Origin of the sequence: Sorangium sp. So ce394 (genome assembly GCF_051474665.1) — a bacterium.
GTDB lineage: Bacteria > Myxococcota_A > Polyangia > Polyangiales > Polyangiaceae > Sorangium > Sorangium cellulosum_D.
The window spans coordinates 11894697-12009766 of the sequence record NZ_CP150339.1 but is presented as its reverse complement, the minus strand read 5'-3'; the positions used below and the strand labels follow the sequence as shown (position 1 = coordinate 12009766).

General features: G+C 73.5%; 91 protein-coding genes (2 of these 91 cut by a window edge). 44 read left to right on the top strand and 47 right to left on the bottom strand.

From position 1 onward, the window contains the following. A protein-coding gene (locus WMF33_RS44435) for a hypothetical protein (RefSeq protein ID WP_437334246.1) crosses the window boundary here: on the bottom strand, nt 1-590 show its 5' portion. 136 nt of this gene lie to the left of the window's left edge; the window shows 590 of its 726 coding nt (coding positions 1-590); it begins with the start codon at nt 588-590; its stop codon lies off the left edge, out of view. A 1026-nt stretch (nt 591-1616) separates the two neighbouring features. Between WMF33_RS44435 and WMF33_RS44430 the strand changes: the two genes are divergently transcribed. Continuing rightward, nucleotides 1617-2216 (top strand): hypothetical protein, encoded by a 600-nt coding sequence (locus WMF33_RS44430; RefSeq protein ID WP_437334245.1) that lies wholly within the window; start codon nt 1617-1619, stop codon nt 2214-2216. Between the two features lie 5 nt (nt 2217-2221). Here WMF33_RS44430 and WMF33_RS44425 read toward each other — a convergent pair whose 3' ends face one another. Further along, complete coding sequence (locus tag WMF33_RS44425; protein WP_437334244.1) at nt 2222-4282, bottom strand: carotenoid oxygenase family protein; 2061 nt, start codon at nt 4280-4282, stop codon at nt 2222-2224. A 211-nt stretch (nt 4283-4493) separates the two neighbouring features. Between WMF33_RS44425 and WMF33_RS44420 the strand changes: the two genes are divergently transcribed. The 3 genes from WMF33_RS44420 to WMF33_RS44410 all read left to right on the top strand — a co-directional run bounded on the left by WMF33_RS44420 (nt 4494) and on the right by WMF33_RS44410 (nt 6659). Next, complete coding sequence (locus WMF33_RS44420) at nt 4494-5696, top strand: site-2 protease family protein (RefSeq protein ID WP_437334243.1); 1203 nt, start codon at nt 4494-4496, stop codon at nt 5694-5696. Between the two features lie 138 nt (nt 5697-5834). Further along, on the top strand, nt 5835-6191 hold the full coding sequence (locus WMF33_RS44415) for a hypothetical protein (protein ID WP_061627711.1): 357 nt from the start codon (nt 5835-5837) through the stop codon (nt 6189-6191). Between the two features lie 33 nt (nt 6192-6224). Then, entirely contained in the window at nt 6225-6659 is a 435-nt protein-coding gene (locus tag WMF33_RS44410) for a hypothetical protein (RefSeq protein ID WP_061627710.1), read from the top strand. Between the two features lie 199 nt (nt 6660-6858). Here the strand turns inward: WMF33_RS44410 and WMF33_RS44405 are convergent, their stop codons facing one another. Then, the gene (locus tag WMF33_RS44405) at nt 6859-8286 is read right to left on the bottom strand and encodes a sensor histidine kinase (RefSeq protein ID WP_437334242.1); all 1428 of its coding nucleotides are present in this window, start codon (nt 8284-8286) and stop codon (nt 6859-6861) included. A gap of 122 nt (nt 8287-8408) precedes the next feature. Between WMF33_RS44405 and WMF33_RS44400 the strand changes: the two genes are divergently transcribed. The 5 genes from WMF33_RS44400 (at nt 8409) to WMF33_RS44380 (ending at nt 14259) form a co-directional block, all read left to right on the top strand. Next, a complete protein-coding gene (locus WMF33_RS44400) occupies nt 8409-10580 on the top strand; it encodes a putative metal-binding motif-containing protein (protein WP_437334241.1) in 2172 nt (723 codons plus the stop codon). Between the two features lie 48 nt (nt 10581-10628). Beyond that, complete coding sequence (locus WMF33_RS44395; RefSeq protein WP_437334240.1) at nt 10629-11561, top strand: ABC transporter permease; 933 nt, start codon at nt 10629-10631, stop codon at nt 11559-11561. Further along, the gene (locus WMF33_RS44390; RefSeq protein ID WP_437334239.1) at nt 11558-12211 is read left to right on the top strand and encodes a hypothetical protein; all 654 of its coding nucleotides are present in this window, start codon (nt 11558-11560) and stop codon (nt 12209-12211) included. The genes WMF33_RS44395 and WMF33_RS44390 overlap by 4 nt, the downstream gene beginning before the upstream one ends. A 435-nt stretch (nt 12212-12646) precedes the next feature. Continuing rightward, a complete protein-coding gene (locus WMF33_RS44385) occupies nt 12647-13537 on the top strand; it encodes a zinc metalloprotease HtpX (RefSeq protein WP_061627718.1) in 891 nt (296 codons plus the stop codon). Nucleotides 13538-13773: 236 nt separating this feature from the next. After that, complete coding sequence (locus WMF33_RS44380) at nt 13774-14259, top strand: hypothetical protein (RefSeq protein ID WP_437334238.1); 486 nt, start codon at nt 13774-13776, stop codon at nt 14257-14259. A gap of 56 nt (nt 14260-14315) precedes the next feature. On the opposite strand, the gene WMF33_RS44375 is transcribed toward WMF33_RS44380, so the two are convergent. Further along, nucleotides 14316-14933, bottom strand: coding sequence for a TetR/AcrR family transcriptional regulator (locus WMF33_RS44375; RefSeq protein WP_437334237.1), 618 nt, complete (start codon nt 14931-14933; stop codon nt 14316-14318). A gap of 101 nt (nt 14934-15034) precedes the next feature. On the opposite strand from WMF33_RS44375, the gene WMF33_RS44370 reads away from it, so the two are divergent. Then, complete coding sequence (locus WMF33_RS44370) at nt 15035-15775, top strand: 3-oxoacyl-ACP reductase family protein (protein WP_437334236.1); 741 nt, start codon at nt 15035-15037, stop codon at nt 15773-15775. Between the two features lie 111 nt (nt 15776-15886). On the opposite strand, the gene glyS is transcribed toward WMF33_RS44370, so the two are convergent. The 4 genes from glyS to dapA form a co-directional block, all read right to left on the bottom strand. Then, on the bottom strand, nt 15887-17986 hold the full coding sequence (glyS, locus tag WMF33_RS44365) for a glycine--tRNA ligase subunit beta (protein ID WP_437334235.1): 2100 nt from the start codon (nt 17984-17986) through the stop codon (nt 15887-15889). Nucleotides 17987-18284: 298 nt separating this feature from the next. Beyond that, nucleotides 18285-20492, bottom strand: coding sequence for a hypothetical protein (locus WMF33_RS44360; protein WP_437334234.1), 2208 nt, complete (start codon nt 20490-20492; stop codon nt 18285-18287). A gap of 104 nt (nt 20493-20596) precedes the next feature. Then, nucleotides 20597-21406 (bottom strand): 4-hydroxy-tetrahydrodipicolinate reductase, encoded by an 810-nt coding sequence (gene dapB, locus WMF33_RS44355; RefSeq protein ID WP_437334233.1) that lies wholly within the window; start codon nt 21404-21406, stop codon nt 20597-20599. A 71-nt stretch (nt 21407-21477) separates the two neighbouring features. Next, a complete protein-coding gene (gene dapA, locus WMF33_RS44350; protein WP_437334232.1) occupies nt 21478-22383 on the bottom strand; it encodes a 4-hydroxy-tetrahydrodipicolinate synthase in 906 nt (301 codons plus the stop codon). Nucleotides 22384-22666: 283 nt separating this feature from the next. On the opposite strand from dapA, the gene WMF33_RS44345 reads away from it, so the two are divergent. The 3 genes from WMF33_RS44345 (at nt 22667) to nuoK (ending at nt 24245) form a co-directional block, all read left to right on the top strand. Further along, a complete protein-coding gene (locus WMF33_RS44345; RefSeq protein WP_437334231.1) occupies nt 22667-23338 on the top strand; it encodes a NuoI/complex I 23 kDa subunit family protein in 672 nt (223 codons plus the stop codon). 76 nt (nt 23339-23414) lie between these two features. Further along, on the top strand, nt 23415-23930 hold the full coding sequence (locus tag WMF33_RS44340; RefSeq protein ID WP_061622227.1) for an NADH-quinone oxidoreductase subunit J family protein: 516 nt from the start codon (nt 23415-23417) through the stop codon (nt 23928-23930). Between the two features lie 3 nt (nt 23931-23933). Further along, a complete protein-coding gene (nuoK, locus tag WMF33_RS44335; RefSeq protein WP_020741059.1) occupies nt 23934-24245 on the top strand; it encodes an NADH-quinone oxidoreductase subunit NuoK in 312 nt (103 codons plus the stop codon). Here the strand turns inward: nuoK and WMF33_RS44330 are convergent. Further along, nucleotides 24211-24513: a hypothetical protein gene (locus WMF33_RS44330; RefSeq protein ID WP_437334230.1), complete on the bottom strand. Its 303-nt coding sequence runs from the start codon at nt 24511-24513 to the stop codon at nt 24211-24213. The genes nuoK and WMF33_RS44330 overlap by 35 nt on opposite strands. 92 nt (nt 24514-24605) lie before the next feature. Between WMF33_RS44330 and WMF33_RS44325 the strand changes: the two genes are divergently transcribed. Both WMF33_RS44325 and WMF33_RS44320 read left to right on the top strand, forming a co-directional pair. Then, a complete protein-coding gene (locus tag WMF33_RS44325; RefSeq protein WP_061622229.1) occupies nt 24606-24851 on the top strand; it encodes a hypothetical protein in 246 nt (81 codons plus the stop codon). Nucleotides 24852-25108: 257 nt separating this feature from the next. Continuing rightward, nucleotides 25109-27595: a hypothetical protein gene (locus tag WMF33_RS44320; protein ID WP_437334229.1), complete on the top strand. Its 2487-nt coding sequence runs from the start codon at nt 25109-25111 to the stop codon at nt 27593-27595. A 117-nt stretch (nt 27596-27712) separates the two neighbouring features. Here WMF33_RS44320 and WMF33_RS44315 read toward each other — a convergent pair whose 3' ends face one another. The 4 genes from WMF33_RS44315 to WMF33_RS44300 form a co-directional block, all read right to left on the bottom strand. Next, complete coding sequence (locus WMF33_RS44315; protein WP_437334228.1) at nt 27713-28456, bottom strand: class I SAM-dependent methyltransferase; 744 nt, start codon at nt 28454-28456, stop codon at nt 27713-27715. A 7-nt stretch (nt 28457-28463) separates the two neighbouring features. Beyond that, nucleotides 28464-31472, bottom strand: a complete 3009-nt coding sequence (locus WMF33_RS44310) for a protein kinase domain-containing protein (protein ID WP_437334227.1) — start codon at nt 31470-31472, stop codon at nt 28464-28466. 55 nt (nt 31473-31527) lie between these two features. Next, nucleotides 31528-31959, bottom strand: coding sequence for a hemerythrin domain-containing protein (locus WMF33_RS44305; RefSeq protein ID WP_437334226.1), 432 nt, complete (start codon nt 31957-31959; stop codon nt 31528-31530). 71 nt (nt 31960-32030) lie between these two features. After that, complete coding sequence (locus WMF33_RS44300; RefSeq protein ID WP_061622667.1) at nt 32031-32477, bottom strand: hypothetical protein; 447 nt, start codon at nt 32475-32477, stop codon at nt 32031-32033. A gap of 137 nt (nt 32478-32614) precedes the next feature. Here WMF33_RS44300 and WMF33_RS44295 point away from each other — a divergent pair, with 137 nt between their 5' ends. Then, nucleotides 32615-36619 (top strand): transglutaminase domain-containing protein, encoded by a 4005-nt coding sequence (locus WMF33_RS44295; RefSeq protein WP_437334225.1) that lies wholly within the window; start codon nt 32615-32617, stop codon nt 36617-36619. Between the two features lie 202 nt (nt 36620-36821). Beyond that, complete coding sequence (locus WMF33_RS44290; RefSeq protein WP_437334224.1) at nt 36822-37715, top strand: DUF2267 domain-containing protein; 894 nt, start codon at nt 36822-36824, stop codon at nt 37713-37715. A gap of 43 nt (nt 37716-37758) precedes the next feature. On the opposite strand, the gene WMF33_RS44285 is transcribed toward WMF33_RS44290, so the two are convergent. The 5 genes from WMF33_RS44285 to WMF33_RS44265 all read right to left on the bottom strand — a co-directional run bounded on the left by WMF33_RS44285 (nt 37759) and on the right by WMF33_RS44265 (nt 46600). After that, a complete protein-coding gene (locus WMF33_RS44285) occupies nt 37759-38145 on the bottom strand; it encodes a response regulator (RefSeq protein ID WP_437334223.1) in 387 nt (128 codons plus the stop codon). Continuing rightward, nucleotides 38142-39689, bottom strand: a complete 1548-nt coding sequence (locus WMF33_RS44280; protein ID WP_437334222.1) for an RAD55 family ATPase — start codon at nt 39687-39689, stop codon at nt 38142-38144. The genes WMF33_RS44285 and WMF33_RS44280 overlap by 4 nt, the downstream gene beginning before the upstream one ends. Then, nucleotides 39686-40717 (bottom strand): sensor histidine kinase, encoded by a 1032-nt coding sequence (locus tag WMF33_RS44275; RefSeq protein ID WP_437334221.1) that lies wholly within the window; start codon nt 40715-40717, stop codon nt 39686-39688. Before WMF33_RS44275 ends, WMF33_RS44280 begins: the two co-directional genes overlap by 4 nt. Before the next feature lie 310 nt (nt 40718-41027). Further along, entirely contained in the window at nt 41028-42029 is a 1002-nt protein-coding gene (locus WMF33_RS44270; RefSeq protein ID WP_437334220.1) for an NAD-dependent epimerase/dehydratase family protein, read from the bottom strand. Then, entirely contained in the window at nt 42026-46600 is a 4575-nt protein-coding gene (locus WMF33_RS44265) for an AMP-binding protein (RefSeq protein WP_437334219.1), read from the bottom strand. Before WMF33_RS44265 ends, WMF33_RS44270 begins: the two co-directional genes overlap by 4 nt. A gap of 435 nt (nt 46601-47035) precedes the next feature. Between WMF33_RS44265 and WMF33_RS44260 the strand changes: the two genes are divergently transcribed. Beyond that, a complete protein-coding gene (locus WMF33_RS44260; protein ID WP_437334218.1) occupies nt 47036-47821 on the top strand; it encodes a deoxyribonuclease IV in 786 nt (261 codons plus the stop codon). A gap of 5 nt (nt 47822-47826) precedes the next feature. On the opposite strand, the gene hutU is transcribed toward WMF33_RS44260, so the two are convergent. Beyond that, a complete protein-coding gene (gene hutU / locus WMF33_RS44255) occupies nt 47827-49500 on the bottom strand; it encodes a urocanate hydratase (protein ID WP_437334217.1) in 1674 nt (557 codons plus the stop codon). 205 nt (nt 49501-49705) lie between these two features. Between hutU and WMF33_RS44250 the strand changes: the two genes are divergently transcribed. Further along, nucleotides 49706-49993 carry a hypothetical protein gene (locus WMF33_RS44250; RefSeq protein ID WP_061622496.1) on the top strand — a complete coding sequence of 96 codons (288 nt, stop codon included), beginning with the start codon at nt 49706-49708 and terminating at the stop codon, nt 49991-49993. Nucleotides 49994-50014: 21 nt separating this feature from the next. On the opposite strand, the gene WMF33_RS44245 is transcribed toward WMF33_RS44250, so the two are convergent. The 4 genes from WMF33_RS44245 to WMF33_RS44230 all read right to left on the bottom strand — a co-directional run bounded on the left by WMF33_RS44245 (nt 50015) and on the right by WMF33_RS44230 (nt 54339). Continuing rightward, nucleotides 50015-52066: a protein kinase domain-containing protein gene (locus WMF33_RS44245; RefSeq protein ID WP_437334216.1), complete on the bottom strand. Its 2052-nt coding sequence runs from the start codon at nt 52064-52066 to the stop codon at nt 50015-50017. Between the two features lie 25 nt (nt 52067-52091). Further along, nucleotides 52092-53063, bottom strand: coding sequence for a hypothetical protein (locus WMF33_RS44240; RefSeq protein ID WP_437334215.1), 972 nt, complete (start codon nt 53061-53063; stop codon nt 52092-52094). A gap of 97 nt (nt 53064-53160) precedes the next feature. Further along, a complete protein-coding gene (locus WMF33_RS44235; RefSeq protein WP_437334214.1) occupies nt 53161-53940 on the bottom strand; it encodes a hypothetical protein in 780 nt (259 codons plus the stop codon). Nucleotides 53941-54033: 93 nt separating this feature from the next. Continuing rightward, nucleotides 54034-54339, bottom strand: coding sequence for a YfhL family 4Fe-4S dicluster ferredoxin (locus WMF33_RS44230; protein WP_061621589.1), 306 nt, complete (start codon nt 54337-54339; stop codon nt 54034-54036). 160 nt (nt 54340-54499) lie between these two features. Between WMF33_RS44230 and WMF33_RS44225 the strand changes: the two genes are divergently transcribed. The 6 genes from WMF33_RS44225 (at nt 54500) to lpdA (ending at nt 60191) form a co-directional block, all read left to right on the top strand. Then, nucleotides 54500-55228 carry a hypothetical protein gene (locus WMF33_RS44225; protein ID WP_437334213.1) on the top strand — a complete coding sequence of 243 codons (729 nt, stop codon included), beginning with the start codon at nt 54500-54502 and terminating at the stop codon, nt 55226-55228. A gap of 53 nt (nt 55229-55281) precedes the next feature. After that, entirely contained in the window at nt 55282-56328 is a 1047-nt protein-coding gene (locus WMF33_RS44220; RefSeq protein WP_437334212.1) for a HEAT repeat domain-containing protein, read from the top strand. Continuing rightward, on the top strand, nt 56325-56939 hold the full coding sequence (locus tag WMF33_RS44215; RefSeq protein WP_437334211.1) for a DUF4149 domain-containing protein: 615 nt from the start codon (nt 56325-56327) through the stop codon (nt 56937-56939). Before WMF33_RS44220 ends, WMF33_RS44215 begins: the two co-directional genes overlap by 4 nt. A gap of 108 nt (nt 56940-57047) precedes the next feature. Further along, complete coding sequence (locus WMF33_RS44210) at nt 57048-57323, top strand: hypothetical protein (protein WP_437334210.1); 276 nt, start codon at nt 57048-57050, stop codon at nt 57321-57323. Nucleotides 57324-57430: 107 nt separating this feature from the next. Further along, a complete protein-coding gene (locus WMF33_RS44205) occupies nt 57431-58621 on the top strand; it encodes a thiamine pyrophosphate-dependent dehydrogenase E1 component subunit alpha (protein WP_437334209.1) in 1191 nt (396 codons plus the stop codon). A 163-nt stretch (nt 58622-58784) separates the two neighbouring features. Beyond that, complete coding sequence (lpdA, locus tag WMF33_RS44200) at nt 58785-60191, top strand: dihydrolipoyl dehydrogenase (RefSeq protein WP_061624214.1); 1407 nt, start codon at nt 58785-58787, stop codon at nt 60189-60191. Between the two features lie 258 nt (nt 60192-60449). Here the strand turns inward: lpdA and WMF33_RS44195 are convergent, their stop codons facing one another. After that, nucleotides 60450-61604, bottom strand: a complete 1155-nt coding sequence (locus WMF33_RS44195) for a bifunctional methionine sulfoxide reductase B/A protein (RefSeq protein ID WP_437339575.1) — start codon at nt 61602-61604, stop codon at nt 60450-60452. A 136-nt stretch (nt 61605-61740) separates the two neighbouring features. Continuing rightward, complete coding sequence (locus WMF33_RS44190; RefSeq protein ID WP_437334208.1) at nt 61741-62745, bottom strand: hypothetical protein; 1005 nt, start codon at nt 62743-62745, stop codon at nt 61741-61743. Between the two features lie 167 nt (nt 62746-62912). Between WMF33_RS44190 and gloB the strand changes: the two genes are divergently transcribed. The 3 genes from gloB to WMF33_RS44175 all read left to right on the top strand — a co-directional run bounded on the left by gloB (nt 62913) and on the right by WMF33_RS44175 (nt 66441). Next, nucleotides 62913-63668 (top strand): hydroxyacylglutathione hydrolase, encoded by a 756-nt coding sequence (gloB, locus tag WMF33_RS44185; protein WP_437334207.1) that lies wholly within the window; start codon nt 62913-62915, stop codon nt 63666-63668. Between the two features lie 65 nt (nt 63669-63733). Beyond that, nucleotides 63734-65518 carry a 1-acyl-sn-glycerol-3-phosphate acyltransferase gene (locus tag WMF33_RS44180; RefSeq protein ID WP_437334206.1) on the top strand — a complete coding sequence of 595 codons (1785 nt, stop codon included), beginning with the start codon at nt 63734-63736 and terminating at the stop codon, nt 65516-65518. Then, nucleotides 65515-66441: an NAD(P)-binding domain-containing protein gene (locus tag WMF33_RS44175; RefSeq protein WP_437334205.1), complete on the top strand. Its 927-nt coding sequence runs from the start codon at nt 65515-65517 to the stop codon at nt 66439-66441. Before WMF33_RS44180 ends, WMF33_RS44175 begins: the two co-directional genes overlap by 4 nt. A 37-nt stretch (nt 66442-66478) precedes the next feature. Here the strand turns inward: WMF33_RS44175 and WMF33_RS44170 are convergent, their stop codons facing one another. Next, complete coding sequence (locus tag WMF33_RS44170; protein ID WP_437334204.1) at nt 66479-67606, bottom strand: SUMF1/EgtB/PvdO family nonheme iron enzyme; 1128 nt, start codon at nt 67604-67606, stop codon at nt 66479-66481. A 400-nt stretch (nt 67607-68006) separates the two neighbouring features. Between WMF33_RS44170 and WMF33_RS44165 the strand changes: the two genes are divergently transcribed. After that, a complete protein-coding gene (locus tag WMF33_RS44165) occupies nt 68007-69620 on the top strand; it encodes a hypothetical protein (protein ID WP_437334203.1) in 1614 nt (537 codons plus the stop codon). 84 nt (nt 69621-69704) lie between these two features. Here WMF33_RS44165 and WMF33_RS44160 read toward each other — a convergent pair whose 3' ends face one another. Together WMF33_RS44160 and WMF33_RS44155 are read right to left on the bottom strand one after the other, a co-directional pair. After that, nucleotides 69705-69830, bottom strand: coding sequence for a hypothetical protein (locus WMF33_RS44160; protein WP_437334202.1), 126 nt, complete (start codon nt 69828-69830; stop codon nt 69705-69707). Nucleotides 69831-70704: 874 nt separating this feature from the next. Further along, nucleotides 70705-72525 carry a right-handed parallel beta-helix repeat-containing protein gene (locus WMF33_RS44155; protein ID WP_437334201.1) on the bottom strand — a complete coding sequence of 607 codons (1821 nt, stop codon included), beginning with the start codon at nt 72523-72525 and terminating at the stop codon, nt 70705-70707. Between the two features lie 388 nt (nt 72526-72913). Here WMF33_RS44155 and WMF33_RS44150 point away from each other — a divergent pair, with 388 nt between their 5' ends. From WMF33_RS44150 to WMF33_RS44135, 4 genes are all read left to right on the top strand, one after another. Then, nucleotides 72914-73480 carry a hypothetical protein gene (locus WMF33_RS44150; protein WP_437334200.1) on the top strand — a complete coding sequence of 189 codons (567 nt, stop codon included), beginning with the start codon at nt 72914-72916 and terminating at the stop codon, nt 73478-73480. A gap of 178 nt (nt 73481-73658) precedes the next feature. Further along, nucleotides 73659-74765 (top strand): M50 family metallopeptidase, encoded by a 1107-nt coding sequence (locus WMF33_RS44145; RefSeq protein WP_061624635.1) that lies wholly within the window; start codon nt 73659-73661, stop codon nt 74763-74765. 25 nt (nt 74766-74790) lie between these two features. Next, nucleotides 74791-75774, top strand: a complete 984-nt coding sequence (locus WMF33_RS44140) for a hypothetical protein (RefSeq protein ID WP_437334199.1) — start codon at nt 74791-74793, stop codon at nt 75772-75774. A gap of 186 nt (nt 75775-75960) precedes the next feature. Then, nucleotides 75961-76683 carry a hypothetical protein gene (locus WMF33_RS44135; protein ID WP_437334198.1) on the top strand — a complete coding sequence of 241 codons (723 nt, stop codon included), beginning with the start codon at nt 75961-75963 and terminating at the stop codon, nt 76681-76683. Between the two features lie 230 nt (nt 76684-76913). Here WMF33_RS44135 and WMF33_RS44130 read toward each other — a convergent pair whose 3' ends face one another. After that, nucleotides 76914-78635 (bottom strand): cyclic nucleotide-binding domain-containing protein, encoded by a 1722-nt coding sequence (locus WMF33_RS44130; RefSeq protein WP_437334197.1) that lies wholly within the window; start codon nt 78633-78635, stop codon nt 76914-76916. A gap of 296 nt (nt 78636-78931) precedes the next feature. Here WMF33_RS44130 and WMF33_RS44125 point away from each other — a divergent pair, with 296 nt between their 5' ends. Then, nucleotides 78932-79261 (top strand): hypothetical protein, encoded by a 330-nt coding sequence (locus WMF33_RS44125; RefSeq protein WP_437334196.1) that lies wholly within the window; start codon nt 78932-78934, stop codon nt 79259-79261. 173 nt (nt 79262-79434) lie between these two features. Next, nucleotides 79435-80511, top strand: coding sequence for a hypothetical protein (locus tag WMF33_RS44120; protein WP_437334195.1), 1077 nt, complete (start codon nt 79435-79437; stop codon nt 80509-80511). A 1813-nt stretch (nt 80512-82324) separates the two neighbouring features. On the opposite strand, the gene WMF33_RS44115 is transcribed toward WMF33_RS44120, so the two are convergent. Then, nucleotides 82325-85795: a DNA translocase FtsK 4TM domain-containing protein gene (locus tag WMF33_RS44115; protein WP_437334194.1), complete on the bottom strand. Its 3471-nt coding sequence runs from the start codon at nt 85793-85795 to the stop codon at nt 82325-82327. A 479-nt stretch (nt 85796-86274) separates the two neighbouring features. Here WMF33_RS44115 and WMF33_RS44110 point away from each other — a divergent pair, with 479 nt between their 5' ends. The 3 genes from WMF33_RS44110 (at nt 86275) to WMF33_RS44100 (ending at nt 90701) form a co-directional block, all read left to right on the top strand. Continuing rightward, complete coding sequence (locus tag WMF33_RS44110; protein ID WP_437334193.1) at nt 86275-87879, top strand: hypothetical protein; 1605 nt, start codon at nt 86275-86277, stop codon at nt 87877-87879. A gap of 274 nt (nt 87880-88153) precedes the next feature. Beyond that, nucleotides 88154-89299, top strand: a complete 1146-nt coding sequence (locus tag WMF33_RS44105) for an FHA domain-containing protein (protein WP_437334192.1) — start codon at nt 88154-88156, stop codon at nt 89297-89299. A 37-nt stretch (nt 89300-89336) separates the two neighbouring features. Continuing rightward, a complete protein-coding gene (locus WMF33_RS44100; RefSeq protein WP_437334191.1) occupies nt 89337-90701 on the top strand; it encodes a L,D-transpeptidase in 1365 nt (454 codons plus the stop codon). A 268-nt stretch (nt 90702-90969) separates the two neighbouring features. Here WMF33_RS44100 and WMF33_RS44095 read toward each other — a convergent pair whose 3' ends face one another. The 9 genes from WMF33_RS44095 to WMF33_RS44055 form a co-directional block, all read right to left on the bottom strand. Next, nucleotides 90970-91308 carry an ATP synthase F0 subunit C gene (locus WMF33_RS44095; RefSeq protein ID WP_061622327.1) on the bottom strand — a complete coding sequence of 113 codons (339 nt, stop codon included), beginning with the start codon at nt 91306-91308 and terminating at the stop codon, nt 90970-90972. A gap of 290 nt (nt 91309-91598) precedes the next feature. Next, the gene (gene atpB, locus WMF33_RS44090) at nt 91599-92369 is read right to left on the bottom strand and encodes a F0F1 ATP synthase subunit A (protein ID WP_437315976.1); all 771 of its coding nucleotides are present in this window, start codon (nt 92367-92369) and stop codon (nt 91599-91601) included. A 203-nt stretch (nt 92370-92572) separates the two neighbouring features. Then, nucleotides 92573-93037 (bottom strand): ATP synthase subunit I, encoded by a 465-nt coding sequence (locus WMF33_RS44085; protein WP_437334190.1) that lies wholly within the window; start codon nt 93035-93037, stop codon nt 92573-92575. Then, on the bottom strand, nt 93027-93401 hold the full coding sequence (locus WMF33_RS44080) for an AtpZ/AtpI family protein (RefSeq protein ID WP_437334189.1): 375 nt from the start codon (nt 93399-93401) through the stop codon (nt 93027-93029). Before WMF33_RS44080 ends, WMF33_RS44085 begins: the two co-directional genes overlap by 11 nt. Before the next feature lie 113 nt (nt 93402-93514). After that, nucleotides 93515-94138, bottom strand: a complete 624-nt coding sequence (gene rdgB, locus WMF33_RS44075) for an RdgB/HAM1 family non-canonical purine NTP pyrophosphatase (RefSeq protein WP_437334188.1) — start codon at nt 94136-94138, stop codon at nt 93515-93517. Beyond that, entirely contained in the window at nt 94135-94908 is a 774-nt protein-coding gene (rph, locus tag WMF33_RS44070; protein WP_061622322.1) for a ribonuclease PH, read from the bottom strand. Before rph ends, rdgB begins: the two co-directional genes overlap by 4 nt. A gap of 95 nt (nt 94909-95003) precedes the next feature. Continuing rightward, on the bottom strand, nt 95004-96005 hold the full coding sequence (locus WMF33_RS44065) for a murein hydrolase activator EnvC family protein (protein ID WP_437334187.1): 1002 nt from the start codon (nt 96003-96005) through the stop codon (nt 95004-95006). After that, entirely contained in the window at nt 96002-96895 is an 894-nt protein-coding gene (locus tag WMF33_RS44060; RefSeq protein ID WP_437334186.1) for a cell division protein FtsX, read from the bottom strand. The genes WMF33_RS44065 and WMF33_RS44060 overlap by 4 nt, the downstream gene beginning before the upstream one ends. 46 nt (nt 96896-96941) lie before the next feature. Next, on the bottom strand, nt 96942-97769 hold the full coding sequence (locus tag WMF33_RS44055) for a cell division ATP-binding protein FtsE (protein ID WP_437334185.1): 828 nt from the start codon (nt 97767-97769) through the stop codon (nt 96942-96944). Here WMF33_RS44055 and WMF33_RS44050 point away from each other — a divergent pair. The 4 genes from WMF33_RS44050 to WMF33_RS44035 all read left to right on the top strand — a co-directional run bounded on the left by WMF33_RS44050 (nt 97742) and on the right by WMF33_RS44035 (nt 103544). After that, complete coding sequence (locus tag WMF33_RS44050) at nt 97742-98722, top strand: methionyl-tRNA formyltransferase (protein ID WP_437334184.1); 981 nt, start codon at nt 97742-97744, stop codon at nt 98720-98722. The two genes, WMF33_RS44055 and WMF33_RS44050, sit on opposite strands and share 28 nt — an antisense overlap. A 218-nt stretch (nt 98723-98940) precedes the next feature. Further along, a complete protein-coding gene (locus WMF33_RS44045; RefSeq protein ID WP_437334183.1) occupies nt 98941-99909 on the top strand; it encodes a hypothetical protein in 969 nt (322 codons plus the stop codon). Between the two features lie 24 nt (nt 99910-99933). Further along, nucleotides 99934-102984, top strand: coding sequence for a BamA/TamA family outer membrane protein (locus WMF33_RS44040; RefSeq protein ID WP_437334182.1), 3051 nt, complete (start codon nt 99934-99936; stop codon nt 102982-102984). 59 nt (nt 102985-103043) lie between these two features. Next, nucleotides 103044-103544, top strand: a complete 501-nt coding sequence (locus WMF33_RS44035; protein ID WP_437334181.1) for a hypothetical protein — start codon at nt 103044-103046, stop codon at nt 103542-103544. A 199-nt stretch (nt 103545-103743) separates the two neighbouring features. Here the strand turns inward: WMF33_RS44035 and WMF33_RS44030 are convergent, their stop codons facing one another. The 4 genes from WMF33_RS44030 to WMF33_RS44015 form a co-directional block, all read right to left on the bottom strand. Then, nucleotides 103744-103926: a hypothetical protein gene (locus tag WMF33_RS44030; protein WP_020740990.1), complete on the bottom strand. Its 183-nt coding sequence runs from the start codon at nt 103924-103926 to the stop codon at nt 103744-103746. 342 nt (nt 103927-104268) lie between these two features. Then, nucleotides 104269-104574 carry a hypothetical protein gene (locus WMF33_RS44025; RefSeq protein ID WP_129579885.1) on the bottom strand — a complete coding sequence of 102 codons (306 nt, stop codon included), beginning with the start codon at nt 104572-104574 and terminating at the stop codon, nt 104269-104271. A 451-nt stretch (nt 104575-105025) separates the two neighbouring features. Continuing rightward, nucleotides 105026-106306: a penicillin-binding transpeptidase domain-containing protein gene (locus WMF33_RS44020; RefSeq protein WP_061624988.1), complete on the bottom strand. Its 1281-nt coding sequence runs from the start codon at nt 106304-106306 to the stop codon at nt 105026-105028. Between the two features lie 187 nt (nt 106307-106493). Continuing rightward, a complete protein-coding gene (locus WMF33_RS44015; protein ID WP_437334180.1) occupies nt 106494-108128 on the bottom strand; it encodes a porin in 1635 nt (544 codons plus the stop codon). A 428-nt stretch (nt 108129-108556) separates the two neighbouring features. Here WMF33_RS44015 and WMF33_RS44010 point away from each other — a divergent pair, with 428 nt between their 5' ends. After that, complete coding sequence (locus tag WMF33_RS44010; RefSeq protein WP_437334179.1) at nt 108557-109648, top strand: PhoH family protein; 1092 nt, start codon at nt 108557-108559, stop codon at nt 109646-109648. A 49-nt stretch (nt 109649-109697) separates the two neighbouring features. Here the strand turns inward: WMF33_RS44010 and WMF33_RS44005 are convergent, their stop codons facing one another. Next, the gene (locus tag WMF33_RS44005; RefSeq protein ID WP_437334178.1) at nt 109698-110324 is read right to left on the bottom strand and encodes a hypothetical protein; all 627 of its coding nucleotides are present in this window, start codon (nt 110322-110324) and stop codon (nt 109698-109700) included. A 79-nt stretch (nt 110325-110403) separates the two neighbouring features. Beyond that, nucleotides 110404-111069, bottom strand: coding sequence for a class I SAM-dependent methyltransferase (locus WMF33_RS44000; RefSeq protein ID WP_437334177.1), 666 nt, complete (start codon nt 111067-111069; stop codon nt 110404-110406). Between the two features lie 1431 nt (nt 111070-112500). Here WMF33_RS44000 and WMF33_RS43995 point away from each other — a divergent pair. Continuing rightward, on the top strand, nt 112501-113073 hold the full coding sequence (locus WMF33_RS43995) for a hypothetical protein (protein ID WP_061627285.1): 573 nt from the start codon (nt 112501-112503) through the stop codon (nt 113071-113073). Between the two features lie 92 nt (nt 113074-113165). Here WMF33_RS43995 and WMF33_RS43990 read toward each other — a convergent pair whose 3' ends face one another. Together WMF33_RS43990 and WMF33_RS43985 are read right to left on the bottom strand one after the other, a co-directional pair. Further along, entirely contained in the window at nt 113166-114590 is a 1425-nt protein-coding gene (locus WMF33_RS43990; RefSeq protein ID WP_437334176.1) for a hypothetical protein, read from the bottom strand. Between the two features lie 229 nt (nt 114591-114819). Beyond that, on the bottom strand, nt 114820-115070 hold the 3' end of the coding sequence (locus WMF33_RS43985) for an SUMF1/EgtB/PvdO family nonheme iron enzyme (RefSeq protein ID WP_437334175.1). 643 nt of this gene lie beyond the right edge of the window; 251 of the gene's 894 nt are visible here — the last part of the coding sequence; its start codon lies beyond the right edge, outside the window; it ends in the stop codon at nt 114820-114822.

Sequence of the window (115070 nt, the reverse complement as noted above, 5' to 3'; positions counted from 1 at the left end):
CCGCAGCCGCCGAAGCCGCCGAAGCCGCCGAAGCAGCGCTCGCCGTCACGTTGCCCCGTCTCCTGCCCCACCAGGGCGCCCGTCTGCCCGACGCCCGCCTGGCCGATCTGCGCGGGCGCGCCGAGCTGCGCCTGGCCGATCTGCGACGGCGCGCCGAGCTGCGCCTGGCCGATCTGCGACGGCGCGCCGAGCTGCGCCTCTTGCCCGACCTGGCCGAGCTGCGCCGGGCCCTGCCCCGTGTACCCGCCCTTGGTCGGGTAGCCCTTGCTCGGGAGGCTGCCCTTGGTCGGGAACTCGCCCTTGCTGGGCAGCATGCCCTTGCTGGGCAGGAGCTCGCCCTTTCCGGGCATGACGCCCTTCGAGGGCAGACCCTTGCTCGGGGGCAGACCGAGCTTGCTGGGCCCCATCTGGCCGATCTGAGCCTGGGACTGGACCGCGTACCCGCCGCGCTCCGCCTCTTCCAGCCCCTGGGTCGTCGAGTCGACGCTCTCGTCATCCACGTCGAACTCCTCATCCGCGCCGACCGCGCACCCGGCCCCGAGCGCCAGCACCATCGCGAGACCCATCATCTTGCCGTGAATCGAGATCATTGGTCCTCCCCGGTGTCCCTGATAGGCCTTGCGGCCCCCGAACACCTTGGCTCACCCAAGAGCAGGCTGTGTGCCTCGCGCTCCTGTGCAGAGGCTGCCGCTTCGAGACCTCGTGAATTCGCGAATCGCGTCCGCGAATTAGGCGCTCCTCGGATCTGCGCTCCCTTGGTATTTCTCCGCGATTCATTCGCGGTGGATCCGGGCGAGGCGCGGCGCGCGCGCGGCGGCGGCGCCGTTTTCGCGCTGGCGGCAGCGAACTCTGCCGCTCGTCGGGCGCTTTTGCGTGGCGAGAGCGCCGCGCCGAGGACTCGCGCGCCGCGCACCGCGCCGTGACGCGGTCGCTCGCCGCGGCCGCGGCGAGCCGCGGTGTTCTCACAATAGGTGGAACCTCCCTCCGGACCCAGAGAAACCCCGGCCTCCGCGCAGCGCCGACGCAATCGCTCGCGCCGTCCGAGGGAGACACGCGCGCTGCGCCCTGCCTGCTCAGCGCAGAGCGCTCCGACACGTTTGTGCATTCGCGCGCCCGCGAGAGCATAAATCTCGACCCCGGCCGGAACCGTCCGCCGCCGTCATCCTCGTTCCCTCCACGACATGATCGTTCCGGCGCTGCGTCGCGCTCGGTTCGCCTGGTGCCGCGAGCGGCGCGCGCGACTTCCTCATAACCCTGAAGATAGTTAATGACGCATCGCGTCGTGAGCGCGCCGCCCGCGCCGCCGCTCCATCCATGGCGCCGCTCGCCTCGGCGAGGACGGAGCCGAAGCGGCCGTCATTCCCACTTGCGCAGGACGTTCTGTAAATGGTCCAGTGCTGGATGTCGGAGACGGGGAGGGAGCATCCGAACTTGTAGTCTGCCGCACGGCCCTTTTCGTTTCGACGTTGGGGTTGTCTCATGTCGTCCGGGACGCTGGCTTGCCACCGCGCTCGGCGCTGACCGATCGGCGGGGGCGGAGCGCCGGATCGAGCTGTCTTGACCCAGGTTTGCAGGATCGGCGGCCGCCGGCTGCGGGCGCTGAACAGAGCGGAAACATGCCAGAGTGTCGCATCACGGCCGTCGCGACCTATCTTCCGGAGCGCATCGTCACGAACCAGGAGCTCATTGCGAGCTATGGCCTCCCTTACTCCGCAGAGTGGTTGCAGCGGACCACGGGCGTCGTGGACCGGCGCTTTGCCGGCGCGGCGGAGACCACGCTGTCCATGGCCGCGGCGGTGCTGCGGCAGCTCATCGAGGCGGGGCGGCTCCGCGATCCGTTCGTCGATGTCCTCATCATGACGAGCGACGACCGCGGGCGCGGCGACGCCGGCGGGGCGGCGTTCGCCGCGTGCATGGCCGGCCTCTCCCCTGCGCTGGCGCTCGATCTCTGGTCGGCTCAGGGGGGCTTCTCTGCGGCCCTCGACGTGGCGACTCGGCATCTCTACCGCGGCGCGGGTCGCGTGCTCCTCGTGGCGAGCGAGGTGCGGTCGTGGCGCCTGCGCGCGGGGCAGCCGTGGGTCGACGGCCACATCACCGCGACCCTCGGCGACGGCGCCGCGGGCGTGCTGCTCGAGCGGGGCGACGGCCTCGGGGCCGGGGCCCCCGCGCGCGGCGCCGAGCCGTCCCTGCCTCGCGCCGCGGCCCCCTGCCTGTAGGCGGCTCAGGCGAACCGCGGATAGACCGCCTCCTCGAACAGCGCCTTCACCTGGCCTTCGGGGGCGTCGGCCACGAAATCCTCGTAGTCCTCGCGCACCGGGACCTTGTATCCGCCTCTCCACGGCGACGCGGCGTTGAGCCACGCCGTGTGGAGGGTGAGCCCCGGGCGGAAGGCCGGGTGCCCCAGCTTGCAGAGCGGCCCTCGGGCGAGGTTCGTCGCGTCGAAGATCCAGACCTCCGCGCGGTGGGCGGTCGTGACGAGCGCGACCACGTACCCGTCGGTGTCCGCCCCGCTGCCGCCGCGGCGGGGCACGAACTGCAGCGAGCTGAGCCAACACCCCACGGCGCGCTGCGGGAACTCGTAGCGATCCTCGATCCGCATGGCGCGGTGGTTGAACCGGAACAGGCTGTCGGGGTGGCCGCCTTCCGCGCGCATCCGCCGGAGCGCCGAGAGGGGCAGCGAGCGATGCGGGTGCGCCGCGTAGAGCCGATCGATGAACTCGGTCGAGAGCTCGTCCCAGATCCCGGCGCCGCGCCAGTAGACGTTCTCGATGCGATCGGGCGGCATCCACGACGGGCCCGCCTCCCGGTGCGCGTAGAGGCCGACGCCGAGCGCCCGCGCCGGGTCGGCGAACACCGCCTGATCCACGACGCGCTCGGCCGCCGCGTCGATCGTATACCGGCCGATGCGGTTCACGTCCGCTTGCCCGAGCGGGGACAGCCCGCGGAGCCGGGCCGGCGCCGGCGCCCTGTCGGCCGCGTGCCGGTCGTAGGGCCGGAGCCACTCGGCGTGATCCGTGGCGCAGTTGTGCGCCGCGTGCACGGTGATGCGGTCGCCCGCGTCCTCGTAATCGACGAGGAAATGGAGCGTCTCCAGGGGCACGACGACCTTCTTCACGACGACGGACCCGCCGCCCGGCCGGAGCGCGTCCCGCCGGACCAGGTAAAACGTCGTGCTCGGCTCGTGGGCCATCGTGAGCAGCGACCGGAGGAGGCGCTCGACCCCCGGGCTCTCCCCGGAGCCCCGGCAGGCCACGCTCTCCAGGCCGATCCGGAAGGCCGTGTCCGCGAGCACGACCCAGCGCCGCGTCAGGCCGAGCTGGTGCACGCTCTGCTCGATGCGCACCGGCGCGCCGCTCGGCAGGAGGAGCGCGTGCCGCTCCGGCTCGTTGTGGCCGTCCCACCGCAAGAGGTGCACGAAGTCGCCCGCCGCCTCGTCGAGCGGGACGCCGCCGAAGCGCGCCGCCTGCCGCGCGAGCAGGTCGCCCGGCCCGGGCGGCGCGCTCGGGCGGAAGCGCGCGGGCAGGCGCTCGAGCGCGCGCTTCGCGAGGAGCTCGAGCCGATCGGCGCTCGACCGGAGCAGCTGCTGCTCGATCATCGACGCGGCCGCCGACGCGAGCCGGTCCCAGGAGCGCGGGAGGGCGGCGAGCTCGTCGAGCCGCGGCAGCGACGCGGCGAACAGGTGGAGGAGCGAGCGGCCGTAGTTCACCGTGAGCAGCTCGCCCCGCTCCGCGTCGAAGCACGGGTGCGCCGTCGCCAGCGTCATGGGAAAGGGGTGGTCGACGGGCGCCGCCGGGTACCACGTGCTGTTGCGCCCGACCGGCGTGACGAGCTGGAGCGTCGCCGGGTCGATCTCGTAGGGCCTCCCCGCGTCGCCCGTGACGAGGAGCCGCGCGGGCGCGCGCGGCGCGTGCATCGGCACGAACGCGTGATTGAGGTGGTCCCGCAGGCCGAGGTGGGGCGAGAAGCGGAGGAGCCCGGCGTCGCGGAAGCCGAGCGCCTCGAAGCGCGTGCCGGGGCGCGATGCGGCGTCCGCGTGATAGCAGGGCGTGCGCGCGACCCTCGAGGTCAGACGGACCGCGCCGCCGCCGAAATCGAGCCGATAGATCATCCCATTGCCATTGAGGATCGGCGCGCCGTCCGCCCTGGGCAGCCCGCCGTCCACCGAGCCGACCGGGCCGATCGCGAAGACATGGCCCGTGAGGTCCTTGGGCACGCCGCCGGAGAGCGAGGATTCCAGGACGGTGAGCTCGACCTTCGTGAGCTCTTCCGTGCTCGCTGCCATCAATGCATCGGGGACGCGCTGGCGCATGACGACCTCGGTCACACCAAGCTACGCCAATCTGTGGCCGGCGGGGGCGCCGCGCTGCGCTGCGCCTTCGGGACGCGCGCGCTCGCGCCGATTCCCGCCTAGGACGGACGCACGCGCGCTTGGCGCGGGGCTGCGGGCGCCTCCTGCATTGCGCTCGGCATCTGCGCCGCTGCCCTGATTTTCCATGCATTGGCGCCGTCTCGGCGGCTTGCGAAGGTGGTTGTCGGCCCCATCTGTACCAGCGATCAGGAGGCACATGTTCGACCAGGGGCTGACAGTCCTGCGCATCCGAGGAATCCCGATCCGGCTGCACGTCACGCTGCTGATTTTCCTGCCGTACCTCGCGTACTTGGCGGCGTCGCAGTTCACGTTCATCGCGGCCTCGCTCGAGATTCCGCGCGAGGCGCTGCGCTTGCCGCCGCTCGCCTGGGGGGCGATCTTGGCGGTCGGGCTGTTCGTCGCCGTGCTGGCGCACGAGCTGGCCCACGCGCTCGTCGCGCTCAAGAACGGGATCCGGGTGCGCGCGATCACGCTGATGATGCTGGGCGGCGTCTCGCAGATAGAGCGCGACGATCCCGAGCACGAGGCGTGGATGGCGTTCGCCGGGCCGCTGATGAGCTTCGGTATCGCGCTCGGCAGCTACGCCGCCTATCGCCTGCTCCCCGCGCCGGCGGAGGTCGGCGTGGCGCTCCTCGCCTTCGCGATCACGAACGCGATCCTCGGCGTGTTCAACCTGCTCCCGGCGTTCCCGATGGATGGCGGCCGGGTGCTCCGGGGGCTGCTCCATCGCCGCCTCGGGCGGGCGCGCGCGACGCGCGTCGCGACCGCGATCGGCAAGGCGATGGCGGTGGCCTTCGGGCTGTTCGGTCTGCTCTCGTGGAACCTCATCCTGGTGCTGATCGCCGTGTTCGTCCACATGGGCGCGTCGGCCGAGCAGGCGCGCTCGAGCACGCGCGATCTCCTCCGGGGCCTCCCGGTCGCGCGCTTCATGACCGATCGGCTCGGCGACGCGTACGCGGACGAGAGCCCTCGCGCGGTGGCCGAGCGGCTCCTCCGCCACAACCTGGTCGGCGCGCGGGTCATCGACGATCCTCGGGGCGGGGAGGGCCGCCGCGAGATCGGCGTCGTGACGGTCTGGGATCTCGCCCGCCAGCTCGCGCGCGGCGCCGAGGCGGCGACGGTCGGCGCGGTGATGCCGGTGGACGTGCCGAGGGCGCGCGCCGGCGACGACGCGTCCGGCTCGCTCGACGCGCTGGCGAGCGGCGAGGCGAGCGCGATCGCGGTGCTCGACGAGGGGGAGCACGTGATCGGCCTCGTGACATCGGCGGAGATCCAGCGCGCGCTCGCGCTCGCCGGCGCGCTCGGCGCGGCCGGCGCGGGCCGCTGAGCGCCCGGTCGCGGAGATGCCGAGTCGCGCCGCCCCGCGCTGGCACTCGCGTTGCTGAGCTCCGTTCCGAGGAGCAATGACGTGAAGCAGAGCAACAACGTGACTTCGCGCGAGCGAAGATGGCCCAGGTGTCTCTCGGTGACGAGGTCTGCGCTCGCGGCGGCTGCGGTCGCGGCCGGCGCCTCGCTGCTGGTCGGGTGTCTGGGCACGGTCGGAGCCGAGGGGTATGTCGTGTCCGGCTTCCCGGCGGTGCGCGCCGAGGTCGTCCCGGTGGAGATCGCGGCGTCTCCGCGCGTCTATTTCCGCGGCACCTATGCGTACCTGGTCGACGGCCAGTGGTATTACCCGACGAACCGGGGCTGGGTCATCTTCGAGCAGGAGCCCGCGGAGCTCAGGCGTTACCGGCAGACGTACCGCGCGTCGCCGAGGTACGTGCCGGAGCGCGAGCTGAGCTTTCCCCGCGAGCGGGGGCGCGGTTACTACACGCCGCGTTGACAGTGGTGCGGCTGCGAAAGGACGGATTCGAGCATGAATCAGGAGAAGAGCGTCATTCCCATCTGCGGCCTCGCTCTATCGAGCTTTCTGGCCCTGGGCTGCTTCTTCGAGGTGAAGGACGGCGATCGGCATCGGCCTCGGCCGTCGATGGGGAGCCTGGTGATGGAGTGGACAATCGACGACCGGCGCGAGCCGCGGGACTGCTCTCGCTTCAGCGGCGGCAGGGCCGATCTCGAGCTGATCATCTACCGTGGCAGCGTCGAGGTCGCGAGGGAGTATGCGCCTTGCGAGGACTTCATCCTGACGGTGGATCTTCCGCCCGACGAGTACAGGGCTATTGCGACGCTCGTGGGGCGCAGCGACGAGCGACCTGTCACCACGTCGGCGAAGCTCGAGGCGATCGACGTCGTGCGTGGCTTCAACCTCCACCGGGAGGTGGATTTCTCGGCGACCTCGTTCCTCTTCTAGACGGCAGATCGCGTTGATCGAGCGAGTATTCGACCGCCAAGCCGCCAAGGGCGCCGAGAGGGGATCCCCTTCTTGGCGTTCGTAGCGGCTTGGCGGTTCGAAATTCTGCGTTTTTCACGCGGCTTCAACCCATCTGTCGCTCCAGATGGGCCCCCGCGCCGCGCGGAGCGCTGGGCCTCCTCGGCCTGGCAGCCCGGAGCTACCCCGCCCTCGGGATCGTGAGCCGCACCCGCGTCTCGCCGCGCGGCCCGTCTTCGATCGCGATCCCGTAGTTCGTGTGCGCCGCGATCGCGTGCGCCGCGATGAGCGGCAGCGCCGGCGGCCTCCCCTGCGCGACCGCCTCGAAATCGCGGCTCAGCACCACGCTCCGCGCCGCGGCCGGCAGCGGCGGCCCCGCGTCGTCGAACGTGATCTCGACCCCGCTCGGCCCCTCGACGAGCGTCACGACCACCTCGCTGCCCGGCGGGGACGCGCTGATCGCGTGATCGAGCAGCGCGTGCAGCAGCACCGTGAGCGCGCCCTGCGGCACGACCTCCTGCGCGGCCTCCGGCGCCTCGACCACCACGCGCACGTCGTGGCGCGCCGCGCGCGCGAGGTCGTCCTTCACGACGTCGCGCAGCAGATCGGCCACGTCGCAGTGGCGCGGGAACTCGTGGAGCGGGCACGCACCCAGCCTCGCGAGATCGCTCACGATCTCCGACGCCGCGGTCACGTGGCGCCCCACCGAGGCCGCCGTCTCCCCGGCGTCGCCGCCGTGCGACCGGAGCGGCGCGATGTCCCGCCCGATCGCCGACAGGATGCCGCGCAGCTGCGTCCCGAGCACCCGCACTGCGGCCACGAGCACCGCGAGGCTGTCGCCGCTCGGCGGCAGGTGCGACACCGGATCGCTGCCGCTCAGCCGCGACACGATGCCGGCCAGCGACCCGCGCTCGCGCTCGCCCTCGACCCGCGAAAAGACCGCGGCGAGCTCGCGCGCGTAGGCCTCGCCCTGCGCCTGCGCCGCGGCCAGCTCCTTCTTCAGGCTCTCGACCTCGAGGCGCTGGAGATCGACCTCGGCGGGCAAGGTCAGCGTCTGCATCAGCCCGTCGAGCTCCAGCCGGCCGCCGTAGCGCAGCGCCATCCGCGACAGCCACACCCGCTCGGTCTCGAAGTTCACCGGCGTCTCCGGCCCGAGGTTGACGCGCACGCTCACCTCGTCGCCGACGCGGTGGATGCTCACGTCGGGCGCCCCGCCCTGGCTCGTGGGATCGCCGCCCTGGGCGATGAGCACCTGGAGCATCCGCCGGAGCTCGGTCTCGTCGCCGAACACCGTCGTCCCTTCGCCCATCTCGATCTGCACGCGCGCCTCGGGCGCGACCTCCCAGAGCAGCGCCGTCAGGTCGACGCGACCGCGCCGCCCGCGCGGCATGGGCCGGCCGTGGAGCGAGGCGAGCATGCTCACCGCCTCGTCGAGCCGGTTGAGCGTGCTCTCCACGCCGCCCGAGCCGTCGTCCGGCGACGGCACCGGCGGCGGCGTGGTCTCGGTCGCGATCATCCCCACGCCCTGGCGGAGCTTCTGGGCGGCGCTGCGCGCCTCCTGCGCCAGCAGCCACGTCAGCTCGGGTCGGGTCAATCTGTCGCTGGTCACCCTGTTTTTCCCTCTATCCGCCACGCTCCGCGGAATCGCGCGCCATGATGCCAGACGTGGCGGTGCCCTGCTACGCTCATTGCCGCTCACCTCGTTCGATGCGAACTCGCTCTTCTTCCTCCTTGACGCCTCTCGCTCTTCTCTGTGCCGCAGCCGCGACGGCCGCGCTCGGGGCCGCCGCCTGCGGCTCGAGCGCGCCGAGCCCCTTCCCGTCGGCGGGCGGAGCAGGCGGGGCCGGCGGCGAAGGCGGCGCGGGCGGCGCAGGGGGCGAGCAGGCTCCGGCGGACCCGACGCTCGGCGGTCCGTGCGTCGACGACGATCAATGTGAGGACGGATTTCCCTGCACCTTCGATGCCTGCGACACCAACGCAGGCCGGTGCCGCTTCACGCCGGACGACAGCGCGTGTCAGAACGACGTCTACTGCGACGGGGTCGAGCGGTGCAACCCGCGCCTCGGCTGCGTGCCTGGCGAGCCGATCGCGTGCGGCGACGGGAGCACCTGCACGATCGACGCCTGCGACGAGCCGACCAGGACGTGCTCGAGCGCCCCGCGCGACGCCGACCTCGACGGCGATCCCGACGCGCGTTGCGGCGGGGGCGACTGCGACGACGCCGATCCCACGGCGTCGTCGCTGCAGCCCGAGATCTGCGGGAACGACCGGGACGACGACTGCGACGGGCGCACCGATGAGTCCGGCTGCGTCTCGCCGGAGCACGACACGTGCGCCGACGCGCTGGAGATCTCGGCGCCGGGCTCGTACGCGATGAACACCGCGGGCGCGGGCTTCCACTACGCGAGCTCGTGCGGCCTGCCCCGCCCGATGAGCACGCGCGACGTGGTGGCCGCGGTGCTCCTGCCGCCGGGGCCGCCGGTCGACGTGCAGGTGACCGCGCGGACGGAGGGCACCGACGTCGCGGTGACGCTCGCCGGCCAGTGCGGCGACGCCGCGACCGAGCTCGCGTGCGGGCGCCCGCACCCCAGCGCGGACGGCGGCAAGCTCGCGAAGCTCCGGGGCCGCGGCCTCGGCGATCCGGAGCGCGCGACGGCGCTGCCGGTCTACGTGACCACCGCGGAGGGCGCGCCGGTCGTCGTCGACGTCGCGTTCCTGCCGCCCTCGCCGGCGCCCGAGAACGAGACGTGCGGCACCGCGGCGCCCCTCGAGCCGGGCGCGCCGGTCCTGGCGACGATCCTCGACGCCGCGCGGGATCTCGGGACCGCGTGCGAGACCGACCTCGGGGAGCTCGTCTACACGTTCGAGCTCACCGAGCCCAGCGACGTCGACCTCTACGCGATCTCGACCGACGGCGACGGCGAGCCCTCGCTCTCGCTGCGGTCCGAGGGGTGCGCGCTGCCCGAGGACGAGCTCACCTGCCAGACGGCGGCGGCGCCGCACCTCTTCCGGCGCGCGCTGCCCGCGGGGGTCTACGCCGTCGCCGTCTCGGCGACGGCGCCGACCTCGGTGCTCCTCACGCTGGAGCTCGCGCCGCCGACCGATCCGCCGCCGGACGAGGGCTGCGCCGAGGCGGCGCCGCTCGCGCCGAACCGGACGGTCGCCGTCTCGCTGCTCGGCCACCAGGACGACGTCGACCTCGGCTGCGGCCCGGCGGCGGTCGACGCCGTGTACGCGCTCGATCTGGAGGTCGCGTCCGACGTGCTCCTGGTCGAGCGGCTGTCGGCCGGCGACAGCGGCTCGATCGCCCTGTCCGCGCCGGCGTGCGGCGGCGCCGGCGACCGGCTCGCGTGCGGCGAGGGCGACGTCAGCCCGCTCCGGAGCGCGCGGCGCGGCGTCCCGCCGGGGTCGTACCGCGTGGTGGCCGAGGCGCAGCTCGGCCAGCCGGTGAGCGTGACGGCGTTCGTGCGGCCGGCGGCGCCGCCCACGCTGGTGCCCTTCGCCGACGCGTGCGAGGGCGCGCTGGAGATCCCGGAGACCGGCGGGTTCTTCCAGGGCAACACGACCAACGCCGCCGCGGATTTCGACGCGGGGTGCGATCGCGCCGGCACGCAAGACCGCGGCGCCCGGGACCAGCTCCTGAAGCTCACGCTCACCGCGCGCCGCCGGGTGGTGCTCGACATGGCCGGCTCGGCCTACGAGACGCTGCTCTCGGTCCGCCGCGGCCCGGGCTGCCCCGGCACCGAAATGCCGCTTTCCTGCACGATCGGTACGGGCCCCCAGCGCAGCTTCCTCGATCTCGTGCTCGATCCGGGCGTCTACTACCTCCAGATCGACGGCCACGCGATGGCGCACGGCCTGTGGTTCCTCGACGTGCGGGTCGTCGACGCCGTCGATCCCTGACCCGCGGCCCTTTGCAAGCGCCCCCTCTCCCTTGCTAACGTCGCCCCGATGTTCGGCCGCATCTCTGCGATCGCCCTCAACACCTACCGGGAATCGCTTCGGGCGCGCATCCTCATCGGCCTCGCGGGCGTGGCCTTCGCGGTCGCTTTCTACTCGATCATCGTCGGCGCCTACACGCTCCGCAACGGGGCGCGCGTGGTCAGCGATCTCGGCGTCGCGTCGATCTCGCTGTTCAGCATCGCGGTCGCGATCATCATCGGCGCGACGTCGCTGTACCGCGAGCTCGAGCAGAAGACGATCTTCCCGATCCTGGCCCGCCCGGTCCGCCGCGGCGAGTACCTCGTCGGCAAGTACCTCGGCACGCTGCTCACGCTCGCGGTGTTCATCCTGGCCGACACCGGGCTCGTGCTGCTGATCAGCGCCGTCCTGTCCGGCCGCTCGCTCCCGCTCGTCGCGGGCGCCGGCGCCGCGTCGCTCGCGGCGCTCGGCCTCGCCGCGTGGCGCTCTCCGCTGCTGCGCACGTACGGGTTCATCCCGTGGTCGGCGGTCTTCCTCGTCCTCGGCGTGGTCCTCTCGGCCGGCGCTCCCACGGAGCGGCGCGTCGTCCTCGCCGGCAGCGCGCTCGCGTTCCTCGAGGTCGGCATCGTCGCGGCCGTGGCCACGCTGTTCTCCTCGTTCTCGACGCCGTTCCTGTCCGCCTTGCTCACGCTCGGCATCTTCCTCGTCGGGCGCAACGCCGACGCGCTCGCCCAGCTGCCGGTGAAGTACTTCGGCCCCCAGATCAGCGCCGCGGGGCGCGCCCTCTCCCGGGTCGTGCCCAACCTGCAGATCTACGTGCCGCCCCGCCCGCTGCTCGCGGGCGAGGTCGCCGACGCGAACCTCCTGGTCTACCTGGGGTGGGCGTCGATCACGTGCGCCGGCTGGGCGCTCGGGCTCCTTGCGGTGGCAGCGTTCGTCTTCAAGAAGCGCGATTTTCTGTGAAGCTCTCGGTCGTGCTCGGCGTCGTGCGCGGCATCGCGGTCGCCGGCTTCCTCCTTGGCGCGGCGTCGCTGCGCGTGGTGGTCGCCGGCGAGCGGGAGATCGCCGAGAGCACGGCCGCCCTGCTCGCCGGCGATCCGCACGGGGCGGCGCTCCACGCGCGGCGGGCGGCGAGCTGGTACGCTCCCGGCGCCCCCCACGTGCGCGTGGCCTACGAGCGGCTGATCGCGCTCGCGACGGCGGCGGAGGGTCTCGGCCAGCCCGACACGGCGCTCTTCGCCTGGCGGGCGGTGCGCACGGCCGCCCTGGAGACGCGGTGGCTCACGACGCCGCACGCCGAGGATCTGGAGCAGGCCAACGCGGCGATCGCGCGGCTCTCGGCGGCCGCGCCGCGGCCGCCGGGCACCCGGACCGAGCCAGCGGCCGTGGTCGCGCGGGAGCACCTCGCCGCGCTCGCGCGCGACGACGCGCCGCGGGTCGGCTGGGTCGTCGCGCTCGTGGCGGCCTTCGTGGCGTGGGTCGCGGGCGCCATCTGGGTGGTGCGGCGCGCGGTGACTGTGACGGGCCAGTGGGTGTGGCCGCGTGCCGTGCCGGGGCTCGCGGTGTGCGCGGCCGGGATCGCGGTGTGGCTGCTGGCGATCTGGCAGGCCTGACCGCCGCTCCTCGTCTCGATCTTCCGTCTTCCGTCTTCCGTCTTCCGTCTTCCGTCTTCCGTGCTCCTCTTCGTGCGCGTGCGCGTGCGCGCTGACGCCGGGGAATCGCGCACGCGCACGCGCACGAAGGACGAACACGGGAGAGGGGAGACGGGGGACGGGAGAGGGGAGACGGGGGACGGGGGACGGGGGACCGTCTGCATGAAGCCCGAGCGAGACGCGCTCCACGGATCGCGAACGGGGCAAAATGGGCCGACCGCGGCGAAATGGGGCGGCGAAACGGGCCGGCCGGTCCTGACGGCCACCTCGGGAATCGACGGGCCGTGACGCCTGCTGATCGGCTGGCACGCGGCATTGCAAAGCCGCGGTGCACGACACATCGCTGATGAGGGAGCAGCGTTTGCAGCGCTCCGTTCCGTGGAGGTGACGAGTTTCATGAAGAATCAGATCAAGACGATCCTGTTGCTCGGCGTCATGTCGGCAATCCTGGTGTCCATCGGTGGGGCGCTCGGGCCGGGGTACCTCGTCTTGTTCGGCGTCCTCGCGCTCGCGATGAACCTGGGCGCGTATTTCATGTCGGATCGCATCGTGCTCGCGGTGCACCGGGCCGCCGAGGTCGCGCCCGAGGAGGCGCCCGGCCTGCACCGGATGGTGGAGGAGCTCTCGCGGCGGGCGGAGATCCCGAAGCCGCGGGTCTATGTCATCCCGGACGCGCAGCCGAACGCCTTCGCCACCGGGCGCAACCCGGAGCACGGCGTCGTCGCGGTCACCGAAGGGATCATGCAGCTCCTGACCGAGCGCGAGCTGCGCGGCGTGCTGGCGCACGAGATCGCGCACATCAAGAACCGCGACATCCTGGTGTCGACCATCGCGGCGGCGTTCGCCTCGGGCATCACGTGGATCGCGCACGCCGTGAGCTTCGCCGGGCTGTTCGGCGGCTCATCGGACGACGAGGAGGGGGAGAGCCCGCTCGGCGGGCTGGCGCTCGCGATCGTCGCTCCCATCGCGGCCACGCTCGTTCAGCTCGGCATCTCGCGCTCGCGCGAGTACATGGCGGACGAGACCGGGGCGCAGCTGTGCGGCGACCCGGAGGCGCTCGCCAGCGCGCTGTCCAAGCTGGAGCACGGCGTGGCGCTCATCCCCGCCGAGTCCGCCCGTCCGGCCACGGCGAGCCTCTTCATCGTGAGCCCGCTCGCCGGGGCGAGCTCCGTGCTGAAGTGGTTCTCGACGCACCCGACGACCGAGGAGCGCGTCAGCCGGCTGCTGTCGATGGCGGCCAGCGGCGGCCGCGCGGCCTCCCCGAGGAGGGCAAGCGCGCTGGCGTGACGGCGGCGAGGCGCGATGCTCGGGGCGTGCGGCCTCAGCCGTCGCGGAGATGCTCCTGCCGGCATCCCCGTCCGTGCGGCCAGCCTGGCGCTCGGCGCCGAACTGGCGATCTCCGTGAGGCGGGAATAGCGTCGCTCGCTCCACGTCCCACGGGGCGAGCGCGGCGCCCTCGGCGCCGCGGCTCGTGACGCGACCTCAGTCTCGCACCGCACGGTGTCATCTCGAGAGGCAGGATGATGAACAAGCTCCCTCGCATCGCATCAACGCTCGCCGCGCTGGCCGCCCTCACGGCCATCGCCGCCCCGGCCGCCGCCGCTGCCGAGGAGACCACCGCGGCGGCCGCGGAGGCGCCGCGTCAGGGCCGGGGCAAGGGCGCGGCCCCGTTCCCGCAGGACGCCGCCGGCTTCAGCAAGCGGGTCGACGAGAAGAGCGCGAAGCTGCGCGCGAGGGTCGAGGCGAAGATGCAGAAGGGCGGCGTCCCGGAGGCGCGCCGCGCCGAGGTCCGGAAGGCGCTCGACGAGGTTCAGGCCAAGGTGCGGGCGGCGGTCGACGCGGCCGCCAGGGACGGGGTGATCACCCAGGCAGAGGCGAAGCGGGTCCGGAAGGTCGCGCGCGAGGCGCGCAAGGCGATCGGGAAGCAGCTCGGGCTGGAGCAGAAGCCCACGAAGAAGCAGAAGCGAGGGAAGGGCACGAAGCGGATCCTCGTGCCCGAGACCGTGTAGCGCGACGGAGGGCGGGAGCGCTGAAGCCGCCGGCGGCGTCCGGCCGCCGGCCCCGCTCAGACCGCAGCGCGGGGCCGCGCCAGCGCATCCCAGGCGGCCATGGCGCAGTCGACGATCGCCTCCAGCGCCTCGCGCGGGGCGCCGTCGCGGGCCTGGATGGAGAGGCCCTGGAGCACCGTGGTGTAGAACGCGGCGAGCGCCGCCGTGTCGGTGCCCGCCGGCAGGTCGCCCTCGGCGACGCCGCGATCCAGCCTCCGCTGGAGCTCGTCGAGCGCGCCCCGCCGGCACGCGGCGAGGTGGCTGCGCACGCCCTCGCTCTCCGGCGTGCCGAGCGTCGCGGCGAGCACGATCATGCAGCCGCTCGGCTTCCCCGGGCTCGCGTAACCCTCCACGTTGCTGCGCAGCATCGCCTCGACCGCCCTGCGCGCCGTCGGCTCCTCGCGGAGCGCCCGGCCCGTCGCCGCGCCCTCGACCTCGCTGTAGAGCGCCACCGCCTCGCGAAACAGCGCCTCCTTGCAGCCGAACGCGGCGTAGAGGCTCGGTGAGTTGATGCCCATCGCGGCCGTGAGATCGCTGAGCGACGTGCCCTCGTAGCCCCGCTCCCAGAACACCTCCATCGCCCGCCGCAAGGCAGCGGCCCGGTCGAAGCTGCGCGGGCGCCCCCGTCCGGCCATCACGACGACCTTTCTGTGCCGATCGATAAATAAATCGGTTGACCTCCCGGCATCCAGCGAAGTATATGATTTGTACTAGTCGACACAGAAATGAGGTAGGCATGTCGCAGCTTGTTGGCAAGGTGGCGCTGGTGACCGGAGGCAGCCGCGGGATCGGCGCGGCGATCGTCAAGCGGCTGGCGCGGGACGGGGCGGATGTGGCCCTGACGTACGTGAGCGCCCCGGAGAAGGGGCGCGCGGTGGTCGCCGAGGTCGAGGCGGCGGGTCGGCGGGGGCTGGCGATCGCGTCGGACAGCGCGGATCCGGCGCAGGTCGTCCACGCGGTCGAGCGGACCGTGGCCGAGCTCGGTCGGATCGACATCCTCGTCAACAACGCCGGCATCGCCATCATGGGGCCGCTCGAGGCCCTGACGCTCGAGCAGGTGGACCGGACGCTGGCGATCCACGTGCGGGCCTCGTTCCTCGCCGCGCAGGCCGCGGCGCGGCACATGGGCGCGGGCGGGCGCATCATCAGCATCGGCAGCTGCCTGGCCGACCGGGTGCCGGGGCCGGGCATCACCCTGTATTCGATGAGCAAGGCGGCGCTGGTGGGCCTCACCAAGGGGCTCGCCCGCGACCTCGGGCAGCGCGGCATCACCGCCAACCTCGTTCAGCCGGGCCCGATCGACACCGACATGAACCCGGCCGGCGGCCCGGGCGCGGACGAGCAGCGGAGCCAGCTCGCCGTCGGTCACTACGGCACCGGCGACGATATCGCCGCCACGGTCGCTCACCTCGCGGGAGAGAGCGGGCGCTTCATCACCGGCGCGACGATCGCGGTCGACGGCGGCTTCGCGGCCTGAGAGCGCCGTGGCGGTCGCCGCCGCTGCCCTGCGCGAGCGCCGCCGCCGGCGAGGAGGCTCGCCGTCCGGCCGGCGCGCCGCCCGGGCTGTCGGCGCTCGGCCCGGGCGGAGCTAGGACGCCGCGCGCGGCGCCTCGCCGAGCAGCTCGAGCTTCGCCAGGCTCGCGCAGGTCTCCGACAGGGCGCGCATCAGCCGCAGGCGGTTGTCGCGCACGGCCGCGTCGTCGGTCATCACGAACACGTCGATGAAGTACTGGTGCAGGAGCGGCGCGAAGTCCGCCACCGCCTTGAAGGCGGAGTCGTACGCGCCGCTCCGGACGTCCGACGCGATCTGCTCGCGCAGCTTGAGGTAGCCCGCGAAGAGCGCCGTCTCGCTCGCGTGCACGTCCTGGCCGAACGGCGCGACCGGCTCGCCGGGCGGCGCCTTGTCGGCGATGTTGGTCGCCCGCTTGAAGACCTCGCCGACCCGGGCGCGGACCTCGGGGCTGAGCGCGTCGATCGCGCGCACGCGCGCCCGAAGATCGAGCGGGCGACCCGCGGCGACGGGGAGGCACGCGAGGACCGCGTCCTGCGGGAGCCGATCGGAGAGCAGACCGCGCAGCCGCTCGGCGAAGAACTCGCCGAGGCGCGCCGCGAGATGCTCGCGCGAGGCGTCGAGCTTCACGCCGGCGTAGCCGTCGTACGCGGCGCTGAACGCGGCGCCGAGGCGCAGATCGAGGTCGCGATCCAGGAGCGTGCGCAGCACGCCGAGGCAGGCGCGGCGGAGCCCGTACGGATCGGCCGTGCTCGTGGGGATGAGCCCGATCGCGAAGCAGCCGACGAGCGTGTCGAGCCGATCGGCGATCGCGACGAGCGCGCCGGCGTGCGTCGGCGCGGTCGCGTCCGCGGCGCCCTTCGGCAGGTAGTGATCGCGGATCACGTCGGCGACCTCGGGGCTGACCCCCTGGGCGAGCGCGTAGGCGCGGCCCATCTCGCCCTGGAGCTCGGGGAACTCGCCGACCATCAGCGCGACGAGGTCGCACTTCGCGAGGTGCGCCCCCGAGGCGGCCGCCACGAGCGTCGGCTCCGGCAGCATCAGCAGCAGGCCGAGCTCGCGGGCGAGCCGCTCGACGCGCTCGGCCTTCGCGAGCACGCTGCCGAGCCGCTTCTGGAACACGATGCCGCCGAGCTTCTCGCGCCGGCTGGCGAGCGGGAGCTTGACGTCCTCCCGGTAGAAGAACTGCGCGTCCGAGAGGCGCGCGCGCATCGTCTTGTCGTTGCCGCTCTTGATCTTCTCGGGCGCCTCCGCGGTGTTGACGACCGCGAGGTACTTCGGGAGCAGCGCGCCCGTCTTCGCGTCGCGGACGCCGAAGTAGCGCTGGTGCCCGCGCGCGACCTCGAGGATCACCCGCTCGGGCAGGTCGAGGAACCGCTCCTCGAAGCTGCCGACGATGACGTGCGGCTCCTCCACGAGGGACAGGTTCTCGCCGATCAGGAAGTCGTCCTCGATGAGCGCCCCGCCGGCGTCCCGCGCGGCGGCGAGCAGGCGCTCGCGCATCAGGCGCGCGCGCTCGCCGGGGTCGACGATCACGTGCGCCGCGCGCATCGCCTCGACGTAGTCCTTGGCCGCGCCGAGGGCGATCTCGCCCGGCGCGAGGAAGCGGTGGCCGCGGCTCGTGCGGCCGCTGCGGACGCCGGCGATCTCGACGGGGATGACGTCGGCGCCGGAGAGCGCGACGAGCCACTGGATGGGGCGGCCGAACGCGAATTCGCCGTTCCCCCAGCGCATCGATTTGCGGAAGGGAATGGCCGCGACGAGCGAGGCCAGGACCTCCGGGAGGAGCTCGGCCGCGGGCCTGCCGGCCTCGCGCCGCGTGCCCGCGAGGTACTCGCCCTTCGGCCCCTCGACGCGGCGCAGATCGGCGACCGCGCACCCGAGCTTCTGCGCGAACGCCTCGGCCGCCTTGGTGGGCGCGCCGTCCTTGAAGGCCGCCTTGACGGGCGGGCCGGTGACCTCCTCCTCGAGGTCGGGCTGGCGCGCCGCGACCCCGGAGACGAGCAGCGCGAGGCGCCGCGGGGTGCCGAGCGCGCGCATCGCGCCGTGGCGGAGCCTGAGCTCCGCGAGGCGCTTCGTTGCGAGATCCGGGAGCGCGCGGAGCGCGGCCTCGACAAACGACGAGGGGAGCTCCTCGACGCCGATTTCGAGCAGGAGATCGCTCGCTTCGTTGGACATGGGACCGCGGACGCTACCCCAGAACCGCCCGTCCGGCGAGGCGGTCGAGCGACCGGGCAGCGCTGCGCGCCGGGCCAGCCGCCGGCCGCCAGCCGCCGGCCAGCCAGCCAGCCAGCCAGCTAGCCTAGCCGCGCGACCGCCCCCGCTGCGAGCGGCCCGCCCGTGCTGCGCGCGGCCCGCCCTGCTGCGCGCGTGGCGCCCCGCTGCGCGGGGCGTCCGAGCCTGGCCGCGCGGCGCGCCCGCCCGGACCGCGACGCGGCTCGACCCCGATTGCGCTCCTCGACCCCGATTGCGCGGCTCAGCGGGCCTGCGTCGTCTGCTGGAGCGCGCGCGCGAGCACCTTCTTGAAGGCGCTCGCCTCGCCTCCGTTCGGCTTGCTCTTGCGTCCGTACCAGGTCGCCGCGCCGACGCGCACGACGCACTGGGCTGCCCGCGTGTACCGGCGGGACGCCCTCGCGACGGCCCGATCGTCCGGCGCAGACGCGGACGCGACGGCCGCGCCGAGGTCGTTCAGCGCCTCGTCGAGCGGGAGGCAGCCCTCCGGCGCGCGGGGCAGCGCGAGGGGCGGCGGGGCATGGCAGCAGCGGGCGCGCAGGGCGGCGAGCGCCGCCATGTCGTACCAGCCGAGCACGCCCCATTCCTTCGTCGCGTCCGAGATCCCCTCGGGCCCGGCGGCCCTGGCGAGGTGGCCCTTGAGCGCCGCGACGCCCTTCATCGGGTCGACCTCGGTGCAGAGGAACGCCAGCTGGCCCGCGGTCGCGGCGTCGACGCCCTTGCCCGGAAAGATTGGCATCGCGCAGGCGGCGAAGTCCGCCGCGGCGTCCGGCGCTGCGCTCGCCGCGGCGTCTGCGCTCGCGGCGCCGGCGTCCACCGTCGCCGCCGCGGCCGCGTCGCCCGAGACGGCGGCGTCCTCGGCCGCCGGGGCGCTCGGCGCTGCGGGGGCGGCGCAGGCGGCGGGAGCGGCGTCGGAGCCGGCAGGCAAGGCGGGGAGGGACGGCGGCGGCGCGGGATCGCGGCGGCGCATCCAGAACCAGGCCGCCGCTGCGGCGCCCGCGAAGACGACGGCGTACAGGGCCAGCACGGCCACGCGGCGCGCCGCGGAGGGCGCGCTGCCGCGTGCGCCCCGATCCGGCCCCGGGGGGCGCGGCGCATCGGGCGCGCCGACGTGCGCGGCGGCGCCCTCGGTCGCCAGCGCGGACGGAGCCGGGGGCAGCTCGCCGTCGATGCGCGCGGGCCGAGCGCGGCCAGGCCGCCGGCTCGCCGGTTCGTTTGCGGTGACGAGCGGCGCCGGCGCGAGGGGCGGCCGCTCTACGGGCGCGGGCGAAAGGGGCGGCTGCTGCGCCGGTGCGAGGGCAAGGGACGGCTGCTCCGCCGCGCTGGGCGGGAGGGGCGGCTGCTCCGGCGGCGCGGCTGCAACAGCCGCCCCGGGCGGGCCGATGGAGGCGTCCGCCCTCGGGGCGTCGGCGTGCCCCGGCGGTGCGGCAGGCGAGACCGCCGGCGCCGTCGAGCGGCGCTCTGGCGCCTCGGGGACCGGGGTGGTCGGCGCGCCCGTCGACCGGAGACCGAGGGCCGCGAGCCCGTGGAGCGGCAACGGCGTCCGGCGCGCCGTGGAGCCTGCAGTGCCGGGCGGCAGCGAGCTCGTGTGGCCGCGGGGCGGCGAGCTCCCGCGCGGCGGCTGCGAGCTGGAGCTCCAGCGCGGCGGCGAGCTCTCGCGCGGCGGCGAGCTCTCGCGCGGCGGCGAGCTCTCGCGCGGCGGCGAGCTCTCGCGCGGCGGCGAGCTCTCACGGGGCGGCGAGCTCCAGCGCGGCGGCGAGCTCTCGCGCGGCGGCGAGCTCTCGCGCGGCGGCGAGCTCTCACGGGGCGGCGAGCTCCTGCGCGGCGGCGGCTGCGAGCTCGACGCGCCCCGCAGGCCGCTGTTCGACGGTCGCGGCGCGGGCACGGTCCTCGTCGGCTCCGCGACCGCGTGCTCGTCGAGCGGCGGCAGCTCCCCCAAGTCGTCGCTCGGCCGCGCCGCCTCCAGCGCGCGACGCAGCGCCGCCACCTCGACGATCCGTCGCTTCGCGTCGCGCGCGAGCGCCTGCTCGAGGACGCGCCACAGCGCGTCGCCCGCCGCCCCCGGCGGCGTCACCCGCGGCGCATCGCCGGCGCTCTGCTTGCGGCGGAGCTCCCCGTCGCTCTCGGCCGGGAAGGGGAGCGTCCCCGAGAGCGCCACGTACAGGGTGACCGCGAGCGCCCACGTGTCGTCCCGGCGCGACGGTCCCTCGCCCGCCGCGCGCTCCGGCGAGCGATAGCCGACGAAGGCCGGCGTCGCGAGCGGATCGGAGAGCCACCCCCGCGACGTGCACGGCTCGTCCTCGATGATCACGCACGCGGCCGACAGGCGGCCGTGCACGGTCCCGCGCCCGTGCAGGCTCTCGATCCGCTTCGCCAGACGGACGACCCAGCCCACCGCGTCCCTGTCCGGCAGAGGACCGGCACGTGCGACCCGCGCAGCGAGCGTCTCCATACGAGAGACGCAGCCTAGTGCGGCGGCCCGCCGCTGACCACATTGTGCTGTCCGCGCAGCGCGCCGGATCGCCGATCGCCGGTCCTTCGCCCGGCGGCGCCGCCTCAGCCCCCGATCACGTCGGCCATCGTGTATCGGCCGGGCGGCTTGCCGTGCAGGTGCCACGCCGCGCGCAGCGCGCCGCGCGCGAAGAGATCGCGGCTCGTGGCGCGGTGCGTGAGCTCGAGGCGCTCGCCGGGGCCGAGCAGGTGCACCGTGTGGTCGCCGATGACGTCGCCGCCGCGCACGGCGAAGATCCCGAGCTCGTTCGCCTTGCGGGGGCCGACGTTGCCCTCGCGGCCGTGCACGTCGGCGAGCGCCGCGGCCCCTTCGCCGGCGCCGCCGCGGGCCTCGCGCAGCGCCTCGGCCAGCCGCACGGCCGTACCGCTCGGGGCGTCCACCTTGGCGCGGTGGTGCACCTCGACGATCTCGACGTCGTAGCCGGGCCCGAGCCGGCGCGCCGCGCTCGCCGCGATCTCCGCGAGCACGTGGATGCCGATGCTCGTGTTCGGCGACCAGAGGACCGGGACGTGCTGCGCCGCCTCCTCGAGCAGCCGCTCGCACGTGCCGTCGAGGCGCGTCGTGCCGCTGACCACCGCGACCTTGGCCCGCATCGCGAGGTGCAGGAGCCGGGGGAGCGCCTCGGGCCGCGAGAAATCGATGACCACGTCCGCGCCGAGCAGCCCGGCGCTGGTGTCGTCGCTCATCGCGACGCCGATGGTGCCCGTCCCCGCGAGCTCGCCGACGTCGCGGCCGATGCGGGAGGAGCCGCGCGACACGATCGCGCCCACGATCTGCGCGCGCTCGTTCGCGGCGAGCCGGACGATCGCCTGCCCCATCTTCCCGCTCGCGCCGTGGATCGCGACCTTCAGCAAGCGAGCCTCTTCTCCCTGGCCGGTTCCCAAGAGCGCGCCCATCGGTACGCCTCGATGATCGCCGTTCGACTTCACGTCGCCTCGCGCCTCGCCTCGAGCCGCTTCATCGCCTCGCCGAGCTGCTGCCGGGTCGCCTCGCCGGCCGGCGCGAGGGGCAGCCGGACGGCGGCGCTCATGCGGCCCAGGGCGGCCAGCGCCGCCTTCGCCGGGGAGGGGTTCGGCTCGACGAACATGAGCCCGTGGATCTCCAGCAGCGCGAGGTGCGCCGCCCGCGCGCCCGCGAGGTCGCCGGCCAAGAACCGCCGGGTCACCGCGCTCGTCTCGCGCGGCAGCACGTTCGACGTGACGCTGATGACGCCCTGCGCGCCGAGCGCCATCATCGCGAGCGTCAGCGCGTCGTCGCCGCACAGGACCGTGAGCCGATCGCCGAGGCGCCGCACCAGCTCCTGGCAGCGGAGCACGTTGCCCGTGGCGTCCTTGATGGCGACGACGTTGGGCGCGGCGGCGCAGATGCGCTCGGTCGTCTCGGCGGAGAGGTCGACCACCGTTCGCCCCGGGATGTTGTAGAGCACGACCGGCCCCGCGACGGCCTTGGCCACGGCCAGCGTGTGCTCGCGGAGCCCGTCCTGCGAGGGCTTGCTGTAGTACGGCATCACGATCATCACACCCTCCGCGCCGGCGGCGAGCGCGGCGCGCGAGGCCTCGATCGTCTTCTTCGTCGAGAACGAGCCCGTCCCCGCGACCACCGGCACGCGGCCGCGCGCCGCCTCGACGACGCGCCGGATGACCGCGGTCGTCTCCGCTTCGCTCAGGGTCGGCGACTCGCCCGTGGTCCCGCACGGCACGAGCCCGCTGACGCCGCCCGCGATCTGGGCCTCGACGAGCGCGGTGAGCGCTTCGAAATCGACGGCTTCGCCATCAGGGGTGAACGGCGTGACCAGGGCGGTGAACGTTCCCGACAAGGGGAGCTGCGTCATTCGAGGACCATGATCGCCACCCGGGGGGCGCGTCAACAGGAGAGGACGGGTCCGCCGCGGACGCCGCGCTCTCCGCGGCTTCCCGAACCGCGCGGCGCCGATCGGCCGCGGCCGTCCGCGCGACGCCGCGCCGGCCCGGCGTAAGCCCGGCGCGGACGGCGGCGGGCGGACTGGCTCTACGCCCGGACGCGATCGAGGAGGGGGCGTCTGCTATCCTGGTCGGTGTGGCGCCTCGCTCCTTCGGGGGTATGCCCGAGCGCGTCAGGTCCCAGAGGCACCGGCCATGGATCTCGCCCAGTACATCAAGAGCATCTCCACCGCGGCCAGCACCATCCTGGAAGGGATGGCCGTCACGTTCTCCCATCTGTTCCGGGAGCCCATCACCGTCCAGTATCCGGACAAGACGGACCGACCCGTGAGCGAGATGCTCCCGCCGCGGTACCGCGGCTTCCTCGAGGTGCAGATGGACATCTGCACCGGCTGCAAGCGCTGCGAGCGCGCGTGCCCCATCGAGTGCATCGCCATCGACCTGGAGAAGGATCCGGCGACGAAGAAGCAGGCGATGAGCCGCTTCGACATCGACATGGGCAAGTGCATGTACTGCGGCCTCTGCGTCGAGGCGTGCAAGACCGAGTCGACCGGCGCGATCCGCCACACGCGCGAGTTCGAGGGGGCGGCGCCGACGCTCGACCACCTCACCTTCCGCTTCATCCCGGAGGGGCTGGTCCCGCTGTACAAGGCGCCGAAGGACCTCGGCGAGGTGCCTGTCGGCGAGTACGGGCCGCACGCCCGCGAGGCCCGCGAGCGCGCGATGCGCGACAACCCCGCCGCGCTCGAGGAGCTGCGCGCGATCTGGCGCAGGGAGCGCGCCCGGAAGCAGGGCGCCGAGGCCGCTGGAGCGGTGGCTGGAGCGGTCGCCGGGGCCGCGGGCGGAGAGGCCGGAGCGGGCGCCTGAGCGAGGGCGTCGCCCGTCGCGGGGCGTCGCCCTTGATGGGCGATGGGCAGCGGTCTAACGTCGCGCCCCTCACCACATGCCCTCTCCGAGTGCACTCGCCTTCCTCGGGCTCGCCGCGCTGACGCTCGGCTCCGCCGGGCTCGTCGCGTTCTCCAGGAACATCATCCACTCCGCGCTCGCCCTGCTCGGCACGTTCCTCGGCATCGCGGGGCTCTACGTCACGCTGTCGGCCGATTTTCTCGCGGCCACCCAGGTGCTCGTCTACGTGGGCGGCACGCTCGTCCTGATCCTCTTCGCCGTGATGCTCACGAGCCGCATCGCGGAGATGAAGATCTCGAACCCGCGCGGCGGGGCCGCCGTGGCGTTCGTCCTGGTCACGGCGGTGCTCCTCGTGCTCGGCCGGGTGGCGACCCGGACGCCCTGGCCCGCCGAGGCCAAGCCCGCGATGCCGTCCACGGCCAAGCTAGGCCACGCGTTCCTCGGCGAGTACCTGCTCCCGTTCGAGCTCGGCTCGGTCGTCCTGCTCGGCGCCATGATCGGCGCGGTCGTGCTCGCGCGTCGCGCCGTCAGGCGCGCCTGGGAGAGGGAGTAGGCGATGGAGGAGATCGGGCTCATCCATTACCTCAGCGTCGCCGCGGCGCTGTTCGGCCTCGGGCTGTTCACCGTCATGACGCGGAAAAACGCGGTGGGCATCCTCCTCGGCGTCGAGCTCATCCTCAACGCCGCCGCGCTCAACTTCGTCGCGTTCGAGCACTTCGTCGCGGGCGGCGTGTCTGGCCAGGTGTTCACGGTCTTCATCATCGTCCTCGCCGCGAGCGAGGCGGCGATCGCGCTGGCCATCGTGCTCCAGGTTTACCGTCACCACCGCAGCATCATGGCCGACGAGCTGACCTCCCTGAAGAACTGACGCGAGAGCGGTCATCCGTGCGGAAGAGCGTGACGAGCGTGACGAGCGTGACGAGCGCGACGAGCGCGACGAGCGCGACGAGCGCGACGAATGCGACGGGCGAGACGAGCGCGACGGGGCGCGGGGACCACGACGGGCGTGACGGCGCGACGATCGCGTCAGGCACGGCGTTCGTACCGGCGCGCACCGCGTCGCGCGTCGCGCGTCGTGCGTCGCGCGTCCGCGGCCCGCATCGCCGCCAGCGCCGCCGGCGGCGCTTGACGCGCACGCGTTCTGCCGCTTCAGGTGGAGCTCAATCCCACCGACAAGCAGGAAAAACCTGACCTTGCTAAGCCCCTGTGGACGACCCACGTTCGAAGCATGCAGAACCTATCCAAGTCGGAGCTGGTGGGGTTCGTGGAGCTCGAGGTCGGCTCGCTTGCTGTGCAGGTGCCGATCCGCGCAGCAGAGGCGGCGAAGGAGCTCCCCCTCGCGTCGTTCGAGGCCGAAGGGGACAATTGTGCCATCCTCGTGCGCGGCGATACGTCCTCCAAGGCGGTTGAGGTCGCGCTGCGACACGCGGCGCAGGAGGCGGTCAAGCACCTCTCGAGGAAGCTGCTCAATTAGGGCGGCGCGCACGGAACGACGCCCTGCGGCCCGGGCGGGCTGCGGGACACGGCTCCCGGGCAGCGCGGCCCTCCGGGTGTGGATTCCTGCTCAGGGACGGCGCGGGCACGTTCCTGCTGGTCATCCAGCGCGCAGCAAGCTAGGAGCGGGCTCATGGTCGAGCCCACCTGGTTTGCGAAGCGCTGATGGATACCCCGCCCACGCCGAGAATCTCGGGAAGCGCGCGTGAGCGCTGGGAGCGCGTCCGGCAGATCGCCGTGCCGGTCCTCCTGCTTGGTGCCATCGCCTTCTTCGCCAGCTTCGTCCATCGCTTCTATCCCATTCAGCATTGGCTCTTCTGGCGCTATGCCGGCTACTGGCTCCTCTGCGGGCTGTGGACGGCCGCCTGCGTCTCTGCGGGCCACCTGACGCTCAAGCTCGTTGTCGGCCGCTCCCTGCCGATCGTGGAGCAGCTCGCCACGAGCTTCGCCATCGGCGTCTTCGAGTTCGCGTTCCTCATGAGCGTGGCCGGGCTCCTCAAGCTCTACGGCCCTGTGCTCTTCGTGGTCCTGCCGCTCGCGATGCTCGGCGCCGGGCTCGCGCCGCTCCGCGGCTATCTGACGCGGGTCACCCGCCACGTCCGCGGCGCGCAGCGGAGGGCGCCGCCCGCGCCGCTCTGGACCTACGGGATCCTCGCGCTCGGGCTGCTCGGCGTGGGCATGGTGTACTTCGTCATCCTCACGCCCGACAACGTCCAGTTCGACTCGCGCTGGAAGCACCTGGCGCTGGCCGAGGAATACGCTGTCACGGGGGGTATTCGCCGCTTCCCGGAGGGCTGGACGGTCGAGACCTATCCGCACTTCGCGACGTTCGTCTATTCGTGGGCTTTCCTCCTGCCGCGCGGGCTCCTGTTCGACAAAGTCGAGCTCGCCGCGCACATGGAGTTCGTGGGGTTCCTCTGGACCCTCGTCGCCATCCCGGCCGCTGTGCGGCTGATGATCCCCCGCGGGCTCGGGCCATACGCCCTCCGGCTCTCGTGGACGGCGCGCTTCCTCTTCCCCGGCATCTTCCTCTACGACTCGAGCCTGAGCGTCGGCGGCGATCACATCGCCTCCATCTTCGCGCTCCCGGCGTTCACCCTGATGATCCGCGCCTACCGGGAGCTCTCGCCGCGCTTCATCGCGCTGATGATGATGATGATCTCCGGCGCCGGGCTCACCAAGTACACCGGCGCGGTCATCCTGGTCCCCTTCCCGGCGCTCGTCCTCGGCGCGCGAACGCTCGTCCTCGCCTACCGCTCGCTCCGCGGCCAGGCCGCCCCCGCGATCCGCAAGAACTGGTACCTCGGCCCGCTCGCCGCGGCCGCCGCGGGCCTGCTCTTCACCTCCACGCACTGGGCGAAGAACTGGGTCTATTACGCGGATCCGCTCTATCCCACGCTGTACAAGATCCTCCCCCTGAACCCCTGGACGCCGGACGCGGCCAACATCTTCGAGTGGGGTTACAAGGACTACCAGTTCTGGCGGCCGGAGCGGAACCTGGACGGGGTGCTGAGGACGCTCAAGGCGCTCGTCGACTTCTCCTTCCTCCCGAACGATTACCCGAAGTTCCACGGCAAGGTCCCCACCTTCGGGTCGGTCTACACGCTGCTGCTCCTCTGCCTGCCGTTCCTCAAGGGGACGAGGCGCGTCTGGGCGCTCGTCGGCTACGTGCAGGTCGGGCTCCTCTGCTGGTACTGGACGCACCACCAGGACAGGTATCTCCAGGCCATCGTCCCGCAGATGGCGGCCGCGACCGCGGCGATGATCGCGCTCGTCTGGCGCGCGGCAGGCGACAGCAGGCTCGCCGTCCTCGCGACGAGGGCGGGCCTCGGCACGCTGGTCGGGCTGCAGGTCGTCTGGGCGGGCGACGTGTACTTCATCCCGGGCCACGCGATGGTGAAGTCGCCGATCAAGGCCGTGATCGAGCTCCTCTCCCAGGGCTACGCGAAGCGCTACGCGCAGCGATTCGACATCTACCCGACGTTCCAGTCCATCTCCCGGGCGCTCCCCGAGGGCGCGCGCGTGCTGCTGCACGACAACCACAACCACCTCGGGATCGGCGCCGAGACGCTGTCGGACTGGAACGGCTGGCAGTACGGCATCAGCTATGGCCGGCTGCGCACGCCCCGCGAGGTCTGGGACCTCCTGAAGGGCATGGGGGTGACCCACGTCGCCTGGGACACCCAGGTCAGCAAGGGGTGGGACACGGTCGCCGGAGATCTCATGTTCTTCGATTTCGCGCTCAAGCGCACCGTGAAGCACGCGAAGCACGGCGGGATGACGCTCGCCGAGATGGGCCCGCCCCCCGACCCGCAAGCCCCGTTCCCCACCACCGTCGCCTACCTGGGCTGCGGCAATGCCTACAAGTCGGGGCTCTACGAGCTCAGCGACCTGACGGTGCCGGTCTTCGGGCCGAACAACCGCGCGTACCCCGCGCCCCGGGTGAGCGGTCCCCCCGCCGGCGAGAGCGCCGCGGCGCTGCTGGATCGGGCGGGGTTCGCCGTGGTCGATCCGAAGTGTCAGTCGCTGCCCACCTCGGCCCGGAGCGACTTCAGGCTCGCCGCCAAGCGGCGCGTGCTCCTCGGCGGGAAGGGCAAGCTCGACCTCTACCTCCGCAAGGACGGCGAGGTGAGCGCGCCGGCCGCGGCGCCGGAGCCGACCCCCGGGGAGCCGGACATGGCCCCGGAGCCCGACGACGACGAGGATCTCCCCGGCAGGCGCTGAAGCGCGCCTGCGGCCCGTCGCGGGGGGGCCCTGCCGCGAGGCGGCCCTTGACCGCGGCGCGGCCGCCGAGGCGGCGATGCCCGGGGCCGCGAGAGGCCCGGGCGACCGGGGCCCACCTCAGGCCGCCGTGCGCCTCGCCACGCAGAAGACCGACAGCCCGAAGCTCGGCCGGCGGCCGCGCGCGATGAGATCGACCTCCGCGCGAAGGACGGCTTCGAGCGCGGACGAAGCGAGGCCGGACTTCGGCGAAGGCTGCTTCATGCTGGTCTTGCCCGGACGCAGCTTGCGCGCGGCGCTCCAGACGGCGCGCGAGCCGACCGCGGCGGGGAAGAGGAGCTGGTTGAAGTAAGCGCACGCCTCCACGTGAAAGTCGGCCGGCAGCGCGGCGCGGAAGCTGCCGGCGGTGTACCGGCGGAAATGCTGCAGCGCGCGGTCGTGATCGCTGAACAACCACGGATACGCCGGCACCGTGGCGACGAAGATCCCGCCGGGGCTCAGGTGGTCGTGGATCCAGCGGAGCGCGGCGCGGTCGTCCTCGATGTGCTCGATGACGTCGAGCGCGCAGATCACGTCGTAGCGCCGGTCGAGCTCGAACGGGAGCGACGCGCTGTAGAGCGTCCTTGCCGTGCCCGCCTTCGTGATCGCGTCCTGGCCGAGCGGGCTCACCTCGTTCGCGTCGACGGCCCCGAACTCCGCGAGGACACCCAGGTTCTGGCCGACCCCGGCGCCGACCTCCAGCAGCTCGAGGGGCCGCCGTCCCGGGCCGAACTCGCGCACCAGGTGGGCCAGCAGCCGAGCCCTCCCCTTCCTCAACCAGTCGCCGGATTCCTCGGAGTACTGCTGGTATGCTGTCGTTTCCATCCGCTCTTCACTCTGCGTGCGGGGCCGGTTCTTCCTGGGGAGGCGACGCGGTCGGGGGCGGCGACTCTCTGGAGGGCGAGGCCGGCTCTTCCCCGGCCGGCTCCGAGGGCGGGGTCGGGATCTCGATCGTCAGGTCGTCCACCTTGGCCGGCTCTTTGCGCGGCCTCTTCGGCGGCGCCGGGCGCCGCTTCCGCGGCGGCGCCGTCGCGGCGGCGCTGGCCGACGGCTGCGCTGCGGGCGCGGCCGTCGGCGGGGCCGACGCCGCGGCGCTGGGCTGGGGCGCGGGCTCCTGCGGCGGCGCGGGCGCGGGCGCAGGCGCAGGCGCAGGCGCGGCGGCGGGCGGCGGGGTCTCGCTCTCGGCCGCCGGCGCGCTCTGCGGCAGCCGCTGCGAGCGGAGGACTTGCCAGGCGACGACGCCGGCGAGGGCCACCAGCGCGAGCGCTGCCCACCGGACGCGCCGGCGCCGGCGCGAGCCGGGGTCGAACTCCGGGAACTCGCCTTCCTGCGCCAGCCCGCTCACGCTGGACGCCTTCATCCAGTGCTCCGGCGTCTCGCCGGAAGGCACGGCGCTAGCCGGCGGGGCGACGGCTGGCGCGACCGGGGGCTCGAGGGGCCGCGACGCGCGCAGCGAGGCGGGGGGCGACGCGGCGACGGCCGCAGCGACGGCCGCTCGTCTGACGCTGTCGCTGGGTTCTTCCGGCCGCTCGTGGCTCGGCGGCTCGCCGTACTCGCGCGCGGTCGCGCGCGGACCGGCGTCGTGCGGCGAGAGCGCGCGCGGCGTCTGCGCTGCGGGCGGCGGCTCGTCCGGCGCGCTCGGCGCGACGGGAGCGCCGCTCTGGGCCGACGGAATCGCGGGCTCGGCCGGCGCGGGACCTGCGGTCTCGGCCGGCGCGGGACCTGCGGTCTCGGCCGGCGCGGGACCTGCGGGCATGGCCGGCGCATGGGCGGCGGGCTTGCCGGAGGCGGGCGCCGCGTCGGCCGGCGCGGCGGGCGCCGCGGGCGCGGACGGCGCCGCCCAGGGCTCGTCCACGTCGGTGTCGATCACGTCGTCGTCGAACTCTTCGATGTCGACGTCGACGAGCGAGGGCGCGCTGTCGGCTTCCCTCCGGGGCATCTTGCTGCGCGCCAGCGCCAGCGGCTCCGAGCCAGGCGGGGCCTCGACGCCGTCCGCCGCGGGCGACGTGCTGCTCGGCGGCCCGGAGAGCGGCGCCCCGGTGGCGAGCGGCGCGCCCGCGGAGGCCGCGGAGGGCGGCGTGCCCGCGGAGGCCGCGGAGGGCGGCGCGCCCGCGGAGACCGCGGGGAGCGGCGTGCCCGCGGAGGGCGGCGCGCTCGGCGGGAGCGGCGTGCCCGCGGAGGGCGACGCGCTCGGCGGGAGCGGCGTGCCCGCGGAGGGCGACGCGCTCGGCGGGAGCGGCGTGCCCGCGGAGGGCGGCGCGCTCGGCGGGAGCGGCGTGCCCGCGGAGAGCGGCGCCCGCTGCGACGCGCTGTCGTTGCGCCGCGGCGGCGGCGGCGGCGGCGGTCGATCCCCGAGCCGCGACGACAGCGGCGCGCGCTCGCTGAGCGGCGGCCGCTCGATCCGCTGGGACGACGCCGGCGGCTGCTCGCCGACCTGAGCCAGCGACGCCGCCGGAGGCCGCTCGGCGGCGCGCGGCGGCGCCGGGGGGAGCCGCTCGGCGGCGCGCGGCGGCGTCGGCGGAGGCCGCTCGGTGGCGCGCGGAGGGGTCAGAGGCCGCTCGGTAGGACGCGGCGGCGCCGGAGGCCGCTCGGTGGCCCTCGGCAGCGCCGGAGGCCGCTCGGTGGCCCTCGGCGGCATCGGGGGCCGCTCGCCGGACCTGGCCGACAGCGGCGCGCGCTCGCTGAGCGGCGGCCGCTCGGTGAGCCGCGGCGGCGCCGGCGGCCGCTCGCTCGGCCGCGCCGGAACCCGCGCGCTCGGCCTGGCCGACAGCGGAGCTGCCGCCGCGTCCGCGGCCTGCTCGCTGGGCCGCCGCTCGGGCGAGCGCGTCGAGATGGCGCCGGCGGGGTCGCCCACCTGGGGCAGCGGCGGCGCCTTGGGGATCGTCGAGCCCATCGCCGGCCGCGGCGGGGCCGCCGGCGGGCGCGTCGGCGAGGCGCGGGGCGGCATCGGCGGCGGCCGCGGCGAGCTCACGCTGCTCGCCGCCGTCTCGGTCGACAGCTCGGCGATGCGGGCGAGCGACTCCGCGAGGTCGCGCGCGCTGCTGAAGCGCTGCTCCGGCTCGCGATCGCACGCGCGCGCGAACCACGCGTCGAAGCTCGGCGGCAGCTCCGGGTTCACCCGCGAGGGCACCGGGATCTCGCCGAGCGAGATCTTGATCAGCAGGTCGCCGACCCCCTCGCTGTCGAACGGGAGCTCGCCCGTCACGCACTGGTAGACGATCACGCCGAGCGCCCACAGGTCGGCGCGGAAGTCGACCTCCCGGAGCCCCTTCACCTGCTCCGGGCTCATGTAGTGCGGCGTGCCCATGAGCGTCCCGACCGTGGTGCGCTGGGCGGCCCGCTTCCCGTGGCCCACCTTGGCGATGCCGAAGTCGAGGATCTTGACGACCTCGTCGTCCTCGTTCGCGCAGAGGAAAAAATTCTCCGGCTTGAGGTCGCGGTGCACGATGCCGGCCCCGTGCGCGCGGGTGAGCGCGCGCGCGACCTGCGTCACGATCTTCGACGTCTCCTGGAGCGTGAGGCGGCGCCTCCGCGCGAGCCGCTCGAAGAGGTCCTCGCCCTCGAGCAGCTCCATCACGATGAACGGCTGCTCGCCCTCGATGCCGTGATCGAGGATCTGCACGACGTGCGTGCTGCGCAGCTGCGCAGCAGCGGTCGCCTCACGGCGGAACCGCTCGCGGGCGTCCTCCTGCTTCGCGAGCTCGGGATCGATGAGCTTGACGGCGACCTGGGTGCCGAGCGCCAGGTGCTCGGCGACCCACACCGAGGCTTGCGCGCCCTGCCCCACGGGTCGGATGAGGCGGTAGCGCTCGCTCAGCACCTGACCAGCTGCGGTAGACACGGCGGCAAAAGCCTACGTCGAGGGGAACATCTGTGTCGAGTTCCTGCGTACCACCTCAGATCCCCTGACGAACGGTTTCCTTCATCAGCGCGCGCCACTCGTCGCGGGTGAGCTCCGGATAAATGTAGTCGCCCTCGAAATTTGTATGGTGCAGGAGCAGACGGGCGACAGTGACGATGCTCCCCGCGACGTCGCCGCCCTGCGCGACGTTCGCCAGCGCCTCGGTCGCCTCGCGCACGTCAGCGTGCTGCTTCAGCGCGACCTGGACCTCCTCGGCGAGCCCGCGGGCCTGGAAATGGGGAAAGATCGCGGTCTCCTCCCAGCGCATGTGCCGCTCCATCGGACCGCGGAGGAACGCGAGCAGGCTCCCGCGCTCGGCGCTGGCCTCGTCCGCGGAGCGCTGCGCCATCGCCATCAGCTTCCGCGCCATCTCGCGGGCGCGCTCCTCCTCCTCGAAGAGCTCGCTCACCATCCGGTCCAGTTCCATGACGCGCGGGCCGTCGTAATCCAGATCCCGGAGGAGGTCGAGGCCGGCGCGGCGCGATCTCGAGCGCGGGGTCAATCGGCGGCGGCGCGCGCGCGGACGATCGCGGCGAGCCGGCCGACGACGCCGCTCGCGACCATCGAGAGCACCTGCTTCTCCAGCGCCTGTCGCTCGGACGGCCTGCCGCCGAACGAGATGCGCGAGCGGGCGGTGGGGCCGCCGACGACGCGGCCGACGATGGTGCAGCTCACGCGGTGCACGTCGCCCCGCGTGACCGAGGTGAACTCGGCGACGCGCGCGCTCAGCACGACCGATTTCGCCTCGCCGAAATCCGCCTTCTTCGCGGCGCTCTTGAGCAGGCCGCGCAGGGCCCGCGCCCGCTGGGCCTGGCCTTCGCCCGCGGGCACGTCGACGCTCTTCCACTCGACCTTGGTGTCGCGGGCGAAGGTCGACGCTGGCGAGGCCGTGAGGGTGGTCAGGGCCATCACCGCCGAGAGCAGCCATCGGGACGCGCGGCGCATGGGAGCAGGCTAGTGGGCCGCGAGCCCGGCGGCCAAATTCGCGCACGGCTTCACGCCGCGGGGCGGCCGCGCGCGCGATCGCCGCGCTCGCGCCGCGATCGGGCACGCGCTATGCCGTGCCCTGGAAGCGAGGATCGATGGAGCGGAGCTCGCCGGGGGAAGATCGAGGCGATCGACGAGGACGAGATCGGCGCGCGGGGCGCGCGGCGCGCCGGGGCGGATGCCTGGCGGCGCTGCTCGCGATCGCCGTCGCGCCCGCGGCGGGCAACGCGCAGGCGCCGCGCCCGGGCGGCGCCAAGGCGGACGCGGCCGCGCCGGCGGCGGGCGGCGCGCCGGGGGCGGGCGGCGCGCCGGCGCGGCGTCCGAGCGGCGCGAAGGTGGATCCGCGCGCGCCGGCGGCGGGCGGCGCGCCGGCGGCCGAGAAGCGCACGCCCATCACGCCCGCGCCGCGGTGGACCGCCGCGACGCCCGACGAGATGCTCGGCGCCGCGCTGGCCCGGGCGCGGCGGGGCGGCGACGACGCGCTCGCGGGGCTCGTGATCGCGGCGGCGCTCTCCGATCGCGCGGCGCAGGGCCGCGCGCGCGATGGCCTCGCGCAGATCGCGGCGTCCGCCTCGCCGCTCGCCGACGAGGCGCGCTGGCTCGCGGCCTCGCTCGCCCCCGAGCCGCCGGCGGCGACGTGGCCCGGCGCGCGCGCCGTCTCGTACGACGCGCCCCCGGACCCGTCGGGGCTCGTGAAGGCGTTCGCCATCCTCGGGCCGTTCCAGGACAACTCGGGCGGCGGGCTCGCGCGCCGCGAGGGGCCCGAGGCCGAAGGCCAGCGCTTCTCGGACATGAGCGCCCGCTACGCCTGGGGGGTCTACGACGTCGCGTGGCGCCGGGTGCTGCCCGCCGCGGCGACCGCGCGCGGCGTGCCGCTCGACCTCTACATCCATCCCCGCGCCGAGAGCTGCACCTACCTCGCCTCGCGCGTGACCGTCCCCGCCGCGCTCGATCGCAAGCCGATCCTCGCCCACGTCGCCGCGACCGGCGCCGTGCGGCTCGCGTGGGACGGCGCGGACGTCGCCTCGAGCGACGCGGCCCACCAGCGGCTCGTGCTCGACCGCATCGCCGCGCGGATCGAGGCGCCCGCGGGCGATCACCTGCTCGCCCTCAAGGTCTGCACCGGCGCCATCGCCGACGAGGGGCGCGTCCGCGTGCGCTTCACCGACGAGCAGCGCCGGCCGGTGGCGCTCGCGACCTCGTCGGACCTCACGAGGCTCGCGCTGCCCCCGGCCGCGCCGTCGCCGTCGGCCGCCGTCGCGACGGCGCTCGACAGGGCGCTCGGCGCGGGCGCGGCGCAGACGCTGGAGCAGACGCTCACGGCCGTCGTGGCGCGCACGCTCGGGGGCGCGGACGATCAGCGATCGCCCCGCGCGCCCGGCCTGCTCGACCGCGTGACGCGGTCGCCGGGGATCTCCGCGGACGCGCTCGCCCTCGCCGGGTGGGTGTCGCCGTTCGGCGCGAACCGCAGCGGCTGGCTCGAGGCCGCGCGCGCCCGCGGCCTCGCCGAGAAGGACCGGGCCACCGCCTCGTTCGCGCAGCGCAGGCTCGTCGCGGCCCACCTGGCCTCGGGCCGCGCCGACTGGGCGGCCGCCGTCCTGCGCGAGGAGCCGCTGCGCTCGGCGCGCGACCCCGAGGCGCGCGTCCTCCGCGGGCTCGTCGAGAAGAAGCTCGGGACGTCGGGGCTCGCGCGCGCCGGGCTCGAGGAGCTGCTCGCGGTCGAGCGCGAGCAGAAGGACCGGACCCCGGTCGTCGTCTGGCAGGAGATCGCGGCCGCGGCCCGGCTCGACCCGGCGCTCGCGCTGCGGGCCGCGCGGAGGCTCGCCGAGATCGCGCCCGAGTCGCGGGGCGCGGACTACGTGCTCGCGTTCGAGCCCGAGGGCGGCGCCGCGCTGGAGGTGGCCGCCGCCGGCGCGCTCGCGCAGCAGACGTCGGCCGAGGACGTCATCCGCGTCGGCCGCGCGCTCCACGACGCGGGCCGCGTCGCGTGGGCGCGCGAGGTCCTGTCGTACGCGACGCAGGTCGCGCCGAACCAGCCCGCCGCGTTCCAGGCGCTCGCCGCGGTCCGGCAGGGCCAGGCGAGCGGCGCGGCGGCCGCGCTCGCCAACGGCGCGCTCGCGCGGGCGCGCGATCTCGCGCCGGGCGACCCGTTCCTCAAGGCCGAGCTCGCGCTCCGCCTCGGCGAGGGCGCGGCCGGCGCGCCGGGCCGGCGGCGCATGCGCGACGAGCAGTACCTCGTCGCGCCCGGCGCCTTCCTCGAGCGCGGGCGAAAGGAGCCGGCGAAGAAGGGCGAGGTGGCCGACCGGCAGCTCCACTGGGTGCGCGTCGTGACGTACCACCCGGACAAGCGCGTCTCGCAGCTCATGCACTACGCGCGCGAGATCGTCATCGAGCCGCGCACCGATCAGGACCTCTACGAGCGCGACATCCCCGCCGAGGCCGAGGACACCGAGCTCCTGTTCGCGCGCGTGCACCGCAAGGACGGCACGGTGGCGCCGCCGGACGAGCAGGGCGCGGGCGGGCAGCGGCCGTTCGTGCGCTGGCCCAAGCTGAAGGCCGGCGACGTGGTCGAGGTCGCGGTGCGCGCGTGGACCCCGGGCCCCGTCGGGCGCCGGGGCGACGCGCCGTTCTACTTCATCGACTACGTCGGCTCGACCGACACGCGGCCGATCCTCTACAACGAGGTCGTCGTCGACTCGCCGACGAGCGATCCGCTGGCGATCGACGTGCTGAACGGCAAGGCCGAGCGGGTGCTCCGGTCCGAGAAGGACGGCCGCCAGGTGACGCGGTTCATCTGGGACGACCCGCCCGAGGTGCCCGAGGAGCCGCTCGCCCCGCACCTCGCCGAGGTGCTGCCGGTCGTCGTCGGCTCCACGTTCCACGGCTGGCACGACTTCCGGGAGTGGTACCGGGGCGCGGTCGCCGGCTTCACGGAGCCGGACGATCAGGTCCGCCGGCTCGCCGCCGAGCTCACGAAGGGCAAGACCACGCGCGAGGACAAGCTGCGGGCGCTCTTCGACTTCGTCGCCGACGACATCCGGTACGTGAACTTCGTCTCGGGCGAGTGGTGGCTGCCGAACCGCCCGCAGGAGCTCCTCGCGCGGCGCCAGGGCGACTGCGACGACAAGGCGATGCTGCTGATCACGCTGCTCAAGTCGATCGGCATCGAGGCGACGGAGGTGCTGGTGCAGACGCGCTACACGGGCCAGCCCTCGCTGCTCCGGAGCGAGGTGGCGGCGATCCCGGTGTTCGATCACGGCATCGCGTACCTCCCGGGCGCGGGCGGCGCGCCGGGCCTGTGGCTCGACGCGACCAGCCCGCAGAGCCGGCTCGGGCCGCTGCCGGCGATGGACGCGCGCACGCTGGCGCTGTTCGTCGACGAGGGGCCGCCGAAGATCGTGGAGACGCCGGCGAGCTCGCCGGCCGACCACGGCGTCGACGCCGAGTGGACCATCGCGCTGCAGCCGTCGGGCGCGGGCGAGCTCGCGGCCAGGGAGCGGCACATCGGCGACGCGGCGTTCGAGCTCCGGTCGAACCTGGCGGAGGCCGACGCGCGGGCGCAGTGGGTCGAGCAGTACCTCGCGTACGGCTGGTTCCCGACCGTCGACGTGAAGCCCAAGGTGGCGTTCCAGGCCGATCTGCCGCACGGGGCGGCGACGCTCGAGTTCGAGGCGCGCTCCGAGGGGCTCGCGCGCCGCGAGGGCGCGGAGCTCGCGGTGCCGCTCTCGGGCACGTCCACGCTGACGTCGCAGCTCGCGCCCCTCGTGAAGCGCACGCTGCCCGTGGTCCTGCCGCCGAGCCTCGCGCCGCGGCACCACACCCGGACGATCACGATCGTCGCCCCCGCGGGGTACGCGTTCGCGGAGCTCCCGCCGGGCGGCGACGAGGACGGCGGCGACTTCGGCCGCGCGTCGATCTCGTTCGCGAAGGCGCCGGGCAAGAACGCGGTCGTGGTGAAGGAGCGCGTGGTCATCGACCGGTCGACGATCCCGGTGGCGCAGTACGCCGCCTGGCGCGGCTGGCTGCAGCGGGTCGACGGGCTCCTGCACCGGATGGTGCGGCTCGTGCCCGTCGCGCCGGCGAGCCCGAAGGCGCCGTGACGGCGGGCGGCGGCGGTTCGAGGAGGGCCGCCGCCACGGCCGTGCCCGGCCTCGCGCGGCCGCGTCGGCCTCCCCGCCGCGGCCGCCCCAGTCGGCGGCCCTTGGTACCGTTCTGGCTAGCCGCCGTTCAACGCGCCCACGCGCCAGCGCTACCCAGGGGAGGGATCTCGCCATGCCGCTAGAACAATACCGACGCCCGCGAATGATCGTTCTGAGCCCGCGCTCGACCGCTTACGACGCGGTGAGGGCGATGGTCGACAACCACGTCGGCGCGGTCCTGGTCCACGATGGCCAGGGCCTCGCGGGCATCGTCACCGACCGCGACATCGCGCTCGAGATCGTGGCAGGCGATCTCGACGCGCGCAGCACCGCGCTGCGCGACGTCATGTCGGACGAGATCGCGACGCTCGAGATCGACGCGTCGATCGACGACGCCGTGCGCATCATGCGCGATCATGCGTGTCGGCGCGTGCCGCTGACCGAGCAAGGTCGGCCCGTCGGCGTCGTGACCCTGGACGACCTGCTCGCCGACGGCGCCATCGACGCCGAGGCCGCCGGCTCCGTCGTGCGCGCGCAGCTCGAGGTGGCCGCCCGGTTCAAGCCGGGGGGCGCGCTGCACCCGGAGGGGATCGCGCGCCCCGAGCAGCGCTCGCGCGGCCCCGTGCGCGCCCTCACCCGGCGCAAGGCGCGCGCGGACAGCGCCTATGGCCGGCTGCTGCACGCGGTCGAGCGCCACAGCGGCCTCCAGCAGCGCGACCGCGCCGAGCTCGCGCTGCAGATCGTCCTCGGCAACCTCTGCCGCAGGGTGACGCCCCAGGAGGCGCGGCACCTCATCGCGCAGCTCCCCTCCAAGCTCCACCCGTCGCTCGATCCGTTCCTCGACGGGCCCGACAAGCGCATCACGACGGCGACCATCGAGGACGACGTCGCCCGCGAGCTGCGCATGGACCGCGAGGCGGCCGGCTTCGTGCTGCAGGCGATCTGCGAGGCGGTCGCGGACAGCGTCTCCGCCGGCGAGATCGAGGGGTTCCGCGGCCAGCTCCCGCTCGACATGAAGGACCTGTTCCCGCCGACCCCCCTGCGCCGGGCGGTCTGAGCCGCCGGGGCGGCGCCTCAGTCTGAGCCGCCGGGGCGGCGCCTCAGGGGGCCGGCGCGGGCGCGGGCGCCGCGAGCAGCTTGCGGACCATGCCGAGGAGCTTGTCGGCCGTGAACGGCTTCTTGAGGACGGCCTGCGCCCGGTCGCCGAGCTTCTGGAGCAGCTCGTGGCGCTGCTCCACCGCGCTCATGATGACGATCGGCATGCCGTCGAGCCGCTGCTCCGCGGAGACGGCCTGCACCAGGTCGAAGCCGCTCATGATCGGCATCATCAGGTCGACGAGGGCGAGATCCGGACGCGACCCTCGCAGGTAATCGAGCGCCTGCTTGCCGTCGGGGCACGTCACGACCGAGTACCCCTCGTCCTCGAGCAGCCCCTCGATGCACGCGAGGAGGTCGACCTCGTCGTCCACCACCAGCACCGTCGTCATGGCGCCTCCTCTCTCTGGTGCGCTCCGGCGAGGAGCCGCGCCTGCCCCGAGAGGATCTGCTCCGCCGACGCGAACGAGCTCGCCACCTCGATGCCGCGCTCGGAGATGACGAACTCGCGGATCGACCTGTCGTAGAGGCTCTCTCGCATCTTCATGACCGAGATGAGCCGGTGGATCTGCGACCGGAGCTCGACGTAGCGGAGCAGGACGACGGTCTCGACCACGTTCCCGAGCTCGGGGTTCGGCATCCTGATGAGGGGCGTGAACAGGTCGAGCTCCTCGGTCACCACGGTCGTCACGTCGAGCATCCTGAGCTGGTTGGTGAACGCCGACAGGAACCGCGGCATCCGGTCCGGGTAGACCGACGCGGCCCGGAAGCCCTCGATGCCGTCGATGAACAGCCGCCTCCGCGGCGTCGGGTCCTGGCGCAGGAGCTCGAGCAGCTGCTCCGCCAGCGAGTCCATCATGTGCTCCAGCGGCGGCTGCCAGATGAGCTGGATCGCCCCCTTCTCGACGTGGGTGTCGAGATCGATCCCCACCTTCCGGGCCTTGTCGCGGAGCCGCGGCGGAGGCTCGTAGAAGCCGAAGTAGATCCCGTGCTCGCCCCGCCTCGCCCCCTCGGCCAGGAACGAGAGACCGAGGAGCGTCTTGCCGGTGCCGGGCGCCCCGAGGAGGGCGGTCGTCGAGCCCGAGGGCAAGCCGCCCTCGAGCATCGCGTCGAAGCTCTCGATCCCGAAGCCCATCCGGCAGCGCTCCTCGGACGCGCTCGCCCGCGGGCTGTCGAACTGGATCTCGGTGCGCGGGTGGATGACCATCCCGGACGTGTCGATCTCGACCTCGTGCTTGCCGCGCAGGTAGTCGCTCCCGCGGAACTTGTGCACCGTGAGCTCCCGGACGGCCCGCGGCCCGATCAGCTTATCGGTGAGCTCGATGACGCCGTCCACGAGCGCGTTCTCGGCGTGCGACGGATCGCGCGTGCTCGAGAGGAGGAAGGTCGTGCAGTCGTTCAGGGCCGAGAGCCCCTGGATCTCGTGCACGAACTCGCGGAACGAAAGCGCGGTCGGCGCGCGCTGCTCGACGCTCTCGAGCCCGTCGATCACGAGCACGTCTGTGCCGCGGCGCTCGCGCAGGGTGCGGCGCAAGAGCTCCAGCAGCGCCGGCAGGCCCTGATCGCGGAGCGCCGGGTAGCCGCTGATGTAGTAGATGCGATCGGGGATCATCCCCGTATCGAAGAACCTCATGCCGCGCAGGTGGCGGATCATCTTGCTGTGCGACTCGACGAGGAGCGTCACGTAGACGCACCGCGCGCTCGGGCTCCTCCGGATGTGCTCGAAGCAGAGCTGGTTGCCGAAGATCGTCTTTCCGCTCCCGGGCGGCCCCATCAGGGCGTAGGTGCCGTTGCGGAGGAAGCCGCCCTTCAGGATGTAATCGAGCCGCGGAATGCCGGTCTCCAGCCGTGGGATGTCCGCGCTCGGGCTGTCGCTCTCCCTGTCCTCGGTCGAGGGTGCCTGTGCGTCTCTCGGGTGTTCACGTTCTCGCGTCATGACGGTTCCGCTGAGGTCTCCGACGTCGGTTGCGCGACCGGCAGGCGAACGACGAACGCGGCGCCCCCGCCGTCAGGGGGTTCGATGACGATGCTGCCGCCGTGCGCCTGCACGATCTCGCGCACGATGTAGAGACCGAGCCCGAGGCTCTGCGATTTGTAGGTGGAGGCGATCCGCTGAAAGGGCTCGAAGACCCGGTCGTGGTCCTCTGCGGCGACGCCCGGCCCGTGGTCGCGCACCGTGAGCTTGGCTGTCGTGCCCTCGCGCGCGAGGGAGACCTCGATCGGGCCGCCGCCGCCGTACTTCAGCGCGTTCGTGAGCAGGTTCTGCACGACCTGCTCGATGCGCGCGCCGTCCCAGAGCCCGAAGATGGGCTCGCTGGCCACGATCTGGACCGGCGTCCCGGCCGCCCGAGCGTGCTCGGTGATCGCCTCCGCGGCGTCACGCACGATCTGGAGCAGATCCTTCGGCTCGAAATCGAGCTCGAGCCGGCGGGCGCGGATCCGGGTCACGTCGAGGAGGTTCTGGACCAGGCTGGTCAGGCGATCGATCTGGCGCTCCGACATGTCGACGAGCCTGTCGAGCTCCGGGAACGACCCGTCCGGCGGGACGCGCAGCTTGATGCGATGAAGGGTGAGGAGCAGGGCGTTGAGGGGCGACCGGAGCTCGTGCGCCGCGATGGACAGGAACTCGTCACGGGCGGCGAGCGCGGCGCGCGTGTCCTCCGTCCAGCGCTGGAACGCGGTCACGTCGATGAAGGTGAGCGCGGCGAGCTTGTCCCCGTGGTCGACGGCGTCGCACCGGACGAGGAGCGCGAAGTCGCCCTCGGCGGTCTTCCAGTGCGTCAGCACGGGGCCGAACGACTCGCCCCGGAGGGCGCGGGACCGCGGCCGCTCGTCGGGCCCGAGCGGCCTCCCCTCGGCGTCGGTGATCTGCGGGGTGTGCCCGTCCAGGTCCTCGTAGGCAAACGAGATCTCGCGCGCCGACGGGTTGGCGAAGATGACCCGGCCACCCCGTCCGACCGTCATCAATACGAGGCCTGCCTGAATCGCGTCTGCGGCGTTGGGTTCGGTGGATAGATGCGGTCTCACCAAGCTCGCGCTCCTCGCTGTCTGCGGGGTCTCGAGCAGGCTCATCGTGCAAACGGCGGACCGAGCCGGTCATCCGGCGGGAGCTCCGGCGAAGAGCGGCGCTCGCGCCGGCGCCGGAGGGCGGCTGTGGCGTAACGCCATTGCGCGGGGCAACTTGGCGCGTGCGGGGGTGGTGACGGACCACCATCGACGCTTCAATGGAAGTGCTGCTCTTGCTGGTCCAGCGCACCTCGGCGCGCGGCGTGGCCTACGGCTGCGGCCAGACGACGCCGCGCGCGCGCAGATCGGCGACGGTGTCCGCCAGCGTCTCGAGCGGGTCGCGGGGCGTCCAGCCGAGCTCTCGCCGGGCCTTCGTCGCGTCGAGGTACCAGAAGTGCTGGCCCATCTCGGCCGACACCGGGTCGACCGGCAGGTCGAACGGCAGCCGCTTCCGCGCCCGCTCGATGAGGTGCGCGCCCGCCTTGGCGAGCGCGATGCTCCGCGGCAGCCGCAGGGCCGGGGCCGGGACGCCCGAGACCCGCGAGAGGCGGTGGAAGAAGACGTCGAGGCTCATGTTGGCGGCGCCGAGCAGGTAGCGCTCGCCCGGGCGGCCCTTCTCCATCGCCAGCACCATCCCCTGCGCCGCGTCGCGGGCGTCGACGAAGGAGAGGCCGCCCGCGGGGATGAAGGGGAGCCGGCGCTCGAGGAAGCTCACGACGTCCCCCGTCGACGCGCCGTGGACGTCGCCCGGGCCGAGCAGGATGCTCGGGTTGACGGCGACGACCTCGAAGCCTGGCCCGTTGCGATCGAAGGCCGCGCGCTCGGCGTACAGCTTCGAGCGGTAGTAGGGCCAGCCGGCGATGATGTCCATCGGCGGCTCCGCCGTCTCGTCGCGGATGTCGTCCGGATCCCGGCTCACCGCCACGACGCCGCTCGTGCTCGCGATCACCGCGCGCTTCACCCCCGCGCCGCGGCAGGCGTCGAGGGTGATCTTGGTCCCCTCGACGTGCGTCCGGTAGAGCGCCTCGGCGTCCTCGCGGCGCCGCGACACGCGCCCGGCGCAGTGGAAGAGGCCCTCGCAGCCCTCGGCGGCGGCGCGGACCGACGCCGCGTCGAGGACGTCCCCGCGGCGGAGCGCGACGCCTTGCTCGGCGAGCGCGGGCGCCTCCGCCCGGCAGAGCGCCACGACGTCGTGGCCCGCCCCGCGCAGCGCCGAGACGAGGTGCGAGCCCAGAAAACCGGTCGCGCCGGTGACGAGGTAGCGGCTCATGCGAGATCGAAAACCTTCTGGAAGGTCTGGAGGAGGGAGATGTCGTTCGATTTCACGAGGCCCGTCATGAACTCCATCGGGCTCGGCGTGTAGGCCTCCCGGACGATCTTGGTGAAGATCTCCGGCGTCGTCTTGAGGACGCAGTCCGCCTGCTGGCTCGGCTTGCCGATCCGCGCCTCGCAGCTGGCCGGATCGATCCGCAGCGTCCACTTCGCCTCCTCCTCCGCCCCGAGCGTGACGTAGTAGGTGATCGGCTGGGTGACCCGCCCGGCCACGTACTTCGACTCGAGCTCGCGGAACAGGACCGTGAGCGGGTGCTCCTTCGTGGTGGCGGCCTGATCGATGCTCTCGACCCGGCGCAGGTCGAGGGCGCCGCCCTCCTTGAGCTTGATCACGGCGAGCTGCGTGAGCTCCGCGACCTTGCGGCAGGCCAGCGCGTACTTCATCCCGGCGGTGAGCCGGCGGAGGTCGGCGATCTCGAGCGGCGGCCCGATGCGCGCGACCAGATCGCGGCGGATCGGGACGCTGCGCCCCTTGGGGAGCGCCTCGAAGGTCCCGCCCAGGTAGAGGGGCAGGATGTCGACGTTGTGCGTGAGCGCGAGGTGCCCGATCGCCGGCTTGAACTCCAGGATGCTGCCGTCGGGGCTGCGCGTGCCCTCGGGGAAGAGCAGCACGGTCCGCCCGCGGTCGAGGATCTCGCCGGTCTGGCGCAGCGCCGTGCGCAGGCCGCCCTTGCGGTCGAAGGGCGCCAGGTTCGTGAGGTTCTCGAAGTAGGCGCGCCGCCAGCGGTTGCCCTCGAAGAAGTAGTCCTGGGCGGCGAGCGAGACGATGCCGTCGCCGTAGCTGCCCAGCGCGAACTTCACGAGCCCCATGTCGAGGTGGCTCGCGTGGTTCGAGACGACGATGGTGTTGCGGTTGTGCGGGATGAACGCGCGCCCGTAGACCTTCGGGCGCATGACGTTCCCGTAGAAGCCGGACTGGACCTTGTTCATCCAGTGCTTCGCGAAGTCGGCCACCGGGCGGGGGATGTGGATCGGCTCCTCGCCCGGCTTGTGCGACGCCGGCTCGGCGGCCGCGGCGCTGGCGTCCTGTGCGAGCGCCCCCGCGCCCGCCTCGGCGGCCGAGGCGGCGAGCCGCTCGACGATCGCCTTCACCTCGGCGCGCTTCACCTGGCCGGACGCGGTGCGCGGCAGGTCGGCGTCGTGGAGGTGCACGGCCATGGGGTGGCACGGCTTGGGCAGCGCCTGGATCGCCGTGCGGAGCGCGTCGAGCGCGCGCTCGTGCTGCGCCGCCCGCGCGAGCGCCTCGTCGCCGCCCTCGCCCTTCGCGCTCGGCGCCGCGGGGACGGCGAGGCAGGCGACCTGCTCGCCGCCGCGGCCGTTGTCGATCCCGACGATCGCGAGCTCCTTCACGTGCGCGACCTTGCCGAGCTGGCGCTCGACGTCGGCCGGGTACACGTTCTCGCCCTTCGCCGCGGTGATCACCTCGCTCTGCCGGCCGACGAGGACGAGCCGCCCCTGCTTGTCGAGCCTGCCGAGATCGCCCGTGTGGAGCCACCCGTCCGCGTCGAGCGCGGCCTCGGTCGCGCCGGCGCCGTCGGCGTAGCCCTTCATGACGTTGGGGCCGCGCGCGAGCACCTCGCCGACGCCGCTCGCGTCCGGGTTCGCGATCTTGATCTGCACGCCGGGGATCGGCTTGCCCACGTTCCCGGGGCTCACCGTCGGCGACGGCTTGGCGACGGTCAGGAGCGGCGCCGCCTCGGTCAGGCCGTAGCCCTCGGCGAGCGGCAGGCCGAGCCCCTTGAACACGGCGGCGGTGTCCTTGGGGAGCGCGGCGCCGCCGGAGATGAGGAAGCGGACGTTGCCGCCGAGCGCCTCGTGGACGCTCCCGAAGAAGAGCCGCCCCACGTTCAGCCCGAAGCGCTTGCCGAGCATGCGGTTCAGCTCCATCGCCCAGCTGAAGGCGGCGGCCGCGGCGGGCCCTTGCTCCTTCACGCGGGCGACGATCTGGCGTTCCAGCATCTGCCAGAGCGCCGGCACGCCGACCATCGCCGTGACGCGGGCCCGCTTCAGCCCGTCGGTCACCCGGTCGGCCGAGACCTCGTCGAGGTAGATGATCCGCGCGCCCTGCGACAGCGGCAGGAGCAGGCCGCAGGTGACCTCGAAGGTCTGGTGGAGCGGCAGCACGCTGAGCACGCGATCGCTCGCCTTGAGCGGGAACAGCGGGGCGAGGGCGGCGAGCAGCGCGGTGAAGTTGCCGTGCGTGAGCAGCACGGCCTTCGGCTCCCCGGTCGTGCCGCTCGTGTAGACGACGCTCGCGACGTCCTCGCTGCCCACGCGCACGTCCGGGGGCGCGAGCCCCTCGCCGGACGCCGGGCCCAGGCCGGCCACGCGGCCCTCGGCGAAGCCGCAGAGGTCGAAGGCGTACAGGTTCGGCAGCGCCGCGCGCACCGCGGCGCCGATCTTCTCCTCGACGCCGCCGTCCCAGAGCACGACCTTCGCCGTCGACGAGCGGACGATGCCCGCGAACGCCTCCGCGTCGAGCGCGGGGTCGATCGGCACAGCGACGGCGCCCGCGCGGAGGATGCCGAAGTAGGCGATGGGCCACGACGGCTGGTTCTCGCCGGAGAGCGCCACGCGATCGCCGCGGCGGACGCCGAGGGCGGCGAGGCGCGCGGCCGTCTGGCAGGCGGCGTCGCGGAGCTCGCGGTAGCTCGTGCGCGAGAGCCCGTCCTGCTCGATCCGCTGGAGGGAGAGCGCGTGATCGAAGCGCTCGGCGACCTCGTCGAGCAGGTCGACGAGGCTGTCGTAGGGCCGGAGCGGCTTGATCTCCCGGCGGAGCATGTCCTCCATGAGCGGGAAGGCCCACTTCTCCAGGCCGGGGAGGTGGACGTTCCAGATGTAGTCGCGCCAGTCGATCGCCTCGGGCGCCCAGGTGAAGCGCGCCCGCTCCTCGGGCGGCATGCGGGCCATCGCGGCGCGCGTGTTGGCGCACGAGTAGACCCAGTCGGCCTCCGCGACGAACGGCATGAAGACCTCGAGGAGGGTGGCCGTCCTCTGCTCGGCCTTGGCGGCGCTCTCCAGCGCGGCGGCCGCCGGCTTGAGCAGGGCCGCGGCGGGGCCGACGCTCGCCGACTTGAGCAGCCCGCCGAGGCCGCGGAGCGCGCCCTCGATGGCGCGCGCGCCGTGCGCGCCGTACTGCTGCCGCGTGAGGCCGCGCGGCTCGAACCGGGACGACACGATGTCGAAGAGCGCGGTCTTCTTCCCCTCGAAGACCTGACGTCGCTTGTAGAGCCCGGCGAGCTCCAGGTAGCGCGTCACGCGGCAGCCGTTCGTGTCGGTCGACCCGTACTGGTACACGGCGGGCGCGCGGCCCTCGATGAGCTCGCAGAGCGAGGCGATCATGCCGCTCGCGGTCATGTCGACCGGGATGAGGTCGAGCCGCACGTCGTGGTCGCCCGGGAACTGCACTTGCCCCTTCGACGCGAGGTAGAGGTAGGGCGCCGAGGTGTTGATCCCCTCGTTCCAGCCGCAGAACGGGAACTCGACGGCGGTCTCGACGACGGCGGGGCGCACGATGGTGAAGGGCAGCCCGGAGCTCGCGAGGACCTGCTCGCCGATGCTCTTCGTGTAGGTGTAGATGTTGGTCCACCCCCAGAAGAGCGCGCGCTCCTTGCCGGCCTCGACGAGCCGGTCCTTGATGAACTTGCGCTTCACCCTGGCGAGCTCGTTCTCGAGCGCGCTGCCGCGGCTCGGCTCGCCGCGTGCGGCCAGGTTGGCCTTGGCCTCGTCGAGGAAGGCGCTCTGCCGGAAGGCGTCCTCGCACCGCTGGCGCGCCTGCTTCACGAGGTCGAGGCACTCGCTGATCTCGCGCTGCGGGTCCCAGTGCGATCGATCGAGGGTGCGCTTCGGGCAGGCGGCGCCGAACCACGTCTCGCCCGCGGCGCGGGGGAAGGGGATCTCGGCCGGGTGGTTCTCCTCGATGAGCCCGGAGCGGTACCCCGCGACGAAGCAGGTGCTTGTGTGCATCACCTTGGCCCCGAGGGCCCGTGCGAGCTCGACCAGGTTGCTGATGCCGAACGCGTTGACCTCGAGCGCCTCGTCGAGCGGGGGGTTGAAGTCGACGACCCCGGCGACGTTCACGACGGCGGCGACCTTGCCGGTGAGCTCCCCCACGCGGTCGCTGAGCCCGAGCATCGGCTGGCCGACGTTGCCGTTCATGGGGGTGATCTTCCGCCGCAGGTACTCCTCGAAGGCGGGCCCCGGGTGCTGCTCGCGGATCGGGTCGAACACGGGCGAGGTCGCGATCTGCGACCAGAAGCGCTCCTCGGGCGACTGGCTGTCCTTGGCGCGGACGAGCAGGTAGATGTGGTCGATCTCCGGGAACCTGGCGAGCAGCATGGCCAGCCAGACCTTGCCGAGGAACCCGGTGCCTCCGACCACCACGAGCCGCTTGCCCGAGAGCACCTGAGACGGCACCAGCGGCGGGGCCGCCGCGGTTTCCTCGCCCTTGGCCGCACCCGGCGACCCCGGCTCCACCCCGCGGGCGCCGGCCCCGTTCGTAACACCCATATGGCTCATCGAGACTCCAGGAAGGCCGCTCAATTCGCGCCTGGGCCGGAACGCGTCAAGGGTGAGGTGCCGCGAACGGAGGTTCGCGCCCTCCCGGCATGGGGTTTGCTCGCGGGTTTGCGCGCGGAATCGGGGTCCTCGCGGAGGATCGGACGGCGTGTTCCTGGGGTCGCGGTCGCGCGCGCGTCGCGGCGGCGTGGCAGATCCGTCGCGCTCGGAGGAATGGCTTGCCGGCGCGCGGGGCGCGACCCAAGCAGTGCGGCCGATGATCTTCGGGGCGCACGAGTCCGTGGCCGGCGGCCTCCACCGCGCGATCGCGCTGGCGGGTGAGGATCGCTGCGAGGTGCTGCAGATCTTCACCAAGGTCTCGGGCCAGTGGCGGGAGCCTGCGCTCGGCGCGGAGCAGATCGCCGCGTTCCGGGCCGCGCGCGCGGCGTGGCCGCGCGCGCGGCGTGGGCGGGCGCGGGCGCGGGCGCGACGCTCGCCCACGCGAGCTACCTCATCAACCTGTGCGCCGACGACGCCTCGATCCTCGAGCGCTCGCGGGAGGCGCTGTTCCAGGAGCTCGCGCGCTGCGACGCGCTCGGGATCGACTTCGTCGTGTTCCACCCGGGCGCGCACCGCGGGCTCGGCGAGGAGGCCGGCCTCGATCGCATCGGCGAGAGCCTCGCGATCGTGCTCTCGCGGGGGCAGGGGCTCCGCGCGCAGCTGTGCATCGAGAACATGGCCGGGCAGGGGTCGACGCTCGGCGATCGCCTCGATCACATCGCCGCGATGATCGAGCGCGCCGGGCCCGAGGGGGCGCGGCTCGGGGTCTGCATCGACACGCAGCACGCGTTCGCGGCGGGGCACGATCTCCGGAGCGAGGCCGGCTACGCGCGGTTCTTCGGCGATTTCGACCGGCTGCTCGGCATGGATCGGCTGCGGTGCATGCACGTGAACGACTCGAAGGCGGCGCTCGGCCAGCGGGTCGATCGGCACGAGCGCATCGGCGACGGGGAGATGGGGCTCGCGCCGTTCTGGCGCCTCGCGAACGACGCGCGGCTCGCGCGCGTGCCGGCGGTGGTCGAGCTGCCGCCGCTCTCCAAGGAGCGGCGCGGCTACGCGGAGGAGATCGCGCGGCTGCGCGCCCTCCGGGGCGCGCCCGAGCCGGCAGCGGCGCCGCCCCCCGCCGATGCCCGACCGCCGACGAAGCGCAAGCCGCGCGCCCCTCGAGGCTGACGCCGTCACCTCGCCCGGTGCGGCACCCGGACGCCCTTCTCGTCCGCCACGCGGATCGCCGTCTCGTACCCCGCGTCCGCGTGCCGGATGATCCCCATCCCCGGGTCGATGGTGAGCACCCGCTCGAGCCGCCGCCGCGCGGCCTCGGTGCCGTCGGCGACGATCACCATCCCGGCGTGCAGCGAGTTGCCGATCCCGACGCCGCCGCCGTGGTGGAAGCTGACCCACGACGCGCCGCCGGCCGTGTTCGCGAGCGCGTTAAGGATCGCCCAGTCGGCGATCGCGTCCGAGCCGTCCTTCATCGCCTCCGTCTCGCGGAACGGGGACGCGACCGACCCGCAGTCGAGGTGGTCGCGCCCGATCACGAGCGGCGCCTTCACCCGGCCGGTGCGCACGAGCTCGTTGAAGGCGAGCCCCACCTTCGCGCGGTCGCCGTAGCCGAGCCAGCAGATGCGCGACGGGAGCCCCTGGAACGCGATCCTCTGCTCCGCGAGCTCGATCCACCTCCGGAGATCCGGGTCGCCCGGGACCGCCTCGAGCACCGCGCGGTCGGTGGCGAGGATGTCCTCGGGATCGCCCGAGAGCGCCACCCAGCGGAACGGGCCCTTGCCCTGGCAGAACAGCTCGCGCACGTACGCGGGCACGAAGCCGGGGATCGCGAACGCGCCCTGGCAGCCCGCCTCCATCGCGCAGGTGCGGATGTTGTTGCCGTAGTCGAAGACCTCGGCCCCGCGCCGCTGCATCTCGAGCATCGCCTCGACCTCGAGCCGCATCCCCGCCTTCGCGCGCGCGACGTACGCCGCGGGGTCGCGGGCGCGCAGCTCCGCCGCCTGCTCCAGCGTGAGCCCCGGCGGGACGTAGCCGACGAGCGGATCGTGCGCCGCGGTCTGCTCGGTGACGAGGTCCGGCGTGACGCCGCGGCGGACGAGCTCCGGGTAGACGTCGGCGGCGTTGCCGCAGAGGGCGATCGAGCGCGGCGCCCCGCGCCGGACGCCGTCGAGGACGGCGTCGAGGGCGCGGTCGAGGTCGTCGATGCGCTCGTCGACGTAGCGGGTGCGGAGCCGCTTCTCGATGCGCGCCGGGTCGATCTCGACGCCGAGGCAGGCCATGCCGGCCATGGTCGCGGCGAGCGGCTGCGCGCCGCCCATGCCGCCGAGCCCCGCGGTGAGCACCCAGCGGCCGCCGCCCGGCGCGCGCGCCGCGTGCGCCTTGCGCGCGGCGACGAACGTCTCGTACGTGCCCTGCACGATGCCCTGCGAGCCGATGTAGATCCAGGAGCCCGCGGTCATCTGTCCGTACATGGTCAGGCCCAGCGCCTCGAGGCGCCGGAACTCGTCCCACGTCGCCCACCGGCCCACGAGGTTCGAGTTCGCGAGGAGCACGCGGGGCGCGTCCGGGTGCGTGCGGAAGCGGCCCACCGCCTTGCCCGACTGCACGAGGAGCGTCTCGTCGTCCTCGAGCTCCCGGAGCTCGCGGACGATCACGTCGAACGCCTCCCACGATCGCGCGGCCTTCCCGGTGCCGCCGTAGACCACGAGGTCGTCGGGGCGCTCCGCGACCTCCGGATCCAGGTTGTTGTGGATCATCCGGAGCGCCGCCTCCTGGATCCACCCCTTGCAGCTCCGCTCGCTCCCGCGCGGCGCGCGCACCACCCGGGCCCCCTGCTCTCCGGTCGCCATGCTGTCGTGTACCCCAGCGGGCGGAGGCCGACCAGGCGGCGCGGCGCGCTCCGTGGCGCGCATCGCCGCGCGCCACGGAGCGCGCCGCGCCGGCGCGTGACGTAAGGCTGCTCGGCGCGCCCGGCGCAGCTCCAGGACAGCCGGCTTCGTCCGAACCAGAGTATGCTCGCCCGCGGCGCAGCAGCGCCCGACCCCGGGAGAATCCATGATCTCGACGATCCGTTCGGCCCTCGCGCGTTGCCCGGTTCGGGCCCTACCGCTCGCAGCCCTGGCGGTCTCCCTCGCGACCACGGGGTGCGACAAGGTCGGGTGCTTCGAGTGGACCAAGTACGAGGGGGCGTGCCCCTCCCAGGAAGAGGCGCTCGAGTACTTCGGCGGCTCCTCCTGCGGCGGCGAGGTCAAGTCGGTCGACAGCGAGCCCGAGTACGACGGCGACTACTGCTGCTACGACATCACCAAGCGCACCGACGACGCCCCCTGCGACCCCTTCTAGCGCCCGCTAGAGCTCGTCCAGCTAGAGCTCGTCCAGCGCGTTCCTGTCGAGCTCCTGGAGCGCCGCGAGATCCCGCGCCGCGAGCTCCTCCACGCTGCCTTCGGCCTCGCGCGGGTAGGCCAGCACGACCTCGCCGTCGTGCACGTAGAGGTGCTGGTCGTCGATGCGCCCGTGCGCGCCCCCCGCCGCGTGGAGCGCCGCGATCGCCTCGCCGAGGCGCGCCCGCTGGCCCCTGGTCAGGGCGCGCCCCTCGTCGGCGAGCGCGCGGCCCTGGGGCGGCGCCACCCACACCTCGCCGGCGGCGAGGTCGACCCGCAGGACGCACGGCAGCGCCGCGTGGCCGGCGCGCGCGAACGCCCGGGCCCGGGCGAGGGTCGCGTCGTCGAGCTGCAGCACGAGCACGTCGCGATCGAGCCAGACGTCGCGCCATCGCCCCTCCGTGTCGCGGCCGTCGCCGACCTCCAGCGTCGCCCCGAGCCGCGCCGCCGTCGACGGCGGCGCCTCGCTCGACCTGGGCCGGGCGCTCGCGCGCGCGCGCCGCGGCCGCGGGCTCTCCGGCCAGGGGAGCGCCGTGATCGCGCGCCGCGCCTCGAACGCGTCGCCCGGCCGCGCGGCCGGGTCCTCGGCGAGCAGCGCTGCCACGACCGCGTCGTGGGCCGCCGTGAGCTCCGGGTGCATCGTGCTCGGCGCAGGATCGAGCTGCCCGCCCACGGCGGGGGCGGGCGGCTCTCCGGTGAGCAGCTCGGCGAGCACCGCGCCGACGCCGTACAGGTCGCTCGCCAGCGTCGCCGGCCGGCCCATGCGCTGCTCCGGCGACATGTACGCGAACGTCCCGATCGCGCCGGCCGTGGCGGTGGTCGAGAGATCGCCGAGGTGCGCCGCGCCGAAGTCCGCGAGGTGCGCCGTCCCGATCTCGTCGAAGAGCACGTTGCTCGGCTTCACGTCGCGGTGGAGGATGCCGAGCCGGTGCGCCTCGCCGAGCGCGGACAGGAGCGCGCACGCGACCTCGACGGCGCGCGCGGGCGCGACCGGCTCCCCGCGGAGCCGCTCGATCAGGGAGCCGCCGGCCATCCAGGCGAGCACCATCGCGGGCCCCTCCGGGTGATAGGCGCGGAGCGCGACGACGTTCGGGTGCCGGAGCTGGGCGAGCGCGCGCGCCTCGCGCTCGAACCGGAGGAGCGCGTCGCGGCCCGCGCCGAACGCCGCGCCCGCGAAGATCTTCACGGCGACGCGCTCCGCCGTGATCCGGTCGCGCGCCTCCACCACGCGCGCGTGGGGGGTGGCCGTGACCTCGCGCAGGGTCTCGTAGCGCCCGAAGAGGAGCGGCCCGCCTGGCGCCGGGTCCGGCGCGGCGGGCTCCGCCGCGGGGACGGGCGACGAGAGCGCCTCCTCGCCGCGCGGGTCGAGCTGCGCGAGCTCGTCGCGCACGGTCCGCGCGGCGTCCTCGAGCCCGAGCGCGCTCAGGCAGCGGCAGAGCAGCGGCAGCGCGCGGGCGCGCTCCGCGGAGGAGGGCGGCAGGTGCTGCAGCGCCCGCACCGCCGCCTCGGTGCGGCCGTGGCGCGCGAGGAGCTCGCCGAGGGCGAGCCACGCCGCCGCGTCGCCCGGGCGGCGGCGGAGCGAGGCCTCGAGCACGCGCGCGCCGTCGGCGGGGCGGCCGGCGAGCTCGAAGCTCTCGGCGGCGCGGCGCGCGTCCTGGGCCGCGGTGAACGCCTCCGCGGCCGCGGCGTGGGCGCCGAGCGCAGCGAACAGCGCGCCGGCGTGGCGGGCGAACCCGCGCGCCGCGAGGTCGGCGGCGACGCGCAGCGCGGCGTCCCGGGGCGCGGCGGCGACGAGCGCGTCGAGCGCCTGGCGCGCCAGCGCGTCGTCGCCGCCGAGCGCGGCCATCAGCGCCGCGCGGGCCGGGTCCTCGGCGGCGAGCGCTTCCCTGGCCGCGCCGGCGAAGTCGCAGACCCGCTCGAGCAGCTCCGACGCGCCCGCGTGATCGCCGGCCGCCACGAGGAGCGCCGCGCCGCGCTCGCGCTGCCCGATCGCGGCGAGCTCGGCCGCGCGCCGTCGCAGGTCCTCGTACGTCACCCCGGCGCTGGTCGCGAGCCCGTCGTCAGTGCGCGGCGAGGCGCGCGCGGCCGTACACGGAGAGGTCGAAGCGCACCTCGCCGGCGTCGATCCCCGCGGCGCTGAACGGCACCTGCCGCGTGCGGTGCACGGCGAGCGTCGCGCTCGCGGGCAGGGGGCCGAGCGTCGAGGGATCCAGCAAGGAGCCCGGGATCACGCCCCTGCCCGTGTCCTTGAAGGCGCACCGCACGGTCGCGCCGTGCGCCGAGGTCACATCGACGTAGATGACGTCGCGCGCCCGGCCGGCGTCGCCGCCCTCGTCCGCGCGCCACTGCACCACCGCGCCGACCCCGGCGCCGAGCTCGACCCCGTCGGCCAGGTCGGCGTCGCCCACCCGCACCTCCTCGGGGCCGGCGGGGGCGTCGGCCTCGAAGGCGAACCGATCGAGCTGCCCCGAGCCGGAGCTCTCGAAGACGTAGCGCGCCGGCGCCGGCAGATCGCTCGTGGCGTCGCGCGACGTGTAGAAGACGCCGAAGACCAGGGCGCCCACGTCCGGGAATGCGCGGGCGGCGAGCGGCATTTCGGTGCTGTCGGTCCGCATCGTGACGTCGCCCGCGTCGAGCAGCTCGATCGGGCTGAGCGAGCTGAAGCTGCTCGCCGCATCGTCCTCGGCGGCGGGCGAGAGGACCATGCAGCTGCCGGCGGACGGGAGGACGAACGGCTGGCCGACCGCGCCCTCGGCGAGCTCGGGATCCATCGCGGAGGAGAGGCGCATGAACTTCGCGAGGACGTTGGTGACCGAGCCGGCGCCCTCGTCGGCCGCGCCCTCGGGCGCCGCGTCGTCGAGCTCGATGGGGGCGGCGTCCCGGCTCAGGTTGATCGCGCGCTCGACGCGAACGACCCCCTGGGTGACCACCCCGCTGACGTCGGTCGCGTCGCCCGCGACAGGCGCCGAACAGCCGATGAGAGCCGCACCGGCGAGGAGGCATGAGGTGGAGAGGGCGCCGTAGGGACGCATAGATCCGAGTCTAAGGCGGGTCCTCCGGCCGGGCAAGCGCCTGCGCTGGCCACGGAAACCGCGCAAGAATCCGCATTATTACAGCTTTACGGTCCGGTCAGAACGTGACCGTGAGGCCGCCGCCCGGGGCGATCGTGCCCTGGTCGATGGCGACCGGGGCGCCGCCGATCTCGCCCGTGGCGTGGTGGTACGTCGCTGTCGCCTCCAGGGCGACATGTACGTGGCGGAACCCGGCGCGCACGCCCAGCACGAACCCGAGCCGGAGGTGCTGGCCCGACGCGTCGACGAGGGGCCCGCGGGAGGCCGACCCGGCGGGCGGCAACCGCACCTCGCCGCCGAGGAGCTCGAGCCCGAGCCGCGGACCGAACCAGAGCGCGTAGAGATCGGCGTCCGACCGGAAGCCGAGCAGGATCGGGACGTCGACCCCGGCGCCGTAGACGTCGACGACGTCGCCCCCCGCCGCGGTCGGGCCCGGAGCGCCGGCGAAGAGCGCCGAGGCGCCGAGGCCGATCGACAGGGCCGCGTCGCCGAGCGGGAACGCGTGGCGCCCGTCGAGCCGGAGGGCGCGCCCCGAGTACGTCAGCCCTGCCTCGTTCCCGCCCTCGATCCCGACGCGGGCGCTGGCCCACGGCGCGACGCCCGGCGACACGGCGATCTCGGAGAGCTTCCGCTGCGCGGCGCCCTCGGCCGCTGCCGCGTCGCCGGCGGCGCCCGGCGGGGCGGCCGTCGCGCCGGCGACGACCATGTCGCCCGACAGGCCGGCGCCGACGCTCACCTTGCCCGGGTGAAGGACGTGGGCCGGATGGAGCAGCGGCCCGCTGCCATGGCAGCCCGCGCAGGCCCCCGCGAGGATCGCTGCGGCCCAGCGCCGGATCACGGTGTGACCCGGGCGCTGTGTTGAACCGACGGTGCCGGCGGAGACATGGGGAGCGCGGCCGAGAGGCGACGCGACGGTGCCCGGGATGACGCTCTACTTGCGGAAGCGCGAGGGGTAGTCGTTCGCGGCGGCACGCTTCTGCAGATCGGCATCGTCGGGGTGCAGCTTGATGGCGCGCGCGATGAGCGTCTCCTCGGTCTCGACGATCTGCGGGTTCGGCAGGCAGCACTCGACCGGGCACACCGCCTGGCACGCCTCGTGGTCGTAGAAGCCGACGCACTCCGTGCAGAGCTCCGGATCGATCACGTAGATCTCATCGCCCTCGCTGATGGCTTCGTTCGGGCATTCCGGCTCGCAGGCGCCGCAGTTGATGCAGTCTTCGGTGATGTAAGTCGCCATGGCCTTCGCTTCATTCTCCGGGGTCAACCCCGGTCCGGTCGTTTCTAGAGGCCTGAGGGCAAGGTGTCAATTCGGGCGGAAGGGAGCGCAGGTTCCGCGCGGCGGCGCTGGCGTATGCTTGCGCGCCGGCGCCCCTGCCGGTACTAAGCGGCCCTCCTCGATGCTCCGCCTCACCGGGCCCGCCCTCCTGCTCGCCGCACTCGGCGCCTCCTCGCTGCTCGCCGCATGCGGCCCGCAGATCGGCGACGCGTGCATCACGTCGCTCGATTGCGCCCAGCAAGAGCAGGAGCTCTTCTGCGACGGCACGCAGCCCGGCGGCTACTGCACGGTCTTCAACTGCGGGCCGGACAGCTGCCAGGGCAGCAGCGTCTGCGTCGCGTTCAACCCGGTGCTGGATCAGGCGTGCAGCGAGCTCGAGAACGTCCGCTGGCCGCGCTTCGAGCGGACGTTCTGCATGGCCACCTGCGACGACGACGACGACTGCCGCAGCGGCTACTCGTGCGTCGCGCTGCGCGACATCCGGAGCGCCGCGGCGATCCCGCCGGGCGAGCGCAGCGCCGCGATCATCGACGCCGAGCCGGAGGGCTCGAAGGCGTGCCTGCCGGATCCGTCCTCTCCCCCGAGCGCGCCCGGCGAGACCTCGGGCGACGTCGACAGCGGGCCCGGGGTCTGCGGGGCCGCGCCCGAGCAGCCCGCGTGGACGCCGTACACGCCGGGCGCGGGAGGCGAGGGCGGCGCCGGCGGCTCGGAGGGCGAGGGCGGCGCCGGCGGCTCGGACGGCGAGGGCGGCGCCGGCGGCTCGGACGGCGAGGGCGGCGCCGGCGGCTCGAACGGCGAGGGCGGCGGCGCTGGCGGCTCGGGCGGCGCCGGCGGCGCGGGCGGCGGCTGAGCGCCGCGCGGTGCGATCCGGCGTCGCGCGGCGACCGTGCTAGCGTTGGCCGCGTGTTCGGACCGGCACCCGCGAAGAGGACGCTCGAGGCTGCGCTGCGCGACGTCGCCTCGCAGAAGCCCGCCGTGCGCGTGGAGGCGGTGACCGATCTCGTCCCGTATGCCGCGACGGCGCGGGAGCGGGTCCTGCGCGCGATCGAGGGCGCGTTGCGCTCCGACGCGCACGCGGCCGTGCGCGCGGCGGCGGCGATCGCCCTCGCCGACACGAAGGCCGTCGAGGCGCTGCCCGCGCTGCTCCTCGCCGTCGAGGACGAGGACCCCAACGTCCGGCAGATGGCGATCACGGCGCTCGGCGAGATCGGCGACGTGCGCGCCACGGGCCGGCTCCGACGCGCGCTCTCGGACGAGCGGCCCGAGGTCCGCTTCCAGGCGGTCATCGCCTTCCCCCGCGTCTGCGCCCAGCCGGCCGACGCGCTCGAGGCCGTCATGCAGGCCACCCACGACGGCGACCCGCTCGTCTGCCACATCGCCCTGCGGATGTTCGAGGAGCTGGGCGAGCTGAACGGCGAGCTCCCCCCGCCGTGCATGGCGCGGGCGCGCGCGCTGCTCGGCCACGCGTCGCCGCTCGTCCGGGCCACGGCGGCGGTCGTCACCGCGCGCTTCGGCGATCCGGCGGGCCACGCGGTGCTCGTCGAGGTCGTGGAAGGCAAGCTCCGCGACGTCGACCACGAGGACGAGGCCGCGGCGATCGAGCTCTGCGGCGAGCTCGGCCTCGCCGCCTCGCGGAGCGCGCTCGAGCGGCGCGCCTTCGGGCGCCGGCTCGGCCTCGGCCGCGATCCGCTGCGCTGGCACGCGCGCGTCGCGCTCGCGCGGATGCGCCACGAGCGCGCGGTCCGCGAGATCCTGAGCGAGCTCGGCGCGTGGGACCGCCACCGGCGCACGCTCGCCGTCGCTGCCGCCGGCCGCGCGCGCCTCGCGGCCGCCCGGCCGGCGATCGAGGCGATGCGCGGCGACGACCGGAAGGCCGATCAGGGGGCCGTCGAGGAGGCGCTCGCCGCCATCGGTTCCGACGGTTCCGACGGTTCCGAGGTGGATGCATGAACGATGACGCCCAGTTCAGCGAGGCCGACCTCGCCCCGAGCCCCGAAGAGCGCGCCGCGTCGCGCCGCTTCCTGATCGATCGCGTGGCCGCGAGCGTGGCCGCGCTCGCGGCGGGCGCCTGGGCCGGCGGCGTCGTGACGCTGGGCGCCTGCGCCGCGCCGTTCGTCTTTCGGCTCACCCCGGCCCCCTTCTCCGGCGACGCGATGAGCGCGGCCTTCGCCCGCTTCGATCAGCTCGCGCTCGGCGCCGCCGTGATCCTCCTCGGCGCGGAGGTGGCGCGCACCTGGGCGGCGGGGCGCCGGGGCGCGAGCCGCGCGGCCCGCGTGCGCCGGGTCGTCGCCATGGCGATGGCCGGGTGCGCCGCGTACGTCGGCCTCGCGCTCACGCCCCGCATCGCGGCGCTCCACCGCGAGGGCGCGCGGCGCGGCGAGGGGGAGCGCGGCATGGAGCTCGAGCGCGCCCATCGCCGCGCCGAGCTCGTGAGCCGGTCGGAGGTGTTCCTCGGCGCGAGCCTCGTCGCGCTGCACGTCTTCACGCTCGGCGCGCGCCGCCCCGAGGAGGACGAGGACGACGAGGACGCCGCCGCGCCGCTGCCGCCCGGCCCGCGGTGAGGGCGCGGGGCGCACGTCACCCGCGCGGGCGCCGGCGCGGGGGCGCCGATCCGATCACCGGCGCGCGAGGCGCCGCCGCGCGGCGCGGCCAGGACAGGGAGAGACCAGATGCCGCGGGACAACAAGCTGTATAGCGGCTTCGTCAACCACGACTACATCCTCACGTTCTCGATCGCCGACGAGGAGAACCGCGCGCGCCTCGTCGCGCTCTGCGCCGGACCGTGGCAGGGCGACGAGGTCACGCCGGGCACCTGGGAGGTGTCCAACACGCTGAGCCCGGACCAGATGGAGCGCGCCATCCTCGATCTCATGGGCGACGCGGACCGCGCCGCCTATTACTACCTCTCCGACAGCAAGCGGATGTTCCGCGTCCTCCTCGGCTGAGCGCGGCGCGTGGGCCGGTTCGCGCCGGCGGGCGACCGGGCCGGGCGGTCCCGCGCCAGCGCGCCGAAGGGGCCGCGATCGCCGCCATTTCGCGGTATGGTCCGGCCATGAGCGAGCTGGAAGCCACGCCGCCCGGCGCCTCGATCAGGGCCGAAGGCGCCCCTCTACCTCACGCGCCGCCGCCCCGCGCGGGGGAGGCGGACGACGAGGGCTTGCTCAGCGTCCTCCGCGACGACGGAACGCTCGATCCCGCGACCGACCCCGGCCTGGCCGACGCGCTGCTCCTGCGCGCGTACCGCGAGATCAAGCGCCTCCGGCTGCTGGACGCGCGCATGCTCCTGCTCCAGCGGCAGGGGCGGGTCGGCTTCTACGGCGCGTGCACCGGCCAGGAGGCGACGCCGATCGCCGCCGCGCTCGCGCTCGAGCCCACGGACTGGATCTTCCCCGCGCTGCGCGAGAGCGTGATGATGCTGGTGCGCGGCTTCCCGCTCCGCACTTACGTGGCCCAGGTGTTCGGCAACTCGGGCGACCTCCTCAAGGGGCGCCAGATGCCGTCGCACATGAGCGGCCGGCAGGTGAACCAGGTGTCCTGGTCGAGCTGCATCGGCCCGCAGATCCCCCAGGCGGTCGGCGCCGCGTGGGCCGCGAGGTTGCGGCGCGACCGCACGGTGGTGGTGGGCTTCCTGGGTGACGGCGCGACGAGCGAGCCCGACTTCCACAGCGCGATGAACTTCGCCGGGGTCTTCAAGGCGCCCTGCGTGATGATCTGCCAGAACAACCACTGGGCGATCAGCGTGCCGACCGACCGGCAGACGGCCTCCAGGACGATCGCCATCAAGGGCCGCGCTTACGGCGTCCCGTCGGTGCGGGTCGACGGCAACGACGTCATCGCGGTCTACCGCGCCGTCTCCGAGGCGGTCGCGCGGGCCCGGGCCGGCGGCGGCCCCAGCTTCATCGAGGCGCTCACCTACCGGGTCGGCGCGCACTCCTCGAGCGACGACCCGAGCCGCTACCGGTCGCAGGAGGAGGTCGATCGCTGGACGGCGCGCGACCCCCTGCTGCGCCTCGGGCGCCACCTCGCCGCCCGCGGCCTGCTCGACGACGCCGCGGAGGCCGCCCTCGAGGCGGAGCTCAACGCCGAGATCGCCGCCGCCGTCGCGGAGGTCGAGGCGATGGACCCGCCCGCCCGCGAGACCCTGTTCGACGACGTCTACGCCGAGCTGCCCTGGCACCTGCGCGACCAGCGCGCGGAGCTCCTGCGCTCCCCGAAAGCGCCCGCGCACGGCGGCGGACGCTGACCACGGGAGGGATTTCCCCTCGGTGCGAGGTCGTGTAAGCCCCGGACACCCCGGGCACGGCTCGCGGTTGCGGGCGCGGCCTCAGGGCTGGTCGGCGAGGGGCTTGTCTAACGGACCCCGGCGCCCCTAATCCCAGTCTCCGAAGCGCACAACAAGGACAAGGATGAAGACCTACGACGCAATCGTGATCGGTGCCGGCCCGGGCGGTTACCCCTGCGCCATCCGGCTGGCTCAGCTCAAGCAGACGACGCTCTGCATCGAGAAGGAGCAGCCCGGCGGCGTCTGCCTCAACTGGGGGTGTATCCCCTCCAAGGCCCTGATCTCCGCCGCCCACCTCTACGAGAAGTCGCAGGCCGGCGCCTCGATGGGGATCAAGGTCAGCGGCGTCGAGCTCGACGCCAACGCGATGCAGGACTGGAAGGAAGGCATCGTCAAGAAGCTCACCGGCGGCGTCCGGTCGCTGCTCAAGGGCAACGGCGCCGACCTGATGACCGGCACCGCGACGATCGTCGGGCCGAAGCGCGTGGACGTGACCCTGCCGGACGGCTCGGTGGAGCAGATCGAGGCGAAGAAGGCGATCGTCATCGCCACCGGCTCGACCACCATCGAGATCCCGTCGTTCAAGTTCGACGGCCAGTCGATCATCGGCGCGAAGGAGGCGGTGAGCCTGCGCCAGATCCCGAAGCGGCTGATGGTGATCGGCGGCGGCGTCATCGGCCTCGAGCTCGGCATGGTCTACCAGGCCTTCGGCTCGCAGCTCACCGTGGTCGAGGCGCTGCCCGACCTGCTCACGGGCGTCGACCCCGACTGCACCAAGATCGTCGAGCGCAAGATCCTGAAGCGCGGCGGCACGATCCACAAGAACGCCAAGGCGATCGGCTACGAGAAGCAGAAGGACGGCTCGGTCGGGGTGAAGATCCAGATCGAGGGCAAGGAGCAGACGATCGTCGTCGACACGGTGCTGGTCGCGGTCGGCATGCGGCCGACCTCGAAGGGGCTCGGCCTCGAGAAGGTCGGCGTGACGGTCGATCAGCGCGGGTTCATCCCGACCGACAAGGCGTGCCGCACCAACGTCCCGTCGATCTACGCGATCGGCGACGTCAGCGGCCCGCCCCTGCTCGCGCATAAGGCGACGAAGGAGGGCGAGATCGTCGCGGAGGTCATCGCGGGGCACAAGGCCGCGAAGGACTGGGTCGCGATCCCGGGCGCGATCTTCACCGATCCGGAGATCGCGACGGTGGGGCTCACCGAGGCGGAGGCGAAGGCGAAGGGCCTCGAGGTCAGCGTCGGCAAGTTCCCGTTCTCGGCGCTCGGCAAGGCCATGGCCCTGAACGAGACCGAGGGGTTCGTGAAGATCGTCGCCGACAAGAAGACGAAGCAGGTGCTCGGCGTCCACATCGTCGGCCCGGAGGCGAGCACGATGATCAGCGAGGCGTCCCTCTCGCTCGAGATGGCGGCCTTCCTCGAGGACCTCTCGCTCACGATCCACCCCCACCCGACCCTCGGCGAGTCGCTGATGGAAGCCGCCGCCCACGCCATGGGCGCGGCGATCCACATCGCGAACCGCTGAGCGCCTCGCCGCGCGGGAGCAGCGGCGGCCTGCGCCCCCGCGGGGGCGCGGCCGTCGCGTCGATCGCTTTGGAGCGACGCTCGGCCCGAGCGTAAGAAACGAACCATAGAGGGCACAGAGGAAGAGAGAGATAAAAACTCTTTCTCTCCCTCTGTGCCCTCTGTGCCTCTGTGGTTCAAATTCTCTCCGCCTTCGACCTGAAGCCGTCGATTCGCTGGAGAGGAGAGCGAGCCGCCGGGGCGGCTCGTCGTCGACGCGTCAGTCGCGCATGTAATGGCACGTGTACCCGTCCGGGTACTTCACCAGGTACTTCTGGTGGTACTCCTCGGCGCGCGTGAACGGCCCGGCCTCCACGATCTCGGTCACGACCGGCGCGCGCCACTTGCCGCTCCGGTCCACGCGCGCCTTCACCTCCTCGGCGACGCGGCGCTGCTCGGGCGTCGTCACGAAGATGGCCGAGCGGTACTGCGTGCCGACATCGTTGCCCTGGCGGTTCCGCGTCGTCGGATCGTGCATGCGGAAGAACCATTTCTCGAGCAGCTCGGCATACGACACCTTCGCCGGATCGAAGACGATGCGCACCGACTCGGCGTGCCCCGTGTCCCCGGTCTTCACGTCGCGATAGGTCGGGTCCTTCGTCCGGCCGCCGGTGTAACCGACCTCCGTCTCAAGCACGCCCGGGATCTTGCGGAGGAGCTCCTCCATCCCCCAGAAGCAGCCGCCCGCCAGGATGGCCGTCTCCAGCGTGGTCTGGCAGCCCGGGGCCTCCCCCGACGCCGGAACGGCGCAGGCGTTCGCGCCGTCCTGCGCCGCCGGCGCGCGGCTCCGGCCCTCGACCTGGGCCCGGTAGGCGCCGTAGCCCTCGGCCTCGAGGCGATCGAGCGGGATGAACCGGAGAGACGCAGAGTTGATGCAGTACCGCAGCCCGCGCGGCGCAGGGCCGTCCTCGAAGACGTGCCCGAGGTGCGAGTCGCCGGCCTTGGAGCGGACCTCCGTCCGGACCATCCCGTGGGTCCGGTCCGAGCGCTCCACGACCCGGTTCGGCTCGACCGGGCGCGTGAAGCTCGGCCAGCCGGTGCCCGAGTCGAACTTGTCGCGCGACGAAAAGAGCGGCTCGCCGGTCACGGCATCCACGTAGAGGCCCGCCTCGTGGTTGTTCCAGAAGGCGTTGCGGAACGGCGGCTCGGTCGCGTCGCGCTGGGTCACCTCGTACGCGAGCGGCGTGAGCTGCTTCCGCAGCGCCTCCTCCGACGGTTTGCGATAGGTTCTATCCGACATCGTCACAGCCTCCTTGGACCCCGGGGCAGCCTTGCTCGCCTCCCCCGCAGCGCCCGCGCGCCAGCACGCGACCAGGGCGGCGGACGCGACGAGCAAGAGCGCGAAGAAGAGACGAGCAGCGCGGAGCCAATTCATCGTCCACCTGGCCGGTCGAGGGTAGCGCATCCACCCCTCCTACGCCGCGCGAGGCCGGCGGTTTCACCCGGCGGCCGCGGCCCCGCGCGGCGCCGGGCTCGGCGTTCGCCGGGCTCGGCGTTCGCCGGGCTCGGCGCTATGGGTTGCCGCCCTCGAGCGGGGCCTCGCCCTCGGCGGCGCGCCGCTCGAAGCAGTCGTCGGGGATCTCGCGCGCGCGGCGGACGAGCCGGGTCGCCCCGATGAACGCCGTGGTCACCGGATCGTGGTAGCCGCTCGCCCCGTGCAGCCCCGGCACCGCGCGCTGGTAATGGCGCGCGACCCGCTCCATCAGCGCCTCGCGCACGTACTTGCCCACCATCGACGCCATCGCCACGCAGAGATCCGAGGCGTCGCTGTCGCGGACGAAGGCGATCTCGCCGAGCCCGGGGAAGCGGTAGACGCTGCGGGCGCGGCCCTCCTCGAGCGCGAGGTGCAGCCGCCCGGCGAGCGGGCCGAACGCCGACCCGTACTTGCCGAAGCCGCCGACCTTGCCGCACACCGCGAAGATCTCCGCGCCGGCGAGGCCGCCGAGCTCGAGGATGAGCCGCTCCATCGCGTGGAGATCGAGCACGAACCGGTTCTTCCCGGCGCGCACCCCGTCGTTCATCCGCTTCGCGCAGAGCAGCACCGAGCGCACGGCCACGATCTCGACCCCCTTGTCGGCGAGCTTGTCGAGGTCGCGGCCGATGGCGCGCAGCAGCTTGTCGGGCGCGGTGAACCCCTCGCCCTCCGTCGACCAGCACTGCGCCTCGACGTGGCCCGGGCAGAGCGCGCGCAGCGCGGCGCGATCCTCGAGCGCGACCGCGTGGATCAGCTCGTCGACCGACGACGGCTCGGCGGCCGCCGCCCCGCGGCCGCAGCCGCGCGCGACCAGCGCGCGGGCCCACGCCTCGCCGAGCGAGACGTCCCCGTGCGCGACGAGCTGCTTCGAGTCGCCGAGCCGCTGCGCCAGGGCGCCGCGCGGCGCGCGGCCGGCGGTCTCCCAGCCGGCCTCGGTGACGCGCGAGAGGACGGCCGTCACCACCATCGGACCGAGCCGCGGGCCGAGGCCGTTCTCATCGACGCCGATGCGGTAGCGGACAGAGGGCTCGGCGGACGCCATGCACGGCCCCTCTGCCACACGACCGCGCCCGCGTCACGGCGCGCGGCGGCCCGCCGGCGCCATCCCCAGCGCGATGTCGATCGAAATCGACAAGCGCACCGCATTACGTCTTCTGTCCCGAGTTTTTCACAGGCTCCCCCGGCGCGCCGCACTATATTTCTCGCCCCATGCGCATCCTCCCCGTGCCCTGCCTCAGCGATAACTACGCGTACCTCGCGGCCGCGGACGGGCGGCGCGAGGCGATCGTCATCGACCCGTCGGAGGCCGAGCCGGTCGTCGCGGCGCTCGAGCGCGAGCAGCTCCGCCTGGTCGCCATCATCAACACGCACCACCACCACGATCACGTCGGCGGCAACGAGGCGCTCCGCCAGCGCTACGGCGACCTCCCCGTCTACGCGCACGCGAGCGATGTCGGCCGCGTGCCCGCCCAGACCGAGCGGGTCGAGGAGGGCAAGCCGGTCGAGGTCGCCGGCCTCACCTTCCGGCCGCTGCACGTCCCCGGCCACACGATGGGCGCCGTGTCCTATTGCGTCGAGGACGCCGTCTTCACCGGGGACACGCTCTTCATCGGCGGCTGCGGCCGCATGTTCGAGGGCACACCGGAGGTGATGCACGCGTCGCTCTCCAAGCTCGCCGCCCTCCCGGTGCACATGCGCGTCTTCTGCGGCCACGAGTACACCGTGAACAACCTCCGCTTCGCCGAGACGGTCGAGCCCGAGAACGAGGCCGTGCGCAAGAAGCTCGCGGCCGCCCGCGCGGCGCGCGAGCGCGGCGAGCCCACGGTCGGGAGCACCATCGCCGAGGAGCTCGCGACGAACCCGTTCCTGCGCTGCGGCGAGGCGTCCGTGCGGGCTCGCTTCCCGGGGCCCACGCTGCCCGACGTGTTCGCCGCCGTGCGGCGCGCGAAGGACGATTACCGCTGAGCAACGGCGTCGCGCGCGGCCGTATTCCGCTCGCGCCCGTCGCCTGTTTTCTATACGACTAGGCCATGGACTCCCGCGCTCCCATCTTCGGGTTCAACGACGCGCGCGACGAGATCGTGCGCACCGTGGTCGACCGGGTCATCGGCGCCACGAGGGATCCGCTGCTCGCCATGAACGAGGCGGCGTACCAGGAGGCGAAGCGCCTCGAGGGGTCCCGGAAGCCGCAGGACGTCCGCGAGCTCGGCGAGTGGCAGCGGCTCGCCCGCTCGCTCGGCCGCATGCACGACGCGGAGCGCCGCCGCCGCCTCCGCGAGCTCGCCGAGGAGTACGCCTGGGACATCGCGGGGAACTTCGACCGGCGCGTCTACCAGCTGTCGTCGCGGCTGCTGCCGCCGGTCGTGAGCGCCCTGCTCGCGCCGCGCAAGCTCGTGACCGTGGTCCGCGACCCGCGCAAGCTCGTCAGCCTCGAGCTGCTCGCCGACCGGGTGCTCGTGCAGGGCCCGCTCGCGAAGCTCCGGTCGCTCGTGCAGCGCGGCACCGCGGTCTACGTCCCGACGCACCTCTCGAACATGGACTCGATCGTGTTCGGCTACGCCCTCGAGCGCGCCGGCCTGCCGCCCGCCACCTACGGCGCCGGCAAGAACCTGTTCACGAACCCGGTCCTCTCGTTCTTCATGCACAACCTCGGCGCCTACCGGGTGGACCGGCGCATCCGGCACAACCTCTACAAGGACGTGCTGAAGACGTACTCGAGCGTGCTCCTCGAGCGCGGCTACCACTCGCTGTTCTTCCCCGGGGGCACGCGCTCGCGCTCGGGCGGCATCGAGCGGAGGCTCAAGCTCGGCCTCGTCGGCAGCGCCTTCGAGGCCTACACGCGGACGCTGCTGGGCGGCCGCGAGCGCCGCATCTTCTTCGTCCCGGCCACGATCAACTACCTCATCACGCTCGAGGCCGAGACGCTGATCGCCGATTTCCTCTCCGAGGCCGGCAAGGGCCGCTTCATCATCGAGGACGACGAGTCGAGCCGGATCGGCCGCATCGCCTCGTTCCTCCGCAAGCTGCTCGCGATGAACGCCGCCGTGGTCATCCGCTTCTCGGAGCCGCTCGATCCGTTCGGCAACCGGGTCGACGAGCTCGGGCGCTCGTTCGACGCGCGCGGGCGCGAGGTCGACCCGGCGAGCTACGTGAAGGACCAGGACGGCGTCCCGAACATCGACGCGGCGCGCGACGCCCAGTACGCCCGCGAGCTGGGCGAGGAGATCTGCCGGGCGTACGCGCGCGACACGGTCGTGATGGCGACGCACGTCGTCGCGGCGGCGAGCTTCGCCCGGCTCCGCGCCCACGCGCCGGCCGCGGACCTCTTCACGGTGCTCCGCCAGCGCGACGTGCTCACGGTGCCGCGCGACGACCTCGCGGCCGACGTCATGGCGCTGTGCGACCGGCTGCGCGCGCTCGAGCAGCAGGGGTGCATCGTGCTGGGCGAGGACGTCCGGCTCGGCTCGGGCGGGGACATCGTCGAGCGCGCGCTGCGCGCCTTCGCCGGGTACCACGCGACGCCGGTGCTCGACTCGCGGCCGGACGGCATCGCCATCTGCGACACCAACCTGCTTTTCTACTACCAGAACCGCCTCGCCGCGCACGGCGTCGCGTGGGACGTGATCGCGCCGCCCGGCGTCCCTTCCGGCCTGCAGGTCCAGCCGCCGCTGCCGCCGCTCGCGCCGTCCTCGCCGCCGGCGTCGTCGTTCGACGAGCAGCAGCAGCCGCGGGGCGCGTCCTCGGCGCGCGGCGGTGCCGCGGCGGCGCGCGCGGGCTCCGCGGGCTCGATGAACGGCGCCGGAGGTGGCCGGTGAGCGCGCGTCCGGCGGTCGGGGTCATCGGCGGCGGCTTCTGGGGCGTGGCGCTCGCGCTCGCGGCGAGCCGCACCGGGGCCGAGGTGCTGCTGTACTCGCGCCGCGAGCACCCGCAGATCAACGACGGCCCGCGGATCGTGCGGGACCACGCGGAGGTCGCGCGGGCGCGGCTGCTCGTGATCGCGGTGCCGTCGAACGCGGCCCGGACGGCGCTGCGCGCGCTCGGCGATCACATGGACGGCGCGCACCTCGTGATCCACGGCGTGCGCGGCCTCGAGGGCGAGGCGCTGAAGACCGTCTCGGATCTCGTGCGCGAGGAGACCCCGGCGCGCCGGGTGGGCGCGCTGGGCGGCCCGGTGCAGGAGGACGAGCTGCGGGAGGGCCGCCCCTCGGCGATGGTGTGCGGCTCGCGGTTCCCCGAGGTGCACGCGGCGGTGACCGCGGCGTTCCAGTCGCCCGCGCTCCACGTCTACACGACGCCGGATCTCCAGGGCCTGGAGTGGGCGTCGGCCCTGGTGGGGTGCCTGGCGGTCGGCGTCGGCTTCGCCGAGCAGGCGGGGGCCGGGCCGGGGCTGCTCGCCGCGCTCATCTCGCGGGCGGTCGACAGCGCGGCGCGCATCGCCGCCGCGGCGGGCGCGGAGGAGCGGACGATGCTGGGGCTCGGCGGTTATGGCGATCTGCTCGCGTCGATCCGGCTCGCGGGCCGCCCCGAGGTGATCCTCGGCAAGGCGCTCGCGCGCGGGCGGACGCTCGACGAGGCGGTCGCGGAGGCCCGGCTGCGCGTGGAGGCGATCCCGCTGATCCCGCGCATCGTGGCGTTCGCGAAGGCGCGGAGGGTGGACGGCGGGGTGTTCGAGGCGCTGGAGGCGATCCTGCAGGGCGGCGAGCCGAAGGCGGTGCTCGACCGGATGTTCGCGGCGTGATGTCGATTCCTGTCGTGGCGTGAGGACCGCAGCGCCGTCAGCCGCCGTCTCGCTTGATCGCCCCGGCTGACTCCGGCCCCGCCGGCAGCTCGGCGTCATCGCAGCACCGGAATCCCGTCGAGTAGTCGTGATAGGCCGGCTCGTGGGCGATCGTGGTGAAATAGCAGCCCGGGCCGAGCTCGCTTGTCGTGCTGAAGAAGCCGCCCATGAACACGCCGTTGCCCTCGTGCCAGGGCTGAGCGCGGCGCTCCACGCCCTCGGTCTGCATGCGCATCACGAGCTCGTGATCGACCATGTCGCTGACCCACTCGTGGAGGTTGCCGATCATGTCGTGGACGCCGAGCTCGCTGGCGCAGTCGGCGTGATCGCCGCTCCTCGCCAGGAATCCTGGCTTCTGGTTGAGCTCTGGGCTGTTGAAGTGGCGCTCGTAGCTCCACCCGCCCGGCGGGTGCTCGCCGAAGACCTCTCTCAGGAGGTGGGCTTTGCCCGTGTTGCATCGCCCGCGCTCGCCGCGGGGGCCGTACGGGTAGCGGTGGACGCCGTTGCCGCGGCAGGCGCGCTGCCACTCGCGCCGCGTGCACAGGCGCTTGCCGGCGGCGGCGCACGCGGCCTTGGCCTCGACGCGGCTGATGTACGCCTGCGGGAAGACGCCGGCCTCGCTGCGCGCGACGTAGCGGACGCCCGGCTCGGGCCGCTTGAAGTGCGGGTGCACGGCGAGCTCCCCGCCGGCGTCGGTGACCAGGTGCGCCTCGTAGCGGTCGATGCAGAAGCCGCCGACGAGGACCATGTCGGCGGGGCAGGAGCCGAGCGAGAGCGAAATCCCGAGCGGCTGCGGGGGGAAGACGGAGCGCGCGGCGCTGGCCGAGCCGGGCGGGGGCGGCTCGACCGGGGCGGCGCTCGCGCCGGCGGCGATCGGCGCGGGCTCGGCGGCTGCGCCGCCCGGGATGGCGGCGCCGGCGTGCGCGCTGCCGGCGGGCGGCGGCGCGGCGGGCGCCGGAGCGGCCGCGAGCGCGGAAGCGGCGGCGGACGCGAACGCGGAAGCCGCGGCGGGCGCCGTTCCCTCGGCCGCGTGCGCCACGTGGCCCTGGCCAAGGGCGTCCGCCTTCGCTGCCGGGCTGCCGCCGCCGTCGCTCGGACCCGTGCACGCCGTCATCCACGCCAGCACGGCGAGCAAGCCCGTCGTCGCGCATCGTGACAGGCGGCGCCGGGGGAGCGAGGACCTCGAAGGCTGGCGGGCACAGAGGAGAGACAGGCGAGCCCGGAGGCAATCGCGGCGCGGCGCGGACGACACGAGGTGGAGTGTACACGCGCCCGGCGCGCGGCTGCGTGGGATCGCGGCGCGCTCCGCTGGTCGCCGCGACGGCGCCGCCGCGCCGCTCTTCTGAGCTCACGTCGAGGTAAGTCGGGTCACGTCGAGCCGAAGGGGAACGCCTCGGCGGCGGCGCGGGACGGCGCGCCGGGCGAGGCGCCTGCGGCGAGCGCGACATAAGGCGGTATCCCGCCTCGACTGTCCGGGAGATGCGCTCCGGCTGACGCCCTGCGTCTGTCGTTCTACGATGCCGCGCATGAGAATGCGCACATCGCTTCGATGCCTCGCTGGCCTCGGCATCCTGGCGGCATCCGGTTGCGGTCTGGTGCTCGGCCTTGACGACTTCAAGGACGGCGCGCCTGCCGGCGGCGCCACGTCGACGGGATCGGGCGGAGGCGCCACGTGCGAGCCGGAGAGAGAGGTCGAGTGCTACTCCGGCCCTCCCGGGACGGAGGACGTCGGGATCTGCCAAGCCGGGACGCAGGCGTGCAAGGAGGATGGCTCCGGCTACGAGGCGTGCGCGGGTGAGGTGACGCCGGCGGCAGAGACGTGCGCGAGCGCGGAGGACGAGGACTGCGACGGGAAGGACTGCGTCGCGTGGGCGAGGCTCATCGGTGGCGCCGAGGAGGAGGTTGTGAGCGACGTCGCGATGGACGCAGCGGGCAACACCTATGTCGCTGGCAACTTCAAGGGAGCGATCTCGTTCGGTGACGATGTCCTCATCGCATCTGGCGACCGCGATGCGTTCTTGATCAAGCTTTCTGCTTCGGGCGAGTACGTCTGGAGCCAGCAGCTGGGCGATGTACGAGGCGAGACGTTGAGCTCGCTTGCGGTCAGCCCTCAGGGCGACGTCGTTGTCGCGAGCCTCGAGCTCGCGGATGACATGAGCTCGATGAGCCTGATGCTGCACAGATACGACCCGGATGGAGGGATACAGTGGAGCAAGTCGATGGGTGCAAAGATGTGCGGGATCGTGCCGAGCTTCGTGGCGGGAATGAGTTTCCTCCCGGATGGAGACGTGGTGCTCGCGGGGAGCTATTGCGGGACAATCCAGTTCGATGACGTTCACGCCATTTCCAACGAGACCGACCGAGAAGACGTGTTTGTCGCGAAGTTGAGATCTTCCGACGGTTCCATCGATGACGAGAGCGGCTGGGCCCGAACATGGGGCGGTGAGGGGGCGCAGCATGCCAGTGATGTGGCAGTCGATGCTGCTGGTAACATCATCGTCGGCGGCGATTTTCGTAGTAATCTAGTGCTGGGCGACCTCTCCTACGCGGCAGCTGGTGGCTCGGATGCATTCATGGCAAAGGTGACGAACCGTGGCCTGGTGAGCTGGGCGAGGGTCCTCGGGGGGACCGAAAACGAAGTGCTCCGGTCCATCGCCGTGGACAGGCTGGGTGGCCCGGCAGCCGTGATAGGGTTCCAGGGGGTGGTGGATTTTGGCGGCGGCGAGGTCGCGGCGGATGAATACGTCGACATCTTATTGAAGTACACGACGTCGAACATCTACGAGTGGGGCCGAGTCTTCCACGGTGACCTGATCCATGACGATCTCTTGATCGAGCCCACGGGCGACGTGTTGATCGTGGCTGGATTGAAAGAACGCGCAGAGGTGGACGGCGAGCTGCTCCGCGCGAAATCGGCGCGCGATCTGGTGCTCCTGAGGCTCGGATTGGAAGGTGACCCTCTCTGGGTCAGAACGTTTGGCGTGGCGGGGGAGGAAGGCATCCATGCCAGAGCGATCGCGCTCGGCGGCTCTGGAGAGCTCTTGGTCGCCGGAGCGGCGCCCGGGAAAATCGATCTCGGCGCCGGCGTGATGGTGCCGCAGGGCGATGGAGATATCTTCGTTGCGAGCCTCAGACCGTGAGCCGCGCGAGAGCGCTCCGATCGTGCATGGCGGTCGCAGGCGAGGGACGACGACCCGCTCGTGACGGGTCGGGGGTTCATCCTCTCACGGGTTGCATGGGTCGGCGACAGCTTCGCACGTGTCCGCGCAGCTCGTGCAGGTGCACTCGTAAGCAGCGCGGTAGAGCCTCTCCACTTCCTCGCCGCTGTCCGGATCAGTTGCGGCTGCCATATCACAGCTCCTGAAGCACTCGGGGCTCGGGTCGTCCGCGAAGCAGCTCTGCGCACACTGAAGCCACGTCTGGCAGCCTGTATTGCCGAGGCAGCTGGTCAAGCAGCCTTCCTGGAGCGCGCACGCGCGGCAGTCTGCGCCGGAGTTGCCGCCGCCGGCGCCCTCCTCGCCTGAGCAGGCGACGACGCACGCGATAAAACCGGGGTCGGTGGAGCTTATATTATCGCACTCCTCCGCATCGAGGACGCACTGCGCAACGCACTCGTACTGCGGGTCCGAGCAGTCGACGGGATACTGCTCACAGACAGATGAGCCGCATTCGTCCGCGCGCGCACACGCTTGATCGCACACATCGCCGTCCCCGCCCGCTCCGGTCGACGTCGCCGTCGTGGACGCGGCCGTCGTCGAGCTGCTGCTGCTCGCCCCCGTCGTGCTCGACGTCGTGCTGCTCGTCGTTCCTCCGCTGCCGCTCCCGCCGCTCCCCCCGCCGCCGCCGGGGTTCTCCGTCGTCTCGCCCGAGCAGGCCGCGATGGTTCCGCCCGCAACGAAACAGAAGACGAACACAAGAGAAGAAGTTCTGCCGCGCATCGCCGTCCTCCTTGGGCGCGCCGCGGGCCTTCTACGTGATTACCCCCAGCGCGGCGCGATCGTTCGCCTGCTGCATTCCCCCGGCAAGACTTTTTTGCCGGCTCGATGCCCCCGCGTGAGCGTTTCCGCGCCCGCGTCCGCTGGCACGCCGCCCCGCCGCGCCGGTGCTCTTGGCCGCCGCCGGCGCCCTGGAACGGCAGTGAGCCCGGCGCGGGCCCTCAGCCTGGCGCCGACCCCCTCAGCCCGGCGCCGGCGCTCCCCCTCATCCCGGCTCCAGCGCTCCCCCTCATCCCGGCCCCGGCGACAGCGCCCCGAGCTCCGCGCCGCCGCGCTTCTCGCCGAGAAGATCCAGCGCCGGCACCTCGCGCGCGTCGCCCTGCCCGAGCAGCATCTTGGACGACCGCTTCGGCCTGAAATCCGGCCGGTTCGGGTTGAGCTTCCACCAGCTCCCCTCCACGACCACCCACGGCTCCTCGCCCGCGCGCACCACCTCCGCCGCGAGCCGCGCGCGCGTGATGCCCGTGATCGCCCGCGTCTCCGGCAGCGCCGCCGCCAGCCGCTTCAGCCCGTCGGGCATCCCGCCGTAGCTCACCTGGGTCACCACGTTGTGGCCCGCGTCAAACCGGTAGATGCTCGTGCTCAGCACCTCGATCGAGGGCGAGTCGTCGCTGACGAGGATGTTGTTCCGCAGCCGGCAACCCCAGCTCCCGTTGCCGCACTGGAGCGCGGGCCGGCCCCGGCTGCTCATGACCACGGTGTTGTTGCGGATCAGGTTGTTGCGGCAGCCCCAGAGCGGCAGCGCGTCGGGGCCGCTCACCTGCTCCGGAGAGCGCGGGCCCGGCTCCACATACGCCTGGTCGAACGGGTTCCCGTTGTCCCACTGCGCGATCCCGCTGCCGAGGTTGCCGTAAATGAGGTTGTTCTGGATGACCGAGTCCGACACCCCCGCGAGGTTGATCGCCCCGCCGCCGATGCGCCCGTTGCCGTTGATGACGTTCCGCTCGATGATGAAGTTCACGCCGCGGCCGTCCGGAAACCCGTGCTCGCCGAACCGGTCCGTCGCGAGCTTCATCAGCCCCGCGGCCCAGGCGCGGGTCGGCTCCCTGCGCGGATAGCCCCGGAACGACGGGTGCTCCAGCACCGCGTCGAGCGAGGCCTCCGGATCGAGGTTCGCCTGGAACCCGCTCGCGCTGTTGCCGAAGAACACGTTGCGACGAACCACGTAGTTGTCCGAGCCGTCGGACACGTAGGCGCCGTGCTCGGCGGCAGAGAAGGCGAACAGGTTGTCCTGCAGCAGGACGGTGTGGCTGTCGGTGGAGTGAAACCCCCACGTCCGATGGTGATGAGAGAAGTTGCCGACGATCGCGATGTGGTGCGCCAGCCTGCCGGTCTCGCCGAACGCGCCGTCGACCATGATCCCCGCCTTCGGCGTGCCCGCGCTCTGCCTGCCGGGCCCGCTGCTGCCGGCGAGGCGGAACCCCTCGATCACCACGTGGTGCGCCCCCTTCAGGTAGATCATCCAGTTCGGGTCGGCGGCGGCCCCCCGCTGGATCACGACCTCGCCCGGGCGCCCCATGGCCTTGAAATGGATGTACCGCTCCTGGGTGGCGCTCGGCTTCTCGCCCAGCGAGAACCCCGCGTACGCGCCCGGCAGCACCGCGACGAGATCGCCGCCGCGGGCCGCGTCCGCGGCGTCCTGGAGCGTCGCGAACGCGCGCGTGACCGGCAGGTCCTGCGGCTCGGCCGCGGCGCCCGGCGCGTTCAGGTCGAGCGCGGCGACTCGGATCGTGGCGGGCGCCGGCGCGCCCACGACGAGCACGCGCTCGTACCGCCGCTGCAGCTTCAAGGTCTGGCTCACCCACGCGTCGGAGTCGCGCGTCGTCACGAACGGCTCGACGGCCGCGGGCGACGGCGGCTCCGCGGGCGCGGAGGGCTCGGCCGGCGCGGGGGGCTTCTTCTGCGGCGCCGTCGGCTGCGCCGGCCCCTCGGGCGGCGGCCCGGCGACGTGGATCGTGGCGCTGCAGGCGAGCGCGGCCGCCGCGACGAGCGCGCCGCCGATGCGCGCGCAGCCACGGGCCAGCTGGATGACGCTTGTCGATCCTCTCATCTCGACGCTCCCGGGAAGGCCGCCCCCGCCGCGGCACGCGGGCTCATGCGGCGCTGGCTCTGTTTACCCCGAAGCGCGCGCCTCAGCCAGACGAGCTCGCGTCGCGGGCTCACGTCGCGGCCTGGTCTCACGTCGCGGGCCTGGCCCCGCGGCGCGACGCGGGCTCGCGGCGCGGCGCGGCCTCGCGGCGACGGCTCGCGCCCGCGGCGCCGCGGCGCGCCCCGCTCCGGGCGCAGCGCGCCGCGCGTGGTGCGACATCGCCATCCAGGGGAGACCGCCATCCAGGGGAGGCCGCCATCCAGGGGCGGCCGCCATCCAGGGGGCCGCCATGACCCGGCCCCGTGGTCGTTCGCTTCCTTCGCTGCCGTTCCTTTGGTACGAAGAGCCCATGAAAGCGCTCCCCTCGCTCGTGAGTGTCGCTCTCGCTTCCGGCACCCTCCTCACGCTCGCGCCCGAAGCGCAGGCGAACATCAAGAATCCGAACGATCACCCCGACTACGTGGCCGAGCTCGAGCCGCACGGGAACTTCGTCTTCCTGCACCGCGACTACGGTCTGCGGCGGCACGGGTACAGGTACTACGACGACTTCGGCGACCCGGAGTTCGGCGTCGGCTTCCGCGCCACGATCGAGCTCGCCGATCCGGCGTTCATCCCCAAGCTCAACAACACTGTCGGCATCTCGTTCGGCCTGGATTTCACCAACTGCACGTACTGCCGCCGCGACTTCACCATCTGGAGTCCGGTCACCATGCAGTGGAACTTCTTCTTCAACGACAAGTGGAGCGCCTTCGCCGATCTCGGCGCCGTCCTCCGCACCGACGGGTTCTACGACAGGGTGTGGTTCGACTTCGTCACCATGGTCGGCGGCCGGTACCACTTCAACGACGACATCTCGCTGACCATGCGGATCGGCTATCCGTTCTTCAGCATCGGCGCATCGTTCTTCACCGGCTGAGCCGCGCCGCGCCGCCTCTCCGGCGGGCTGGACCGCCCGGAGCGCCGCCCTGCCGCCGCGGGGGTCGGGGGAGAGCGCCCGGACTCCGCCGTGGGCGGCGGGATCTTGCCGGGGCAGGCGTGCGGGGCGGACATCGGGCGCGTGCGGATGCGCCCCACCCTGGTTAGACTAGCCGGAGATGGTCGGCTGGTATTTCGTAGGCATCCTCGGGCTCGCCCTGCTGATGGTCGTCCACGAGGGAGGGCACTACCTCGCCGCGCGCGCCTACGGCATGCGCGTCCTGAAGTTCTCGATCGGCTTCGGCCCCACCTTCTTCAAGGTGGTCCCGAAGGACGGGTACTTCTGGTTCACGACCGCCGCGGACAAGGTCCGCGTGCGGCTCTGGCGTCACGACCCGGTGAAGCACGGCCCCACCGTGTTCCAGGTCGCGATGATCCCCTTCCTCGCGTACGTGCAGATCGCGGGGATGAACCCGCTCGAGGAGGTCGACCCCGAGGACAAGGGCAGCTACGCGAACGCGAGCCTGATGGGCCGGATCGCCGCGATCTTCGCCGGTCCGCTCGCCAACTACCTGTTCGCGTCGGTCCTCTTCTTCGCGAGCCTGATGACGGGGGGCAAGCCCTACCGCCTGACGGACATCGGCGTGGTCGCCGGGATGCCGGCCGCGGCGGCCAACCTCAAGGACGGCGACCGCATCGTCGAGATCGACGGAGCCCCGGTCAAGGACTGGGAGAAGATGGCGGAGATCATCTCCCGCAGCCCCGGCCGCCCGCTCGACATCGTCGTGGAGCGCGCCGGCGAGCGCGTCCAGGCCCAGGTCACCCCGGTGAACGAGAACGGCGCGGGCAAGATCGGCGTGATGGCCATCGGGCCGATCCAGTCGGCGCCCGTGACCGCGAAGGAGGCCGCGGTGCTCGCCGTGACGAAGCCGCCGAAGGTCGTGCAGAGCCTGGTCGTCGGGCTCGGCCAGTACCTGACGGGCAAGGTCGAGGGCGAGCTCGGGGGCCCGAAGCGGATGATCGAGGAGACGGCGCACGCGGCCAAGCGCGGGTGGGCCGAGGGGCTCGAGTTCCTCGGCCTGCTCTCGGCCTACCTCGGCGCGTTCAACCTGATCCCGTTCCCGGCCCTGGACGGCGGCCGGCTGATGTTCCTGTTCTACGAGGCCGCCACGCGGCGCCGGCCGAACGCCCGCATCGAGGCGCACATCCATCTGGTCGGCGTGTTCATGCTGATCGGGCTGATGCTCTACGTCACCGCGAACGATTTCGGCCTCGGGTCGAAGTAGCGCCGAGCCCGCGCCTCCCCGTGGCATGAGGTATCCCGCGCGGGCTCCGGCGCCGGCCGGGCGGCTCGCCCGCGCGGCGGCGTGCCTCTCGCTCCTCGCGCTCGCCGGCGAGACGGGGGCCGCGCTGGCCGCGCCGCCGGGTCCGGGCGCGTGGTCCGACGAGGAAGAGCAGGCCGTCTTCGACGTCCCCGCGCCCCCGACGCTCCCAGGGCTCACGCTGCGCGATCCGACCTTCACGTTCGAGTACACGGCGGCCGCGATCGAGCCCGAGGCGACCAGCCAGGCGGGCGGCAGGACCGCCTATGCCTGGTACTCGCACGGCGAGATGGAGGTGCCGCTCGTCCCCCGCAAGTGGTTCGTCGGCGCGGTGCACGACAGCGCCGCCGCGAGCGTGCCGGGGGTCGGTCGGTCGATCTTGCTCGGGAGCCCCGAGCTCTACGGGCGGGGCGTCTGGTCGAGCGTGCGCGGGCTCGCGTCCGGGGGAGGCTTCGGCATCGTCCTCCCGGTCCCGCGGGACGTCTCGCCGGCCGAGGCCGAGGTGCTGCGGACCGCGCGCGTGGTGCGGCCGTGGGACGAGACGCGCTTCCGGGAGCTCACGCTCACGTTCCGCCCCTGGTTCGACATGCGGCACATCACCGGGCCGTTCATCTTCCAGCTCCGGCAAGGCATCGACTGGTCGCTGGTCGTGCGCCGCCTCCGGTCCGACGAGCGGCGCACCGACATCTCGGCATACACCGCGTTCTACTTCGGCTACCGGCTCGCCCCGCCGGTCGGCGTGGGCCTGGAGGTGTGGGAGGTCTACCAGCTCACGCAGGACCTGAAGGATGACAAGCGCGCGACGTTCGCTATCTCGCCGAGCATCCGCTTCATCCTGGCGAACGTGCAGCCGGCGCTGAGCGTGCTCTTGCCGATCGCGACCCCGCTGCGCGGCGACGTCGCCTGGTACTACGCCGCGCGGCTCAGCGTCGGGTTCACCTTCCCGACGGATCGTCCGCGGGCGCGCCGGTGAGCCGGTGAGCGGGCCGCGCGCTCGCCGGGCCCGCGCTCGCCGCGCGTGCGGGGAGGCTACTAGGAGGATCGGCCCCCCGCCGCCGCGGGCCCGGGCGCACCCCGGCGAGCGCGCTCCCGCGGGCGAAGGTGAGGGGATCTCGTTCGAGCGCGTGCATCCAGCGCGGCCGCTGGGTACCCTGGCGGCGTGGTCATTGCGGCATGGCTCCGGCGCGGTCTGGTTCTCGCGGCGCTCCTCGCGTCGACCGGCTGCGCGACCCAGCTCGTCAGCCTGAACGAGGGGCCGCGCGAGTACGTCGCGACGGACTACGAGAACGTGCTGCGCGCGTGGACGCGCACGGAGCACCTGTTCGCGCTCTCGGAGCTCGACAACTTCCTCACCGCCACCGCGACGTTCGAGTCGTGGGACTTCCGCTGGGCCTACGTGGCCCGCTACGCGCAGGACTACCGGCTCACGATCGAGCAGCGGCAGAAGCTGCTCGAGAGGACGCTCGAGGAGACGCGCCAGCGCCACCAGTTCTTCGTCGCGATCTTCGGCGGCGAGCGCAAGTACAACGACCTCTCGACGCCGAACAGCGCGTGGATCGTCCGGCTGATCGACGACACGGGGAACGAGACGGCGCCCGAGGAGATCGTCGCGATCCCGAAGCCGAACGCGCTCGAGCGGACCTACTTCCCGTACAACACCGTGTGGCGGCAGGCGTTCCGCATCCGCTTCCCGCGCGCGACCGCGGAGGGCAGGCCGACGATCTCGCCGAGCGCGAAGTGGTTCGGGCTCCGCTTCGCCGGGGCGCAGGGCAACAGCGAGCTCGTCTGGCAGCTCAACGACGACGAGGAGCCCACCGAGGAGGCCGCCCCGCTGGAGCAGGAAGCGGCGAGACCGCTGCGCCCCGTGAGAGGCCGGCTCTAGAGCGGCGCCACCCGCTTCGGAGACGGGCCCATCTCGACGTTTTCGGTGCTCAGCGCACAGGAGTGCGCTTCCGCGCCGAAAACGCCGAGCTGGACCCGTCTCCTGTGCGGGTGACCGCCGCTCTGAAATCCAGGAGCGACCCGGCGAACCGCTCGGGGCCTCGGGCGCGCGGCGCTCGTGACGGGCGGGCGATGCGGCGGGCCGCCCTGCGCGGCGCGGCCCGCCTTCGGTCAGCTGCGCTGGGCGTCCAGCGAGACGGACTGCGCGAGGATGGAGAGCAGCTCCGGCGTGCTCTCGAACAGCTCGCGCAGCGCCGGGTGGTCGACGATGAGCACGAGCGCGCCGGTCCCGGCCGCGCGCGCGATCGCCGGCGCCGGCTGGCCGCCGAGCAGCTCGGAGGCGAACAGCAGCTCGCCGGGCCTGGCGGCGCCGGCGAGCTCCTGCGTCCGCTCCGCGACCAGCTCCAGCGTGCCGGCGCCGACGATCACGAGGCCGGGCATCGGATTGCCGGCGTGGATCAGCGGCTCGCCGGGCTCCAGGCTGCGCAGGCGGAGCCGGCCGAGGACCCGGCGCAGCAGCGTCTCCTCGAGCTCGCCGAGCGGCCCCATGGTGACGCCGGCGAGCGACTGGAGCCGGTCCGCGACGGCGCGCAGCTCGTCGAGCACCCAGGGGCAGGTGCGGAGCGCGTTGTCGATGGTCGCCTGGTCCCAGATCGCCACCCGCGCGCCGCGCGCGCCGGCGACGACGCGCAGCGGGATGCCCTCCTCGAGCGTCCCGCGGGACGGCACGAGCGCCCTGATGGCGGCGTGCTCGGCGGGCGCATCGACGATGGTCGCGCACACGGCGGCGCTGCCGCTGAGCACCAGCGCTGCCCCGTAGACGGCGAGCTCCTCGTCGGGCGCGAGGTCTTCCACGTGCGCCGCGAGCGCGAGCTCGTCGTGCATCTCCTCGGGCAGGTCGGCGAACGCCTCGACGTGCTCGAGGTCGCGGCCGGTGAGGGGCGCGGCGCCGGCGGCGGGCGGCGAGGCGCTGGCCGCTTCCGGCTGCGGCAGATCCGGCGCCTGCTCCGGGTCGAGGTCGGCGGTCGCGACCGTTCCCTCTCCCAGCGGCGAGCCGGGCGGCGGGTCGAGCACGATGGCGGCGAGGTCGATGGTCTCGCCCGCGTCCGGTGCGGGCCCCTCGACCGCGAGCGCTCCGGGCTGCGCCGCGTCGGTCACGAAGGGCTGCGACGCATCGGTCGACAGGGACGCGTCGCCCGCCGGCAGCGGCTCGACGGCGGTCGCCTGGGTCGCGGGCTCCTCCACGAGCGCGATGTCCGCGTCGTCGAGCAGCTCTTCTTCCGCCGTGGGCTCGGCGGTCGCTGCATCGAGCTCGAGCGGGCGCTGCGCCGGGTCCGCGGCGCCGCCGGAGGCGGGCTCGTCGAGCGGCGGACCGGCCTTCGCCTGCAGGTCGTCGCCTTGCGCCGCCGCCTGCGGCGCGGGGAAGGGGCTGTCGAGCCGCGACGACGTCGGAGCGTCGAGATCGCTGTCGGAGAGCTCGATGACGACGGTCCCATCGGGCGTCGAGATCGGGGAGGGCTCTTCCGTGCTCGCGGCAGGCTCGATCGTCGTTGCAGGGATGGCGGCCGCGCCGGCGCCCTTCGAGATGACGTCGTCGGCGGAGGCCCCGAGGTGCCCGGGCGGCTCGCTTCCGGAGGGCGTGGCTGCGCGGGCGCGCGGCGCCGCGGGTACCTGCGGCGCGGGTGCCTGCGGCGCGGGTGCCTGCGGTGCGGGTGCCTGCGGCGCGGGTGCCTGCGGCGCGGGCGCCGGCGGCGCGGGCGCCGGCGGCGCGGGCGGCCGCGCGGAGATCGGCTTCCGCTTGAGCGCGAGGTCGAGCGGTGCTGCCGAGGTGACGACCTCCTCCTCATCGCCCGCCTGCGGCGTCGAGGGGGGCCGGCGAGCCACGAGGTACATGTCGCCGCTCGGCGTTATCGTCTCCTGAAGAGGCCGAGGCGGCGCGGCGATCTCCGCGTCGTCGGACCAGGGGTCGAGGATCGGCTCGCGAGGTTTCCTTCTCGAGCCGGCCGTTGCGACGGTGGGAGCGGCCGTCTCTGTGCGGGCTGGGGCGGGCGTCGGGATCGGAGCCTCGACGAGGATCTCGCCGATGTCATCGTCCGGCGCGTGCACCTCGGTGAGCGCTGCGGGGCTCGGGGCGTAGGGCGGCGTCGAGGGCGGCGGCGGCGCGGCGGAGGCGAGGGGCGCGAGCGGCGGTGCGGCTGGCGGCGGCGCAGAAGGAGCCGGCGCTGCGGGCGGCGGCGGTGGTGGCGGCGCAGCGAGCGGCGACGGCGCTGCGGACGGCGGTGGCGCGGCCGGCGGCGGCGCGGAAGGAGCCGGCGCTGCGGGCGGCGGCGGTGGTGGCGGCGCAGCGAGCGGCGACGGCGCTGCGGGCGGCGGCGGTAGTGGCGGCGCCGACAGCGGCGACGGCGCTGCGGGCGGCGGCGGTAGTGGCGGCGCCGACAGCGGCGGCGCGGCCAGTGGCGGCGCGGAAGGCGACGACGCCGCGGGCAGCGGAGGCGGAGGCGCAGCAGGCGGCGCCATAGGCGGCGGTGCGGCCAACGGCGGCGCCGACGGCGACGGCGAAGCAGGCGGCGGCGCCATAGGCGGCGGTGCGGCCGACGGCGACGGCGCAGCAGGCAGCGGAGGTGCAGCGAGCGGCGGCAGCGGCGCGACGGGCGGCGGCAGCGGCGCAGCGTGCGACGGAGGCGCGGCGGAGGTGAGCGTGGGTGCTGGCGGCGGCGCCGGCGGAGGCAGCGTCGGCGGGTGCGGCGGCGCGACGGGCGGCGGCGGCAGCGGCGCAGCGGAAGGGATCGCGGAAAGCGGCGGAGGCAGCGTCGGCGGGTGCGTCGGCGCGGCGGGCGGCGGCAGCGGCGCAGCGGAAGGGGCCGTCGAAAGTGGCGGCGGCGCCGGCGGAGGCAGCGTCGGTGGGCGCGGCGGCGCGGCGGGCGGCGGCAGCGGCGCAGCGGAAGGGGTCGCCGAAAGCGGCGGCGGCGCCGGCGGAGGCATCGTCGGCGGGCGCGGCGGCGCGGCGGGCGGCGGCAGCGGCGCGATCGACGGCGCCGACGTCGGCGTGGCCAGTCCCTGCGTGGGTGGGGGCGTCGCAGGTGACGGCGGCGCTGGGGCTTGCGCGGCAGGTGGAGGCTGCGGGCGCGGGGGCGCGAACGACGGCGGCTGCGGGCGCGGGGGCGCGAGCGGCGGCGCCGCCGCCGGCCCGAAGGACGGCGGCTGCGGCGGTGCCGGCGGCGGCCCGAAGGACGGCGGCTGCGGCGGCGCCGACGGCGGCCCGAAGGACGGCGGCTGCGGCGGCGCCGACGGCGGCCCGAAGGACGGCGGCTGCAGCGGCGCCGACGGCGGCCCGAAGGACGGCGGCTGCGGCGGCGCCGACGGCGGCCCGAAGGACGGCGGCTGCAGCGGCGCCGGCGGCGGCCCGAAGGACGGCGGCTGCGGCGGCGTCGACGCGGGCGCGGCGATTCCTGGTGCGGGCGGTGAATGCGCATCCGCGATGAGGCGCGGCGGCGGTGGAGCACCGAGGCTTGCTGCCGGAAGCGGGGAGGACGTCGACGAAGGCAGCGGCACCGCTGGCGGCGGCTCGCTCGTGGGGTGCGCCGCGGCGGGGCGCGGGGGCGGCGGGGGCCCCATCGTGGCGTCGGCCCGGCCACGATCCGGCAACGACGCCAGGGTGGGCGGCGGCTCCGGAAGTCCCGGCGCAGGGGGAATGCGGGGCGGGGCCGATGACGGCCTGGGCGAAGCTGCCCGCGGCACGACCGGCGGCGGGAGCGGGGCGGGCGGCTGAGCGCTCTGCGTCCTGGTCTGCGCCGCGAGCGAGTGCGGGTCCGGGGCGCTCTGCGGCCTGAACGACGGAAGCCCTGGCGGTGGAGGCGGCGGTGGGATCGCGCTCGCTGCCGGCGGGGCAGCCAGCAGAGGCGCCGGTGGTGGTTGGCTCCGATAAAGCGCGCCGGCCTGGGCGTTGGGCGCCGCCGGCGGGGGGGCCGAGGGGGCCACCCGCGCAGGCGGTTGTGCGGACGGTGGGTCGAGCCGTTGATGCGGGTATGCGGCGGCCGGCGGCTGCGGATACGGCGCAGCGGGCGGCTGCGGATACGGCGCAGCGGGCGGCTGCGGATACGGCGCAGCGGGCGGCTGCGAGCGCGGCGTCTCCGGCCCGAAGGAGGGCGGCGGCTGCGCGGGCGGCGCGGGCGGCGGGAGCGCGCCGCCGGGAGCCTGCTGCGCCGCCCGCTGCGCCATCGGCGGCGGGGGAGGCGGCGGTTGCGGCGCGCTGCCCTGCGAAGCCCCGGCAGGCGCAGGAGAAAACGGCGCGATCGGCCGGTCCGCCGCGGCCGGCCCCTCCGCTGTGCCCGGGAGGAGCCGCGGCGACGGCCGCGACGGCACCTCCAGGCGCTCCGCCTCGGCGGCCAGCTCCGGCTGCGAGAGCGGCTCGAACAGGTCGATCTCGATCGAGGGCATCGAGGCGCGCAGCTCTGCAGCGAGCGAGATGCGGCGGCGCCAGGTCTGCTCGTCGGACGGCGGCGCTTCGTCCTCGTCGTCGGCGGGCGGGGACGGCGCGTCGTCCTCGCTGGCGATCGTCTCCAGGAGATCGGGATCGCTCGGCTGCCCGACCTCCGAGGCCATCACCTCCTCGAGCGCCGTCGCGCACAGCCCGAGCTCCGAGGCGCGGAACGGCTGCCCGGCCGCCCCCGCCGCATCGGCCGCGCGCCGCAGCCACACGATGGCGTCGCGCCGCTCGCCGCGCGCCCACAGCGCGCTGGCCGTGGAGATCCCCCACACGACATCTTCATCGTCATTCGGGTGCGGTTCGGGGAGGGCGACCACGCGGTTCGCCATGAGCAACACCACCTATCACAGGCCCCACTGCGGCCGTTTACCCATGATACCGAGCGAGCCGACGTCCCGGATCGAGCGTCGCGCGAGCCCCGCGGCGCGGAAAGCCGCGCCACCAAGAGCTTAGCCGCGCTGGATACGGCACGTACAAATTACGATACTGATGTCGCTTTCGGCCGCCTCGTCGCCGCGGGGGGCCGGCGCGACGCCCCCATGGAAGGAGGCGACCGCCGCGCGCTCCCGCCGGGGGCGGTCGGCCAGCTCGCCGGCCGCCGGCTCGGGAGGCGCTTCGCCGCGCACGGCAGCGGCGCGCGTCACCCGCCGCCCCGCTCAGCGCCGCGCGCTCAGGTGGATCGCCGCCCGCCCACGCGCCGCGGCGGGCACCCCAGGACCGCCGCGCGACGGCACATCTCGTCGACGCCGTCCCGCGAAGCCGCCTCTCCGGGCATGCGTCTCGCAAGCCAACCGATGAGCGTCAGCCCCGCTGCGCGGGCGTCTGCGGGCATCGTCCCTTCTTTCAGGAGGCTCGCGATCTGAGCGATCAGACGCGTGCGCGTTTCCTCAGGCGCCATCCTGCGTGCTCCATGAAGCATTCGAACGGGAAAGTCAAAAGAACCGCGATGCTAGCGCGCGGCCTCGGCGGCGGAAAGGTCGGCGCTGTGCTCTCCTCCACATTCGATCGGGACCGCGCGTCCTAGTCGACGGCTCGACGGCTCGGCGGCGTGCCAACACGCGCTGCGAAGCGGCGTCAAGATAAATTTGCGCGCGGGTCAGATCGGCGCGATGAGCACCTCGCGATCCTTGGCGCCGTTCGCGGGCCCGACGAGCCCGCGCTTCTCCATCGCCTCGACCAGCTTGGCGGCGCGGTTGTAGCCGACGCCGAGCTTGCGCTGCAGCCACGAGGTCGAGCAGCGCCGGGTGTCGGCCACGATCCTCACGGCGGCGTCGTACATGGGATCGGCCTCGGCGTCGGAGGTGTCGGGCTCCTCGCCCTCCTCGTCCCGGGGCCGGAGGATCGCCTCGTCGTAGACCGGCTCGCCCTGGAGCCGGAGGAAGTCGGTGATCTTCTGGACCTCCTCCTCGGAGCAGAACGGGCACTGGACGCGCCGCGTCTCGTTCGAGCCGTTCATCTTGATCAGCATGTCGCCGCGGCCGAGCAGGTGCTCTGCGCCCTGCTCGTCGAGGATCGTGCGGCTGTCCACCTTCTGCGCGACGCGGAAGGCGATGCGCGTGGGGAAGTTCGCCTTGATCATGCCGGTGATCACGTCGACGCTCGGCCGCTGCGTCGCGAGGATGACGTGCATGCCGGCGGCGCGCGCCTTCTGCGCCAGCCGGGCCACGCTCGCCTCCACGTCCTTGCCCTGCTGCATCATCAGGTCGGCGAACTCGTCGACCACGATCACGATGAACGGGATCTTCTCCGGCAGCGCCGCGTCGGAGCCGTCCTTCGCCGCGTCGACCTCCACCTCGAGCCCGTCCGCGCCGATCGCGGTCACCTTGGCCGGGGGCTTCGGCGGGCGCGCCTCGCCGCGGTGCACGCGCTCGACCCACGCGTTGTACGTCGTGATGTTCTTCGTCCCCGCGTTCGCGAAGAGCTGGTAGCGCCGCTCCATCTCGTCGACCGCCCACTTGAGCGCGTTCGCCGCCTGCTTCATGTCCGTCACGACCGGCAGGAGCAGGTGCGGGATGCGGTCGAAGGGCGCGAGCTCGACGACCTTGGGATCGATCATCAGGAGCCGGAGCTCGTCCGGCGTCTTGCGGAAGAGCAGGCTCACGAGCATCACGTTGAGCCCGACGCTCTTGCCGGCGCCGGTCGCGCCCGCGACGATGACGTGCGGCATCGACGCGAGGTCGGCGAAGTACGGCGTCCCGATGATGTCGCGGCCGAGCACGCACGGCAGCGGCGCCTTCATCTCGACGAAGCGGCGATCCTCGACGAGCTCGCGCAGGTTGACGGGCAGGCGGTGCTCGTTCGGGATCTCGAAGCCGATCCGGTTCTTCCCGGGGATGGGGGCGACGATGCGGACCTTGCGCGACAGGCCGAGCGCGAGGTCGTCCGCGAGGCCCGCCACCTTCGAGACCTTGGTGCCGGCGGCGGGCGAGACCTCGAACGTCGTGACCGTGGGCCCGGGGTGGATCTCCTCGACCTTGCCGCTGACGCCGTAGTCGGCGAGCGTCTTCTCGAGGAGCTGCGCCGTGGCCTTCAGCTGATCCGCGTCGAGCTGGAGGCGCCCGCCCGCGGGCACGTCGAGCATGTCGGTCGACGGCAGGCGGAAGCCCTCGCCGGTGGCCGGGACGACCTTGACCACCGCGGGCTTCTCGCTGACGAGCGCGCGGCTCGTGTCGACGATCGTCGGCGCGCGCGGCGCGGCGCCCTGAGGCCGCTCCGGGCCGCCGGCGGGAGGAGGCTCGCGGTGGGCCGCCCGGGCATCCGGCTCGCGCGGCTCGCGGGCGGGCACGTCGCGCGGCTCGCGAGCGGGCAGGTCGCGAGGCTCGCGGGCCTCGCGAGCGGCCGCGTCGCCCGGCTCGCGGGCGGGCACGTCGCGGTGGGCGTCCGGCTCCCGCGCCGGCAGCCCGCGCACCGGCAGGATGGGCGACGGCGTGGGCACGTCGACCGCCTCCGGCTCCGCGAACGCGCTGTCGTCGTCGTCCGACTCGAAGGCCGCGGGCTCGACCGCGTCGTCCTCGTCGAGCTCCACCTCCCGCTCGACGATCCTCTCGACGAGGTGCGCCTCGCCCGCGAACGGCGACTCGTCGCTGTCCTCCAGGGCGTCGGCGTCGCGCGGCCCTGCGAGCGCCGCGGCGCGCCGTCGCGCAGGCCGCCGCGGCTCGACGGCGCGCTGCGCCCGTTCGCGCGGCTCGGCGGCGCGCTGCGCCCGTTCGCGCGGCTCGGCGGCGCGCTGCGCCCGTTCGCGCGGCTCGGCGGCGCGCTGCGCTCCTTCGCGCTCCGCTTCCTCGGTCAGCTCGACGAACCGCTGCGCGCCCCCGCGCGGCCCGGCGCCGTGCAGCGCCGCCTCGCGCGGCGCATCGCTCTCGGGCGCCTCCTCCTCCTCCTCCTCCGGCTCGGCGCCGTGGACGACCACCTCGTGCGCCTCGCCGCCGCGGGTCACCACCTCGTGCGCCTCGCCGCCGCGGGTCACCACCTCGTGCGCCTCGCCGCCGTGGATCACCAGCTCGCGCGGCTCGGCGCCGTGGATGACCACGTCGTGCGCGTCGCCGCCGCGGACCGCCGGCTCGCGCGCCTCGCTCCCCTGCGGCGCCGCCTCGCGCGGCTCCTTGGCCTGCGCCTTCCTCCCGCGCCGCGGCTTCGGCGGGGCCGCGGGCTCCTCGGCGGCGGCGCTCAGCGGCGCGCTCTTCCAGAGATCGAGCGCCGGCGCCTCGGCGTGGGCCGGCTCGACGGGCGTGGTCCTCGCGGCGGGGTCGGAGAGCGGCTCGTCCGCGTCGTCGGCCAGCGCGGCGATGATCGCGTCGGGGCTCGAGTTGCGCGCGATGATCGGCGGCGCCTCCTGCGTCGAGGCGCCCTCCCGCCGCTCCAGATCGCGCGCCGCGGCCCACGCCCCGAAGAGCGCGCGCGCCCAGCCGGCGACGCGCGCGGCGATGGCCACGGCGAGCTGCTCGGCCCGGTGCGCCAGCTCGATGAACGAGAACGTCGCCCGGCCCATCAGGATGAGCGCGACGATGGTGAGCCCGATGATGTACGACCCGATGTTCGAGAAGAGCGCGCGCAGCACCTCCCCGAACAGCTCGCCCACGGCCCCGCCGAGCGGCATCGCGCCGAACGCGACCGCCCGCGGGAACGCCACGTGCGCGAGCGCCGCGAGCACGATGACCACGACGATGTCGCCGCTCAGCCGGAACAGGCTCGCGATCGAGCGCTTCGCCCCGAGCAGCGGCATCGCGAGCAGCGCGAGCTCCAGCGGGACGAACCACGCGATGACCCCGACCGCCTGGACCGACGCTCCCGCGAGCGCCGCGCCCACCGGCCCCACCCAGTCGTCGCCCGAGACCTCCGGGCGCAGCGGATCCGCGCGAAACGACGCGAGTGCGAGGGCGCTGTACAGGGCGGACACCAGGAGGACCAGCGCCGCCGCATCCCGGGCGTAGCTGTGTCCCGGCGGCGCGGCAGGGCCCGAGACCCCCGTCGGGCTGGTCCGTGCGGCGCTGCGCACCCCGGACCGCAAGGGCTCGCCAAGGCCGGCGGCGGGCTGAGCACGGCGAGGAGCGAACAAGGGGACGTTCATGCCTACCTAAACCTACCTTGCTCACATATGCGCACTCCACCCCGGGGGCAAGAAGTCTGGGAGGTCTGAGTAAGGAGGGAAAGCGCCGTACGGAAACGGAAAAACAGCCGGGCAGCGGAAGCGGACGGGAAGCAACAGGAAGCAACAGGAGGAAACTGGCGCTTTCACGCGCTTCCGTGCACCGTCACGCACGCCTGAGCTCGCCAGGAGCACGGGGACTCGAGCGGCCTCCAGGCCTCGGCGGGCGAGGCGGGAGGCTGGGAGGGGGAGGGAAGATGGAGGAGAGGGGGGACAGAGGGGAGGGGAGGGGGGACGGAGGGGAGGGAGGCACGGAGAGGGGGCGCCTCCGAGGGCGCCGCCGCGCTGGAGTTCCAGCCGGATTTCGCGCAAACTTTGTCCTCGCTCCCTTCTTCCCGCCCTTGAAATTCTTTCAAACAGAGCGCTGCGGGCGGTACCATCCCGACCCTCCTGGGACGTGCATGGAAACTGTCGAACGAGCAGGGCGGCGCGTCGGCGCTGCGGGCCTTCTTGTGCTGTGCCTCGCGACCGCTGGCGTGGGGCTCGCGACGAGCGGGTGCCGCGTCAATGAGAACGACATCCACCGGTGGGAGACCACGGCGCACGGGCCCGACAAGCTCAGGGCGGTGTTGTTTCACGACAAGTACGACAACTCGCTCCGCATCGAGGCGGCCACGTCGCTCATCCGCATGAAGCCGCGGCAGGGCCGGCGCGTGGGCATCGGCATCATGGTCGAGACCCTCGCGACCATGGCCCCGGAGGCGAGGCAGTCGATCGTGGCCGCGCTCGTGCCGTCCATCATCGCCGAGCTGAGGAAGCCGCCGCCCGTCGCGCCGCCCGGGCAGCCCCGCCCGGTGGACACCTCGTTCCCGTACAAGGACGCCGCGTACGCGATGCTCACGTCCGATCGGACCGTGATCATCGCGGACGAGGCGCTGAAGGAGGGGCTCAAGGCCGCCCTCATCGACTGGGCGATGGCGGACTTCGAGCACCGGCTCGAGGACCGCTCGCAGGCCTACGGGATGGAGCAGCTCCTGCGCTTCATCGGCCCGCCCGCGGTGGCCGGCCTGCCGAAGCTCATGACGCGCGAGGCGAAGCGGCTCGACCAGATGGCGTCGCTCGTGGCCGAGTACGGCGACCCACAGGCGAAGGAAGCCGCCTCGGCGAACCTCGTCGCCATCGCGAGGTTCGTCACCTCCAGCGAGTGGGTCGACGCGAAGAAGCCCGAGCTCCAGGCGGCGAACGCCGCGTCGAAGATCACGCCCACCGAGAAGCAGTTCGAGGCGCAGCTCGCGCAGTACCAGGAGGAGGAGCTCTTCCGGGTCTTCGGCTCGATGAAGAAGCTCGGCGGCAGGCCGTCGGTCGACTTCCTCCTCGGGTTCGCGGCGGACAAGAACCAGCCCGAGAAGCGCCGCCAGGCCGCCCTCGCCGCGCTCGAGGGCCGGCTCGACCGCAACAACCCGAGCGACATCCAGCGCATCCTCGAGATCGCCACCGCGGACGCGCCCGACGCGGTGCTCGATCAGGCATTCCGCCGCGTCGGCGAGATGCCGCGCGAGCTCGTCGTCGAGAAGCTCTACGGCCTGTTCAAGACCGACAAGTGGAAGATCCGCCGCGCCGCCGCCGCGACCATCCTGAAGATGTCGACGGTGAAGCACATCGACGAGTTCATGAGCAGGCTCCCCGACAGCAAGGGGTTCGCCATGCCCGAGGCGCTCACGTACGGCGCGTCGTTCGGCGACCTGAAGGAGGGCTCGCCCCTCGAGGCGCTGAAGAAGCACTTCACCGAGGGCCCGGCGCCGGTGCGCACGAGCGCGATCGCCTATTACTTCACCTTCGGCACGGCCGCCGATCTCGCGGCGGTGAAGCCGCTCGAGGGCGACACCACCCGCGCGCCGGTCTGCGGCGCCGATCCGGACTGCAAGTGGGCGTGCGAGGTGCAGAAAGAGGGGTCGAACGAGCGCGAGCTCAGGGACGTGAAGACCGTCGGCGAGTTCGTCCAGTACTGCATCGAGCCGGCCATGCAGGAGAGGAAGCCGGAGCTCGAGAAGGGCGAGAAGAAGTGACGCGAGCGCCGGCGCAGCACGCGGGATCGTCGGGCGATCCCGCCGCCACGAGGGCGCGCGGCGCGCCCCTCGCGCCGCGCTCCTGCCACGGCGCGGGGCGCGGCGGGGGCGCGCGCTTCGCGGCGAGCCGCGCGCGCGCTCCTCGGATCTCGCGCGGCCATGGTCGCGATCGCAGCGCGCCTTCGGCGCGGCCCAGAGGCATCAGGTGCTTGCAGGGAAGAGGCCGGGAGGACGCTTCCCAGCGCAATTCATCCTCCGTTATCGTTGGGTAGAGATGAGCGCGGATCCGAACAAGAAAAGCGCACGGACGTTCCAGTGTCGCGATGTCCTTTGGGAGACGTTCGAGCAGATGGCGCGCGAGCTCGAGTGCTCCATCGACTACCTCATCAACGAGTCGATGAAGCAGTACGCGCGGCAGCGAAGCTACAGCCCGCGCACGCCCTTCCCGCCGCCCGCGAGGGTCGACGCGGCGCCCGGCTCCGGGCACCAGCCGGTCCCGCACGCTCATCAGCCCAGCGCGGTGCCTCCGGCCGCGACGCCCCCGCCGCCCGGGCTGATGACGCCCGGCTCGCCGCCGCCCTTCGGACCGCCGGGTGGGCCGCCGATGGTCGCCCTGCAGCAGCAGCCGCCCGCGGGGGCCTACGGTGCGCCGGCCGGCGCGCCTGCCTATGGCGCGCCCTCGCCGCCGTACGGCGTGTCCCCCGTGGGGCCCGTGCCGACGCCGGTGCCGGCGTTGACGCCGCCGCCGCCGCCGGGGCAGGTCCGGCCGGGCGCGCCGCCGCCGCCGCCGCCGCCGCCGGGCAGCAGCAGCGCCGGCGGGAAGCGGCCCAGCCTGCCCGTTCCGCCGCCGATCCCGGGCCGCGTCGGCGGCCCGCCGCCGCCGCCGACCAGCGTGACCCGCCTCGGCGCGCCGCCGCCGCTCCCGTCGCAGGCCACGAACCCCGGCGGGCGCCAGAGCATGCCTGGCGCCGCCGCGAGCCGCTCGGGGCCGCCGCCGCCGCTGAGCAGCGGCGCCGGGTACGCCACGCCCATCGCGCCGCCGATGGCGCCGCCGCCGTACGGCGTGCCGCCGCAGGCGGCGGCGAGCGTGCCGGGCCCGCCGCCGATGAACATGGCGATGCCGAACCAGGTCCCCGCGGGCCCGGCGCTCGCCGCGTTCTACGCGGGGCAGCGGTTCGTGGTGAACAAGGACCGGTTCATCATCGGGCGCGGCAAGCAGTCGAGCGATCTGACGATCAAGGACCCGAACGTGTCGCGCCAGCACGCCATGGTCGAGTTCCTGAACGGCCAGTACTACATGGTCGACATGGGCTCGACGAACGGCGTCGAGTACAACGGCCAGCGCATCGCCCGGAAGGCCATCGTCGAAGGCGATCTCTTCCGGATCTGCGATCACGAAGTGCGCTTCTCCTACCGCTGATCGCGGCGGTCCCGCGTCTTCCGCCGGAGCTCGCACGATGACGAAGCGTGGAGGCGCCGCCGCGGGCCTCGTGGAGCTGCCCCGCGGGGCGCTGCTGCGGCGCGTGCGCCGCGTCGCGCTGAGGGCCGTCGCCGCGGCGGTCGGCCTCGGCGCGATGATCTGGGGCGGCGCGGTCCTCGCGTCGCAGCTGCCGCCGTGGGTCGCGGAGGGCGACGCTCCGCTGCCGGCGTGGGTCAAGAGCGCGCGCGTGCTCAAGCGCGATCAGCCGCTGTTCGAGGCGCCGGGCGAGAACCCGCGCCGGCGCGGCTCCGTCGATCGCAACGTGCAGCTGCCCATCTTCGCGGCCCGGCGCGACGGCGGCTGCCTCGGTCGCTGGCTCGAGGTGGGGGCCGCGGCCTGGGTCTGCGACGACGCCGTCGAGCTCTCCGCCGCGGGTCCGATCAGCCCGCTCGTGCGCACGTGGCGCGAGATGCCGGACGGGCTCCCGTACCGCTACTACTTCGTCGGCCCCGACGGGTCGTTCGGCTACCGCCGGGTCGAGGCGGCCGACATCGACGCGCCGGACGCGCAGCTCGAGCCCGGCTTCGCGGTGGCGATCGTCGAGGAGCGGGCGCTCGGCGGGTCGCGCTACGGCCGCACGAACAGCGGCCTCTGGGTGCCGATGCGCGATCTCGGCCCGGTGCGCGCGTTCGCCTTCCACGGCGTGGATGTCCCTCCGGGCGCCGCGGAGATCGGGATCGCGTGGGTCGTGTCCGAGCGGGCTCCGCTCTTCACGCGCACGGCGGCGGGCTTCGCGCGGACCGAGGAGAGCAAGGCGCGGTTCGAGGTCGTCTCCACGCTCGAGGAGGCGCAGGGCGCCTCGGGCAAGCTCGCGCGCATCGCGGACGGCGACGCGGCGACGTGGATCTCGCTCCGCGATCTCCGGCGCCCGTCGGTGGCGCCGCCGCCGCCCGAGGTCGACGCCGAGGCGGGCGAGCGGTGGATCGACGTCGAGCGTTCGACGCAGACGCTCGTGGCCTACGAGGGGCGTCGCCCGGTGTTCGCGACGCTGGTCTCGACCGGCAAGGGCGCGCCCGGGTCGTCGCGCGCGACGCCCGCCGGCACGTTCCGCATCTGGGCCAAGCTGCTCACCTCGGACATGGACAACCTCGAGGACGAAGGCGCCGACCGCTATTACCGGATGGAGGACGTCCCCTACGTGCAGTACTTCTCCAAGGGGGTCGGGCTGCACGGCGCGTTCTGGCATCGCTCGTTCGGCCAGGTGCGGAGCCACGGCTGCGTGAACCTGGCCCCGCTCGACGCGCAGCGGCTGTTCTGGTGGACCTCGCCGCGGCTGCCCGCCGGCTGGACGGCGGTCCTCCCCACGGCGCACGAGGCGGGCACCGTGGTGCGCGTGCGCTAGCGCCGGGGCGCGACCTGCGGCGCGCGCGACGGATCGCGCAGGCCGCGGCGCGCGCGACGGATCACGCAGGCCGCGGCGTGCGCGACGGATCACGCAGGCCGCGGCGTGCGCGAGCCGATCCGCGAACGCCGCGGCATCGATGGGTCTATGCGCAGGAGATGGAGGGCGCGCACAGGCGAGGTCCCATCGAGGGGGCGCTCGGCCGGCGCAGCGGGAGGGGAGAAAGGAGCAGCGGAGCCGGGCCCGGTGGGGCGCGGCCGGCGCTGGCTCAGAGGGCGATCTTGCCCTGGAGGAAGAAGGCGATGACCCAGGAGAGGAGCACGAGCGACTCGATGAGCGCCAGGCCGAGGATCATCGGGGTCTGGATCCGGGCCGCGGCGCCCGGGTTCCGGGAGATACCCTCGAGGGCGGCCGCAGCGGCGCGACCCTGGCCCATGGTGCCGCCGAGGGCAGCGATGCCGATCGCGAATCCGGCAGCGACGGCGAGCCACGAGTTCGCGTCGTACTTGTTCGACGCCGCGCCATCCTGCGCCAGCGCCATAGCGGGAACCAGTACCAGCGCAGTGCCGACAACGGCGGACAGCGACAGCTTGCTCTTCAGCGACATCCGAATCTGCTCCTTTCAAGCCACACAGCCCGCGGGGCTGCATGCGTACATCTGCGTGGGTCGGGGGCCGCGCGGGCGGCACCCCCTCGAGAACCGGGGATCGCTCCCGGGACCTCTTCGACTGCTCGGTAGGGGACGCGCTCGTGCAGTCCACCCACCGCTCTGGGGCAACCCATCGACAGCGGGGCCCCTCTAATCCGATTTTCGAGGGCTGGCTAGCCTTCTCTTCACCTCCAGCGCCGTTCTCCTCGGCGCCGGGTGATGCCTGATCGAGCGGTCAGGCGAAGCGATCAGTGATGGTGGTCCGCCTTCTCCGTCGCGAGCCCGATGTAGATGCAGCTCAGCAGGCAGAACACCAGCGTCTGCACGACGATGACGATGATCGCCAGGAACATCAGCGGCACCGGGACGAACAGCGCGACCAGCCCGAGGAAGATGCTCGCCACGAGGTGGTCGACCCCGATGTTGAGCATGAGCCGGATCGAGAGCGTGACCGGGCGGACGCAGGTGGAGATGACCTCGATGGGGAAGATGAGCGGCGCCAGGTACCACTTCGGCCCGGCGAGGTGGGCGATGTAGCCCCAGCCGTTCTCCTTCAGCCCGTAGTAGTTGAAAAGGACGAACACCACGACGGCGCACCCGATCGTGACGTTCAGGTTCGAGGTCGGCGGGTTCACGCCCGGGATGAGCGCCGACGCGTTCGAGAAGAAGATGAACGCCGCCGAGCCCCCGATGAGCGGGAAGTACCGCTTCGCGTTCTCGGGCCCCATCACGTCCCGAGCCATGCCGTAGAAGTAGCCGAAGAACGCCTCGAAGAACGTGCGCAGCGTGAGCTTGTCCTCCGGGACCACGGACTCGTTCAGGCGCCGGTACTGCCCGCGCACCTCGCTCGCGAGCAGCACGAACAGCACCATGATGAGGAGGCTCATGAAGATCGGCTCGGTCCCGCGGTAGTCGACCGTGTGGTGACCGATGAACGTCTTGCCGATGTTGCGAGCGTTCTCCCGGAGTCCGGGGAGCTGCGCCAGGAGGTACGTGAGGAACCCTGTATGCTCAGGCATGGCTTTCGTCGTCGATGCGCGGCGCCGACGGCCGCGCGGCTGTGCCGGGACGGCCGCGCGCGCCGGCGCGCCTTGGGGGAGTTCGCCCTCGGTCGAGGGGCCTCGCCTCTACCACAACTCCTTTACGGTGGGCACCCTGGAGCGCGCCGACGCGCCGCCGCGTCGCGCGGGTCGCTGGCGGCGGCGCCGGCCGACGCGGGAGCTCAGCCGCGAGCGCCAGGGGGGGCTCCGTCGGCCGGGGGCTTCGGCCCGAACAGCGTCCCCAGGGTGATGCCGACCACGAGCGAGGCGTAGCCGACCATCAGCGCGACCCCCGAGACGAACTCGGTCTTCAGGACGAGCCAGACGCCGCCCATCAGGCCGAGCAGCTTGATGATCGCGATCAGCGTCCACGACACGGTGCGGCCCCTGCGCGAGAGGAACGCGTCGACGATGCGCGCGAAGACGTACAGGTTCGCGGTGGCGATGGCGCCCCCGATGCCGACGCCGAGCGCCGCGCGCACGCCGTACGCGAGCAGCGCGGCCACGGCCAGGACCGCCGCGGTGCCGGCCACCCAGCGGAGCACGGCCCGCATGGTCGCGTCGCCGACGCCGGGCTGTCCGTCCGCGTCGGGCTCCTCGTGCGGCGGGCCGCCGTCGCGCGTCCCGGGGCTTCGCTCAGCGCTCATCGTGCTCCTTCGCGGGCTGCCGCTCGTCGGGGTAGGGGACCACGTCGATCGAGTCCGCCCGGCCGTTCCCGTGACCGCTCGCCGCGCGCTCGTCCGCGAGCGCCTTGCGGTCGTCGAACATCGGCGCGGGGTTCCCCTGCTCGCGCTCCTCGCGCGCGGCCGCCGCCTGCATCTCCCTCCACGCCCGGTGGACCGCCTTGCCGGCGGCGCCGAGGCCGAAGAAGAACCAGAGCACCGCGAGGTACGGCTCGGTCCCGAGCTTCGCGTCGAGCCAGCGGCCGATGAACAGGCCGACCAGGATGCAGAGCACCACCTCGAGACCGACGGTCCCGTAGCTTCCGACGGCCTTCCAGTCCTGCTTCATCAGGGGATCCGATCACCAGGCAGTACCTGGGTGCCTCGGGTCGCGATTACAAGCGGTCCCGGACGGGGTCAACCGCCGTCGGAGCGCTCCGACGGCGTCGCGCGTCGCGCCTGCTACCGCCGCGCGATCAGCGCCTCCAGCGCGGAGCGCATCGCCTGCGCCGCCTCGCCGCGGTGGCTCACGCGGTTCTTCTCGGCCTCGCCGAGCTCGGCCATGGTCCGTCCGTACGCTTCCACGACGAACAGCGGGTCGTAGCCGAAGCCGCCCGAGCCCTTGGGCTGCCTGGCGATCCACCCCTCGCAGCGCCCTTCGGTGACGATGGGCTGCTCCGCAGACCGCGGATCGAGCAGGACCATCACGCAGCGGAAGCGCGCTCGACGCTGGTCGTCGGGCACGTCCGCGAGCGCCGCGAGCAGCGCCGCGTTGTTCTCCGTGTCGGTCGCGTGCTCGCCGGCGAAGCGGGCGGACCGCACGCCCGGCCGGCCGCCGAGCGCGTCCACCTCGAGCCCCGAGTCCTCGGCGAGCGTCACCAGGCCCGACCGGAGCGCCCCGGCGCGCACCTTGAGGAGCGCGTTCTCCAGGAACGTCGCGCCGTCCTCGACCACCGGCGGCGCGTCCGGCAACACCTCGGCCAGCGAGCGCACCTCGATCGGGAGATCGGCGAGCAGCGACCGCAGCTCCGCGAGCTTGCCCCGGTTCGAGGTCGCGGCGAGCAGGCAGAGCGGCTCTCGGCTCACGCGACCCTCCAGTGATCGGTCTGGAACAGCGCCGCGAGGTCGACGCCGGCGTCGCTCAGCGCGCGGTGCTGCGCGCTCGCGAGCGACGCCACGCCCGCGAGCGCGAGGTCGATCATGCGGTCGAGCTCCGTCCGGGGGATGGCCTCGTCCTCGGCGGTCGCCTGGACCTCGACGATCGCGCCGACCGCGGTCGCCACGACGTTCATGTCGACGCGCGCCGCGCTGTCCTCCGTGTACACGAGGTCGAGGGCGAGCCCGCCCGGGAGGTGGCCCACGCTGATCGCCGCCACCTGATCGCGGAGCGCCGGCCCCTTCAGCGACCCGGCCGCCCGCATCCGGTCGAGCGCCAGCGCGAGCGCCACGAACCCGGCGGTGATCGACGCGGTCCGCGTGCCCCCGTCCGCCTCGAGGATGTCGCAGTCGATCGCGATCGTCTGCTCGCCGAGCTGCTTCATGTCGATCGCCGCGCGGAGCGCGCGCCCGATGAGCCGCTGGATCTCCTGCGTGCGCCCGCTCGGCGCCTTGCCCCGCCCGTCGCGCGGCTCCCTCCGGGTCGGGCTCGATCGCGGGTGCATCTGGTACTCGGCCGTGAGCCAGCCCGCCCCCTTGCCGATCATCCACGCGGGCACGGTGGGCTCGACCGACGCCGTGCAGAGCACGACCGTCCTCCCGGCGCGGTAGAGGACGGACCCCTCCGCGTTGCGGTGGAACCCGAGGATCATCTCCACCGGGCGGTGGACGTCGAGGGCGCGGCCGTCAGGGCGATTCACGAGGGCCGCCTTAGCACAACTCGGGCGACGCACGGGCTCGCGTCGCGGCGGCGCGCGAGGCGCCCTGCGGTTTGCGTCGCTGCGGTCCTGCGTCGCTACATCCCGAACCAGGGGCCCGGGTCGATCACGTCGGCGCCGCGCCGGAGCTCGAAGTAGAGCTTCGCGCCGTCCGGCCCGCTCCCGACCGTGCCCACCCGCGCCCCGCCTGCGACCTGATCGCCGGCGCGCACGTCGGCGGCGCCGAGGTTCGCGTACACCGAGTAGTGCCGCTCGCCGTGATCGACGATCACCGTGAGCCCGTAATCCGCGTAGGTGTCGGCGAAGGCGACCCGCCCCGCGGCCACGCTGCGGACCGGCGCGCCGGAGAGCGCGGTGAGCTCGACGCCGGGCCCGCCGGCGCCGCGGCGCGACACCTTGCGCACCTCGGCGCGGCCGGCGATGGGGAAGGGGAGCCGGCCGAGGAGCGAGCGGAAGCCGGCGCGCCGATCGAGCTCGGCGGGGCCGGTGTCGGCGCCGTAGATCGCGAGGTAGTCGGGGCGCACGCTCGTCTCGAACGCGCGCGAGAACGCGGCGCGGCGCTCCTCCTCCTGGGCCAGCGCGACCCGCGCGCGGTTCATCGCCTCGCGGTGCACCTCGAGCGGCGCGCGCTCCGCGCCGAGGTGCGTGAGTCGATCCGCGAGCTCGGCGCTGCGCCGGGTCAGCTCGGCCTCGCGGGCGAGATCGCGCTCGAGCGCGAGCCGGGTGCGCTCCACGCGGGCGGCGTGGTCGACCAGCGCGTCGAACCCGCCGCCCACCGGGAGGAAGCCGGCGCGGACGTGGCGGTAGTACGCGCGGCCGCGCGCGACCATGCGGCGGCGGGTGAGCTCGAGCGCGGGGCCGATCGCGTCGAGCTCCGCGCGCAGCGCCTTCTCCTCGGCGTCGAGCTTCGCGAGCAGCCGATCGAGATCGTTCTCCGCCAGCGCGGAGCTCGGGCGCGCCGCCGGCGCCGCCAGGGAGGCCGACGACGGGGCGTCGGCCGCCGGGACCGCGGCGCCGCTGGTCGCCGCGCCGGTCAAGAGCGCCAGCGCGATCGGCGCGAGCCGGGCGCGGCGCCTCACACGGCCACCATCTTGCGCAGCGTGAGCAGCGCGGTGGCGGCGCCGAGGGCGGCGCCGAGGCCGACCATGCCGAGCGCGACCTCCCAGGGCAGGAACGACGGCGAGACGCCGAGCAGGTTGGCGAGCTCGTGATCGAAGCGGCCCCGCACCATCAGGAACAGCGCGCCGAGCATGAGGAGCGCGCCGGCCGCGCCGGCGGCGCCCTGCGTCGCGCCCTCGACGATGAACGGCCGGCGCACGAAGCCGTCGGTCGCGCCGACCAGCTTCAGCACCTCGACCTCGATCTTCCGGCGGTGCAAGAGGAGGCGCATCGTCGAGCCGATGACGCTGACGACGGCGCAGAGGACGATCGCCGCGAGGCAGGTGCTCGCGGCCACGCCGCCGCCGAGGAGCGACGAGAGCCGCTCCGTCCAGCGCTGGTAGGTCTCCACCGTGTCCACGGCCGGCAGGGCGCGCAGCTTCACGGTCATCGACGCGAGCGCCTCGTCGGAGATCTCCTCGGTGAAGCCGACCTCGAGGGACGCGGGGAACGCGCTCGGCGGCAGCGCGGCGAGGGCCTTGTCGCCGTCGTCGTGCACCACCTCGCGGCGCGCCTCGGCGCTCGTCACCAGGCGGACCTTCTTGACCCCGTCCGTGCCCTCGAGCGCGCGGGTGAGATCCGCGATCTCCGCGTCGGTCGCGCTGTCGCGCAGGTAGACCGTGGCGCGGCCCGCGCGCGACCAGCGATCGCGCACGGCCATGAGGTTCGTGACCACGAGGAGGGCCGACGCGAGGCAGACGAACGCGACCGCGAGCGAGAAGATCGACAGCGCCTGCAGGCGCCAGTCGCTCCTCCCGGCCCGCCAGGTGCGAAGCCATCTCCGCCGATCGTCACGCTCGCTCGTCTGCATCCCGTTCCCTCTTCTATCCCCGGAGCCTGAGCCGGAGCCCTCGGCGCTACGCCGCGCCGCGCACGCCGCTGTCCATCTCGTCCTCGACGGCGTCGCCGTCGCCGGCGAGCTCGCCGCCGGACCCGAGGCCGTGCGGCACGTCCGTCGCCTTGCCGTCGTCGAGCACGACCACCCGCCGCGGGCGCACGTCGAGCAGCGTCCGATCGTGCGTCGCGAACAGGACCGTCGTGCCGGTCTCGTGGATGTCCTCGAACAGCCCGAGCAGATCGATCGCGAGCTGCGGGTCGAGGTTGCCCGTCGGCTCGTCCGCCAGGATCAGCGCCGGCTCCCCGACGATCGCGCGCGCGATCGAGACGCGCTGCTGCTCGCCGCCGCTCAGCACCTGCGCCCGGTCGCCGCCGCGCCCCGACAGGCCGACGCGCTCGAGCGCCTCGCCGACCCGGGTCCGGAGCAGGCGCGACGGCAGGCCGAGGACCTCGAGCGTGATCGCCACGTTGTCGAACACCGTCCAGCTCGGGACCAGCTTGAAATCCTGGAACACGAAGCCGACGTTGCGCCGGAGCGCGGGGATCGACGCGTCGGTCAGGCGCGCGATGTCCCGGCCGAGGAACAGGATCCGGCCGTCGTCGACGCGCTCGGTGCGGTGCACGAGCCGGAGGAGCGTGCTCTTGCCCGAGCCGCTCGGGCCGGTGATGAACACGAACTCGCCCCGCTCGATCGAGAGCGACATCCCCCGGAGCACCGGCTGATCCGCGCGGTACGACTTATATACGTCCTCGAACACGAGGATCGGCCGGCGCGCGGCGGATGCGTCGTAGCGGTGGCCGGGCCGGAGCGCCGGACGAAATGAGCCTTGCGGAGGGGGCGCCGCCATCGGACCCTTCACCTATCAGCCTGCTCGGACACGGAAAACTTTTCGGCCGACGCCCGGGCGAGCGCCCCCTCCGGGTCGCCTTTTTCGGCCTCCCGCTGGCCGCGCTGCTGCTCCACGGCGACGGCCACGAGATCGCGCTCGCCGCGATCAGCCGCGCCGACGCGGTGGGGCTCCGCCGCGCCCGCCGCCTCTTCGGCGAGCGCCTCCTCCTGCGCCCCGACGTCGAGCGGCCCGAGCTCAGGTCGCGCGTCGAGGCGCTCGCGCCCGATCTCCTGGTGAGCTGGTTCTGGACCACGCGCCTGCCGATGTCGCTCGTGCGGGCGGCGCGGCTCGGCGGGATCGGCGTGCACCCCTCGCTGCTCCCGCGCCACCGCGGGCCCGATCCCACCTACTGGGCGATCGCCTCGGGCGACGCCGAGAGCGGCGTCACGGCGCACCGGATCGAGGCGGAGTACGACACCGGCGACATCCTCGACCAGGAGCGGCTCCCGATCGATCCGGCGTGGACCGCGTGGCAGCTCGCCCGCGCGCTGGACCGGCCGAGCCTGCGCGTCCTGCGACGCACGGTCGCCCGGTTCGCGCGCGGCGATGAGGTAGAGGGCGTCGCCCAGGATCCGGCGCTCGCGACGCAGGCGCCCGCGCCGGACGACGAGGCGTGCGCGATCTGCTGGTCCTGGCCGACGGAGCGCGTGCTCCGGCACATCCGCGCCCTCGCGCCGGCGCCGGGGGCGTGGACCGAGATCGAGGGCGCCTGCGTCATCGTCCTGCGGGCCGCGCCGGCGCCGACCTTCCCGGGAGCGCTCGCGCCGGGCGAGGCGGTGGCGCAGGGCGGGGTGGTCCTCGTGAGGACCGGCGACACGGCCGTCGCGCTGCTGGAGGGGGAGATCGATGGCGAGCCGGCGTCGGCGGGCGAGCTCGCGGCGCTCGTGGCGTCGGGCGCGCCGAGCGGGTGACGGCCGGCCCGGGCGCGCTCGGCTACCGGCCGCGGCGCCGGTCGCCGCGCCGGCGGGGTCGCCTGGCCGGCGCGCGGGCCATCGAAACCTGAACCTGCGCGCGCGCGACCGCGTAGGATGCGCCCTTCGGAGGATTCATGTCGGAACCCGCGCAGCTTGCGAAAAGCGCCCGCGAACTGCTCGCATCGGCGCTCAATGCGCTCCAGTCGAACGGGGGAGTGTCGCCGGACGTCGAGGCGCTCGCCGAGCCGATCGCGCAGGCGATGGGCATCATGCACCGCATCGAGCGCTCCGGGGGACAGACCCTCGACGGCAGCGAGGTCGCGCTCGGCCACGTGCGCGACGTCCTGAACCGCCTGCAGAGGATCACGGTGGCCGATCCCGTGATCGACGTCTTGATGGAGCACGTCGCGTCCTCGCTGAGCAAGGTGCACGCGCTGAGCAGGGCGCAGGCCGCCGCAGGCGCGCCGCCGCCGGCGCCCGCAGCGGCGGCCGCGCCGCCGCCGGTCGCGGTGGCGCCTGCGCCCGTCGCGGCGGCGCCTGCGCCCGTCGCAGTTGCGCCTGCGCCCGTCGCGGCGGCGCCTGCGCCCGTCGCAGTTGCGCCTGCACCGGTCCCGGTCCCGGTAGCCGCGCCCGCACCCGTCGCGGCGGCCCGTGCGCCCGCCCCGGTCGCTGCGCCGCCGCCGGTCGCGGTGGCCGCCCCTGCGCACCTCCAGCAGACGCTGCCCTCGCCGCAGCCGCCGCGGCATGCGCCGGCCCCGCCCGCGTACCCCGCCGCGCCTCACCCGGCTGCGGACGCGCGCCGAGCGCCGCCGCCCCAGGCCGCGCCGCCGCCGGTCGACAACCGCGCGCCAGCCGCCGTCGTCGACGTCGAGCTAGGCGCTCTCACCCCGTCGAACTTTTACAAGGGGCTCGCTGGCAACGACGTGATCGAGCACGGGGGCATCTTCGTCGCGACCTACAAGATCCCGCCGATCGGCTCCGTCGTGACCTTGCGTGTCCGCCTGCCGGGCGACTACGAATTCACCGCGCTGGCGGCGGTCCGGTGGACGCGCGAGGCCGGCGGCTCGAAGGACTCGGCCGAGCCGGGCTTCGGCGCCCGGATCACGCAGATCTCGGCGGAGGGCCGCCAGCTCGTTTCCCGGTTCACGCGCAACAGGGAGCCGCTCTTCTACGACGACCTCTGACGCCGCCACGCCGCCTCGATCCTGGTGAACCGTTTCTTCTCGCGCTTCGGCTCGCGGGCGAGCCGGCCGCTCCGCCGCGCAGCCTCCGTCCTCTCCGCCGTTGCCCTCGCGGCGCTGCTGCTCCTCGCGCCGCGGCCCGCCCGGGCGACCGGCGATCCCGATCTCGCGTTCTGGACCTACGAGACCGACCACTTCCGGGTGCACCACCCGCAGGGCCTCGAGCCCGTCGCTGCGCGCATCGCCGTGCTCGCCGAGACGATCTACGGGCGCGTCGAGGGCGCGCTCGGCTACGCCCCGCGGGACCGCACCGAGATCGTGATCACCGACGACTCGGAGATCGCGAACGGCTCGGCCGGCACGCTCCCGTACAACGCGATCCACCTCCTCGCGTCGGGGCCCGAGGACATGTCGACGCTGGGCGACTACGACGACTGGTACCTCGACCTGCTCACGCACGAGTTCACGCACATCGCGCACATCGACAACACGTCGGGCATCCCCGCGATCCTGAACGCGATCGTTGGCAAGTCGTTCTCGCCGAACCAGGTGCAGCCGCGGTGGATCATCGAGGGGCTCGCCGTCGTGAGCGAGAGCAACCACACGAGCGGCGGCCGGATGCGCTCGACCATGTTCGACATGTACCTGCGCGCCGACGTGCTCGAGGACAACATCGCGGGGCTCGATCAGATCTCGAGCTCCCCGTTCCGCTGGCCGCAGGGCACCCTCTGGTACCTCTACGGCTCGAGGTTCCTGGGATGGATCCTCGACGTCTACGGGCCGAACACGATGCGCGCCGTCTCCGCCGACTACGGCGCGTCGCTCGTCCCGTGGGGGATCAACCGCGCCATCCGCCGCGCCACCGGCAAGACCTACGTCGAGCTGTACGAGGGCTGGAAGGACCACCTCCGCCGGCTCTACCGGGAGCAGATGGCGGCCGTCGAGGCGCGCGGCCTCCGCGAAGGCGCGCGGCTCACGCACCACGGCCGCACCGTCCATTACCCGCGGTTCGTTCCGCCCGTCGCGCGTCGGACGTCCGCGGACGAGATCGTCTACTTCCGCGACGACGGCCGCGAGCGCCCCGGCATCTACCGCCTCTCGCTCGCCGCGCCCGCGCCCGGGACCGAGCGCAAGGAAACGCTTGTCGCGCGCACCAACACGGCCTCGCGACCGGCGTTCACGCCGGCCGGCGACATGATCTTCGCGGCGCTCATGCCGTGGCGCAATCAGTACTACCGGGACGACCTGGTCTTCCTCCCGCGCGGTGAGGAGGCGCCCGACGGCGACGAGCCCTCGCGCCGCCGGCTGACGCGAGGCCTCCGGTCCTCGGCCCCGGACGTGAGCCCGACCGGCGATCTCGTCGCCTTCTCGCTCAACAGCAAGGGCACCCGCTACCTCGAGATCGCGCGGCTCTCGCGGGACGGCGCCCTCTCGGAGCGGCGCGATCTCGTGCCGAGCGCCCGCTTCGAGCAGGCCTACTCCCCCTCGTTCTCTCCCGACGGCAAGCGCCTCGCCTACAGCGCATGGACCGCCGGCGGCTACCGCGACATCCGCGTGGTCGACGTCGCCACCGGCAGCTTCCGTGAGGTGACGCGCGATCGCGCGACCGACATGAGCCCGGTCTGGTCGCCCGACGGCGAGACGCTCTATTTCACCTCGGACCGCACCGGCATCCACAACGTCTACGCGTACGCGCTCTCGACCGGCGCGCTGCGGCAGGTCACCAACGTGAGACTCGGGGCCTTCCATCCGGCGATCAGCCCCGACGGCAAGACGCTTGTCTATGTCGGATATACGTCCCGCGGCCACGACCTCTTCGTCATGCGGCTCGATCCGGCGCGCTTCCTCCCGGCGCCGCCGCCCCCGACCGACCGCCCCGATCCGCCGACCGCGCCCGCGGCGGTGCGGCTCGAGCGCTCCCCGTACAACCCGCTTCCGACGCTCGCGCCGCGCGCGATCACGCTCGACTACGCGCCCGGGAGCTACGGGTCGAACGCGCTGACGGTGAGCGTGACCGGCTCGGACATCGTCGGTCGTCACTCGGTCTTCGGCGAGCTCACCGTGCAGCCGGACGCGCCCGCCCCGACCGTCCTCGTCGGGTACACCTACGGGCGGCTGCCCATCGACCTCGGCGTCCGCGCGTACTACGCCATGACGCCGCGCAGCGGCTACCGCATCAGCGGCCGCAACGTCACCTACGACGAGCGATCGATCGGCGTCGTCTCGGGCGTCAGCTACCCGATCCGCGGCGAGTTCTCGCGGCAGAGCCTGGCCGCGTCGTTCAGCAGCGTCGCCTTCAAGGGGCAGCTCCCCGTCGGCAGCGAGCTCGACCCGTACGCGCCGCGGACCATCCTCCCGCCGCAGGGCACGCTGAACCTCGCGCACCTCGGCTATGGGTTCTCGAACGCCGAGGGCTCGATCGAGGCGTCCGGCGCGCCGCGCGGGATCTCGCTCAACGCGGGCCTCGATTACGCCGGCCCGGAGACGGGCAGCAGCTATACGACCTACGCGTTCTCGACCTCGCTCAGCGCCTACGTCGCGATGCCCTGGCCTGGCGACCACACCCTCGCCTTCCGCGTCGCCGGGGCGGTCTCCGGCGGCAACTTCCCTCGGGGCGCCGCCTACGCCGTCGGCGGGTACGATCTCGAGAACCTCACGCTCGTCGACACCCTGCTCACCGGCGTCACGAATAGCTCGTTCACGCTCCGCGGCTACGCGCCGGGCGTGATGGCCGGCCGCTCGTATTTCTCGCAGACGTTCGAGTACCGCGTGCCCGTCCTGGAGCCCGATCGCGGCCTCTCGACGCTGCCGCTCTACCTGCGCCGCATCGACGCGAGCCTCTTCCTCGACCACGGCGGCGCATTCAACCGCTTCGAGATGGACGACCTCGCGCTCTTCACGCAGGGGAGCCTGCTCTACTCGCCCCAGCTGCACACCTCGATCGGCGGCGAGGTGTGGCTGAGCCTGACGCTCGGGTACGTCCTCTCTTCGCAGCTGCGCTTCGGGTACGCGCTCGGCCTGAGCCCGCTCGCGATCCCGGGCGGCCAGTTTTACTTCGTCGCGACGAACTCGTTCTGAGCGCCCCGCGCCGCCGGAAACTTTGCCCGCGCCGGCCCCTTCGCCCACGGTGGTCGGCCATGCGCGCCCTCCTCGCCCTGAGCCTCGCCCTCGCCGGCTGCGGCATCGCCCCGAGCAACTCCCAGCGCCTCACCGAAGCGGCGCTCGAGATGAACACGGCGGCCCGGTTCGGCCGCATGGATGTCGCGCTCGAGCGCGTCGGCTCGAGGGCGCGGGAGGACTTCATGCGCCGCCACGCCGATTGGGGCGCCCGCCTCCGCGTCGTCGACGTGGAGTTCGGCGGCTTCGAGATGACCCAGCGCGACGAGGCCGAGGTCTACCTCGACGTCCTCTGGCTGCGGCACGACGAGGCCACGGTCCGCACCACCCGGATCGCGCAGCGCTGGCGCGACGAGCGAGGCCACTGGGAGCTGGTCGGCGAGGAGCGAAGAGACGGCGACACTGGGCTGCTCGGCGAGCCGCCGCCCAAGGAGAAGCCGGCCGGCGAGGCGGCGAGCGCGATCGACCCGGGCCGGGGACCCGGCCTGAGCCTTCACACGCGCGTCATTCGCGACGAGTGAACGGCGCCGCTGATCCGGGCGGCACGAGGCTACGCGGCGGACCACGCGCCGGGGCCCTCACGGCGCCGGCGCGCGCGATCGTGGCGATCGCCGGGATCGCGCCGGGGCCTCACGGCGCCGGCGGGCGCGACCTCGAGGAATGTCGGGACGGTTCTGCGGGATGGATCCAGCGCGTGGCCGGCGGACCGGCCGCGCACCGTCAGGAAGCCGGGGCAGGAGTCGCGGGAGCGGCGGCGCTCTTGGGGGCGCGGGGCTTCTTCGCCTTGCCGGCGACCTCCGTCGTGGCCCGCGACAGCTTGCTGCGCTTGGCGCGCTCCTTCTTGGCAGCCTGCGCCTTGCGGCGCCTCATCTTCATCGACTGGCGACGATCGCGCTTGCCCATGCTTCAATCTCCTCACGGTCGGGGGCACGGGCGCGGCATCGTGACGACAGCTCGCCAGGCGAGCCCCATCCTGCACCGGTGGATGGCCTACCGCGGGGCCCCTCAAAGGGAGCGGGACTCTGCCCAAGAGCGCATGGAAGCGCAAGGGGCAATGCGCTCCGAAACGCAGTTCTCGCGCTAGACGCGCGTGCAGTACGACGCCCGGCCAGGCCGATCGCTCGCGGGCCTCCGCCTGCGGGATCTGCGCGATTAGTCGGGGAGTTGCGCGCTGTTACGCTGGCACGTCAGCACGTCGGCAGGTCGCGCGCGGGATTCGCGCTGCCCGGGCGCACCCGGCAGCGCTCAGCCGCCGACCGCGCCGTCCAGCGCCACCTCGCGGCCGCGGACCTCGAGGCGGTACCGGGAGTTCACGGTCTCTATGTAGAAGACCTCGCGCCCGGCGAGGCGCAACACGCGCTTGACTGGCGTCGTCACATATTCATGCATTCCGTCGGAGAACTCGATGACGATGACCGAGCCTTTCCGTGGTGCACGGACGAGCCGGCCAACGACTGCGCGCGATCCCCGGCCGAGCTTGCGGAGCACAACCTGCACAACAGAGATGCTAGCACGCAGATCTCGGCCGAGCACAAGCTGCACAAGCAGCACCTCTCGCAACTAGGTCCCACCCTGGACCAGGGTGTCCGGCTGCATCGGAGCGGCCCGGACCTTCGCGCCGCGGACGGCGAGCAGGTGGTCGCGGAGCCGGCCCCGGGCGGAAAAGTTCTATAAATGGATCGCTGCCGCGGGCGTACAATGGTCCTGCAAACCCGGCAGCCATCGAGCGGGCACATCGCTCGCGTGGGCCATCATCGCCGGATTGTTGGATCGCGGCCAGGGCGGAATCCTGCCGAGTGCACTCGGCGATGCGACGGGTCACGCAGCCCGACGCGTGGTCTACCTGACGCCCGGCTCGGGGGCGGGCGGCGCTGCCGGCCGAGTCGGCTCGGTCCGGAGCTTCGCCGTGCTCGTACGCTGCTGCGCCGCGCCGCGCGACGCCGCGCGGCGCGACGGACCCGGGCCTTTCGCGCCGCGGCTCGGCGGCCGGCCCGGGCGTGCGTCATCGCCGGGCGGTCGATCCGGTCCGGTTGTTCGGGTCGGTCACGCCGGGCGCGCCCTTGTCCGCGAAGTAGGTGCGGAGCATGTCGCACGCGACGTTGGTCGCTTTCACGCGCCATTTCGCGCCGTTGGCGACCATCACCGAGATCGCGACCTCCGGCTTGCGGCTCGGGGCGAAGCCGACGAACCAGGTGTAGAAGGGCCCCTCGGGCGTCGGCTTCGTGAGCGTCCCCGTCTTGCCGGCGACGCGGATATCCGGGAGGTAGGCGCGGCCGTTGCGGTCGTGGAACGAGCGATAGCTCGTCCCGTTATCCACCGTCGCCTCCATCATCGTGGTCACCGCGCTCGCCGTGGTCTCGTCCATCACGCGCTTGAGCACCTGCCGCTCGCTCACGCCCTGGTAGATCTCGCCGATCTCGTCCTTGACGCTCGACACGACGTGGAGCCGGATCATCTCGCCGCCGTTGGCGAGGGTGGTCGCCAGGTTCGCCCCCTGGAACGGCGACAGCGTCGTGTTCCAGAAGCCCGCCGCGGTGCGCGCGAAGCCGAGCTCGTCTTCCGGCAGCGCGATCGTGCTCGTCGCGACGTTGACGTCGAACGGCGTGTCCTGTCCCCAGCCGAGCTTCGCGGCCACGGCGCCGAGCTTCTCGTGATCGAGGTTCTTGGCGGCGAGCCGCGCGAACACCGTGTTGATGCTGCGGCCCATCGCCTGCGTGAGCGTCGCGCAGTACTTGTCGCGCCGCTTGTTGTCGATCATGTCGGCCGGCCGGATCGAGTGCTCGCCGCCCGAGTAACACTGCTTCGTGTTCGGGCTCAGGCCGGCCTCGACGAGGGCGGTGCCCGTCACGACCTTGAAGACGCTCGCCGACGGCGCGGTGGCCTCCGCGGCGACGTCGTGCAGCGCGCCTTCGTGCACGTAGCTCGCCCAGACGAGCACCTTCCCGGTGCGGATATCGGTCATCACGACCGCGCCCTCCGGGACCTGGCCGGCCCGCAGGAAGCCGATCGCCGCGCGCTGGTACATCGGGTCGATGGTCAGCTCCGCGACGCGGCTGCCGTGCGCCGGCGCCGTCGGCGGGCTCCTCCGGTCGTCGATGCGCGTGAGGTCGAGGTCCGTGAGCGGCGGCGGCGTCACGGTCCGCGTGATCTTCGGCCCGCCGGCGGTCGTCTTCTTGGCGAGCAGCCCTCCGAGCTGGACGTCGTGCTCGCGCAGCATGGGGAGGGTCACCGCCACGAGCCCCACGGCTGCACCGACGGCGATCCACTGACGCATCTCGCGCATGGCCCGACGGGTACCCCGCCGGGGTGTCCTGGGCCAAAATTGAGGCGCGCCATTTGGCCGGCCTGCGCGGGCCGCACCGCGGCGCGCCGCGCAGGGAGGCCTGCCGGCGCGCTTCGTTGGAGGGCAAACGAACGATCGCGGAGCGCGGCCGGCGCGCCGGCCGCGGCGGGGGAGGCGCGACGCGCGCCTAGAAGGACAGGCCGAGCCGGGCGCTGAGCTCGTGCAGCGCGTGCGCGTCCGGATCGGGCTCGGTCAGGGTGTTGCCCGGCACCCGGAGGAGGTTGTCGCTCGAGCCGCTGCCCGGCGTCAGGTAGGCGCTGTAATTCACGCCGAGCCGCACGTTCTTCGTATGCCAGTAGTTCGCGGCGAGGCCGATCTGCAGGACGTTGAGGTCGGTGCCCGGCCCGTTCTCGGCGCCCGGCGTCCGCTCGTCGTACGCGCCCTCGCGGGACGCGCCGTCGTACGTCGCGTTGATCCCGGCGAGGAGCGCGGCGACCTCGAGGCCCGACTTCGGCTTCTCGAGCTCCTTCGAGAGGTCGATCTTGGTGGGGCGCGGGGTGAACCCCGGATCGCCGCTGACGAAGGTGTCGCCCACCGGCCACGCCGAGAGCTGCACGTACCACCCGAGCCCCCTCACCTGCCCGAGCCGCTCGGTGTTCGTGAGCTGATAGCCCTCCACGGCCTCGCGCGTGTTGTTCGCGACGTAGTAGGCCTCGGCCCGGAGCTCGACCATCTCGATCGGCAGCCGGAGCTCGCCGCCGATCGCGTTCTGCGCGCCCGACGGGATGACGTGGATCGGGCGCCTCAGCGAGTCCGTGTAGCCGGCGCCCCAGAGCGCGTAGCCCTGCCCCGTCCTGATGGGCGAGTAGTCGTAGCCCACGAACTCCTGGTCTCGCTCGCCGTGGCGCGCGCTGATGCCGATCTGCGCCTTCGCGAGCAACGCCTTCTTGTCGCCGCCGAACGGGCGCGCGAAGACGCGGGCGACGAAATCGGGCGGGGCGTCGACGCCGGGCCGGTTCTGCCCGTCGCCGCTGAGCACGCTGACGCCGTAGACGAGCCTCCTGTCGGCGACGTCGCCCCAGATGGTCAGGCCGATGTCCTTGCCCTCGGGGTAGGTGAAGCTCCGGGTCGCGATGTTGCGCTCGAGGAACGTCGAGGTGTTGTCGCTCGTCTGGTTATCCATCGAGAAGAACGTCGAGTACTGCCCGAACATGAAGTTCAGCGCGGGCATGACCGAGTAGTTGATCCAGACGTCGGCGAGCACCGCGTTCGAGGTCGTGCTCTCGACGGGGGCGAAGCGCGCGGTCTCGGCGGTCGGCGTCTGGCCGGGAGCCGCGGCGGCGTTCTCGGTCCTGCCGTTCATGTTCGCGAGCCCTTGGCCGCCGAAGTCGACGTCGACGTCAAAGGACCACTTCTTCAGGAACTCGCCGGCCAGCTCCAGCCGCGCGCGGCGGACGAAGAAGCGCGGCTTGAGCGCGCCCCCGCCGCTCGTCGCGTTCACGTCCGACACGCCGCCGCCGAAGGTGCTGTAGAAGTCGAGGTTCATCCTCCCCTTCGGGTACAGCCGGAAGGTGTCGCTGGCGTCCCGCAAGAAGAAGCCGCCGTGCCAGCCGGCGAGCGGCTGCTGCTCCTTCACGACCGCGGCCTCGGCGGTCGGCGCGAACACCTCCGGCGGCGGCGGCGGCGGTGCGGCGGTCGCCGGCGCGCCAGGAGGAGGCGGCGGCGGAAGCTGCTCTGCCGGCGGCGGCACCGGCACCGGCGGCGGCGCCGGCGCCGCGACGGCAGGCGGCGGTGCCGGTGCTGCCGCACCTGCAGGCGGCACCGCGCCGGCGGGGGGCACCGCACCGGCGGGCGGCACCGCACCGGCAGGCGGCACCGCACCGGCAGGCGGCACCGCACCGGCAGGCGGCGCGGGTGCTGCGGCCGGAGGTGGCGCCGGCGCCGGTTGCGCCGGGCCCTGGGGCCCAGGCTGTGCTAGCGCCGAAAGGCCCGACAGCGTAACAGTCATGCCCAGTAGCGCCGATGTAGCTAACCTCATGCAGTTCTCCCTGTGTGCGGCTCGCCCGCGTGCCCGAAGCTCCACGCATTTCACTGCCGAATTATGACCAGGACGTTACGCTTCTGTGTAGGGCACGGGACGAGCGGGCAGGACAGTCGCGTGACAGGTGGGGGCAGTCAAGAGTCCGTTCAAGGGAGGACGGCGCGTGCCGGCGGCGGAGCGCCGGAGCAAAGGCGGGGAAGGATCACTCGATGACGACCAGCGTGCGGATCACGGCGGATGTCGAGGTGCTCGACAACAGCACCTTGGTGGCCCTCGCCGGGCCAGGGAACGAGAATCTCAAGCTCATCGCGCGCACTCTCGGCATCGAGTCGGGCGTCCGAGGCAACACGATCCGGCTCGCCGGGGACGCCGACAAGGTCGCGCTCGCCGAGCGGTGCCTGGCGGAGGCCGCGCAGATGTTGAGGAGCGGCGTGGCGCTCGACCCGCAGGACTACGTCCGCGGGGTCCAGGCGCTCCGGGACGACCCTGGGATGACCCTGCGCGAGCTGTTCGAGGACGTCGTGCTCATCTCGGCGCGCCGCCGGCCGATCTCGGCGAAGGGGCTGGCGCAGAAGCGCTATATCCAGGCGATCCGATCGCACGACATGACGTTCGGCATCGGGCCGGCGGGGACGGGCAAGACGTACCTCGCGATGGCCATGGCGGTCCACGCGCTGCTCGAGCGCCGCGTGAAGCGGATCATCCTGACCCGGCCGGCGGTCGAGGCGGGGGAGCGGCTCGGCTTCCTGCCCGGCGATCTCGCCGAGAAGGTGAATCCCTACCTGCGCCCGCTCTACGACGCGCTCCACGACATGATGGACGCGGACAAGGCGCAAGGCCTCGTGACGCGCGGCCAGATCGAGGTCGCCCCGCTGGCCTTCATGCGCGGCCGCACGCTCAACGATTGCTTCGTCATCCTCGACGAGGCGCAGAACGCGACGAGCGATCAGATGCGCATGTTCCTCACGCGCCTCGGCTACGCCTCTCGCGCCGTGGTGACGGGCGACGTCACGCAGGTCGATCTCCCGCACGGCGCGCGCAGCGGCCTCGCCGAGGCGCGCGAGCTGCTCGCGGGGATCGAGGGGATCGCGATCTGCTCGTTCACCGAGGTCGACGTCGTGCGCCACCCGCTCGTGCAGCGGATCATCGTCGCGTACGAGCAGCGGGACGCCGAGGTCGCCCGCCAGCGCGAGGAGCGGCGGGGCGAGGCGGGTCGCGGCGGCGGCCGCGGCGGCGAGGCCGGCGCTGCGCCGCCGGGCCGAGCGGCGGGCGAGCCGGGCGGCGCCGGCGCGGCGAGCTGACGCGCGACGCTGCTGGACGAGACGTCGCCGTCTCGTCCAGCGGCGCCGATCATTTCTTCTTCAGCTCCACGGGCGACTCGCGCACGAGCATGGCGTCGGGTCCGGTCACCCGGATCCTGCCCGCGATGACGTTCTCCTTCAGCTCGCCGACGAGGATGCCGGTCATCGCGGTCGGCGCGCGCGGATCTTCGGGGAAGACCGAGGCGCGCACCATGCCGTCCTCGACCTTTCCGACGAGGGTCGCGTCGCCGAGCGCGCCTTTCGCCGTGCCCTTCAGCTCACCGCTCGGATCGATGGTCAGCGTCACCGTTCCTGGGCCGGTGGCCTGCTTGCCGTCGTCCTTCTGGCGCACGGCGTCCTTCACCTTGGGGGGCAGCACGACGCTGCCTTTCTTGGCGTCGTAGCGCCCTTCCCACGTCCCCTGCCACGCGGGCGCGCCCGTGGGAGCGCCCACCTCTCCCGGCGGGCCTGCGTCCGGCAGCTCGGCGGCTGCCGAGCTGGCCGCGGGCGGCGCGCTCGCCGCGGTCGACGGGGGCGGCGAGGGCGCGGGCCGCTCCGGTTCGCCGGGGCGCGGCGGGCTCTCCTCGCAGGCGGCGAGGAGAGCGATGGCGAGGGACAGGAGGAGCGCGGGGGCACCGCCGCGCGCCCGGCGGGCTCGTGTTCCGGTTGCGTTCACGCGGACGCTTTTATTACGTGCGGGGCTGGTCGTCGCGTCGATTTGATGGGCCGGCGTCGCGAGGCGCGGCGCCTCCGGATCAGGAGGCCCTGCGGAACGCCACGGTCCAGTGCCGGTCGCTCGTCACCTGCGCGCATTCGGGGGGGATCCCGAGCGAGCGCAGGATTTCCCGCACCTCCGCGAGCGCGAGCGCGGCGCGCAGCGACGCATCGAAGAGGGCTCGCTGGTACGGCGTATCGTTCGCTGCAACCGCGGCGACGAGGGCCGCCACCGACGCCTCGTCCTCCGGACGGAGCAGATCTCGGATGAACAGGAGCCCGCCGGGCCGGAGGACGCGAAACATCTCACGCATGACCTGCATCGGCTCCGGGATGTGGTGGACGATGCTGTTCGAGAGGACCGCTGAGAACGTCTCGTCCGGTTCGGGCAGCGCCTTGGCGTCCGCGAGGGCGAGCGCGATCGCGCCGGTGAGCCCCGCCTGCTCGACGCGGCGGCGCCCGAGGTCGAGCATCGACGCGGAGAGATCGATCGCCTTGATGCGCGCCGTCGGTACGCGCCGGCAAAGCTCGATGGGCAACAGGCACGTCCCCGTGCCGACGTCGAGGGCGTATGCGAGATCTGGATCGTGGCAGAGGAGCGCGTCGCAGAACGCCGTGTTCACGGCGGCGTGATCCATGCTGTCGTAGGCCCGCGCGTCCTCGTCGGTATCCATGACCTCGGGCTCGAGCACGCGGGCCAGCGACATGCGCGCATCGTTCTCCCCGACGGACGCGCATGTCAACGGATTGTGGGCGGCTGGTCAATCCCGACCGACCACCGGGCCAGCGTCGACCTCGGCCCGCGCGGATTCCGGGTCCGCGTGGATATGGACAGGAAGGCGTTCGAAGAAGTAGAGGCGGAGCGGGCCGGGCCGCCGCCGCCGTTGCTCCTGCTTCTCTCATTGGAGTAGGCGCCAATGTCGTAGAGTCCATGCACCCGGAGCGCGAGCCGCGCGCCGCACTCGAGGGCGCCGGGCCGAAGGCTGAGCTCACTCGGGAGCGCTCGATCGGACAGACCGAGCGCGGCGATGAGCTCTCCTCGGCGCTCTTCTCTATAATGAGAGGTCCTGCTGGATACGCCGTGCGTCCGCGCGCCGATCCGGCGGGCACGACGGGCTCCAGCCGGCCGCCCCGCGTTGCCCGCGGCAGAGAGGTGCCGCGCGTGATGTCGAGATCGGCGCCGCGCCAAGAGAGCGCGTGCCCGGATGGCGGCGGCGCCGCCGGCGTGGGGTCATCACTCCGAAGAGCTCGGCGGGTTGGCTTTTGATCGAGGCGCGGCAGAGCGCGCGAGCCCGCGCAATCCCGCGGAGATGAGCGCATGTCGCGCAGCGCGCTCGCTCAGCGCAGCGGCTCGCGGCGAGCCTGCCGGCGACTCGCGCCGGGGCAGTGGGCTCAAGCAGGCGCGCGGGCATAGACGCCGGCGTCGCGCCGCGGGCGGACAGGGAGGCGGCGCGCTCGGCGAGACGCCGTGGCGCCGCGGACCCGGGGGTGAGGCGCCGCGGGCTCGGCCCTGATTCGTGCCCCTCCGGCGCTGATAGCGAAGCTCCCCCGCCGCGCCCCTCCCGCGGGGCGGCATCGTATCATCATGCGCCTGCATAGGTCAGTCGTGCGCCCAGGGCGTGCAATGTAGCCATGCGCTGGCCGCCTGTGTGTGGTCGCCAGGCGCTCGCACCCGGCGCGGGGCGCTTCAATGATTGGGGGGAGGCCCAGGCCGAGGCCGATGCGCCCCGCAGTTGTGCGCGAGCCCGCATTGCCGCCCGCGACGGGCCTGCTCGAGGGAGCGGGGTTGCTCGGTCCTCATACAGTGCTTACCTGACCTGCCTCGAGCACCCGAGACACGCAATGCCGCGGTGCAGCGTGGGGGGCCTGAGAGGGTTGTCGCGGCTCGGGCCGTCCTGCGCGGGGGAGGGGTCTCGGCTATCAATCGACGCGCGAAGGGGCGCTTCATCGCTTCGGCTCGTGTCGAGCAAAGCAGCCCAGCCGTTCGTGGCCGTCCAATGAGCTCTCCGATTGAGCCCGCCCGCAGCGCCTATTGAAAGAAAAGACGGGCGGCTATCCTCAATTCGCTTGACCAGGCAAGTGGCAACGGCATAGTCGTATCCAACCGCCGAGCTGGATTCGGCGACGAGGGAGAGCACATGGCGACCGATGCCTTTTCACAGCAGATTGTAAACCTCGTGCGGAAAATGCCGGACGAGGCGATCCTCGCGCTCGTCAAGAATCAGCTGGGCGCCGTGACAGGGGAAGCGCCGTTGGTTCCTGCGCCGGCGCCGCGCCGCAGCCGTACGCGCGCCCGCGCTGGAGCGGTCCAGTCCAAACCTTCTTCCGTCGCGGCCAAGCGTGGCGCCGCGCCGAAGCGCCGGCCCGGCCGCCCGCGCAAGTCGCCGGCCGCCTCGGCGGAGCGTCAGGAGACGCTCGACGCGGTCGAGCGTGTCGTCAAGGCGAGCTCTGGCGTCAGCGCGAGCGAGGTGGCGAAGCAGGCGGGTATCCCGCAGACGCGCGCCGCCGCAGCGCTGAAGGAGCTCAAGCTGGAGAAGCGGATTTTCCAGGGGGGTGACCGCCGCTTCGCCCGCTATGCAGGCGACGCGAAGACGGCCGAGCAGGCGAGCGCGAACGCGCGCAAGACCGCGGCGGGACCTGCGCCTGCTGCGAAGAAGCCGGCCGCCAAGGGGCGCAAGCGCGTCGCTCAGGCTGCCGCCCCAGCGAAGTAGGTCGAGCGACCACCGCGCACGCCAGGGTCAGATGGGATGGAGGCTTTGCTGACGCGCCGCGTTCAGAATGGCTGTCCCGTTCGAGACGGAGCTCAGGGCGGGCTCCAGGTGAGCCCGCTATCCTCAGAGGCCATGACGTACCAGCCGCGGCGCGATGTCCCGGTGACGTCGGCCTGGAGGAGCATCAAAAGTCGATTTCCGAAGGAGAGCAGCGCTCCGAGCTCGATACGGCCGCGCTCGCCCGAGTCTTCGCCGATTACCCTGGGGACGTCGTAGATCTTACCTGCTTCCGGCGATTGCGCGATATAGAGCCCCCATCGCGTCGCGGTGCGGGACGTCAGCACCGCGGCGACCCCTTGGCGTGTGGGCGCCAGGGCGATAGACCGCTCGTGCGGCTCCAACCAGGGGCGAAAGGGCGGTTTCTCGGCGAGCACGCAGGCGCCTTCGAGGGTGCAGGTCGCGAGCGTGCGCTCTCCGGTGGTGGGAGCGATAACCTCCACCATGATCCGGTCGGCCGCGCAGCCGACCGCGGCTTCGGGGGCGGCTTTCGCGGGGAGCTTCAGCACGGCTGTCTGCGTCGCGGAGACGGCGAGCACGGCCGCCTTGTCGGGCGGCTGCGGCACAACCTGGATCGACCATCCGGCGAAGTCGCACGCGGGCGGGGCAGACAGCGCGGCCGTCGCCGCCGGGCTCATCGCGAGTCCCTCGACGATCCGCGGTGCGTCGAGCGGCTTTCCCGGCTCCGGGACGGGCCGCGCGAGGAGGTTGCGCCCGCGCACCGACAGGAGCGCCGGCGGGCGGCCGTACGGCACCGGCAGCGCCTGTTCTTGCGCGGGGAGCTGGACCGGCGGCACCGGCGCGGCGCCGGGCGGCCCCCCATAGACGAGGGTCGCGCGCCGGGGTCTCGGCTCGACGAGCAGCGCGGCGCTCTCGGCCGACAGCACCGCAGCTATGGAGTTCGCGAGCGGCCGCGCTCCGCGGCCCAGCTCGGGCAGCGCGACCGACGAGGGCGCCGAGAGCTCGCTCGCCTCGAACGGAGCGAAGAAGAAGCTCGGCGGGTCCACGACGGGCGGCGCGCCTCGAGCTCCGCGCGCGTCCTTCGCGGGCGCCGGGCCGCGCGGGCCGGCGGTGAGCACGGTGGCGCCGTCGGCGCCGACCGACCAGGTGGACCACCCCTCGCGGAGGCGCCGCAGAGAGCGCCACGTCCTGCCGGCGGTCTCGGTCACGAGCGCGACCGCCTCGTTCTCGACCTCGCCTGTCACCACCGCGCGCTTGTCGTCGAGCACGAACACCCGTCGCCATCGGGTCGACGACGGGGCGAGCGCCGAGGCGATGCCTCGCGCCTGGCCAATGGCCGTGGTGAGCTCATCCTGCGACGCCGCGCCCGGCGGCGGGACGGTGATGGGCTCTGGCTTTTCCTTCTTCCGGCACCCGAGCGCCAGGAGGGCGGTCAGGGCGGCGAGGGCGGTGGCGACGGCGCGGCGCCGCGCCGCCGCGCTCACTCCGGAGTCGAACATCGGCATTCTCTTCGCTGGTGTCGCCTTGGATCGCTGCGCCGCATCGCCGGGCCCTCGCCGACTGGCATGCTCGGCCGCGCCGCGCCGGAGCGGTCGAGCCGGGGCTCGGGCCGCCGCGCCGCCGCGGGGCGCGCACGGGGTGCTCGCCTGGATGGCTCGCCGCATCGCCTCGAGCCCCGCGCCCGCCTCGCGGCCGCTCTGCCGCCGGCCGCACGCCGTGCGGCCAGCACTAGTCAGCCTGCTCCGGATCCATGCAGCACCGGAAGCCCGTCGAGTAGTCGTGGTAGCCGAAGGAGTGCGCGGTCGTCGCGTACTTGCACCCCTCGCCGTTGCGCGTCGTGTCCATGAAATAGCCGCCGCGGAAGGTGCCGCTCGGATCGTCGACCCACTCGTGGAGGTTGCCGACCATGTCGAACACGCCGTAGCCGTTGGTGCACCCCGCGCGCTCGCCCGTCGGGAGCAGCGCGTTGGACAGCTGGT

Excerpts from the sequence above, each read along its gene's own strand:
- WMF33_RS44430 (WP_437334245.1), top strand. The coding sequence starts at position 1,617 with ATGCCAGAGTGTCGCATCACGGCCGTCGCGACCTATCTTCCGGAGCGC.
- WMF33_RS44425 (WP_437334244.1), bottom strand. The coding sequence starts at position 4,282 with ATGGCAGCGAGCACGGAAGAGCTCACGAAGGTCGAGCTCACCGTCCTG.
- WMF33_RS44420 (WP_437334243.1), top strand. The coding sequence starts at position 4,494 with ATGCATTGGCGCCGTCTCGGCGGCTTGCGAAGGTGGTTGTCGGCCCCA.
- WMF33_RS44410 (WP_061627710.1), top strand. The coding sequence starts at position 6,225 with ATGAATCAGGAGAAGAGCGTCATTCCCATCTGCGGCCTCGCTCTATCG.
- WMF33_RS44395 (WP_437334240.1), top strand. The coding sequence starts at position 10,629 with ATGTTCGGCCGCATCTCTGCGATCGCCCTCAACACCTACCGGGAATCG.
- WMF33_RS44385 (WP_061627718.1), top strand. The coding sequence starts at position 12,647 with ATGAAGAATCAGATCAAGACGATCCTGTTGCTCGGCGTCATGTCGGCA.
- WMF33_RS44380 (WP_437334238.1), top strand. The coding sequence starts at position 13,774 with ATGAACAAGCTCCCTCGCATCGCATCAACGCTCGCCGCGCTGGCCGCC.
- WMF33_RS44375 (WP_437334237.1), bottom strand. The coding sequence starts at position 14,933 with ATGGCCGGACGGGGGCGCCCGCGCAGCTTCGACCGGGCCGCTGCCTTG.
- WMF33_RS44370 (WP_437334236.1), top strand. The coding sequence starts at position 15,035 with ATGTCGCAGCTTGTTGGCAAGGTGGCGCTGGTGACCGGAGGCAGCCGC.
- glyS (WP_437334235.1), bottom strand. The coding sequence starts at position 17,986 with ATGTCCAACGAAGCGAGCGATCTCCTGCTCGAAATCGGCGTCGAGGAG.
- WMF33_RS44360 (WP_437334234.1), bottom strand. The coding sequence starts at position 20,492 with ATGGAGACGCTCGCTGCGCGGGTCGCACGTGCCGGTCCTCTGCCGGAC.
- dapA (WP_437334232.1), bottom strand. The coding sequence starts at position 22,383 with ATGACGCAGCTCCCCTTGTCGGGAACGTTCACCGCCCTGGTCACGCCG.
- WMF33_RS44345 (WP_437334231.1), top strand. The coding sequence starts at position 22,667 with ATGGATCTCGCCCAGTACATCAAGAGCATCTCCACCGCGGCCAGCACC.
- WMF33_RS44340 (WP_061622227.1), top strand. The coding sequence starts at position 23,415 with ATGCCCTCTCCGAGTGCACTCGCCTTCCTCGGGCTCGCCGCGCTGACG.
- nuoK (WP_020741059.1), top strand. The coding sequence starts at position 23,934 with ATGGAGGAGATCGGGCTCATCCATTACCTCAGCGTCGCCGCGGCGCTG.
- WMF33_RS44325 (WP_061622229.1), top strand. The coding sequence starts at position 24,606 with ATGCAGAACCTATCCAAGTCGGAGCTGGTGGGGTTCGTGGAGCTCGAG.
- WMF33_RS44315 (WP_437334228.1), bottom strand. The coding sequence starts at position 28,456 with ATGGAAACGACAGCATACCAGCAGTACTCCGAGGAATCCGGCGACTGG.
- WMF33_RS44305 (WP_437334226.1), bottom strand. The coding sequence starts at position 31,959 with ATGGAACTGGACCGGATGGTGAGCGAGCTCTTCGAGGAGGAGGAGCGC.
- WMF33_RS44300 (WP_061622667.1), bottom strand. The coding sequence starts at position 32,477 with ATGCGCCGCGCGTCCCGATGGCTGCTCTCGGCGGTGATGGCCCTGACC.
- WMF33_RS44295 (WP_437334225.1), top strand. The coding sequence starts at position 32,615 with ATGGAGCGGAGCTCGCCGGGGGAAGATCGAGGCGATCGACGAGGACGA.
- WMF33_RS44290 (WP_437334224.1), top strand. The coding sequence starts at position 36,822 with ATGATCGTTCTGAGCCCGCGCTCGACCGCTTACGACGCGGTGAGGGCG.
- WMF33_RS44285 (WP_437334223.1), bottom strand. The coding sequence starts at position 38,145 with ATGACGACGGTGCTGGTGGTGGACGACGAGGTCGACCTCCTCGCGTGC.
- WMF33_RS44280 (WP_437334222.1), bottom strand. The coding sequence starts at position 39,689 with ATGACGCGAGAACGTGAACACCCGAGAGACGCACAGGCACCCTCGACC.
- WMF33_RS44275 (WP_437334221.1), bottom strand. The coding sequence starts at position 40,717 with ATGACGGTCGGACGGGGTGGCCGGGTCATCTTCGCCAACCCGTCGGCG.
- WMF33_RS44270 (WP_437334220.1), bottom strand. The coding sequence starts at position 42,029 with ATGAGCCGCTACCTCGTCACCGGCGCGACCGGTTTTCTGGGCTCGCAC.
- WMF33_RS44265 (WP_437334219.1), bottom strand. The coding sequence starts at position 46,600 with ATGGGTGTTACGAACGGGGCCGGCGCCCGCGGGGTGGAGCCGGGGTCG.
- hutU (WP_437334217.1), bottom strand. The coding sequence starts at position 49,500 with ATGGCGACCGGAGAGCAGGGGGCCCGGGTGGTGCGCGCGCCGCGCGGG.
- WMF33_RS44250 (WP_061622496.1), top strand. The coding sequence starts at position 49,706 with ATGATCTCGACGATCCGTTCGGCCCTCGCGCGTTGCCCGGTTCGGGCC.
- WMF33_RS44240 (WP_437334215.1), bottom strand. The coding sequence starts at position 53,063 with ATGCGTCCCTACGGCGCCCTCTCCACCTCATGCCTCCTCGCCGGTGCG.
- WMF33_RS44230 (WP_061621589.1), bottom strand. The coding sequence starts at position 54,339 with ATGGCGACTTACATCACCGAAGACTGCATCAACTGCGGCGCCTGCGAG.
- WMF33_RS44225 (WP_437334213.1), top strand. The coding sequence starts at position 54,500 with ATGCTCCGCCTCACCGGGCCCGCCCTCCTGCTCGCCGCACTCGGCGCC.
- WMF33_RS44215 (WP_437334211.1), top strand. The coding sequence starts at position 56,325 with ATGAACGATGACGCCCAGTTCAGCGAGGCCGACCTCGCCCCGAGCCCC.
- WMF33_RS44210 (WP_437334210.1), top strand. The coding sequence starts at position 57,048 with ATGCCGCGGGACAACAAGCTGTATAGCGGCTTCGTCAACCACGACTAC.
- WMF33_RS44205 (WP_437334209.1), top strand. The coding sequence starts at position 57,431 with ATGAGCGAGCTGGAAGCCACGCCGCCCGGCGCCTCGATCAGGGCCGAA.
- lpdA (WP_061624214.1), top strand. The coding sequence starts at position 58,785 with ATGAAGACCTACGACGCAATCGTGATCGGTGCCGGCCCGGGCGGTTAC.
- WMF33_RS44195 (WP_437339575.1), bottom strand. The coding sequence starts at position 61,604 with ATGAATTGGCTCCGCGCTGCTCGTCTCTTCTTCGCGCTCTTGCTCGTC.
- WMF33_RS44190 (WP_437334208.1), bottom strand. The coding sequence starts at position 62,745 with ATGGCGTCCGCCGAGCCCTCTGTCCGCTACCGCATCGGCGTCGATGAG.
- gloB (WP_437334207.1), top strand. The coding sequence starts at position 62,913 with ATGCGCATCCTCCCCGTGCCCTGCCTCAGCGATAACTACGCGTACCTC.
- WMF33_RS44180 (WP_437334206.1), top strand. The coding sequence starts at position 63,734 with ATGGACTCCCGCGCTCCCATCTTCGGGTTCAACGACGCGCGCGACGAG.
- WMF33_RS44165 (WP_437334203.1), top strand. The coding sequence starts at position 68,007 with ATGAGAATGCGCACATCGCTTCGATGCCTCGCTGGCCTCGGCATCCTG.
- WMF33_RS44160 (WP_437334202.1), bottom strand. The coding sequence starts at position 69,830 with ATGGCAGCCGCAACTGATCCGGACAGCGGCGAGGAAGTGGAGAGGCTC.
- WMF33_RS44155 (WP_437334201.1), bottom strand. The coding sequence starts at position 72,525 with ATGAGAGGATCGACAAGCGTCATCCAGCTGGCCCGTGGCTGCGCGCGC.
- WMF33_RS44150 (WP_437334200.1), top strand. The coding sequence starts at position 72,914 with ATGAAAGCGCTCCCCTCGCTCGTGAGTGTCGCTCTCGCTTCCGGCACC.
- WMF33_RS44145 (WP_061624635.1), top strand. The coding sequence starts at position 73,659 with ATGGTCGGCTGGTATTTCGTAGGCATCCTCGGGCTCGCCCTGCTGATG.
- WMF33_RS44140 (WP_437334199.1), top strand. The coding sequence starts at position 74,791 with ATGAGGTATCCCGCGCGGGCTCCGGCGCCGGCCGGGCGGCTCGCCCGC.
- WMF33_RS44130 (WP_437334197.1), bottom strand. The coding sequence starts at position 78,635 with ATGTACCTCGTGGCTCGCCGGCCCCCCTCGACGCCGCAGGCGGGCGAT.
- WMF33_RS44115 (WP_437334194.1), bottom strand. The coding sequence starts at position 85,795 with ATGAACGTCCCCTTGTTCGCTCCTCGCCGTGCTCAGCCCGCCGCCGGC.
- WMF33_RS44110 (WP_437334193.1), top strand. The coding sequence starts at position 86,275 with ATGGAAACTGTCGAACGAGCAGGGCGGCGCGTCGGCGCTGCGGGCCTT.
- WMF33_RS44105 (WP_437334192.1), top strand. The coding sequence starts at position 88,154 with ATGAGCGCGGATCCGAACAAGAAAAGCGCACGGACGTTCCAGTGTCGC.
- WMF33_RS44100 (WP_437334191.1), top strand. The coding sequence starts at position 89,337 with ATGACGAAGCGTGGAGGCGCCGCCGCGGGCCTCGTGGAGCTGCCCCGC.
- WMF33_RS44095 (WP_061622327.1), bottom strand. The coding sequence starts at position 91,308 with ATGTCGCTGAAGAGCAAGCTGTCGCTGTCCGCCGTTGTCGGCACTGCG.
- atpB (WP_437315976.1), bottom strand. The coding sequence starts at position 92,369 with ATGCCTGAGCATACAGGGTTCCTCACGTACCTCCTGGCGCAGCTCCCC.
- WMF33_RS44085 (WP_437334190.1), bottom strand. The coding sequence starts at position 93,037 with ATGAGCGCTGAGCGAAGCCCCGGGACGCGCGACGGCGGCCCGCCGCAC.
- WMF33_RS44080 (WP_437334189.1), bottom strand. The coding sequence starts at position 93,401 with ATGAAGCAGGACTGGAAGGCCGTCGGAAGCTACGGGACCGTCGGTCTC.
- WMF33_RS44060 (WP_437334186.1), bottom strand. The coding sequence starts at position 96,895 with ATGCAGACGAGCGAGCGTGACGATCGGCGGAGATGGCTTCGCACCTGG.
- WMF33_RS44050 (WP_437334184.1), top strand. The coding sequence starts at position 97,742 with ATGAGCCTTGCGGAGGGGGCGCCGCCATCGGACCCTTCACCTATCAGC.
- WMF33_RS44055 (WP_437334185.1), bottom strand. The coding sequence starts at position 97,769 with ATGGCGGCGCCCCCTCCGCAAGGCTCATTTCGTCCGGCGCTCCGGCCC.
- WMF33_RS44035 (WP_437334181.1), top strand. The coding sequence starts at position 103,044 with ATGCGCGCCCTCCTCGCCCTGAGCCTCGCCCTCGCCGGCTGCGGCATC.
- WMF33_RS44030 (WP_020740990.1), bottom strand. The coding sequence starts at position 103,926 with ATGGGCAAGCGCGATCGTCGCCAGTCGATGAAGATGAGGCGCCGCAAG.
- WMF33_RS44020 (WP_061624988.1), bottom strand. The coding sequence starts at position 106,306 with ATGCGCGAGATGCGTCAGTGGATCGCCGTCGGTGCAGCCGTGGGGCTC.
- WMF33_RS44010 (WP_437334179.1), top strand. The coding sequence starts at position 108,557 with ATGACGACCAGCGTGCGGATCACGGCGGATGTCGAGGTGCTCGACAAC.
- WMF33_RS44000 (WP_437334177.1), bottom strand. The coding sequence starts at position 111,069 with ATGTCGCTGGCCCGCGTGCTCGAGCCCGAGGTCATGGATACCGACGAG.
- WMF33_RS43995 (WP_061627285.1), top strand. The coding sequence starts at position 112,501 with ATGGCGACCGATGCCTTTTCACAGCAGATTGTAAACCTCGTGCGGAAA.
- WMF33_RS43990 (WP_437334176.1), bottom strand. The coding sequence starts at position 114,590 with ATGTTCGACTCCGGAGTGAGCGCGGCGGCGCGGCGCCGCGCCGTCGCC.